Here is a 111,701-nt window from a genome sequence, read left to right on the forward strand (position 1 = left end):
TCGGCCCTCTCCAGAGCACCGAGTCGGGCTCCGAAACACAGGCCCGTGTGCAAGCCGCCCGGTCCCGCTCTCCCCGTCCAGCCGACCGGACGGCGGCACTCCCGGCCACCGCGCCGGCAACATCCCAGCCCGCCCCCGGCGCTCCCCGAAAGGCCTTCTCGCGATGACCGCCCACCGCGTGCTCCTGGCCCGCACCGAGCTGGCCGGCCTCCTCACCGATGCCGCGCAGAGCGTCTCCGGGATCCTCGCCACCGAGTATCCGACATCGCCGAGTCGCTCCTACCTCCACCCCGTGCTGGGTGCCCTGTCCACCGGCCCTCTGGTGGTCGGCAAGCTGAACGACCAGCTTGAAAGGTTCGTCGCCGACGAGGCGCTGCCCACCACGCCGGCAGGTCTCCTCACCCTGGCCTCTTATGCCGCCGCGCTGGGCTGGCTGACCGAGTCGCTCGCGGAGTTGACCACCTCGGTCGACCAGATCTGCACGCGTGTCGGCATTCCCACGCAGCCACCGGATCCGTCTTGCGCCGACCCCGCCACCGTGAAGCGGGACAGCGAATTCGACGGCGCCTTCAGCGCACCGGAGGTGGCGGCCATCCACGCCGCCGCCGAAGCCGCCGATCTCCCTCCGGGGGAGTACGTCGAGGTGCTCTCCGAAGCCCTGCGCGCCGCTTCCGCGATCACCGACGCCTGCTTGGAGATATCCAGCGGCCTTCTCGAAGACGCCGCCTACGTCCTCGGCGAAGCGGCTGACCAGGTCCGGATCGGCGACGGCCCGGACGGCCTGCCCGCCCTCGTCCGCTCGCTTCTGGCGCGGCTGGAGGCAGCCGAATGAACCCCCACAACCCCGCCGAACGGCCCGGTTCGTACCTGGTGGCCGAGGAGTTCGGCGTCGACAACCCCAGGGCGTTGGCAGGCCACCGCCCGTCGCGCGAACCGCTCGACCTCGTCGGCCAGATGGTCGCCGAAGCCGCCCGGGACATCGACACACTGCACGACGAACTGACCCGCGCCGCCCAGTCCGCGATCCGGGTGCTGGAACCCCTTGCCCGAGGCGAGCACGGTGACCCGCGCGACTGGCACGACGTCCTGCGAACCTCCGGTCCGCAGATCGAGCTGCTCGTCGCCCGCCGCAGCGCGGCCTACGAACAGCTCACCCGGTCCATCACCGTCTGCCGCCGCCTTGCCGCGCAGCCCTCGACCACGCAGGCTGACAGCTCCGGTGAGGAACAGGCCCCGGCCCGGAACGACGACTGGGCGATCGCGGGCGACCGACAACTCCGCGCCCTCGAAGTCGTCGAGACGGGCACGCTGCGCTTCCACCAGAGCCCGGTCTTCGGCGACATCTATCTCTCCGACGGGCAGGGCCACCGTCCCAACCCGGAGGTCTGGCCCGAGACCGTCCGGCGGCTGGTCGCCGACGGGCTACTGGACCAGGACACCAATGAGGGCCTGTACCGGCCTGGGCAACTCCTCTCACTCACATCGCAGGGCGAGGCAGCACTACGGGACGCGCGTACCGCCACACCACGTGTATCCGCAGCCCTCAACCGAAGCCGTACTACGACAGCCTCCGATACCACCGCCAACTCATCCGCCGCGCCCGCGACAAGCGGGGCTAAATCTTCCCGATCTCGCTGATCTCCCGGAGAGGGCACCCGCTATGTCCGCTGCGAACTGCTCCTGCCGCCTCAGTGCCTGGTGCTCAAAGAACTCCAAACCGAGAGCGCTCTCCATAGGCCGCTCGGTCCCACCTCCATATTCACAAAGCCCCTGCCCCTTAACGGAGTTCGCCCCATGGCCACCACCGAGCAGCTCTCCGCCGCCCTGATCAGGTCGATCGATGCCCAGCGCGTCGAGGACACGCTTTCCCTGATAGCCCCCAAGTGGACCATCTGGGTGACGCAGGCCTTGGCACAGGAGGGCCCCCTGCGCGTGCACGAGATCTCCGCCGCACTCCCCTTCACCGGCGAGCAGTTGCTCAGCAGGCGGCTGACCCAGATGCACGCTGACGGGCTGATCACCCGCGGCGACAGCCGCTTTGCTCCGTACCAGCTCAGCGCTGCCGGCGAATCGCTGTCCTGGGTGCACAGTGCCCTCTCGGACTGGTCCCAGACCAACCTGGTGCTCGGCAAGATGGCCGGTGCCGAGCGCGTCGAGGATGCCGTGCAGCGTCTGTACCTGCGGCATACGACCACGGTGATCCAGGTCCTCAGCTCGGGCGGGCCTATGCGGTTCAGTGACCTCGTCGAGAAGGCCGGCCTCCAAGGCATAGCGCCACAGCGACTTCGCCGGCTCCAGACCGACGGCCTGGTCGCTCGCACCGGGCCGCGCCACGGCGCCCCCTACGTCCTGACCGACGCCGGACAGGCACTGGGCCCCGTCTACGCGGCCGTCGAGTACTGGAGCAACCCCTTCGTCGCACGGATTTCCACGGCCCCTGCCACAGCGGCCACCCGGACCCACGCCGGAATCCCGTCGGAGGCGGAGGGCGCCCGAACCACCGCAGCCCTGCGTCGGAGCACCACCGCGCCGAGCACCCTGTTCAGCCACGCACCGCAGCCACAGGCGCCAATGGCCTTCGCCCCCCAGTCGGCCCTCTCTCGGGGGCGGTGAGCCGAGTGGAACTGAGAGCCCATCAGGTCTCCCCATCGCCACAGTGCCCGCGCGCAGTCGAGTAACCCGTATCGCTGCGCGCGGGTGTGTTCCCCAGCTACGCCCCCTCGGAGCCTCGACTGTGAACACCCAGCAGCCCTACCGCTACCAAGAGGTATTGGTCAGCCCCCGGTACCTGGCCGGTTCCAACGGAAGCGGTGACGTGGGCTTCGCCCCCGTCGCTCACTGGCCGCATCACTACCTCGACGAGGGCCCCTGCCAGCACCTTGTCACCTCGCCCGACCAGAGGATCCGTATCGGCTGGTTCGGCGACGACTTCGAGCTGTGGAAGATCAGCGCATTCAAAGATGCTGTATCTGCACCCTGTTGGACGGCCACCGTCAACCACGTCACCCCGGCCGAGATCGTCGCCGGGCTCACTGCAGCCCTGGCCCAGGACTACGCCGATGCCGATGCCTACGACGGCAACGGACGCTTTCTGGCGAGCCCGTCGTTGTACTGGGGCGACGCTGTCCGGCCGCTGACTGACGCCGGCTGGACTCTCGATGGCGGGGCGGAGCGCGGCACTGTCGAGATCATCGCCCCTGACGGACAAGCAGGCGTCCTGATCGACAACCGTTTTCTCGATTGGGACGACGAAAGCATCACGCTGTGGGCGGGTCCGCCGGGCTGGGGAACTCGCGCGGAGGTGTTCTTCACGGCCCGTACTCCGTCCCACTTGGTCGCCGCGACGGCAGCAGCCATGGCTGACCCTGCTCCGGTGGTGCGTGAGCGGCACCAGATCGACCGCAGGATGGAGAGCCTGGTCTCGCTCACTCCCGTCGGCCTGGCTGGCAGCCAGGTTGCGCCTGTCCCCCGGTTCCCTCAGGCTCCGACTCCACTCGACGTACGCCGCACCGCCGTTACCCAGGCTGTCCACCGCGCCGCACGTTCCCCACAGACAGCCGCCGGCCTTCGGGTCATGGCAGCCCGAAGCCGCACAGTGGCTTCGGTACGGAATCAGTCGAAGGGTCCCGCCGCTTCCGGACCCAACCCGTCGGCCGCTCCGTCGAGCCCACACCGTAGCCGCTGACCTCCAGCCCCGGGGCAGGCGCTGCCTCTGGCCGAAGCAGCACCTCCGAGTACCGGGAGTTCCGCCATGCCCGATACCACCGCACTCGACCAAGCCACGGCCATGATCGAGAAAGCCTGGGGCCGCCCCGTCGAAGTACTGGAATCCCTCGCGGTCCGCCTCCCGAGCGACGACCCGCTCCTGCGCTCGGTCATGCGCATCCGCTCGGCCCTGGTCATCGCCGACAACGCGGCGACCGTGCATCAGGACCGTCTGCACGCCCTGACTCTGCCCGGCCATGTGCCAGCCTTCTACGACCTGGAACGGATCACGAGCACAGCGGCGGACCTTCGCGTCGCTCAAGCAGAGAACCGGACTTGCCTGCAAGCCATCAGCCACGTGATCGAAGCACGGGAAGCCGCCGCGACCGCGGACCGAGCCCCAGCAGTCCGCCTGGTCCAGGCCCCTGTCGCCCGCTCCGGGCACGCTGCGCGCGCCCTGGGCCAGTTGCCCGAGCGGCCTGCTTCTTCGGTCACTGCCAGCCCGACGGCGGCCGTACGGGGGCCGCACCGCTGACCGGTCAGGCGGGGTCCTCGTCGTGGTGGGCATCCCAGATACGGGAGCCCACCACGCGGGCCAGTTCCTCCAGCGTCAGCTCGACTCGACGCCCGTTCTCGATCCGGTCCCCCACCACCGCCCCCTCGTCTCGCCGCCTGTCCGACCGCGCGCCGACAGCCCACTGGCCGTCGGCAGCCATCGCGATGTCGCCCGCCCTCCACGTCCGCCCGGAGGCGCGGATCTTGCGCTCCAGCCCGGCCCCGTCCCGGTGTCTGCCCGGCTCCGCCATCTCGGTTGCCCCTTCGGTCCGCGCGGCCTGTTGCCCCAACCGGGTTAGGACAACCGCTCCTGCCGATCCATTCCCGGTGGCGGTGAGCCTCTCTGTCGACGGCCACCGGTTCGCCCACGGCAGACGCCCCTCCCGAGAAAGGACTACGCGCTTCGGTCTAGCGCATGTCAACGTACGGGTGCTGGAAAAACCACAGGTCAACGAAGGGATCATCCAGCCGTGACCGTCTCCGCCACCCTCCTGCCCGCTGTCGCCCACCCGGCCGCAGAAGACCGCCGCCGGCTCTCCTCCGACCACTGCGCGGGCCCGGTGCTCGCTCTCCTCGACGCCCTCGGCTGGACCGTCGTCGACACCCCGGAGGCCAACATCCACGCGACGAGCCCGGACGGCCGTGTCTACGTCGGCTGGCTCCCCGAGGACACCGGCGCCTGGAAGCGCGGCATCGTCTGGCAGGTCCGGGTGCAGCCCGCCGAAAGCGACCCGTGGGTCCAGGAGTTCGGCATCTGCACCCCCGCCGAGGCTGTCGCCGGATTCATCGCCGCCCTCGTCACCCACCGCTGACCGTGCGCACCCGGTACCGACGAACCGGTCGCCGCCTTTCCCTCCACCATCCCGCTTCCCGGAGGTTCCAGTGCCCCACCACCTGACCGTCGGACACCTTCTCCGCCAGCTCCAGGACCTCGACCCCAATCTACCGATCCGCCTCGCTGTCAACCCCGATTTCCCCTTCACCCACTACCTGGGGACGGAGGTCGTCGTCCGGGACGGCAAGGCGTTCATCGTCGACGACGGCCAGGAGGACTACCTCCCGGCGGCGGTCAGCAACGCCCTCGCCTGGTCCTGAGCCGCCCCCTGCTCCACCGACACACACCGGAGGTGCTCATCTCGTCGCGATCCCGCGCCGCACACGTCCTGCCCCTGGACGAACTCGCCGTACACCCCATGCCGAGCGAGGTGCGCGGCGTACTGGTCCAGCGCGTCTCCGCCCGGCCCGACGGACCGCTCGACGTCACCTGGGTCCCCACCGAAACCCAGAGACTCCCCCTCGGCCGTATCCGTCTGCACTGGGCGCCCGCTCCCCTCACGGGCTGGAACGTCACCGCCCACCTGGGCCTGGCCACCAGCGAGGTCCACCTCGCCTCCTGGCCCGGCGCCCCGGACGACTGGCCGAGCCTGGTCCGCCCGACCCTCCACGAGGTGCTCGGCCTGTGCTCCGCACTCGCCGTCGCGACCGCCGCCCTCGACCTCTCGAACCGCCTCGCCCAGGTCTGACCGAACCGCAGAAGGCCGCCCCGTACTCAGGCAGGGGCGGCCGACTGTCCTTACCTCAGCTTGTGACCTTGCTGCTGAGTGCCGAATAGCTCCGGGTTCACCTCGGTTCGGGGTATGACCTCGTAACTAGAACCGGCGACGACCTTCGTGGCTCGGTGGTGGGAGTGGGGCTGGCTGTGCTGTGAGCAGCCTGCTCCAAGAGCGGCCGTCAGATGCGCGGCATTCCAGGGCGATCCCCACATTCGCAGGGTCCCCGTGATGGAATTCCAGCTCAGCGCACAGTTCGAAGGCCGTACCCGGTGCAGGGATGTTCCACATGACAGGCTGCAACAGCCACTCATCGCTGTACTTCGATCGCCGCAAACCCCGGACATCAGTGCCGTACACCATGACGTGAGCTGTCTCCAGAGCGGCACCGCCAGTCTGGCGTATTTTGATCATGGCGAACCACTCGCCGTAGTCCTCCTTCGCTGCAGACTCGACCTCAAACTTCGGGCCAGCTTCTTCGTGTTGAGCCTGCTGCTCAGCGTCGAACTGCACACGAGCCAGAGCCAGGGCTTGCTTCGCAGTCTCGTTTGCCTCAGCGGACACCGTATTGGCGTCGCAGGCAAGACTGTTTGCCGCCTCGGCGGTAACGTTCGCTCTCTTGGCAGCTCTGGCCTGCGTCCGCGTGTACATGAGGGATGCGACGGCGACGACCGCGCTACCCAGAGCTATCCAGTCTGATGGGCTCAATGCTGTTCCGTTCCGGATGAGATCAACGCTCAGAGGGTACGTCTGCTTGCGGCGTCACGGGCCAGCTCTCATTCAGTGCTGGGTACCCGGGCCGATCAATCTTCGGCGACAACAATCAAGGGTCAGTACTGGAGAACACGAAGGCCAACGATCAGCCACTCTGGGGATACCCGAAGGTCGCCGCCCGCCTAGGCATCAGCGTCAGGGCTGCCTGAAATCGCAAAAGCCGGGGCAACCTGCCCGCGCCGGATGACACCACCATGCCGGACGCCCTCGCTGAAGACCCGCCACGTTCCAGGGCTGGAAGGTGATCAGCAGGGGATTCCGAAACGACTTGCACTCGCCCTCCTCGCAAAGGATCACGTCGTCGGGCTGACCCGTACTCATGCCCGCCCCTAGGCTGCGGCCATGACGTTCGATTCGCCGATGCCCTCCCCTCCATTCCCATCACCCGACAGCGCCGTGCTCCGGGTCGTCGTCGGCAACGCCGTCGCATCAGTCCGCAACGGCGAAGCCTCCGTGGAGGAGACGATCCTGCACGCCGCTGTCCACGGGTGGTACGAGGGCCACCTTCAGGGCGAGGACGAGTGTCCCGGCTGTGACTTCCGGGGCGGTATCCCGAAGAACGTAGACCGCGGCTGACCCTCGCCTGCGCTGGCGAAGTGCGAGGACATCATGGGGGCTGCCGTGAGATACGGCAGCCCCCATGATGGTCACTGGGCCAGCTTGACTCGGTCGAGGTCAACTGCCCAGCGTTCACCAGGACTTCAACCAGGAAATGCCGTGATGGTCCAGGACTCTCGTGCCTACGCGGTAGCCCAGCGCCAGGTTCCGCCTCGGCAGGACAGGACGACACCGCCGTCCCGTATATGCAGGACGTCGTCGTCCTCGTCCCACGTCATGCGTAGGACCTCGTCGTTCGGGTCCCCGTGAAGAACCCTCTTCCACAGCGGATCGGAGGGCGCTCCCGGTGTGTGCAGCGCGATAGACCGTACGTCGTCGAGCGTCAAAGTCGCCGGTCCCAGAGGGCGGTACGGTTCTGTCTCCGACTCGGCGTACGCGGCGGCGAAGGCCAGCTCCACGCGCAGGGTCTCGCCCGTGGGCAGCACGGACAGCCGAAAGCCTTCGGACTCGACGTCGATCTCACCGATGCCAGGAACCCGCCATCCCGAGATTCCCCGCCCGGCCGGGCCGGGCTCGTCGTCTAGGACCGGTGTGCAGCCAAGCCACATGGATACAACCTTCCACTTCACAGCACTCGGGGAGCGCGGGGTGGGAGAGGTCCTGCCCCTCCTGCCGCACGCTCCCCGAGTCTCTTGTCAGATGTTGTCAGTTCTCGGCTCCGGGCCGAGCGTCACAGGGATCGCCAGGCGCGGTAGATGTGTCGGAGGCCGGGCCGGTAGGCCCACTTCCCGTACCTCTTGCCGCCCCGGTAGTACTGCACGTGCGGGAATCCCATGTGCTTGTTCTTGTAGCGGACCTGCCGCCACCTCGCGCCCAGTCCCTTGCCCTTGGGCCGAGCCCCCCACTTATTGTAGTGAGGCTTCTTTCCCCGGACGTCGACGCGATAGCCGCGCTTGGTCTGGATGCTGTTCTTGACGGACCTCTTCGCGATGTAGCGCGTGCCGGCCTTGATCGCCATGCTGCGGAGGAATCCACCGCCCGACACCGCGCTCACCACGCCGGCGATCTGGCGGGTCCGCTTGCCTGGGCACCACTTGGAGCAGGCCCAGGCCGCCGCGCTGACCGCGAGCCAACCCCACCGACCGTCGAGGTCGTAGCAGTTCAGGGGGTTGGCGGAGCAGTAGTCGTAGGCGTTGGCGTTGCCGCCGTAGATCGGGTCCGTGGACAGGAACCGGCCCGAGGCGGGGTTGTAGAGGCGGACGCCCATGAGCGTGAGACCGGTCAGCGTCTCGGTGGAGCGCTGCTTTCCGCCGAGCCAGGCATAACGTGTCGCCGGCTGCCCGGCCCGGGAGTTGCCGTACTCGTCCGAGTCCAGGGCGACGGGCGCCTTGCTGGCATCCAGCGGCAGTTGGAGAGCCACGTCACCGTGCAGGTTGGTGAGCTGGAGGACCACGTCGCCGGTCTTGCCGGTGGTGGCGGCCAAGTCACCGCTCGCGGAGTCGACGTTACGGGTCAGGGCTCCGGTGGCCACGTCCTCGACGATCCAGCGGGGGTTGTCCTCCTCGCCGTCGTAGTGGTTGACCTTGGACTGCTCCAGGGTCCACGTGGTGTCGCTGCCGCGCTCCACCGTCCAGGAACGGAACCGCTGCGCGGAGTCCAAGTTCCAGGTCTGACGCTTGCCGTCAGCGGTCTGCCGGTGAACCAGGTCGTTGACGTGATAGCTGATCGTGCCGTTGCCCGGAGCCGTGGTGGTCCGGCCGAAGGCGTCGTAGGCGTACCCCGTGTCGACGATGCGGTCGGCGCTGTCGTAGGTGTGAGTGCTGGTGGTGCCTCCGCTGGTCGGGCAGTCCACACCGGGTGCGCCGGTCGCCGTGGTCAGCGACGTGCGGTTGGTCCGGTTGTCGAAGGAGTAGGCACGGCGGGTGCAGACGGTGTCGGCGGTGTCCTCGACGGTGGTGAGGCGTCCGGTCGCGTCGTACCGGAACGTCTGGTCGGACCAGCCGCTGTGGCTGGTGTTCTGGGCGTGGATGGACTGCGTGATGGTGTCCGAGTAGACCAGGGTGCCGTCGCTGTCACGCGTGTACGTGCGCTCCAGTGTGGCCCCGGCGGTGTCCTCGCGTTGCCGCAGTGTGTAGCCGCCGGGCAGCTTCTCGCTGCTGACGGACCCGTCCGCGTCGTACCCGGTCTCGAAGGTGCCGGCGACGGAGTCGGTGGTCCTGGTGGCCAGGCCGCGCGGCTCGACCGTGTGGTCGTAGGTGTAGGTCACCGTGGACGGGGCCGTGTCGGCCACCTTGACCGGACGGTCCAGCAGGTCGTACTCGGTCGTCGTGGTGCCGCCGTCGGCGTCGGCGTAGGAGATGAGCCGTCCGAGCTTGTCGAACTTCTTGGTGGTCGTGCCGCCCGACGTCGACGTGGTCTTCACCGTCTCGCCGTTGGCCGGGTCGTACTCCGTGGTCGTCTCTGGTACGGCCTGGCCGATGCCGCCGCTGATCGTGACCTTGGTCTGCCGCCCCGCGGAGTCGTACGTCGTGGTCGTGGTCCGGGTCGTGCTGCCGGACGTCTCGATGACCTTGGCCTGGTGGCCCCACCAGTCGTACTCGCTGGTCGTGGTGGGCAAGGTGGTCGGGTTGGAGCCGCCCCCGGTGATCGCGCCGGCCGGGCCGGTGCTGCACACCGAGTCGGCCCACTCCGGGCGGCCGGCGCAGGCACCTGTGCCGGTGGCGGACCAGTACGTCGTCACCCTCGTGGCGGCGTCCGAGCCGGTTGAGCCGGGCGGGATCTGCTTGGTGACCCGTCCCTGGGCGTCGTACTCGGTTGTCGTGGTGAGCGCCAGACCGCCCGGGTCCTGGACGGACTTGACGGACAGGCCCTTGGCCCAGTCGTAGACCGTCTGCGTGGCGCGCGTCTCGCCCTGTACCGAGGGGTGCTCACGCACCTGGGCTCCCACTGTCGCCCTGGTGATCTGGTCCTTGACCTTGGCGGTGCCGTCGGTGGGACGCCCCGCGTCGTACTCGTTCGTCGTCCATGTGCGGGCGAGCACCGGGGTACCGGCCGGCACCAGGACGGTCGTGCCGGACTTCAGGTCGGCGGTGAGGTCGATGCGCCGCAGCGAACCGAACTCCTCCAGTTCCCGTGTGCCGGTCTCGTTGTAGACGGAGCGAGTGGACAGCAGCTCGGCGCGCTCGGCGGAGGAGACCTGGGCGATGCCCAGGTCCGCTTGGGCCGCCCGGTCGTCGGCGCTGAGGCCGAGAGCGACGGCCCGGTTGGCTGCTGACAGTTCGCGCACGGTGTTGCCGAACCGGTCGTACTCGGTGGTGGTGATGTGACCGCCGGGGGAGGCCGAGTTGACCTCGCGGGCGGAGGCTCCGAGATAGTGCACTTCGGCGCGCTTGTAGTCGGCCGCGGTCAACGCGCTGCCCGTGTGGGAGGCCGGAACGGCGTCTGCGGGAAAGACTGCGGTGGCGTCCGTCGGAGCATCGGTCTGGCCCCATGCCTTCACGTTGACGGCACTCATGGCATACGGTGCCGCAGCGCCGGTGAGGGGCACCCCGTACACCAGGCTCGTGGTGACCGTGCCCTGCTCCGTAGCGGCCGTCCCCGGCTGGAGGCCGGACCGGCTCGCCTTGAGCAGCATGCCGTCACCGGCGGTGGAACCGGAACCGGCCGTGCCGTAGGTGAAGGCCCACGGGAGTTCACCGGGTTTCGTGAAGCTGGTGACCCGGCCTGCGGCGTCATAGCCGTACTCGGTCTTCAGTTCCGGGGTGACCAATGGGTTCCACGCCTGGCGCAGGCGGCCTTCGCCGTCGTACAGGTACGTCTGCACGGCCTTCGCCGTCGCCGCTGTCGCGCCCGGCTCCGTGGACCACATACGGATCTCCTTCACCTGACCGCTGACGTCACCGAAGGCGGTGGCGGTGGCGGTGGTGGAAGAGGCGTAGACGAACTCCAGGGCGCGACAGCCCTTGGCCGTAGGGGACGCGGTACAGGTGGCGGCGGACACGGCGGAGGTCGGCGCGATGACTCGCTTGGGCCGAGCCAGCTTCTTGCCGTCGACCGTCACGGCTTCGGACACCACTGTTGTGGACGACTGCGCCAGACCGTCGAGGAGGGTGCTGGACACCTGCCAGGTGGTGGCGGCCGGGTCGGGCTTCGTGAACTCGGTGACGGTGCCTTCGGTGTCCGAGAGCGTGAACGAACCGGTGACGCCACCGGTGAGGGTCAGGTCCTCGGAGCCGGGTTCGGCGATCCAGCCGGTCTTGTTCGCATTGGCGGTGAAGTGGATGGCATCGCCCTCCAGCAGGACCACGTCGACGGCGGTGTCGGAGGTCTTGCGGATGTGGCTGAACTCGGACTCGGTGAGCTCCGAGGCGGTACCGACCACCCACTCCTTGCCGAAGACCGGGGCCTGCCCCTCCTGCTTGCCGCCTTGGTCGGGTCGGCGAGAGGAGGCCGTACGGGAGACTTCCAGGTCGAACGCGGAGGCGTCGGTGTCCGAGAGAACGAAATCGCCGGTCAGCAGGTTCACGTTACCCGGACCGACCTCGCTCGTCGCGGCGCCGTCGGCGTTACGGTCGACGACAACCGCCAGCGGTTCGGTGCTGCCGGACGCGCTGCCGGTGAAATCGGCCTTGAGCTGGACGGTCCCGTCCGGGTTCACAGTGTCGGTCGCATTCCAGACCAGCTGCGCATTCTTACCGTTCGTCAGCGGAACCGGCCAAGAGGCAAGAGCCGTACCTCCCGAAGTGACATGGGCCGGCGGGATCTGCACCCAGGGGTCGGCCTCGGAGCGACGCCAGGAAAAGGAAACAGACGCGTACTTGGAGGCATCGGCCTCCGCGACGAGCACCACACGTCGGGCCGTACGCTCGCCGTCGCTCGGCTGCACGAAGCCGCCCGGTCCGGCATGGAAGACGTACTCGATCGCTTCGGACTTGTTGTCCGCCCTGTCGACGGCGCGGACCTGGAGAGTGTGGGTGCCGTTCTTCGGCGGAGCAATGGAGATGGCCTTCGCCGCCGAAGAACCGCCAGTGGCCACCTTCGTCCAGGCCACCCCGTCCAGGGACCACTCCAGCCAGTTGTGGTCCGTGCCGGAGGGCGGAGTCACCGTGAACGTGCCCGTCTGGCCCACACCCTTCACCCACGATCCGGTGGGGTAGTCCGTCGAAACAACCTTTGTCGGAGCGGACGGTGCCGTGGTGTCGACGGTGAACGTCTTCCACGCCGACCAGCCGTTGTTGTAGTGCGTGCCGTCGTACGGCGAGGTGCGGAACTTGTACGTCTTCCCGTTCGTCAGAACCCCTGAGGGAACGGTGACGGACGCGACCTGGCCGGACGGCACGTACTTCGACACGATCACGTTGCCGACCTGGGCGTCGGTCGCGCTGTCGAAGATCTGGAAGGTGCCGTTGACCTTGTCCCCGTTCGCGTCCACGAACGTGTCGCGGAGGGTGGGCGTGGTCGTGTTGACGACGTAGGCGCCGGAGTACGAGAAGTACGGCGGGCCCGCCTCCTGCTTGGTCCCGGTGCGCGGTCGGTAGTTGTACGTGACGGTGAGCTTCGGCGGGTTCGAGGCCGCGTTCGCGGAGTTGACCCGCTTCCAGCCCGCGGACGTCGACTCGTTCGTCGCCTGGATGCCCAGGTGGCCCCGGGTCGCCTTCGCCGACGCCCACTCCTGGACCAGCGTGGTGACGTTCGCGTTGATCCAGCCGTCCGGCTGCGCGGTGCAGGACGCGTTGCCCCGCGTCTCGGTCGAGGACGCCTTCACCGCCGACATCGTCGGGCGGTTGGTCCACCGGCTCGACGTCGATGCCGCGGCTGAGGACCACACATCCCATTGATGCGGGCCACAGCCGACGTTGTTGCCGGAGTGGAAGTTCCACAACGACAGCTTCGCGTCCAGCACCAGCGCGTCCTGGACCGGAGTCGTGTTCCACGAGATGTACGACCTCGCGGTACGCGGTGTACCGTCCGCGTTCGTTGTACCGGGGTTCCCGAAGTCCAGTTCGGTGTCCGCCGACCAGTCGACGGTCTCGCCCTGCTGGACGTAGGTGTCGAAGACATTCGACAGCGACGAGGTCGACGGGTCCACGGTGACGGGGTACTTGGTCTCGGGGTCCGTCAGGAAGCCGGCGTCCGGCGTCACCACCAGATCGACAGAAGAACCTTTCTGCACGACCTTCAGGCCGACCCGTGCCCGGTTGGTGTGCTCTCCGGAGACCGCGTCCACCGAGGCGTCCCACATCACCGGCGCCGGCATCACCGCACGCCTGGTGTTCTTGGCGTCGGTGAACTCCACACTGCCGTCGGCCAGTTGCTTGGCCTTCAGGCCCTTCGCCTTGAGTGGCAGCGTGTAGGAGTAGTCACCGGACGCAGGACGCTGCTTGATCTCGACGAACTGCTCGAAACCGGTGCGTGTCGCCTCCACAATCACGTCCGCACCGGGGACGGCGTTGACGTACTCCGCGCGCGTGCCCTCCAACTTCGGCGCCGGTAGACCACCCTTCCACTGCAACGTGATCTGCTGGTCGCCCTCCCCGAACGTCACCAGATCCGTCGCCGCCGAAGCCTGCGCCGCCTTCAGGGACTTGGCCGGAGTACCAACCTTGCCTGCCAGCCGCAGTCCCCCCGGGTGCGCCACCGGCTCCACACCGGCGCCAGACTCCCGCAGAGTGACATCGACATCCGTCCACTCACCGTCCCGCTCGAACCGCACAGGCCCGGCGGCCAGTTCGGTCGTCAGGCTGCCGTCCTTGTTCGCCCACGTCGTCGACGTCTCGGTGCGCTCGCTCAACGCCTCGACGCGGTGGCCTGCCAGCCGTGCCGCGACCCGCGCCGACGCGATGTCCGCCGCCGACGTCACCGACTTCGCCCGAGACTTCTCCTCCGGCGCATCGGCGGGAACCGCCGCCGCCACACCCTCCAGCAAGGACGCCGACAGCAGTACCGCAAGCCCACCAGCCATCCAGCGCAGACTTCGACTGTGCTCATGCCACATGCGCCCTCTCTCCTCGGGAGAGGGCAGTACATCCACAGGTCTCACAAATCCATCCCCGTCTACTCATGACGCAAAGAAAAAGTCATCGATTCGCAAAGTAGCCGGGAACGCAATACCCCCAAGGGCGCTTAACGCCCGCTATCGGACACTCCTGCCCCGTCTCCACTTGTGGCTTTAGTCACACAAAGTGCCGCTAGCGATACCCAGCGAGAGGATCTTGAGTGCTGTTTGTGCGGGCCCCATGGCCTCGGGAGCAGTATGAAGGGATCAGTTACTCCAGGTAGGTGCCGACGAAGGCTCCATCGAAGCCGAGTGCGGCGAGGCCCTGCTCGACGCTGGGGTAGGTCGTTCCGTCCGGGACGGTGATCAGGGCGTCGAAGTCGGCACGGCTGATCTCCGGTTCGAGCCACTGGTTGCCGCAGCGGCAGCAGACCCAGACGTCTCGGCCGTGGTTGACGAGCAGCCAGTCGCGCCGGGCACGGCAGGCTGCGCACCGTACCGGGATTCCTCCGAGGGCCAGTTCACGCGGGTGGCTGAGGCAGCGCGTCGCGCTGGGGCCGCTGGGCGGTCGGGTCTCGTACTCGAGTTGCAGCAGGGGATCGGTGCCGGCGGGAAGAACGGGCAGCACGGGTGTGGGCTCTGCGAGGCGGTCGGAGGTTCTGGGCACGAGCGTCATCTCCCGGTCGAGGTCCTTCTGTTTCCATCCGTAACAGCCGGTGGAACCGGTTGTCCAGGGACTTCTCGGAGTCCGGCAGCCGGCTCCGGTCCGGCGGAGTCAGCGGATCGGTGGGCGGTTGCGCGGGTCGGAGGCAGCGGGGCGAGCTGTTGTGGTGGGTGCCGTTCGATTGTTGATGTGGTCGGTCGGGGTCTTGGGCCGGCTGGTGGTGGCCTGCGGGTGGCGGTCCGTTTCACTCGGGTGAGCGGGCAGTTGGGCGAGACGGCGCAGACGCCAGACCAGGACGTCGTTCACGTCATCGGCGGTGTCGAGTTCGCGCATGTCGATGGCCTGTTGGAGGAGGGCCTTAGGGTCATGCCCCGCCCGCTCGGCCTGGGCAAGCGTGGCGGTCAGGGCATCGGTCTTCGGGGACGAGCTGTCTGCCCGCGGCACCACATCCGACAGGGCTGCGCGGATGGTTGCCTGGTGGGTGCGGCGTTCGGCTTCGGGCAGGGCACTGCCGTGGTCACGCAGTACCCGCATGGGCCCGGCAGCGACCTGACGGTACGCGGTTCGAAGATGCTCGGCAGCCTGCCGGGAGGCGTGGGCCTGCTGCGCGTGGCCCCGGGCGGAGTGCCAGCGGGCGGCGGCCAGGGCGACGAGGACCAGGGTGGAGAGGAGCATGGCGGTGGTGCCGCCGTCCTCGCCACGGCCGAGAGCGCTGCCGGCCTGGATGATGCCCCGGGCCGCCGCACGGATCGCCCGGATGTCGGCGCGCTCCGCTCGGACGTGGCTGCGGGTGGCGCGCTCGAAGGCGCGAGCGGCGGCTCCCAGCTCGACGCGGGTGGTGGCCGGGGAGGTCTGGGCGACCGCATCCAGGAGTTCACCGATTCCTACGAGTTGAGCGGCGGCTTCGTCGTCTCCGCTGTCGAGCAGGATGGCGGCGCGGTCGGCGATGCCGGTGGCGCTACGTCGTTGCCGGGCGGCTGCGGACCAGCCCGGTCGGCCGTCGGCGTCTGCCGAGGGCGGCGTCCGGTCGGCGGTGCCTTCGGCCAGGCGGAGGCGGATCTTCGGCAGGGACAGGTCGGGCGCCAGCTTGGAACCGGAGAACCAGATCGGTTCGCCGTCTCGGTTGCGGTCGCCGGGGAGTGCGACGTTGTAGCCGATGGCGTCGCCGGACGGGGCGTTGCGGATCTTCACGCGGAGTCCCGCCTCGCGGAGACGGGTGAAGAATTCCTCTTCGGTGGTGGTGCCGGCGAGGGCTCGGCGAACGGCTTCACGGAGTGTTTCGCGCGGGGCCTCGGCGCGGCCGGTGCGCTCGGCTTTGAAGCGTTCGGCGCTGGTGGGGGTTTTGGCTCCGGTGCCGTCGCCGGGTTTGAGGCGCCGCAGGCCCATCTCCTTCTCCATGCGTCGGCATTCGGCCTGGGCTTTCTTGAAGTCGTAGTTCATCCGGGGGCGGCGCAGGTCGCCTCGGACCATGGTGGCCAGGATGTGGATGTGGTCCTCGGCGTGCCGCACGGCGACCCAGCGACAGCCGTCCGGGTCTCCTTCGGGGGCGAGGTTGACGGCGTGGACCAGGCGACGGGCGACGGTGTTCCACTCGGCGTCGGTCAGGGTTCGGTCGCCGGGGTCGGTGCGGACCGAGCAGTGCCAGACGTGCTGGGCCGGTGCTGCGGTGCCGGCCTGCTTGACGCGCAGGTCCAGCGCGGCGGTGAGGCGCGCGAGGGTGACCTTGAAGTCGGGGGTGGGGCTGGTGTCGCGTCCGGGGTCGGGGGCGAAGCCGTCCCAGCTTCCGACGAGGTGGGGGTCGACGTGTTCGTCGCGTTTGCCGGGGCCGTACAGGTAGACGAGGAGGCCGTGTGTTCGTGAACCTCGTCGGATCTTGGGGACCATCAGAGTCGCTTCTTCACCATGGTGTCGGCCGTGTCGTCGATGCGAAGCAGGAGCCGGGTCAAGGTTGTGAGGACACGGTCGAGTTCGCCGGGGCGGGGCTGTCCTCCGGCGTTGTAGATGTAGGCGATCTGATTGATGTTGTTGCCGACCCTGGAGAGGGCTGTACGCAGGGCAGCCAACTCATCTATAGCGGCGTCCAGTTGTTCGTTGGTGTGCAAGACGGCGGATCCTCGGGCAGCGGCGAGGCTGGTGGCGGCGAGGAATCGTGCGACGGTGACGCCGCGCTGTGCGGCAGCGACGGCGATCTCGGCCTTCTCGGCGTCGGAGAGGCGTGTGGTCGTCCTGTGCGCGCGCTCGCTCGGGTTGCGGCTGCGGCGGCGCGGTTTGCGGTCGGGAAAGGCGGGCGCGCTCGGGCTCGGTTGCTCGCGCGGGTCGCGGCGGTCCGCTTCTCCTCCTACGGCCGGCACCCCCTGGTGCCGGCCGTCCTGCTGGTCCCCGAGCGCCCTCGCTCGGGGACCAGCAGGACTTCCCCCGCCCCCCTGGGCGGGGGCAAGTGCGTACGAGGGGCCGTAGGACCGTCGTACGCGACAACTTGCTCCGCCAGGAGCCGTCGTGGGGTCACGCTGCTGTCCGGCCGTGGTAACCACCGGGTCGTCGGCGGTCACCGGCGCGTCTCCGGGTTCTCCTGCCTGAGTTCGCGCACGAGTTCCTCGATCCAGTCCATGGCCAGGACCGGGTGGTGCAGGGTCCAGGGGCGACTGTCCGGGGTTCGTTGCACGGTCCAGGTGTTGTCGGGGCCAGATCGGGCGCGGTGAAGGTAGCCGTGCTGGTGCAGGACGGTCAGCCAGGAATCGACTTCGGCGAGGGTGGCTGGGTGAGTGCGCATGAGGTGTGCTCCGCTCCGCTTCGGAAGGACGTGAGGCGTGTGTCCGGGAGCGGGTGACCTTCCGGAACGTCCGGCTCGGTCACCCGGCTCGTGCTGTCCGGTCAGATCCGGCCGGAGGTGACCGGCTGTCCGTGCTGCTCACGGAGTTGGGCCATCAAGGCGGTCAGCGTGTCGCTGGACAGTGGGATCTGCTGCCCGCGGATCGCCTGGGCGACCACCTTGCGGGTCAGCTTGTCCTCGGCCCTGACCGCTGACCGGGCGATCTTCAGCAGCTCTTCGGTGTCCGGGTCAGACCGCCGGTCACCGGCGGTTCGGGTGTTCCGGTCAGTGACCGGAGCGATGCCGTTCCGGTCGCCGGTGGCCGAAGTGGTATTCGACTGTCCGAGCAGGTCAGCGGCCTCGTACGGCTGTTCCTGAACACCAGTGACCGAGCTGGGGCTGTCTACCGGGACGTTGTCTCCGGCCAGTGATCGAGGGCTCGGGGTCTGCTTGCAGAGGGAAAGGCGTAGCCGGCCAGCCGGGCTGCTGACCGGCTCCCCGGCGTTGACCTGACCGGCCTGCTGCTGACCGATCCGGTCAGTCCGGGTAACCGCGATGCTCTCGCGCCGGTCAGTCTGACCGAGGTGACCGGCCTGGCCGAGGTCCTCTCGGTCACCGGCCTTGACCGCGCCCCGGGCGATGAGGATGTAGAGGTGGACCGCTCCGGCCAGCGCGAGCGGGGCGACGGTGGACAGCACGGCGACCACCGTGTCCCCGAGCCGGAGGCCGGTGCCGGCGACCGCTTCCTCGTTGAGTCGTACTGCGTGAAGGGCATTGGCCCAGATGCTGGTGGCGGTGGCCGTGCCGAAGAGGGTCCAGACGTAGAGCCGTGCGCGAAGGGGCACGTCGCGAAGGACCAGGAGCGCCCGTATGCCGTAGGCGATGAACCCGTCGATCACCAGGGGGAAGAGGTAGGTCAGGAAACCGCGGACGTGGATGGCGACGGCCATCTGCTGGAGGGCGTCGTACGACAGCGCGCACCCCGCGCCGCCCAGGGCGATGACGACCGCACGGTCCCAGCCGGTGATGTGCGCCGTCTTCGGCGTGCTCATGGCGTTCACGCCGCCGTCCCGAAGTCGTCACGGCCCAGGCGTTCGCCATCGCTCTTGGAGGGCGGGGCGGTCTTCGTGGTCTGCTCCAGGTCTCGGTTGCGCAGGGCACGCCGGGTCTCGCGGTACAGCTTCTGGGCGTGTTCCTCGGTGATCTTCAGGAGCCGGGCGAGGCGCTGCTCGGTCACCCCATGGCGGTAGGCCGCGTAGACGACCGCGCGGCGCTCAGCCTTGGTGAGGTGGACGTCGCGCCCGGCGATGGTGTCGTTAACGCGGCTGTAGTCGAGGCGGCTGGCGAGCTTCTCGTGCAGTGGCCCGCGCTCCTCCTCGGTGAGCCCGCCCCGGATGCCGTCGGCGTCGCCGTTCTCCAGGGCGGCGTCCAGGCAGGTGCGGCGGACCGGGCACTGGCCGCACAGAGACTTCGCGGCGGCGATCTTGTCGGTCTCGTCGGGCTCCGGGAAGAAGATCTCGGGGTCCACCGGGTTGTACTCCGTGCTCTGGCAGACGGCCTGGTCCTGCCAGGTGTGATCACCGAGCGACCGGTGGCGGGCAGGGCTGATCGTCGTGAGTGTCATGCGAGTTGCTCCGATTGCTCTCCGCGCGCAGGAGCGCCGGCGGAGGGGTGCGCTGGGTCGGGAGGTGCTTGGGCGGCGCGCTGAAGGCGCGGCCTGGCGTGGTGGCCTCGGTGAGTCAGGCGGCGGGGCGGTGGCGTCTGCGATCGACCGGCTCGAACTCGACCCGGGTGGTCATCTGTGCGAGCCGGGAGGTGACACGGTCACCGAGGTAGGCCCGGAGATCCTTGATCGCCAGGTTGGTGGTGATCAGGGTCGGGAGCATGTAGTTGTACCGGCGGTTGATCAGCCGGTACGTCACTTCCTCGACCCATTCGCTGGCTTTGGCCGCGCCGAGGTCGTCGATGATCAGCAGCGGGCAGCGGCTGACGGCCGCCAGTTCCTGCTCGCTGTCGGCTCCGGGCCGGGGCCGCAGCTCGGCGTACAGATCGGCGGCAGTGGTCGCGCGCCAGCGTACGCCGACTCCGCTCTGCACCAGCCGCCGGACCGCGCCGTACGCCTGGTGCGTCTTGCCCGCGCCGACGACCCCGGCCATCAACAGGCTGGGGCCGGTGGTGACCTGCCGCCGTGCTCCGAGGTTGGGGGCGACGGCCGCCTCGGCGACGTCGCGGACCCAGGTCAGGACCTGAGGGTGGTCGGCGACGGCTGCCTGGTAGCGCGGGGGCATTCCGGCCGACAGGGCGTCCAGCGGGGAGAAGGGCTCGGGCTCGTCGGTCAGTTCGGCGACGGCGGCCGGGTCGATGTTGCGGGCGGCCAGGATCCTGGCCATCCGGTCCAGGGTGCCCTCGCCGAGGATCTGCGGTTCGCGGCTACGAGTGCGCATCACAGCTCCTCGGCGTAGGCGGCGGCAGCGTCGGCCGGGTTGGTCCACGCCTGGTGAGCGGGCACGTTAGGCCGGAATCCCGGCCTCGCCAAACCGCTGGAGCGCGAGTTCATGGCCTCGTTGACCATGCTCGTCAGCACGCTCGGGTGCCTGGGGTTGACCGCGAAGTCCTGGAGCCCGGCGCGGATGTGCTCCGGGGCGATGCCCTCGCCCAGGAGTTTCTTGGTGATCCGCCCGAGGTGTCCGAGCACGTCGCTGGGCGGGCGTTCGTCGCAGGCGGCGACGTACTCGCCGACGAGCTGGTTGGCCGAGACGGTGGCTGCGGGCGCGGTGCGCCCCGTAGGGACAGAAGATCCAGGATCCAAGATCCTAGATCCAGGCGCCGATCCCTCTCCGAGGCTTCGGGGAAGGTTCGGAGAGCCCTCAGTGGATGCGCTCTGACCTGCTCTTTTCCCTTCTGCGTGGCTGGGGGTGCCGACCTTGCCGTCGAAGGCGTCCTGCTGGCCCGAGAGAGCCTGGTCTGCCTGGCGGCGAGATGCCGCGAGGGGCTGCGCGGGCAGGTCGAGGGGGCGGGGAGCGTTCGGCGAAGCCTCGGTGAGTCCTCGGGGAGGAGTAGGCGATTCCTCGGTCTGCTTGGTGCAGATCCCCTTGCAGGGGCCGCACCGGTCGGCGCCGTGGTGCTGCGGGCAGGAGGGAAGGCGGGACTGGCTCGGCTTGTCGATCTTCTGGTGCTCGGCCCAGGTCACGATGTGGAGGTAGCGGCGTCCGTCGCAGCCGGTGTACCGGCAGACCAGGCCCGCGTTCGCAAGCTGGTGGAGGTCGTCCTCGACGTGGACCGAGGTGTGCTCGGCGCGCAGGGGCCAGAGCAGCCCGGCGATGATCGCGGCGTTGTCGCGGTGGCGACCTTGGTCGTCGGCCTGGGTGAGCAGTCCGAAGAAGGTCCGCTCCGCCTCGACGCTCACTTCGGCGAGCGACTCGGAGACGAATGCCTCCGGCTTGATGGTTCGTATCCGCGCCATGTCAGCGGCCCCGACCGACGGTTATCAGGCTGCTAAGGGTGAGGGTCGCGTCGGTGAGGTCGAAGGTGTGCGGCTGCGTCCAGTCCGCCTCCGGCCAGACCCGCAGGATCCAGCGGGCGGCGACCCTGGCGGTCGTCCGGCCCAGCTCCATGGTCTTCCCGGCCTCGTCCTTGACGATGGTGTGCGGGTGGGGCCACGCCTGCATCGGGTTGGTGAGGCTGACCCGGATGGTGGCCGCGCCCGGGATCATGTCGGCGAGCTGGACGGCGAGCCGGCGCTGGCGGTCGGTGTCCGGGCAGGCCGGGGTTCCGCTCGGCATGGCGAACATGCGATACTCCGTTGATCGTAGAGCGTGGTGCGGTGGTTCTCGTGCAAAAGCCCCGCCGCCCGCGAGATGTGAATCGGCGCCCCTTGGGGGTGTCGGCCCGGCGCTTGGGAGTTGGTAGCTCCCGGGCGCCGGTTTGCGTTGTCCGGCGCGTCACGGACCGCTCGCCTGCATCGCCCGCCTCCTCCCTCTCGCGTGAGCCCTTCAGCGGGCGCGCGGCCTGGTGGCCGGGGGATGCGAATCCCTCGGTTTTTCGATAGTCTGAAGCTACCTTGGTTCACCCAAAAGATCAACGCTCCGAAGTTTCTTCGCTTCACACAAAGATGGGGTTCCATGCCATCCCGACGCTTCGACAGAACTCGCATGCGAGCGGTACGTCGAGCCGCTGAGATCTCGCAGTCCGACGTGGCATCCGCCCTCGGCGCCGCGGACTCGACGGTGGCGGGGTGGGAGTTGGGCACAAGCGTCCCGGATCAAGAGAAGTTGTCCGCCCTCGCCGGGGTGCTCAGGATGCCGTTGAACGAGTTGTTCCCCCGCGACGGTTTGCCCGACCTCACGGACCTTCGGTGCGACGCCGGCCTCTACCGGTACGAGATGGCGACGGTCATCGGCACCAAGAGCGACGGTCCAGTGGCCGGCGCGGAGAACGGCATTCGGCGCCTGAAGGACAAATATCTCCCTGGCCTGGCGGAGGCGTACCACGCCACCGTGGACGAGGTGATGCGAGCGCAGGAACGGTCGATGGCGAAGGCTCGCGGCGAAGAGGTGGAAGGCGAAGCCGTCGCCGCTCCGGCGGTCGAAGAGCCGCCCCGAACACTCGCCGAGAAAATCACCCTCGTCCTGGAACGCTCGTACCCCAAAGGCGCGGCGCCCGGAGATGCGGAGATCGCCGAGGCCGTGAACGCCTATGCCGGGTCGGTGGTCACCACGGCCGACAAGGTCGAGGCCCTTCGAACAGGCAGCGCCGAAGCTGGAGCGCCCGCCCCAGTCGTCTTGGAAGGTCTCGCCCACTTCTTGGGCGTCTCGCGCCTGTACTTCGAGCCGGACGATGCTGTGGCCCGGCAGGTCTACGAAGGGCTTCGCCTGTTGTCTGCGGCCAAGCAAGGGAAGGTGGGGCGCGTCCGCGCTCGCCGCCTCGGCTCGGAGGGCCTGTCGGCCGATGTCCTCTCGATCTTGAACGATCTTGCGACCGAGTTCGAGAAGAAAGCTGCCCCCGACGCCAACGGATAGTGTCCTGTTCCCGAGACTCAAGAGGTCTTGGGAACAGGACACTGAACAGTCCGTACTACTCGGCCGCCGGGCTGGGCTCGTAACGCAGGCCTGAGGCGAATACGGCTCGGACGTCCTTCAACGCGTCGAGGTTCGAGATCGGGTCTCCGTCGACCAGGAGGAGATCCGCTCGATAGCCAGGAGTGATCCGACCCGTTGCAGAACCCAGCCCCAAGGCCGCGGCCGCTTCGGACGTCGCCATGTCGATGATCACGGCATTCGCCACACCCAGGTGGGAGTAGAAGGACAGGGCTGGGACAAGGCCGTCGAAGCCCGCGCGCTGCACCCCCGCGTCTGTGCCGGCCACCAGACGCACCCCGGCATCGGCCATCCGACGAACCAGGTCGAACATCGCGGCGGCGCGCTCCTCGCCGAAGAATCGGGGCAGCATCTGCCAGTGGGGGCTAACCGCCGGGCAGACAGTGATTCCCCGGTCGATGATCTCTTGCACCACGTCGGGCCGGAAGTCAAAGCCACCGTCCGTCATCCACGTGCAGTGCTCGATCGTGTCCACGCCGGCCTCTACTGCCGAGGTGATGCCGTCGGCGCCGTGCGCATGGGCGGCGACAGGGACCCCTCCTTTATGGGCTTCGTCCACCAGAGCGGCCAGTTCCTCGGCGGTGAATTGGGACTGGTGGCTCTTGGGGCCGGCCTTCGTCAGGCCGCCACCCGTGACCATGGCCTTGATGACCCCGGCGCCGGCCGCGAGGTTGCGGCGTACGAGGTCACGGATCTCCGCTTCTCCAGAGACCTCACCGCCCAGGAAGTGGCAGTGCCCGCCCACGGTGGTCGCGGGCGTGCCCGCGGACACGATCCTCGGCCCCGGCGTACGACGACCGTTGATCTCCGTAGCCAAGCGAAGCACCAGCCCACCCCGGTCGCCCAGGTCACGAACCGTGGTGACACCACTGCGCAAGAGCTGTTCCGCGCGACGGCGCATGTCCTCGAACAGAACCTCATCCGTCGAGTCCTGGAGAGTGGAGACCGGGTCGGGTCCGCCGTCGAAAGCCAGATGGACATGGGCGTCGATCAGCCCTGGCAGGACAGTTCCGTCGAACGCGAACCGGGGCACGTCGGCGCCGGCCTGCTCCTCGATCTCCTTGCGCGGTCCGACGGCGGCGATCGTGTCACCCTTGATGAGAACGGCGGCGTCTTCCAGGTACGTCCCGGAGCCGACGAGTACTCGGCCGCTGGTGATCAGCATGTTGACTCCTTGATCGTGGAGGAGGATGCGGTTTTACGCAGCGCGTCGGACACCGCAATCAGTTGTTTCACATCCGACTCACGGTCGCTTCCCAGAGCCATGGCGAGGGGGACCGCCCGGCGGGGCGCGGGGACACCCTTCTCGATCCGGGCGGACGCTCGACGAAGCCGGGCGGCAAGCTCTACGGAGTCGACGTTGAGCACCGTGCTGTCGTCACCGCCATCCAGCAGGTACGGGCTTATGTCCACCAGACCGTCGCGGCACTCCACGATGCGGCGGTGGTAGCGCCGGTGCACTCCGCGAGCCCGCCGCCGGTCGAGCGCGGCCGTGGACGCCGGCTTCAGCACGTTGTCGGGGTACGCCTCCGCCAGCAGCTCCCACAGTGGGGCGAGGCGGCGGTGATCACGCCGATGCTGGAGCCAGAGTCTCAGAGAGGAGAGCCGGGCTCGGGCGCCGGAGTAGGTGATCCCGGCCGCGAACAGAAAGATGGACGCAACCAGGAGAAAAGCGACGGTATCCATCAGCAGCTCGGGCACCTCCACGTCGGCCCATCGAACGGCCACGATGACGGCGCGGATCGCGCAGGCCACAGCCATCGCTCCCAGGCCTACGGCGGCCATCCAAAGCCCGGTGGAGTGCGGGCGCCGGGACATTCGGGCATAGCGGCGCGTCCACCGGCAGGCCATGCCCAGCACGTACATGAGGTAGAGGCCGGCGCCACCGTAGAAGAAAGCGATCTGCGGAATCGTCATGTCCGCCGTGCTGAAACTGCCGGCGAAGACATCGTGCGGTACCGATTCGGCAGCCACGGTGATGGCGACCACGACGGCTCCGACGAGAACTGCCTCCTTGCGGGCTCGGCGACGGCTCGCTTCCTCGTCTGCGGCGGAGTAGAGGTAGAAGCACATCAGGAAGTACATGGCGACGAGCAGTAGCACGTTCTGGATCAGTTTCGCCGTTCCGTGACCGGCGACCATGTCGACACCTGACGTCCCTCCGGGCATGGCCACGGGGTACGACAGCACAGCGCAGAGCAGACAGAGGGTCACGGAACGCAGAGGCGCGTCGCGAGGGGATCGTCTCCACTGATAGAGCTTCCAGGCGAGAGCGACCACAGGCCCCAGGAGTACCAGTTCCACGGGTTACAGCCACCCTCGCCGGTCACCGAGAGCCGACTCCACACGCCGGAGGGAAGGGTCATCCGACAGCGGGGCGGAGCCGTCCAGCAGAGACGACCATTCCAGGATGATCGTGGCCACCAGCTCGACGGAGCACTCTTCCCCGTCGTCGTACGAGCACCGGCGAGCGACGCGCTTGATTGTCTCAGGGTCGAAGACCGGCAGCATAGTGGCCCAGCCCTCGACGAAGACGGCAGTCTCTTCCTCGGAGTCGACCGTGGGGTCCTCTTCAGCCCGCTGGTCTTCGGTCTCCTCGGTGGCCCCTTCGTTCTCCGCGACGAGGATGTGGCCTACTTCATGGAGAATGATGTGATCTTGATGAAGGCGAGTTGTCTCCTGCTGGTACAGGATCACGTCATAGCCTTCGTACTCGACCCACATGCCCGAAGGTCCCGGCTTCGGCAGCGGAGCCTCCCGCAGGTACAGAGGACGCCCGCGCCGTCGACTGAGCGCTTGGCACAGTTCCTTGACGTCGAGTGGGGGATTGATCCCGAGGTCTTGCAGCTCACGCCGGATCAGACGGTGCAGGTCTCGCTCCACGGTCCGGTTCACGGCTGTGCGCCAGCGCCCGAAGCGCCTACGGCCGGCTCCGCCTCGTGCGGGAACCGTTGGCTCTGCCGCGTCTCGGCCGTTCTTCCCTGGCCACACTGAGTGATCCCTCCAACCGGCAGGTAATGGCTCCCCCGAGCCGGGGCGACATCGCACCCGTTTCAGTGACGTCCGGTTCCTGATGCCGCCGTCTCGGATGCGCCTGCGAGCCCTATCGGGCCTTTCAAGGGCACTAATGCCTGCGGGCGGTTCTCTTCACCCGACACGGAAGTCACATACGCGAATAAGCAATGAGGTACCGGCCGGCCACCCGGACAGAGCCTCCAGGAACCTGGTCGGACAGTACGCGATGACTCATGCGAGGTGAGGCCAGAAAAGCGCGATCGATGGGTGTAGACCGCAAGTAACCCCACTCGACCAAAACGATCTAAATCGACCAGCGGCATGCAGCGCGGCTCCTTTGAGCTGGCCTTTTATTGATCAACTTAGGCATTAACCCCTCCTCAGCCACAACGGTACGGTCGTTATAAATTTGAGATATTCATGATTGAATCACGTTCGCCGCAAGCCTCAAAGTGGACTAACCAGGCGCCTCTGATCGGGCGTGGCCCTAGTCACTTCGGGGTGATTCGGGCAACTGATGCCATTAAGCTCTCGGTCATGCTGAACCCGATATCCGGCCAAGGCGCCGACTACCTTGAGTTCTGGAACGAGTACCACCTGTGCACGCTTACGACGCTGCGACCCGACGGCAGTCCGCACGTCGTCCCTGTCGGCGTGACCGTTGATGCCGCTACCGGAATGGCGATTGTTATCACTCGCAAATCAAGTCGAAAGGTCGCCAATATCCTTGCGGGCGGCGGCAAAGCTCGCGTTGCGGTGTGCCAGGTGGACCGAGGACGGTGGGCCACACTCGAAGGCATGGCGGAGGTCTGCGTCGACATGGCAACAGTCGAGGACGCCGTTGCGCGTTACGGAGAGCGATATGGGCGTACGCCGGCGCCGGACCCTGAGCGTGTAGTCATCCGGATCTCGGTAGCGAGGGCGCTGGGGCAAGTCACCGCCCAGCCGCGCCGGGCGGCTCAAGAGACGGCGGCATAGGGCCGATCAACGTCTCTGGGCCGCGCTGTCGGCTTCGGACGGCAAGTGCCGCACCAACACACCCTGGCCCAGGTCACCGCCGGAACCGTACTCGGCACCCTGGCCACCGCCGTGTTCACGTCACTGCGCTGACCGGGAACTCAAGCCAGGGAAGTCCTTACACAGGACGCCACTCGCGATCGAGGATCGCGTGGACCACCGAGTCCCGCCACTTCCCGGCCTTCAGTACGTGCTCCCGGATCACGCCCTCCTCGACCATCCCCGCGGAAGCCATCGTCTTCGCGGAAGCCTCGTTGAGGGGCGATCGCGCTCCCCAGACGCGGTGAAGGTCCAGGTCGCCGAAGCCGAAGCCGAGCAGCAGCCGTACAGTCTCCACCCCGTACCCCATGCCCCACTTGTCCGGGCGCAGCGCGAACCCCATGGTGGCGCCGCGCTGTTGGTGCGGGTCCAGGGCCAGGCGGCCGAAGCCGATCAGTTCGGCCGTCGCGCGTTCGACGACGGCGAGCGCGTACTCGGTGCGGGGTGTCTCGGTGGCGGCCGAGACGGACCGGACGACGATCTGCTCGACCTGGTCATGGGTGCGCGGGTCGAAGCTGAGGTGCTCGGTGGCTTCGGGGCTGCCGTAGATGGCGAACACCGAGTCCACGTCCTGCGCGCCGAGTTCGCGCAAGGAAAGGCGTGCGCCGGAACGAGTGACTGGGTACATGTCCTCGGACATTACCGGCCGGGCAGCGCGGGCCGGCTGACGGAGAAGGTCTCGATCTCGGCGCTCAGGTCCTGTGCCGCGACGGCGGTCCGGGCGGGGTTGCTCAGCAGGGCGTTCCGTACTCGCATCGCGGAGACGACGATGCCGTTGTTGCGATGGGAGGCCGGGAGGTCGAGCACCGGGCGGATGGCGTCGGCGGCGCCGTCCAGGTTTCCGCTGTGGAGGCGGACGAGGGCGAGGTCGCACTGCGAGCCGGCCAGATCGCCGAAGGCCCAGTTCTGGGAGTTGGGGTTGCTGAAGCCCTTCACGGCCTCCTCCGCCTGCGCGGCCAGCCGTGCGTTGCCGTGGCCGAGCAGGGCTTCGGCCTCCACCGTGTAGTAGAGCTGCTTCTCGGCGGCGTAGGTGAAGAGTCCGCCCAGGCCGTCGAGGTCGTCGGCGACGACGCGTTCCCGGCGGCCGGCGGCCTGCTCGTTGACCATGCGTACGGTCTCGCCGTCACCGAGTACTGCGGCTGCACGGGCCTTCAGTCCCAACAGCCATAGGCCGACGGTGCCGTTGAGGAGGACCACCTTGCTTGTCGGCATGCCTGTTGGCTCGTGATCGACGCCGGATGCCGAAAGCCCATCGACGAGATGACAAGGGCCCATCTCCTGGCCCCGACACGGCGGGAGGAGACGGGCCTTGCCAAGAGTTAAGGCTTCAGGCGTCGAACCTGTCCTGCTGTACAGCGTTGATGAAGGCGGTCCAGGAGTCCGCGGGGACCACGAACGCCGGGCCGTGCGGGAGCTTCGAGTCGCGGACAGCCATCGCGTCGGCCAGCTTTCCACCCTCGACGCACGCACCACCCTGGTTGTTGCTGTAGCTCGACGAGAACCAGTCGACGGCCAGGTCATCGGCTCGGATGGGCATCAAAACTCCTTGCTTGCTGCGTGGATCATGCTCAGGGACTCCTGATAGCCCGGAGCGAGTGCCTGAAGATCACCGAATGCCTGCCGGTACCGCTTCACGTCGTCGTCACTCCGCGAGACGCCGGCGCCGCTGAGGTTTTCGAGGTACACGATCGGTTTGAGGGCGAGCTTCCCGAACTTCAGGACGGTGAAAGCGCCGTTCATGCCGGGGTGGACCCCGAGTTCAAACGGCACGACTTGGATCTTGATGTGCGGGTGGGAGGAGGCGAGTTCGGCCATGTGCAGAAGCTGCTCCTTCATGACCGAGGCACTGCCGATCTTCCGGCGGAGCACCGCTTCGTTGACGACGGCCGTGAACTCCAGGGGCCGGGTCTCCCGGTCCAGGATCTCCTGGCGAGTGATGCGGATCGCCACGAGCCTGTCGATCTGCTCGTCGGAAAGCCCGGTGTGCACCCGCTCGTGGATGGCGCGGATGTACGCGCTGGTCTGAAGCAGGCCGGGCACATACTCGCTCTCGTAGATCTCCAGCTCTTCGGCCGTGGCCTCAAGTCCGAGGTAGGCCCTGAAGCCCGGCGGGATGGCGTCGCGGACGTCCGGCGACTGCCACCAGTCCTTCTTGGTCTTGGTGACCGTCGCATAGCCGACGAGCGTGGTCTGCTTCTCCGGGGTCGCGCCGTAGATCTGGCACAGCGCGATCACGTCCGCAGGCTCGACGACTCCATTGTCCGCAGTCTCCAGCCGGGTGAGCTTCGACGGCGCCCAGGAGAGCACGCGGCAGACTTCGGCGGCTTTCTTACTCGACAGCATCCGCAACTGACGCAGCTCGCTGCCGAGTTGGAGCCGACACAGAGCAGGCGTCGCCGCCTCAAGTGACGGCATCGCCGAGTCGGTCTCGAACATCTGCACCCTCCCAGTCGTCCACAGTCTGACGGCGAACGTTCCGCCCGCGCAACGCGCATTCTGCGATGCCGCGCAACGTTCGCTTCATTGCCCCAAAGCACTTCTTCAGAAGCAAATTTTGCTACAGAATTAGTCTGGCAGAATTCTGCGAGATGGCTTCCATCCGTGCATCTTCCACTGCCATGCTGGTGATCCGGTAGCCCTTCCGGCCGCCCAACTCGCCCTCGTCCGCGCTGCCTTGCTGCGGACGACGGCTTTCTCTCGCCCCGCGACGAAGCCGAGGCCAGCATGCAGCACCATCTCCCCCACCATGTCCAGCATCGAACGCGCCAAGAACGCTCTGCCGTACGGATCCCGCGGCCCCAGAAGATCCGGGTCGTGGTGGACCCGAGCCTCTGCGCGGTGGCCGGTCTCCCCGAGCTTCAGGAGCGGGGGGTCGCCGAGATCGTGGTGGCCAACCGGGTGCCGCGAATCTGCTTGTACGCATCAGCGGTGGGCGGGCAGGGCCTGGAGGAACAGCTGGAGCTGGCGCGGCTGTTCGCCGTGGAGCGTGGCTGGCGGGTGGGGCGGTCGTTCGTCGACTCCTACCCGTGGAGTACGTGTGCGGCGCGGCCGGGGTGGGGGCTGGTGCGGGCCGAGGTCCGTGCCGGGTGGACTGATGGGGTGGTGGTGCTGTCCTGCGCCGCCGTGAGTTCCAGCCCCGGTGAGTTCGCCGGTGAACTGGCCTGGTTCTGCGGGCGTTTCGGGTTCATCGCGGAGGCCGGGGCCGCTGTGGTCGTCGGGCACGGGGTGGGGCGGTGACGGGGGTGGTGGTGCCGGAGAGGAGTTGTCCGCCGTCGGCGGGCGTGAAGGGTCCGGCTGGGCCCTTTGGGGTGGGCCGGCGGGGGGTGGTGGCCGGGGGGCGGTCGGTTTTCGATGTCGTGTTCCCGGCTGGGGAGGAGTGGGTGTGGGATGCGCGGCGGTGTGTGCGGCGGTGGCTGGAGCGGTGCGGGGTGGGGGAGGCGGGGGTGGAGGGTCTGGTGCTCGTGGTGTCGGAGCTGGTGACCAATTCGATTCTGCACGGGGAGACCGAGTCGGTCGTCCTGCGGGGGAAGTTGTGTCCGCCCGGGCGGGTGCGGCTGGAGGTCCGTAATGGTTCCGCGCCGGCGGTCGCCGGGGCGGGCGCGGAAGGTCTGATGAGTGAGCGGGGCCGGGGGCTTCTTCTCGTCGCGGCCTTCATGGAGGACTTGGACGGGCGGTGGGGGTTCGCCGGGGACGGTTCGGCTGTGTGGTGCGAGGTCCCGCTCGCGGCGGGGGCGGGGGGTGTGGCGTGACGTCGTCGTCTTTGACCGCGGGTGGGTCCGGTGCTGCGGCTGTGGAGCGGGTGCGTGCGGTGCGTCCGGTGTTCTGGGAGACCGGGCTGGCCGCGGACTCCCGTGCTGTCGGGCGTGCTTACGGGTTCGTGCGGGAGGCGCTGGTGTGGAGTGGCTGGGCGGGGGATGCGGGTGTGGGGGCGGCGATCGGCGCCGAGCTGGTGGGCAACGCGGTGGCGGGCGCGAAGCGCGGGTTGGTGGGGCTGGTGGTGTTGGTGACGGCGGGTGAGGAGTTGCTGGTGGCGGTGTCGGACCCGGTGCCGGTGGATGCCGGTCTCGACGCGGTGGTCTCCGGTGAGCGGCCGGGGCTGGAGTTCGTGCGGGCGGTGGGCGGCGCGGTCGGCTGGGGGCGGGGGTTCGGCGGGGAGGGCAGGACGGTCCGTGTCCGGCTTCCCGTCTCCCGGGGCAGTGGTGCCGAAGTGTCCGCTCTGGCCCGTGCGTTCGCCTCGACGCTGTCCGTCCCTGTCCGTGCCGATGGTTGAGGAATCCGTTGCCGTGTCTGCTTCCGATGTCCTGTCCGTGTCTTCGTCTTCCCGCCGGGCTTCTCGCCGCCGTCGACGGGAGAGTTCCCCGGTTCTCTTCTTCGGCGAGGTGGCGGGCGTGCTGCTGGTGGTGCTGGTTGTCCTCGTCGGGGTGTGGGCGTCGGTCGTGCTGGCGGCGGGCGCGTACGCGTTGTCGGTGCCGGAGCTGGCGGTGGCGCTCGGGGCCGGGTTGGTGGTCGCGGGTGTGGCGGGGGTTGTCCGGGTGAGGAGTGTGGCGGCGGGGCTGCGGCGGCGTCGGGAGGCCGAGCTGGGGGAGGTCGTGAAGGCTGTGCGGGCGGCGGAGAACACGGTGGTCTGGACGGCCGGGCAGCTGTGCCGGGGTGAGCGGCCCCCGTTGCCGGACGATCCTCTGCCTGCCGGCGGGGAGGCGCTGGAGAAGGTGCTGGAGCTGGTGGGGCATCTGAAGGTGCAGGGGGCGGGGGCACTGTTGCGGGTGCAGGAGGAGTCTCGGTCGGCGGTGCAGGTGGAGATGCACCGGATGGTGGCGCGCCGTCAGCACGGGCTGATCAGCGACATGCTGGGGCAGCTGAGTGAGCTGCACGCGGCGACGGAGGAGCCGGAGCTTTTGGACCGGTCCTTCCGGATCGATCATCTCGCGACGCGGCTGCGGCGGATGGTGGAGAGCGTGTCGGTGGTGCTGGGGGGCCAGTATCTGCGGGAGACGCGGGCTCCGGTGCAGGTCGGTGCGGTGCTGCGCGGGGCGCAGTGCGAGGTGGTGAAGTACACGCGGGTGCAGGTCGTGGCCGGGGATGTGGGGGCGTCGGTGGCGTTGCCCGCCCATGTGCATCCGGATGTGGCGCACATCCTGGCGGAGCTGGCGGAGAACGGTCTGGAGCACTCCGATCCGGCGACCGTGGTGGTGCTGCGGGCGCAGCGGGTGGCGCGGGGGCTGCTGATCGAGGTCGAGGACCGGGCGACGCTGCTGATGGACCCGGCCCGGCGGGAGAAGCTGAACGCGCTGCTGGAGCATCCCGGGCGGGCGAATGTCGCAGGTCAGGTGAGGGCGGGTCACCTGGGGCTGATCACGACGGCGGTGATCGCGGCGAAGTACGGCATCAGGGTGCGGCTGGAGATGAACGCGACGGGCGGGACGACCGCCCAGGTCGTCATCCCCCAGGACCTCCTCATCCCGGTCGCCCCGGCGGTCACCACCGTCACCGTCCCCGCCGTCCGGCGGCCCGCCGTGCCGGTTCCCGAGCCCGCCGAGCACCAGCGTCCCCGCCCCGAACCGGCCGCCGCCGCCGTAGCCGCCCGGTCCGTGGCGGACAGCGGGGCAGGACCGCTGCCCCGGCGCCGGCGCCAGGCCAGGCCGCTACAGCGGCAGGAGCGTGAGCCCGAGCGCGCGATACCGGCCGCGAACCCGCACCTCGCCGCCAACTGGCGGGCGGGCCTGCGCGCCGGCCACACCCCGCCCCCCGGCACACCCCCGACCGACCAGCCCTGACCCCCATCCCCTCTCCCCCCTCTACTTGTTCTCTGGAGTGATCCGTCATGACGCACGACGCACACAGCACCGCCTCGCAGGCCGTCCCGGCTTTCCCGCCGGAGGTCCAGGGCCAGTTGACCCGTCTCCTCGACGACTTCGTGCAGCACACCCCCGGTGTCGTCAGGGCGCTGCTGGTCTCGCGGGACGGGCTGAAGCAGGCGTGGAACTCGGACATGTCCCCGGACTGGGCGGACCGGCTGGCGGCGGCGTTCGCCGGGCTGGCGGCGCTGGCCCGGGACATCGAGGGGCACACCGCGCGGAAGATGCCGGCCCAGCAGGTCCTGGTGGAACGCGAGGACACCCTGTTCCTCGCCACCAACGCCGGCCAGGGCCACGCCTTCAACCACACCGGGCAGTCGGTGGCGACCGTGCTGGTCGTCCTCGCGGAGGTCGACGCGAACGTCGGCACCGTCGGCTTCGAGGCCGGACGGCTCGTGCAACGCTTCGCCCCCTTCATGACCACCCCGGTACGGACCCCCGCTCTCGCGGACGGCGCGGCATGACCCGCCGCACCCCGTGCGCTGCCGTGCCGTGTGCCGAGGACACGCAGAGCGTCGTACGGCCCTACGCGGTCACCGGCGGACGCACCCGCCCCCACCACCGCCTGGCCCTGCACACCGTCCTGGCACCCGGCCCCCGCACACCCCGCCCGGATCTTCCGCACGAGAGCGCCGAGATCATCAGCCTGTGCCGGCAGCGGCAGCGGCCGGTCGCCGAACTCGCCGGGGCCACCGGGCTGCACGTCACGGCCGTGAAGATCCTGGTCTCGGACCTGATCAGGGCCCGCGTCCTGGACGTGCCCGCCACCCTCGACGGCCACGCCCGGCCCGACGATCTCCAGCTGCTGAACTCCGTCCTGGTCGGCCTCCAGCGCAAGTTCCCCCACGCGCAGGCGAAGGCCGGGTGACCGCCATGACAGCCGTGACCGCCGCGATGGAGCGCACGGCGCTGAAGCTGGTCGTCGGCGGGGGCTTCGGGGTCGGCAAGACCACCCTGATCGGCGCGGTCAGCGACATCGAGCCCCTGCGGACCGAGGAAGTCCTGACCGCCCGCAGCGAGGCCACCGACCCCCTCGACGGCGTCGAGGAGAAGACCACCACCACGGTCGCCTTCGACTTCGGCCGGGTCGCCCTCGACGACGGCCCCCACCTCCCCGTCGAGCTGTACCTGTTCGGCACCCCCGGACAGGACCGCTTCTGGGGCCTGTGGCACGACATCGCCGAAGGGGCTCTCGGGGCCGTGGTCCTGGCCGACACCCGCCGCCTGGAATCCAGCTTCCCCGCCGCCGACTTCTTCGAACAGCGCCGCCTCCCTTACGTGATCGCCCTCAACGTCTTCCCCCGCACCGCCCGCCGGACGACGGCCGAGATCCGCGAGGCGTTCGACGTCCCCCCGCGGACACCGGTGGTCTTCTGCGACGCCCGCCACCCCGACTCCGCCGCCTCCGTCCTGCTCACCCTCGTCCGCCACGTCCTGCGCACCGCCGCCGGCCGCGCCGCCCCCCTGGACCCACGATGACCTTCCCCCACCACCCCGCCGCGCAGCCGGACGCCGCCCAGTACCGGATCGAAGCCTTCACCGACGACCCCGTCACCGAGCTGCGCGAGATGGCCACCCGCCTCGCGCGCTTCGAGGAACTGGACATCCGGATGGAGGGCCACACCCTCCTGGACGAGATCGCCGACGACATGGCCGAGCGCACCGGCTTCGTCTACGGCATGGTCAACGCCTTCGCCGTCGACCAGACCTTCCTCGGCCTGCACAACCCGCCGCCCGACTCCGGCCACCCCATCGTCGGGCGGACCATGAGCCGCCGCGACGGCTGGTGCCCCGAAGTCGTCCGCCGCCGGCGCTCCCTCCCCCTGTGGGCGGTCGCCGCCCTCCCCCGCTTCGCCGGGAACCACGTGGTGGACGCCCTCGGCATCCAGTCCTACTTCGGCAGCCCCGTCCTCGACCACACCACCGGCCTCGCCCTGCTCACCGTCTGCGTCATCGACCCCGAACCCCGCACCCTCCACGACGCCGGCCGGCTCCTGGCCATCGTCAAGGACACCTCCCGCACTGCTGCCGACGCCCTCGGCATCCACCCACCCCGCCCCTGACCCCCACACCCTGGGGAAGGAGACCCCCTGCCGTGACCGCCGGCCCGCCGCCCGTCGCACTCGCCCCGTTCCTCACCGACACCCACCGCCGGCTCTGGTCCGACACCGACGAGTTCGCCGCCGAAGAGATCGCACCGCAGACCGCACGGACGGAGAGCACACCCGGCGAGGCCGAACGCCTCATCCCCCAACTGCTCGCCAAGCGGGGCCTGTTCGGGGTGACGCTGCCCGAGCCGGTGGGCTCGGGGGCCGGGCATGTCGCCAGGACCGTCGTAGCTCACCGGATCGCTCTGGTCTCGGGGTCGGCCGCGATGACCTACCAGGCCGGTCTCATACCGATCGGCGCCCTCCACCACCACGCCCGCAGCCGGGCCCAGTCACAGCTGCTGGCCGCCGCGGCCCGGGGTGAGGCGATGCTGTCGATCGCGGTCACCGAGCCCGGCCACGGAGGCCACCTCGGCGGCATCCGGACCACCGCCGAACGCCGGGGCCGCCACTGGGTCCTCACCGGCGTCAAACGGGCCGTCGGCAACAGCCACCTCGCCGACCACCACATCGTCGTCGCCCGCACCGCCGAACCCGGCACCCCCACCCGCCGGGCCCTGACCGCGTTCGTCGTCCCCGCCGACCGCCCCGGCGTCAGCCCCGCCCCGCACCGGCCCTCGCTCGGCCTGCACGGATTCACCTTCGGCGAGATCGAGTTCGACCGCGTCCGCGTCCCCCACTCCGCCGTCCTCGGCGAGGAAGGCGAGGGGTACGACGTCGCGCAGTCCAGCAGCATCCTCTACGGCCGCCCGAATCTCGCCGCCGTCGACCTCGGCCTGCACGAGGCCGCCGTCTCCCTCACCTCCCGGTTCGCCGCCTCCCGGCCGCGTTACGGCGGCAGGCTCGCGGACATCGGCGTCGTACGCGACCGCCTCGGGCAGATGACCGCCAACCTCAACACCGCGCTGGTCCTCGTCTACCACGCCGCACACCTGCTCGACCTCGGACTGCCCTGCGACCCCCAGCTCATCACCGCCAAACTCACCGGCCACGACCTCGCCCTCGACTCCGCCCGCACCGCCCTCGAACTCCACGCCTCCCAGGGCTTGAGCACCGGCTATCCGCTGGAGCGGGTCTGGCGCGACCTCCAGTGCACCTACGCCCCCGCCGGCACCGGGGAGATCCAGCGGCTGCGCCTGGCCCAGGCCGCGGACGAGGCCGAGGACGCCGCCCGCCACCCCCAGTGGTCCGAACTGCTCGCGGACCGCGTCCGGCTCAGACCCCCGCTGCTGCCCGCGACCGCCTGAAACCGCCCCCTCAACTCCCTTGGTGACCTGGGCAGTCGGCGGTCCAGGTCACCAAGGGCCCACCCCGCCCCAGCAACAGGAAGGAAGCAGCCGTGACCGACGTACGGGACTGGTTCAAGGACCCCGCGCAACGCCGCGTGGGAGCCCTCGCCGTGATCCTGCGAGGCACGAAGATCCTCCTCGTCAGCCGCCCCTACCGGCAGTCCGTCTCCCCCTGGGGCCTGCCCGGCGGATCCGCCGCCGCCAACGAACTCCCGGGCAGAGCACTCAGCCGCCACCTCGCCGACCGGCTCACCCTGCGCGCCGGCACCGGCCGCCTCATCGCCGTCGACCACGTCCCCCAGCAGCCCGGCCGCCACCTCGAAGGCATCAACTTCGTCTACCAGGCCCGCATCCCCGACGACGCCGAAGTCCAGGTCACCGAGACCGGCAGGTTCGGCGAAGCACTCTGGATCGAATGCGACGAAGTCAGCCGGTACGCCGTCGGCCACTCCCTGCGCCGCATCCAGCAATGCCTCCAGGCCGCCGACACCGGACAGACCCCCGAACTCCTCCTCGGCGTCCCCCTCACCCACGACCCCGCCGACGGCCGGACGGCGTAGAACCCCCGGTGCGGGACGCCGCCCCGGCTCCAGACCAGGGCGGCATCCCGCACCGGACCCACCCCCCAGCGGCAGCTGGCATTCAACTTCCCTTCCGGCAACCGGACATCACCGTAGGACCATCACGATGACCAGCCCCCAGGGCTTAAAGGCCGACGACTTCCGCGGCCTCTCCCTCGACCTGAAACAGGCCGAACAAGCCGGAGTCGTCTACCGAGGACTGCACACCGCGATCACCAGCGGCCGGATACCCCCGGGCACCCTGCTCGACCCCGCCGACATACGGACCGGCTTCAAAGTCGCGCCGCAGGCCGTGACCGCCGCGTTCCGGGGACTCACCCGCGCCTGCCTCACCGACACCCCCACCACCAGCGGCGCCCGCGTGCTGTTCCCGCAGGAACCGGCTCCCCGCCGGGGCCGCGAGACCCAGACCGAATTCGTCCAGCGCATGATCAGCCACCGCATCACCGTCGGCTTCTACCGCCCCGGCCGCCTCCTGCCCTCCTACCGCATCCTCGGCCGCGCCTTCGGCACCTCCCACACCCTGATCCAGGAAGCCCTCCTCCCCCTCATCACCGAAGGCCGCCTGGAACGCTCCACCACACCCCCCGGCATCCGCGTCGTCGACCACGACGAAGGGCCGTGGCACCCATGAACTCCAGCCAAGTCACGTCGGCAGGGCTGGAGTCGTCAGCTGTAGCGCCAGTTCTTCCCCGTCCCCCGGTACTCCTCCACCGGGATCGGCACATCACCGGGACGCATCCGCGCGCGGTAGAGGACGCCGTGCAGGTGGTCGACCTCGTGGGCGACCAGGCGCGCCATCCCGTGGGAGAAACGGGACAGGCGCGGCGTCCCGTCGGGGTCGGTGTGGGCGACGACGATGTTCAGGGCGCGGGGGACGAGGCCGCGGACGTCGAAGAAGGACAGGCAGCCCTCGTACTGGCTGTCCTGTTCGGCGGAGGACTCCTCGATGCTCGCGTTGAGGAGGACGACGGGTTCGGCGCCGGGGTCCGGGGGCAGGACGACGGCGGCGGAGCGGTCGATGCCGATCTGGGGCGCGGCGATGCCCATGCCCTTGCCGAAGGTGTGCAGCCGCCGTACCCGGTCGACGCTGTCGAGGAGTTCCCGCACGACCCGCTCCGCCTCACCGGCCTCGGTGGGAAGGTCGAACAGGCGGGCGGGGCAGGCGAGTTCGGGGTCGCCTTCCTGGACGATGCCTGCGTTCGCCATGGCCTGGCTCGCGGAGAGGGTGTTCACGGGCGCGTTCTCCTTCGTCGTGTCCGGGCCTGCTTTGAGGCGCCATTCCAGGCGGTAACGGGCGTGCAGGGGCGGGTCCATCGTGGCCCAGGAGAACACTGTCCGGTCGCCTGTCCCGGTGCGCTCGGGCGGGGTGCGCAGCGGGGTGAAGTCGGTGGTCAGGGAGGTCTCGGTGCCCCAGACCGCCGGTTCACCGGCGCTAGGGAAGGAGAGGCGTACGGACAGGCGCCGGGTGGGGAGGCGGACCGCCCGCTGGAACCAGGGGCCCCATTTGTCGCGGCTGACGCGGTAGGAGTAGGCGATCTCCGCCTCCTGCCCGGGGTAGAGGGGGAAGCGGCTGGCGCCGTTCTGGAACGTCAGCCACACCTCCTTGAACGCGTCCCGGTCGTGCTTCACCGTCCACGTCATCGGCTCGTCGCCGCAGCTGGCCTCAAGGCCGAGTTCGTCCCAGGTCAGGGGGTCGCGCCGGTACAGCTCGTTGGACCGCTCCGGGTCGGAGGGGTAGCGGTCCACGGCGATCCGCACGAGGTAGCGGGTGATCGGCTCGGTGCCGTCGTTGCGCAGCCGCCGCCGCATCCGCAGGTGATAGACGCCGCCGTCGAAGTCGAGCGACGCGTCGTCGTCCAGGACCATCAGGCCCGAGGCCGGGGCGAGTTCGGCCGGCTCCGCCGCCGACGGCTGCGCGCCGGCCGCCTGCCACGACCTCCACAGCGCTCCGCCCGCGTCAAGGAACGTGTCGGCCTTCCGCACCAGCGCCGCACTGCCCTGCTCACGGCCCGATTCGAGATGGCTCACGTACGACGGATCGATGTGCAGGCCCTCCGCGAGAGCGCGCTTCGACAGACCCCGCACGGTACGCCAGTGCGTCAGCTCCGCCGCGAAAGCACGCCTCTCTCCGTTCTCCAAGACATAGGTCCTTTCCGGGAGTTGAGCACGGCCGTGAGTGAGTTGTCCTCACCGTCGCCTCATCCTGCCCGCTGCGGGCGTAATGGTGCCAGGCAGCGAATACGAGTCCGTGGCCGCAGCCCTCCACGCTCCACACGGTGGCTCCCTGATCACCTGCCGCCATGCTCGCGCGGACTCTCGCCCCTACTCCTCCAGCGTTGGCTGGGAAACCGGCCGGTCTGTCCTCTGCGTTGCTGCCGTACTCCGACGCGACGCTCTCAAGTCTCCTGTGATGAGGCGATATGCCTGCAACGATTATCGCCACGTGCGATTTCCATTCGAACGTTCCGAATGGCCTTGCCGCCGTGGCAGCTCTTGCCCGTGAGCGCCAGGCCGGTGCCCTGGTGATCGACGCGGGGGACTTCTTCGGAGGCAACGCCTTCCACGAGTACTCGCAGGGGGAGGCCGAAGAACGCATTCTCCGCGAGTGCTACGACGTCGTGGTCCCCGGCAACCATGACCTGGCCGACCTGATGCGCATCCGCAGCCCACAGCTGTTCCCGTCCGTGGTCTGCTGCAACCTCATCCCGTCGACGGGCTTCGCGGGCCGGTGGGAGAAGAGCATGATCTTCTCCACCGGCGGCTTGAGGGTCGGCGTGGTGGGGTTCATCGGGGTCCAGGCGTACGAGGCCATTCCCCTGGAGGAACGGGCTGGGTTCACGTTCTGCGAGCCGAGTGCCGAGTTGCTGACCGCTGAACGCGATCGGCTTCTCGGACTGGATGCCGATGTGGTCATCGGGGTGAGCCACAGCGGCTTTCAGCATGACATCGAGCTACAGAAGAGCGGGGCGAGTCCGTTCGACGTCATCGTGGCAGGCCACTGCCACAGCGAGAACTACCACTGGGCGTCCGGCCGGCGGCATGTCGTCAAGGCTCCCGAACTGGGCGCCGGGCTGCTGCGGATCGACTTCGACGCCGCCGGCGCGTACGCCTTCACCGTCCAGCACCACCCTCCGGCCGTCCACTCCGCTGCACCAGGGGCGGATTTCCTGCCCGGTTACGAGGACTGGGGGGCCGAGACACTCGGTACGCTCGCCGCCGCGATCCCCGACCGGGCGGTCCTCACCCGGCTGCTGGCCGAACAGGCACGGGTCAGCAGCGGCGCCGACGCCTTCCTGCTGAATCTGCCGGCCCTGCGCGGCGGTCTGCCGCAGACGGTGACCCGCCGCGCCTTGGCCGATGCCGCTCCGTTCGACTCCGTGCTGGTGCGGCTGACCGGCGAGTACGACCTCGACGGCATCCTCCGGCGGGCCCGCGCTCTCGGCGAGGAGCCGGTACTCGCCTCCGTGCTCGCCCACGGGCACGGGAGCGTGGCCACCACCGCTTATCTGGCCGACCGGCTGGACGTGTCCCACGTTCCGGTCGCGCCGCGCACCACTCTCCGTTCCATCGTCATCTCTCTCCTCGGGAGCTGTGCATGAGTGGCTTGCTCGCTCTGAACGCCACCGAACTGTCCGAAGGACCGGACGGCTACCGTCACGTCGCGGAGCAGTTCTACGGACCCGGTCGAGGCCGGGCGGTGATCTCCTTCCCCAGCACCGCCGACCACCGCCGCAACCAGGACCTGGCCCTGGGGCTGCTGTCCGCCCTCGGTACGGTGCTCAGCGTCTATCCAGGCCTCGGTCCCTGGAGCGACCTGTCGGTCCGCACCGAGGCCGACCCCGGCCGTACTCACGGAACCGGGGAGAACCGGCTCCATATCGACATGGTCGAACGCGACCTCACCCCCGGCATCATCGCCCTGTACTGCGTGCGCGACGACCCGCGGGGCGGCGGAGCCTCCGCCCTGGCGGACATGTGGTCAGCCGCCAACTCGCTCAGCGACGAGGACCGCCGGACCCTCCATCAGCCCGCCTACCGCTACTGGAGCGACGAGGGCGTGCACGGTGTCGGCCGTTCCCTGGAGCGGTTCGCGGTCGTGCCCCGGCGGCTGGCATGGGGTTCCCCGGTGCGCTTCACCAGCAAGATGGGCCCCCACCTGGACAAGGGCGAACTGGTGGACACCGCCGTGGTTCCCGCGGAGAAGGCCGCCAACGCGTTCGCCCGTCTGACCGGGGCCGTTTACGCCGAGCGGATCACCTACCGGCTGAGGCCCGGACAGGTCCTGGTGTGGGACCAGCAGCGTCACGCCCACGGCCGTATGCCCCTGGGCGACGGTCAGCAGGAACTGCCCGAGGACGGACGCCGCCTGCTCCGGCAGACCTACGTCGCGGGAAGGGCCGTCCTGTGATCCTCACCGGCAGCGCCATCGCCGAGGCCGTACGGCGGGGGGAGATCACCATCAGCCCGTTCGACGAGGCCATGGTCAACCCCAACTCCTACAACTACCGGCTCGGCGCGAGTCTGAAGGTGCCCGTCGTGGACGTCGCCGACGCCCGCCTCGACACCCCGTGCGAGGAGATCGAGATCCCCGGCGACGGGTACACCCTCCAGCCGCGCACGGTCTACCTCGGCACCACCGTCGAGGTGATCGGCAGCAGCCTGTACGTCCCGAGCCTGATCGGCCGGTCCTCGCTCGGCCGTCTCGGGCTGTTCTTACAGATCAGCGCGGACCTCGGCCAGCTCGGCGCCTGCCACAGCTGGACGCTGGAGATGGTCGCCGTCCAGCCGCTGCGCGTCTACGCCGGAATGAAGATCGGCCAGGTCTCCTTCTGGGCGCACGAGGGACACCGGTGCCCGTACCAGGGCTACTACGGGCGGATCAGTGAACCCGTTCCCTGCCACCCGCCCGCCGCGCTCGGCACCCCGGTCCACGCGCTGGAGGTGACGGCATGATCCTCACCGGCCCCGAGATCGCCTACCGGGTGAAGAACGGCGAGATCACCATCGACCCGTTCACCCCCGACTGCGTCAGCCCCAACAGCTACGACTTCCACCTCAGCGAGAACATCGCCTGGTACCGCGACGAGGTGCTGGACTGCCGGGTCGAGAATGCCTTCGAGCGCGGCATCATCCCGGCGGACGGCCTGCTCCTGGAGCCCCACCGCATCTATCTGGTCTCCACCGCCGAGACCATGGGCAGCGAACACTTCGTGCCGATCATCCGGGCCCGCTCCTCCATCGCCCGCCTCGGTCTGTTCGTCCACGTCACCGCCGACCTGATCGACATCGGGTCGATCAACCGGTGGACGCTCCAGCTGCACGCCGTCCAGCCCGTGAAGATCTACCCCGGCATGCGCGTCGGCCAGGTCACCTTCTGGAGGCCGCTCGGCGACATCGTCCTGTACGACGGCAAGTACCAGGGCTCCACCCTGCCCATGCCCTCGCAGATCCACCGCGACTTCCGGGCGGTGAGCTGATGCCGCTTCAGCTCTCCCCCTCGGACAACGTGGTGGCGGTCGTCGCCCACCCGGACGACGCCGAGATCCTCTTCTTCGGCACCTTGCGCCGCTGGCGCGAGGCGGGGGCCCAGGTGACGGTCGTGCTCGTGACCGACGGCACGAACGGCGTATCACTCGCCGAGCAGGCCATCGGGGTCCAGCTGGACGCCGGGCGGCGGCCGGCCGAGTCGGCAACGTCGTACGACGGCACCGGAATCGGCATCGAGCGCCTGGGCCTGGCGGACGGCTCGCTCCAGCCGGACCGGCATCTGATCTCCCGGATCGAGGCCACCCTGGCTCACCTGGAGTGCACCGTACTGCTCACCCACCCGGTGCACGAGGGACGCGACCACCAGGACCACCATGCCGTGGCCCGCGCGGCGTTGAACGCCGTCGCCCGGGTGCCCGCTTGCACTACGATCCTGCACGGCCAGCCGTTCGGCCCGCACCAGAGCGTCACCCCGACCGTGCTGGTGGACATCACCGCTCACCTCGACGCCAAGATCAAGGCTCTGGCGGCCCACAAGACCCAGTCCGGCCGCTACTACCTCTCGGAACCGTTCACCAGGCACCGAGCCGCGGCAGCCGGCTGGGACCGACTGCCGCACCAGGCCGCCGACGGACGCTTCTTCGAGGCTCTCGTGCCCTCCCTGCTCCTTCTCACCGACCCGCAGGAGCGGCCGTGATCTACATCGAACAGCCCGCGTTCCTGCCGTGGCTCGCCTTCTGCGAAGCCCTGGTGGTCTGCGACGTGGTCGCGCTCTACGACGACGTGCAGTTCGAGGACGGCGGCTGGCAGAACCGCAACCGGATCAAGACCCGGACCGGTACTCAGTGGATCACGGTCCCCGTGGTCAAACAGCACGGACAGCTGATCCGCGACACCCGCATCGCCGGGACCTTCGCGCCCGACGCCCTCCTGCGCACCTTGCGGATGGCTTATGGCCGCACCGCGTTCTTCGACGAGGCGGTGGAAGTCCTCGCGCCGCCGCTGCGTGCGGGACACCGGATGCTGGCCGACCTCAACGCCGACATGCTGCACCGCATCCGCGACGCGCTCGGATCTCACTGCGACATCCGCTTCACCTCTTCCATGCCCCTGCCACCCGCGGGCCGGATCGAACGGATCGTCGCGGTCTGCCGGCACACCGGGCAGAGCGTGCTGTGGGCGGGATCGGGCACCCGCGGCTATCTCGACACCACACCCCTCACCCGCGCACGCGTCTCCGTCCTGTGGAACGACTACGCCTTGAGGCACCCCGTCTACCCGCAGACCTGGGCCGAGCAGGGCTTCGTCCCCGCCCTCTCCGTGGTCGACGCCGCCTGCAACCTCGGCTGGAGCGCGCTGCGGGCGCTGCTCCTCACCGGATTCGACGCTTACCGGACCCAGTTGAACGGAGCGGCCGGATGAGCCTCACTCGCATTCTGACCGGCATCGACCTGCCGGCGGCTCCGTCCTGCGGCAGCATGATCCTCACCGCCGACACCTACCGGGCCACGCCGGACACCCACACCACCTTCCTCGCCATGCCTCCCGTGGACACGGCCTGGCACCACTCCTTCGACCGGCTGGTGACCCTGCGGACCACCAAACAGCCTTACGGCGGCAAGGAGTTCGACGCCTATACGGAGGAACTCACCGCCGAGGTCACAGACCTGATCGCCCAGCACCGGCCCGACGTGATCCACGCCCAGCACCTGGGCTTCGGTCTCAGCCCCGCGTTCGCCCGCGCCGCCAACGGCATCCCGCTCATCAGCATCGCGCACGGCACCGACGTCATCGCCGCCACCCATCTCGAACAAGCCCGAGCCGCCCTGACCGAAGTCGTCACGGCCAGCGTCTTCGTCGTCGTACCGAACCACGCCCTGGCCGAGCACATCGACCACCTCACCGGCCGGCGTTTCACCGACCGGCTCACCGTCGTCCCGTGGGGCATCCCGACCGCCGAAGCCCGCGTACGACACCACGCCCACTACAGCACCGGTCCGCTGTCCCTGCTCCACGCCGGACGCCTGGACGAGAACAAATCGACCATCACCGCCATCGAAGCCCTCGCCCTCACCGACCGGCCGCACCGGCTCACCGTGATCGGCAGCGGTCCTGAGCTGGACCACCTCGTCAAAAGGGCCGGCGAACTCGGAGTGCGCGACCGCGTCACCTTCGAACCGTTCCTGCCCCGCACCGAACTGTGGCGCCGCTTCTGCGACTTCGACGCCTTCGTGTTCACCACCGCCGAACTGGAAGCGTTCGGCCTCGTCGCCATCGAGGCCCAGGCCCACGGCCTACCCGTCGTCTACTCCAACCTTCCCGGTATGGGCACCACCCTCGCCCAGGCAGCCACCCCCTACCGCCCAGGCTCCCCGGTCAGCCTCGCCGCCGCGATCGACGAACTGGCCCGTGACACCCACTGGCGGCACTCCCTCATCCGCGCCGGCCTGGACAACGCCCGGCGCTACGACATCACCGGCACCGCGGACCAACTCGCCGCGCTGACCACCCGCGCCCTCGGCGCCACCCGCACCTGAGCCGTTCCCCGGCACGGGCGGCCCTACAGCCGCCCGCGCCGCCACCCCTCGTGCAGGAGAACAGCATGTCCGGCACTCCCCTGGCCTTCGTCCCCGTTCCGCCCGGCACGTTCCGGCGCTTGAACAACGGCCGACTCCAGACCGTGCACATCACCAAGACCGTCCACTGGCAGACCACCCCCTTCACCACCGGCCTCTACCAGGACCACCGCACCGCCCTCGGCATCACCGCGGATCCGCGGCTGGAGATCTGGGAGGAGACCGGGGGCTGGAAGCCCGGCCCCCACTTCAGCGAAGCCAACATCTATGGCGACACCACGCCGGTCGTCGGCGTCAGCCACCACGATGCCCTCGACGCCATCGCCTGGCTGAGCCGACGCGACGGCCGCTCCTACCGGCTGCCCACCGAAGCCGAGTTCGAGCACGCCGTACGTGCCGGCTGCCCTTGCGTCGCGGCCTGCGGCTTCCACCGTGTCCCTCAACGCCGGCAGCCTGGCCGCGCCTGGCCCGACGCCTTCCTCACCTGCTGGAACGCCGCCGGCCGAACGGCGAACCCGCACGGTGTCCACGGCCTCAACGGCGTGCTCTGGCAGTGGTGCTCCGACTGGTACGCCCCCTACCCCGACGACACCGACGTGACGGACCCGGGCGGTCCCGCAGCCGAACCCGTTTCCTCCCGGTGGAAAGGCAGGAACCTGTCCGCAGGGCGGGTCATCCGAGGCGGTTCGTACTCCTATCCGGAGTGGTACGGGCGCTGCGACAACCGCCACTTCTCTTTTGCCAACGACCGGAACGTAAATCTCGGTTTCCGTATCGTTTTCGACGCCGATTGATTAGCAATCGATTCGCGCTTTCCGGAAGCTGCCCGAACCGTCTCCCCTTGAAGGAAAATACCCGAGTGAATATCTGGCAGCCGTCAAAGACCTCCCGCCGTGCACCGGGAACATTGAAGATCGCCATTACTGGTGGTGCCAGCGCCGGACATGTCGTTCCCGCTCTGGCTGTCGCTGCCGAACTGCGCCGCGCCGGGGCCCAGGAGCTGGTCTATTTCGGCCGGAACGACAGCATCGAGGCCGACCTCGCCGGGAAGGCTGGCATCCGGCTCGTCCCCGTCCCCTCCGCCGGCCTGCACCGCTACCGCTCCTGGAAGAACGTCATCATGCCGCTGACCGTGCTCCACGGCGTGTTCACCGCCTGGCGGGCCATGCGCCGCGAACGGCCGGACGTCGTCTTCAGCAAGGGGAGCTACGTCTCCGTGCCCGTGGGGGTGGCGGCCTGGCTGAACCGGGTACCGCTGGCCATCCACGAATCCGACCGCTCACTCGGACTCGCCAACCGGATACTGGCCCGCCTCGCCCACACCGTCTACCTCGCCGAACCCGCGGAGAACCTGCCCCGACGCCTGGCGCGCAAGTCAGTGGTCACCGGTCTTCCCCTGCGCGACGACCTGGCGGACGGGCAACCGGAGAAACTCCGCACCCGACTCGGCATCGCCGCCGGCGTGCCGGTCCTGCTGATCTTCTGCGGAAGCAGCGGAAGCACCCGCATCAACGACGCGGTCCGACGCCAACTTCCCTTCCTCACCGCCAGGTTCGCAGTCCTCCACCTCTGCGGGCGCGGCAACCTCGACCCCGCCCTCAGCCAGACAGACCGGTACTGGCAGATGGAGTACCTCCATGACGACATGACCGACGCCCTCTGGCTGGCCGACCTCGTCATCGGCCGGGCCGGCGCCACCACCCTCGCCGAACTGCAAGCCCTCGGAAAACCCGCCGTACTGATCCCTCTCCCGGCCTCCGTCAGCCGGGGCGACCAGCTGGACAACGCCACGGCATACGCCCAGCGGGCCACCTGTGTCGTCGTCCCGGACGACGAACGGCTCGCCGACGGCCGACCGATCGTGGCCGCGTGCGAACAACTGCTGCCCCGGCTTCACAGCCACGGCCCGCTGCCTGCCCCGGACACGATCCGGAGCGTCGCGAAGGACATCGCCACCCGCACCGTTCGGCTTGCCCGGCCCCGGCGGCAACGCCGGACCTGACCGGACGGTCCGCTCAGACATGCCCCTCGGGCAACTCCCCCCGGAACAGCACGTGCCAGTGCATGTGCTTCGACTCCTGGTACTCGCCCTCGTTCGTCACCACACAAGCCGCCCCGTACTCCTCGCGCACCTGCTCGGCAACCTGCCGGACCACCCGAAGAACGTCCATCAGCAACTCCTCGCCGCCCGCTCCCAGATGCACCAGGGACGGGGTGTGCAGCTTCGGAACCACCACGATGTGCACGGGGTAGCTGGGCCGGGTGTGCTCGAAGGCGAGTACGGTCTCGGTCTCCTCGACCACCTTGACCGGCGTCTTCCCGGACAATGCCTCGTCACAGTAGAAGTCTGAAACTTTCCCGGCAGTCGCGGACGGAGCAGCCACCATGTCGCCCAATCAATAGAGGTGTACGACCTAGGGCCGTCGAAAGGGGCAGCAGGACGGCTGCGCCATAGACGGCCCTAGATGCTGATCGTGGATCAGGCTACATGTGCACCCCGAGTTCCTCTCAACTCGCCATATTCGCACGTGGGGTTGAAATCGAAAGTTAATCCGAAAAGTAGTGCTCTTAATCTTTTTGGGACTGTACGGATTTCGCTGATGGGTCTGACGGGACCTGAACCAGGGCTCTCAGCCGGCCGATTGAGGCCAGGAAGCGAGCAGGAAGCGTGCCGGGCGCAGGTCGTGCTTGCCCACCCGGCAGTCGTCCCCCGCCTTCCCCAGAGCGTTGTTCATCCGGCCGAGGAACCGCTCGTACTGCTCGTGCCAGAAGATCGCCGCCCCGGCATCGCCGTACGCGTCGACGCGGGCGAAGGCGAAGTCGGCGATCTCGTACGCCAGTTGCCCGTGCTCCCGCCAGCAGGACGGGATGACCTGATGGGGCTGCCATGCGTACGTCTCGTTCAGCCACCGGCAGACCTCGTCGAGCCACCCGAGGAGCGGTTCGAGGAGGTCGGCGGGGAGGGCGCCGAGGTCCCATGGGGGCGGGTTGCCGAGGGCGCCCACCTCCGCTGTTCTCTCGGCGGCGTACTCGGCGACCGGCGCGGGGAGTTCGGGGAATGCCGGGAACGGGGGCGTGCTCACGCGGCCGTCCCCTGCCGCTGCCATGCCAGGGCGGCAGCCGCTGTACGACGGCCCTTCTCCACCGCCTGTTTCGCCCGCTCGGCTTCGTTCGCCCGCCGCAGTTCTTGGACGTGGTCCTGGATGTCGGGCCAGTCGTCGCGGGTCCACATGCCGTCGAGGCGGGTGATGACGGGCGGGAGGTTGTCGGCGAGGAGGAGGGCGTGGCCCTCGGGGAGGGCTTTGATCTCGTCGGCGCGCAGGACGGCTTCGAGGGCGGTGTGGGTGGCGGTCGACTCGCCGCCGCGGTCCCCGGTCGTGGTGGTGCGGGTGGTGCGGACGCGTTCTGCCTGGCCGCAGAGGTCGGACATGTCCTTGAGGAAGGCGGGGTCTTTGGCGCCGCCGAAGACGAGGACGTGGTTGGTGAAGCTGGCGAGTTCGTCGGCGACGTCGTCGCCGAAGCGGGCGCGGGCGCTGGCCCAGCCCTGTAGGCCGTAGACGATGGTGATGCCGCGTCCGCGGCCGTCGGCGACGCGTTGGCGCAGGGAGGGGATGGGGGCGATGTTGGGGGCTTCGTCGAGGGCGCCGAGGAGGGGCGGGTCGAGGCGGCCGGCGGGGGAGGCGAGGGCGTGGGTCTCGGCGAGGTCGAGGAGGTCCTCGGTCAGCGCGGTGGTGAGCGGGGCGACGGAGTTGGCTTCGGAGTCCTTGCCGAGGAGGTAGACGGTGCCACCGGCGTCGAGGATCTCGCGGAAGTCCGTCGGCGGTTCGCCCTTGGTGCCCTGGAGGGCTTCGAGGACGGTTTCGTGGAGGAGGGGTTCCAGGGCGGCTTCGAGGGTGACGGCGGTGTTGCCGACGGTGCGGCTGTCGCCGGTGGTGGAGGTGCGGAGCATGTCGGCCCAGCCGGGTCCGGCGCCGGGGTGCGCGGTGAGGATGCCGAGCGGGGCGGGGTCGGTGAGTTTGCGGGCCCAGCGCAGGACGTGGCCGAGGCGGGCGCCGTCGAGGGCGGCGGCGTGCAGGAGCGCGGCCAGGACCTTCGCGGCCTGTCCCCGGTAGAAGGCGCTGCCCTCGGAGGAGGCTTTCGCGGAGCCGGGGGTGCGGGAGCCGGCGACCAGCGCCTTGGCGCGCATCATCGCCGTCTGCGTGTCGTCGGCGCCGTCGACGGGCTGCCAGCGGAAGCGGGGGAGGGACGGCGCGATGTTCTGCGGGTCGAAGACGAACACCGGGCGGTCGTCGGTGCGGCGGGCGTCCAGGGTGTACTCGACGAGGTCGGGTTTCGTGGAGGTCGCCAGGACTGGGCCTGCCCAGTGGCGGATGAGCGGGGCGAACAGGCGCAGGGTCTTGCCCGCGCACGGCCGGGCAGCAGGCACCACGTCCTCACCGACGGACAGGGCATCCCGCTCGCAGTGTCCCTGACCGGCGGCAACCGCAACGACGTCACCCAACTCCTGCCCCTGCCCGACAAGATCCCCGCCGTGGCCGGCGTCGTCGGCCGCCCTGGACACCGGCCCGACGCGCTCCTCGCCGACCACGGCAAGTACCGGCGGCTGCTCCGGCAGCGCGGCATCCGCCCCGTCATCGCCGAACAGGACGAGCCCCACGGCTCTGGCCTGGGCATCTTCCGGTACGTGGTCGAGAGAACGATCGCCTGGCTGCACGGCTTCCGCCGCCTGCGCATCCGCTGGGAACGACGCGACGACATCCACGAAGTCTTCCTCGGCCTCGCCACCTGCCTCATCACCCACCGCCATGTCCAACGCCTTTGTGAGGACCTCGAAGGCACATGAGGCATGTGGTTGTGACGAAGTCGCACCGTAATCCGCGTACGGCAGCCCGAGCGCATGCAAGACGGTCCGGGCCAACTCCGGGGTCCGTGGCTCATTCGGGGCAATCTCCGGAGTTCTCATCGCCGCAATCTCCCGTAGCCAGGTCAGCTCGGTGTCGTGGATTCCGGCAGACGTCCGGGTGCCCTGCCCCTCCAGCCGGGGGGACTCCGGAGATCAGGACCTCGGTCGGCAGCAGCAGGACGGGCACCGACTTCCCCCTTGCCGCAAATACCCCAGAGTGTCACCAACGCCCTGGCCTCACGCATCTAGGCGACAAGGTCATGGCGTTCGCTCCTTTCAGCTCCCTGACCTCCACCACCCTGCGGGCGCTCCAGACCCAGCAACTTCAGCAGGTCAGCAGTCACCACCCGATAGGCGTTGCCGAGGCGTAGCACCTTGACCGGGTACTCCCCCTGTTTGGCGAGTCCGTAGCCCGTGGAACGTCCGATCATCAACGCCCGGTTCGATGTGTCGAGGTCGATCACGGCTGGGAGGGCAAGCAACTCATCACCAGTCAGTCCTCGCGTCTCACAGGGCAGCTTGCATGCCATCATGAACCCCTCCGTGGAGTATTGAGTGTCGCCACGACACATAAGATGTATCACGGAGTTGCAGCGGCGCCGATTCACTGCTAAAAGTGTCATCATGACACCTAATCAGTGGCCCACAGCGTTCACCGGACGGATCGCCCAGCGCTTGCGGGACTCACGTAAGACCGCTGGCCTCACCATGGCCGAAGTCGCCCAGGGCTGTGCTGACCGCGGCTTGCCGGAGTTCACCGAGCACTCCATGAAGAACCTGGAGTCCGGGCGCAAGACGAGCGTCACCGTGGCAGAGGTCGTCGTACTGGCCGACGTTCTGGGCGTCCCACCAGTGGCTCTCCTCTTCCCGCTCGGGTCATCGGCCACGGTCGAGGTCCTCCCGGGCCGGGAGGTATCCACCTGGGACGCGGTCGCATGGTTCACCGGCGAGTCCCCCTTGAACGAGCCCGCAGCCGAAGGTTCCGCGCGGGACGTCCTCGACGTCTTCCGTCAGCACGGTGACCTGGTGACTGCCGCGATGTCCTCCTACGCCCTGGCCCGGGAGCGGCGCCAGGCGGCCAGCACGACCCTGGACCGGGCCCGCAGAGCCACCCTCCTGCAACGCGCCGAGGGCTACGAGGAGCACGCCTTCGAAGACGCCCAGGAGCTGCGCACGTACCGCGACCGGATGCGCCAGCGCGGGCTCACCCCACCGCCCCTTCCCGACGAACTCGCCTTCGTCAGCCAGCCGGACACACCCACCAGTGCAGAGGAGAGCGAGTGAAGAACGGCACCATAACCCGGCGGTGCCGGTGCACCGACCCCGAGACCGGCAAGGACCTCGGCACGTCGTGCCCGAAACTCCAGTCGCGCCGGCATGGGACCTACGGGGTCTTCCAGGAGCTGGATCCCGCGCAGGACGGTCGGCGGCGGCGGTTCCGGCGCAGTGGCTTCGAAACCTCCACCAAGGCCAAGGAGGAACTAGCCAAGGTCCGGGCCCTCATGGCCATCCCCGAGGAAGACGACGCCTGGGGCAAGACGCAGATCAGCGACCTGCTAGAGGCGTGTATCAAGGACAAGTCCCCGCTGCCGGACTATGACGAGACCCGTCGCCGGTTCCAGACTGGGCAAGCGCTGAATTCCAAGGTCACCGTCGGGGAGTGGCTGGACACCTGGCTGTCCGGACGCAAACGTCTGCGCAAGAGCGGCTACTCACGCTACGAATCGGACATCCGTATCCACCTCAAGCCCCACCTCGGGCATCTGCGCCTCGACAAGCTTCGGGTCCACCACGTCTCGAAGATGTTCGACGCCATCAACGAGCGGAACATCGAGATCCAGGAGCAGAACGCTCAACGGCGAGCGGTGGCCGAGGACTTGAAGGCAACGCCCTGGAAGGGGGCCGAGAATCGGGCACGGCGCAAGTGGCTCAAGGCCCAGCTCGCCGCGATGCCGCCGTACCGCCGGGTCACCAGCCTCAACACGCAGCCGCGCATCCGCATCACCCTGCGTGCCGCGCTGAATGTCGCCATCGCCCAGCAGGTGATGTCCGCCTTCAACCCGGCCGCCCACGTCGAGCTGCTGCCGGGGACGAAGCCGAAGGCCCTGATCTGGACCGACGAGCGTGTCGCACGCTGGAAGGAAACCGGGGAAAAGCCCTCGCCGGTCATGGTCTGGACCCCGGAACAGACCGCTGTATTCCTTGACTTCGTCGCAGAAGACCGGCTGTACATGCTCTGGCGGCTCATCGCTTTCCGAGGCACCCGCCGGGGCGAAGCGTGCGGCGCCCGCTGGGAGGACCACTCTGCCAAGGTCCATTCCCTGGCCATCGCCACCCAGCTTGTCGTGGACGGCTGGGAGGTCTACGAGGACGCGCCCAAGACCGACAGCGGTGTGCGCGTGCTCGCCTTGGACGAGGAGACCAACGAAGGCCTGCTCAACCATAAGGAACGCCAGCAGCAGGAGCGTGAGGCGTGGGGTGAAGGCTGGCAGAACACCGGGCGCATCTTCACCCAGGAGGACGGCTCGCTGCTCCACCCCGGAAAGCTCAGCGACCTCTTCGAACGCCTCACGGAAGCGGCTGGTCTGCCGCCCATCCGCCTGCACGATCTCCGACACGTCGCAGCTACCTTGATGCTCGCGGCCGGAATCGACATCAAGGTCGTCTCCGAGACCCTCGGCCACTCCGACACCCGCATCACGCGGAACACCTACCAGTCCGTCCTCGACGACCTCGCTCGCGACGCCGCCGAGAAGGTCGTTCAACTCGTACCACATGTCCGTAAGCCGCTGGCGGCTGTCCCCGACACCGGTTCGAAGCCGAACACGGCCGCCGGCCGACTGACGGCGGTCCCGCTGAACGGGAACGGGACGACAGAGCAAAGGCGTTCTGCCTGACAGCAGTGCAGGGAAGGGGCCCCGGTCAGAGGGAAGCTGACCGGGGCCCCGGCTTGTGGTTCCGGCGGTAAAGAAATCAAACAGGCTTGTCCACGACCGTCAGCAGCGCCGCAGCGATGGCGATCAGCGCCTTGGCCTCGTCACGGCTGTACGTGAACGCCGATGTGACCTCGTCCTTATGCAACGATCCGCTCGCCTGGTCCTCCACGGCTTTGCGGATCGCCGCCCACCGCTCGACCTGCCCGCGCCGCCGGGCATCCTTGTCGAGAGGCCAGGGCCACCCGCTGTGCAGCCCGACCCACTCCAGGGCCCGGCGGGCTTCCAGGATCGCGCCGTCGACGTCATCGTCCAGGAGCCGACGCTGCGCGGAACGCAGGCGCTGAGCGGGTTCGGCGCGGGGGTCGTCCTCCAACGGGAACGGAACCCTCATCTCGAAGGCGACGGAGGGGCCGAGCGCGTTGACCTGGTCGATCCAGCGGCTCCTGGCGACGCTGAAGTACAGCACCTCCTTCGAGCCACCGGGGTAGCCGACGGCCTGAGGCAGCGTGCCGGTGACCTCCAGCTCCATTCGCAGGTCTCCGTCCCGGGCCTCGTTGATGGCGTGGAGCTGGGCCGAAGTGATCAGGAACTTCAGGACCGGCCGCTCGATGCCGGTCTCGGGAGTGAACGGCAGCATCTCCGTCACCCGCCCGACCAGCGTCCTCTCGTAAGGGCTCCGGGTGGCATAGAGGTCGGCCTGCAACGCCAGCAATCTGCCGGCCGTCGGAGCCACTGACGCCTTCACCTCCAGACCCATCTGGAGGCAGATCGTGCCCATGCCCCGGAAGAGCAGCACGCTCTCCTCACGGACCCCGAGGACGAACTCCCCGGCGTCCGAGTCAAAGCGCATCACGTTCACGGCCAGGCTCCTCCGAAGCGACGTTCCGATCCGCCAATCCTCCGTCACCCACCGCGTACGGAGTGACCCCTTTGGAGAAACCCGCCAAACCACATCACGGAACTCCAACCCCCCTCGGAGCTGCGAATACCAGCGGCACCGTCCGCCCGCCGCCCGCAGCAGACCCCCGCTCGTCCACCGCTCCGCACGCTCGCCGCACGCCTGTCCACCGTTTGTCCACCGGTAGCGATCATGGTGTTCGCGAAGCCCCGCCCCGCCACCCCAAACCCGTTAAAGCAAGAGTAAAGGCCCAGGCCAGAGTCTCTCTGGCCTGGGCCTCACTAGAGCCCCCTGTCGGGTTCGAACCGACGACCCCCGCTTTACAAGAGCGGTGCTCTGGCCAGCTGAGCTAAGGAGGCACACCCCGCACGCAACACGCGCGGCGCTCGTGCAGTGTACCCAAGCCCCCACCCCACCCCGTCGAAAATTTCCGCGAAGTTCACAGTCCCCCAGGTACTGACATACCGGAGAACGCGAGGTAGCGTCCTGGCACGGTCCACCGCGAGTGGACTACACCACCACCTTCCTACAACGGATCGTCCGGCACGTTCCTGCCGGTAGAAGGGGGCCCACACCATGGCCACTGTCACGTTCGACAAGGCGACCCGGATCTACCCGGGTTCCGAGAAGCCCGCCGTCGACTCCCTGGAGATCGAGATCGAGGACGGGGAGTTCCTGGTCCTCGTCGGCCCGTCCGGCTGCGGCAAGTCCACCTCCCTGCGCATGCTCGCCGGCCTGGAGGACGTCAACGGCGGCGCGATCCGCATCGGCGACCGCGACGTCACGCACCTCCCCCCGAAGGACCGGGACATCGCCATGGTGTTCCAGAACTACGCGCTGTACCCGCACATGACGGTCGCCGACAACATGGGCTTCGCCCTGAAGATCGCCGGCGTCAACAAGACGGAGATCCGCGCGAAGGTCGAAGAGGCCGCGAAGATCCTCGACCTCACCGAGTACCTCGACCGCAAGCCGAAGGCGCTCTCCGGCGGTCAGCGCCAGCGTGTCGCGATGGGCCGCGCGATCGTCCGCGAGCCGCAGGTCTTCCTCATGGACGAGCCGCTGTCGAACCTCGACGCCAAGCTCCGCGTCTCGACCCGCACCCAGATCGCCTCCCTCCAGCGGCGCCTGGGCATCACCACGGTCTACGTCACCCACGACCAGATCGAGGCCATGACGATGGGCGACCGCGTCGCGGTCCTCAAGGACGGTCTGCTCCAGCAGGTCGACAGCCCCCGCAACATGTACGACAAGCCCGCCAACCTCTTCGTGGCCGGCTTCATCGGCTCCCCCGCGATGAACCTCATCGAGGTCGCGATCGCCGACGGCGGCGTCAAGTTCGGCAACTCGGTCGTCCCCGTGGCCCGCGAGGCGCTCTCCGCGACCACCGAGAAGACCCTCACCGTCGGTGTCCGCCCCGAGCACTTCGACGTCGCCGGCGCCGACTCCGACCAGGGGCTCGCCGTCACCGTCAACGTCGTCGAGGAGACCGGCGCCGACGCGTACGTCTACGGCACCGTCAAGGTCGGCGAGGAGACCAAGGACCTCGTCGTCCGCGTCAACAGCCGTGACGTCCCGGAGAAGGGCAGCACCCTGCGCGTCGTCCCGCGCGCGGGCGAGACCCACGTCTTCTCCACCTCCACGGGCGCCCGTCTCTCCGACTGACGCACCGGCAGGCCATCCGTACGACGGCCCCGCAGCAGGGTTTCCCTGCTGCGGGGCCGTCGGCGTCAACGCCCTACCCCGAAAACGCCACTTTCACGTCCCCCATCCGGGTGACTAAATGTCTCCAAAACATTACTGGGCGCTACCATCGCCCACGTGAAGCACTCGAAGCGCTCCGTGAAGCACTCCATCGTCCAGCGGACGCGACGCGGCGGCCGGGGTCCCGCCCGCCGGATCGGTCGCTCCCTCGCCCTCGCCCTGCCCGTCCTCATGGTGCTGTCCGGGACCCTCGCGGTCACCCGGGTCGACTGGACGGGAAGCACGTCGGACTCGGTGCTCACCGCCTCCGACGTCTCCACGCACCGCGGCGCCGCCGCGAAGCCCCCCCAGGACGTCCTGCGCGACCGCCTCCTGGCCGAACTCCAGGAGAAGGACCCCGGCGTCGCCCTGACCCACCTCCAGGAGGCCGTCAACGGCAAGCCGGCCCTCGCCGCGCACTGCGCGTCCATCGCCCGCGCCCTCGGCCGCGCGGCCGTCCGCGTCTACGGCCCCACCCGTGCCCAGTCCTTCGCCCGCCCGGTCTGCGACACCTCCTTCGCCTCCGGCGTCCTCACCTCCCACACCACCCACTGACGCCTCCGGAACCCAGGGAAACCCTTTGTGAGGTTTCTCTGGGAACCTCCCCCCGGCCCGTTCCCCGTGCCCGCGTACAGTGCGGGCATGAGTCATCCGCACGCCGTGTCCCGACCCACACAAGCCGTCATCCTGGCCGGTGGCCAAGGCTCCCGGCTGCGGCCCTACACCGACGACCGGCCCAAGCCGATGGTCGAGATCCCCGGCACCGGGACTCCGATCATCGGCCATCAGCTGAACTGGCTCGCCGAAGAAGGCGTCACCGACGTCGTCGTCTCCTGCGGACACCTCGCCGACGTCCTCCAGAAGTGGCTCGACGGCGCCGACCTCCCCGTCTCCGTCACCACCGTCGTCGAGAGCGAGCCCCTCGGCCGCGGCGGAGGTCTCCGCTACGCCGCCGCGCACCTCCCCCGTCCCGGTGAGCCCTGGTACGCCACCAACGGCGACATCTGGACCCGGTTCTCCCTGCGCGACATGGCCGACTTCCACATCGAGCGCGGCGCCGTCGCCACCCTCGCCCTCGCCCGCCCCCGCATCCCCTGGGGCGCCGTCAAGACCGACGGCTTCGGCCACATCACCGACTTCATCGAGGCCCCGCTCTCGACCTTCGAGATCAACGCGGGCGTGTACGTCTTCGGCGCCGAGTTCGCCGCGCTGCTGCCGGAACGCGGGGACCACGAGCGGACCACGTTCCCCGGCCTGGCGAGGGAACAGCGCCTGGCGGGCTTCCCGCTGCCGCAGGGGGCGTACTGGCGGGCCATCGACACCGCCAAGGACCTGACCGAGGCCGCGAAGGAACTGGCCGCCCTGGGACGCTGAAACGCCGACATCCCGCTACGACGACGAGGGCCCCGCGCGCCATGACAGCACGCGGGGCCCTCGTCGTCGTAGACCGGCCCGCTCAACCCCCCAGCAGACCGCCCACCAACCCGTCACTCCCGCCCGACGACCCGCCCCCGTCCGATCCGCCCGTCCCCGACGACGAGGACGAACCCCCGGACGACGGGCCGGAGCTGGTGCTCGGGGCCTCCTGGCGGGCCGGGGTCGACTGGGACGGGGTGTCGTCGTCGCCCACCGTGCCCTGGGTCTGGCTCGGGGAGCCCCCCGTCGACTGCGTGTCCCGCGTCGCCTTCGGGGACTCCTTGCGGGACTCCGAGGGCGGCGCCGACGTCGTGCCCTGCGTGGGGGACGACTCCGACTCCGACGGGCTGTCGGACGGCTTGTGCTTGCCGGACGCCTCCGGGAGGGGCGAGCCGGGGAGCTGGTTGCGCGGGCCCTCACCGGGGCCGGGGACGATCACCCGGTCCGCGCCCCGCACCGCGCCGCCCAGCGTCGAGCCGATCAGCAGCGTGAGGCCGATGACGATCGCCGTCACCAGCGCGCCCCGGCGCAGGACGTAGCGGCGCAGCTCCCACAGCGGGACGCGCGGGCCCAGCCGGCGCCAGGCGCTCGCCGCGAGCCGGCCGTCGACCGAGTAGACGGGGGCGCCCGCGATGACCAGGGGCGACCAGGCGGCGAGGGTGATGATGTCGGGGGTGTCGTACACGGGCGCGGACTTCCAGCTGACCGTGACGATCAGGGCCGCCGACAGACCGGCGCCGACGACCGCCGCCACCCGCTGCCAGCAGCCCAGGATGGTCAGGACCCCCACGATGACCTGGAGGAAGGCGATGGACAGGCCGGAGCCGACCGGGTGGTGCAGGGCGAACTGGCGCAGCGGCTCGGCGACTTCCCACGGGTGCAGGGTGTTCAGCCACTTCACCATCGAGCCCCGCTTGCCGCCGTCGAAGTAGACGGGGTCGCAGAGCTTGCCCATCCCGGCGTAGACCGCGAGGAAGCCGAGGAAGACGCGCAGCGGGAGGAGGACGACGCCCAGGTTCATCCGCCGCCCGGGGTAGTACGCGTGCCGGGCGGGGTCGCCCGGGGTGCGCCGGCGCGGGCCGCCGTACTCCTCCGGCTCGTACGAGGACGCGTACCGCTGCTCGTACGGCGGCTCGAACTGCGGCTGGGCGTACGCCGGTTCGTCGTAGACGCTGTCGACGGTCCGCATGTTCGGCAGCAGCCGGGGCGCGCCCCGCGGGGTGCGCTGGGCGCCGACCAGGGGGGTCTCCAGGGTCTGCGCGGTGAGGTCGTCGACCTCGATCCGCGGGATGACCTGGGTGGCGCCCGCGTCGGCGGGGGCCTGCTCGGCGTGGTGGCCGACGCTGCCCGCCCGGACCGCCTGGAGCAGGCGGTGCGCGCCGGTGTCGTCGGGCGCGGAATGGCCGCTCCACACGACCGGGCGGCGGCGCGCGGCGGCGCTCGCGGGGGTCTCGGCGGCGGCGGTACGGGCGATGCGCGGGGACTGGGCGCGCCGCGCGGACGCGCCCAGCTGCACGCGGAAGGACGCGTGCGTGACGATGACCTGCGCCGGATCGCTCGGCACCTTCACCATGCTCAGCACGGGACCGTCGTCGAGTCCTGAGGCGAATCCCGACTGGCGGTCCCCCGTGGGAGTGCGGGGTGTTCTGGTGTCCACACTCATCTAACCGAGTGACGTGTGTTTAGGACACTGCTTTGACTCGCCGGAAGTGTCCGGACCCCGTCAAGCTCCCGCCCGACCCCAGAATTCCCCCGTCCGGGTGAACCCGTCAGACCCTGCGGCGCGCCGCCTCGACCCCTCTTGAACGCCCCTCCCGTCGGCTGCCGTCAGGCCCGGCGGCGCGCCGCCTCGTACAGCACGATGCCGGCGGCCACACCCGCGTTCAGCGACTCCGCGCCGCCGGGCATCGGGATGCGTACCCGGAAGTCGCAGGTCTCGCCGACCAGCCGCGACAGGCCCTTGCCCTCGCTGCCGACGACGATGACGACCGGGCCGTCCAGCGCCGCCAGCGTGCCGACCTCCGCCTCGCCGTCCGCCGCGAGGCCGACGACCGCGATGCCGGCCTTCTTGTACGCCTCCAGCGCGCGCGTGAGGTTCGTCGCGCGCGCCACCGGGGTGCGCGCCGCCGTACCGGCCGACGTCTTCCACGCGCCCGCCGTCATCCCGGCCGCGCGGCGCTCGGGGACGACCACGCCGTGGCCGCCGAACGCCGACACCGAACGGACGACCGCGCCGAGGTTGCGCGGGTCGGTCACCCCGTCGAGGGCGACGATCAGGGGGGCCTCGCCCGCGTCGTACGCGGCGGCGGCGAGGTCCTCGGGGTGGGCGTACTCGTACGGCGGGACCTGGAGGACGAGGCCCTGGTGGTTCAGGCCGTTCGTCATGCGGTCCAGCTCGGGGCGCGGGGCCTCCATGAGGTTGATGCCGCCGCGCTCGGCCGCGAGCTGGAGCGCCTCGCGGACCCGCTCGTCGTTGTCGATGAACTGCTGCACGTACAGGGTCGACGCGGGCACGCCCTCGCGCAGCGCCTCGACCACCGGGTTGCGGCCGACGACCATCTCGGACGTCCCCTTGCCGCCGCGCCCGCGCGGGGTCGCCGGACGGCCCTGGGCCCGCCGGGTCTGCGCGGCGGCGATCCGGTTCTTCTTGTGCCCCTTGCGCATCTCGGCGGGCGGGGTCGGCCCCTTGCCCTCCAGGCCCCGGCGCCGCTGGCCGCCACTGCCGACCTGCGCGCCCTTCTTGCCGGACATGCGGCGGTTGTTGGCTGCCATGACCTACCTGTTCCTTAGAAGTCTCCACTGCCCAAACGGCAGTACGTCTCATGAAGTGTGCCGCCCGGAGACCCGGACGGCACAATCGATCTTGCTCAGCTGACGCGGACTACCGCGGTCCCAGCGTCCAGCGCGGCCCCTGCGGCCCGTCCTCGATGACCAGCCCCGCCTGCCCCAGCTGATCCCGGATCGCGTCCGCCGTCGCCCAGTCCTTCCGCCCGCGCGCCGACTCCCGCTGGTCGAGGACCAGGCGTACGAGGCTGTCGACCACGCCGTGCAGATCGTCACCCCGGTCCGACTCCCCCGCCCAGTGCGGGTCGAGCGGGTCGAGGCCGAGGACGCCGAGCATCGCGCGGACCTCGGCGAGGCGGGCGACGGCGCCCTCCTTGTCGTCGGCCGCGAGCGCGCTGTTGCCCTGCCGGACGGTGGTGTGGACGACCGCGAGGGCCTGCGGGACACCGAAGTCGTCGTCCATGGCCTCCGCGAAGGCCGGGGGCACCTCGGCGGCCGGCTCGACGGCCCCGCCCGCCTTCTCGACGACCCGCTGCACGAACCCCTCGATCCGCGCGAACGCCGACTCGGCCTCGCGCAGCGACTCCTCGCTGTACTCGATCATCGAGCGGTAGTGCGGGGTGCCGAGGTAGTAGCGCAGGACGATCGGGCGCCACTGCTTGACCATCTCGGAGACGAGGACGCTGTTGCCGAGCGACTTCGACATCTTCTCGCCGCTCATGGTGACCCAGGCGTTGTGCACCCAGTACGCCGCGAAGTCGTCGCCGAACGCCTTGGCCTGGGCGATCTCGTTCTCGTGGTGCGGGAAGATCAGGTCGAGCCCGCCGCCGTGGATGTCGAAGGCCGCGCCCAGGTACTTGTGGGCCATCGCCGAGCACTCCAGATGCCAGCCGGGCCGACCGCGGCCCCAGGGGGTCTCCCAGTCGGGCTCGCCCGGTTTCACGGCCTTCCACAGCGCGAAGTCCCGCGCGTCCCGCTTGCCCACGACACCCTCGTCGGGCTGCCGCATGTCGTCGAGGTCCTGCCGGGACAGCTCCAGGTACGACGGCCACGAGCGGACGTCGAAGTAGACGCTGCCGTCGGACTCGTACGCGTGACCGCGTTCGATCAGGCCGCGCATCATCTCGATCATCTCGGGGACATGACCGGTCGCCCGGGGTTCGTAGGTGGGCGGGAGGCAGCCGAGCGCGGTGTAGCCGTCGTTGAACGCGCGCTCGTTGTCGTAACCGATGGACCACCAAGGGCGGCCCTGCTCACGGGACTTGTTGATGATCTTGTCGTCGATGTCCGTGACGTTCCGGACGAACGTCACGGCATAGCCGCGGTACTCGAACCAGCGGCGCAGGATGTCGAAGTTCAGCCCCGAGCGGATGTGCCCGATGTGCGGTGCCGCCTGCACCGTGGCGCCACAGAGGTAGATCGAGACACAGCCCGGCGTGAGCGGGGAGAAGTCACGGATCTGCCGGGCGCTGGTGTCGTACAGGCGAATAGTCACGGGTCCAAGGGTAGTGGGAGCAGGGGCCTGAAATACACCGTCTACCGGTTTGAGCGCTTTCAGCCGAGGCGGGCCACCAGGGCGGTCGCGACGGCCATCAACCCCTCCTCGCGGCCCGGGAATCCGAGCCCGTCGGTGGTCGCCCCGGACACCGACACCGGTGCCCCGACGGCCGCCGAGAGGACCTGCTGCGCCTCCTCACGCCGCTTGCCGATCTTCGGGCGAGGGCCGACGACCTGGACGGCGACGTTCCCGATCACGAAACCGGCGGCGCGCACGATCCGCGCGGCCTCGGTGAGGAGGGTGACGCCGGAGGCGCCGGACCACTCGGGGCGGCCGGTGCCGAAGTGCCGGCCGAGGTCACCGAGTCCGGCGGCGGAGAAGAGGGCGTTGCAGGCGGCGTGCGCGACAACGTCGGCGTCGGAGTGCCCGGCGAGCCCGGTCCCCTCCCACTTCAGCCCCGCGCACCACAGCTCGCGGCCCTCCTCGAAGGCGTGGATGTCGGTGCCGATGCCGACCTGGGGCAGCAAGATTCCCTGCGGTGCTGCTTCCTGCGGTGCTGCTTCCTGCGGGGCCGTTTCAGAATCCATCGTTGAGCCTCCTCCGGGTGAGGACCGCCTCCGCGAGGACGAGGTCCAGCGGGCGGGTCACCTTGAACGCCTCCTCGTGCCCGGGGACGACGACCACCTTCTCCCCGAGCCGCTCGATCATGCTCGCGTCGTCGGTGACGTCCTCGGTGACCGTCTCGTGCGCGCGCACGAGGGTCGCCCGGTCGAAGCCCTGCGGCGTCTGCACGGCACGCAGCCGGGCGCGGGCGGGGGTGGCGACGACGGGTTCGGGTCCGTCGGCGGCCGGCTCGACCTCCTTGACCGTGTCGGCGAGGGGCACCGCCGGGACGACGGCCACCGCGCCCTCGCGGACCGTCTCGACGACCGCGTCGACGGTGTCGACCGGGACGAGGGGGCGGGCCGCGTCATGGACCAGGACGATGTCGTAGCCGTCGGGGAGGGCGTCCAGGCCGAGCTTCACGGACTCCTGGCGGGACTCGCCGCCGGGGACCACGAGGAACTCGGTGCGCTCGGGCAGCGCGTGGGCGTCGAGGAGGGACCTGACCTCGGCGGCGCCGTCCGGCGGGGCCACGACGACGACGAGGGAGACCGCGCGGGAGGCGGCCAGCGCGCGGACGGCGTGGATGAGCATGGGGGTGCCGTTCAGCGCGCGCAGCGCCTTGGGGGCGCCGGGGCCGAGCCGGACCCCGCGGCCGGCGGCGGGAATCACGGCCGCCGTGCGTACGGCGGCCCGGGAGCGGTGTGATTCGTCAGACATGGTTCCTGTCAGGTTTGTGTGCTCGACCTACGTGGGTATGGCCTGGGAGGAGTGCCGGGCACCCCCACGACCTGCCCCTTCCGTGACGCGCGGGTCGAGGCCGGGAGCCCGGACACCAAAATATCGGGGTCTCTTCGGAGACCCCGAACGGGGAGTGGGGTGCGGACACCAACATGCCGCAGCGCCCGGCGACGTGTCATACGTCATCGGGCACCGCGGCATTCAGGGCGAACAAGGAGTCCCTGCCGGGTGGAAGGGGCTCACGAGGCTCAGGAGGCGAGTACCTCGTCGAGCAGGGCCTCGGCTTTGTCCTCGTTGGTGTTCTCCGCGAGGGCGAGCTCGCTCACCAGGATCTGGCGGGCCTTGGCGAGCATGCGCTTCTCGCCGGCGGAGAGTCCGCGCTCACGCTCACGACGCCACAGGTCACGGACGACTTCCGCGACCTTGATGACGTCACCGGAGGCGAGCTTCTCCAGATTTGCCTTGTAACGACGGGACCAGTTCGTGGGCTCCTCGGCGTACGGCGCGCGCAGCACCTCGAAGACCCGGTCCAGCCCGTCCTGACCGACCACATCACGTACGCCGACGAACTCCGCATTGTCCGCTGGCACACGTACCGTCAGGTCACCCTGGGCGACCTTCAGCACCAAGTAGGTCTTGTCCACGCCTTTGATCTGGCGAGTTTCGATGGCCTCGATCAGCGCGGCCCCGTGATGGGGATAGACCACGGTGTCGCCAACCTTGAACGTCATGTGACAGGTACCCCTTCCGTGGCTATCCAGGGTAACACGGAAACGGCGCGTTCTGAATGGCGTTTTCGCAGGTCAGAGCATATCTCGGGGCTTGACAACAGCGGCCGGAACGTGCTTCGGAGGGGGTACGGAAGGAGGTATTCGCAGGTCGGAGCGGCTCTTCGCGGGAGCCGAAACCCGCACGGTACACGGTTCCAAGAGCCGGTCAAGATGACCGAACGTCCCGATATGTCTGGTTGAACTTGTGCGACTTCCGCTAGTCCGTTCGGTTCCATGTGGCTGATCCTTGACGTTTCCAGAATTGATCTGCCGGCGCCGATCACCTCCCGATGATCAATTTCCGGATCGCGCCGCAAAACCCCGCCGGAAATCCCCGACTCCGTTCACGGCGGTTATGTGAATGCGCGGCGGACGGGGGCGGGGTGGGGGGTGATCAGGGGGGTCACCTGGGGGCCCGGAGGTCCGTAGAGGCGGGTCGGGTGCGAGGGGCCGGGAACGGGTCGATACCCTAAGGCCGCTGACTGACCCTTAGGGCGGCTTTATCCGGAGCCGCCCGTGCGTTCAAGGAGTAGCCGCCGCCGTGAGCAGCAGCCTTCGACGCGGCGCCCTCGCCGCCACCGCCCTCGCGTTCTCGATCGTCACGCTCTCCGCCTGCGCGGCCGGCAACAACAGCCAGACGTTGCAGGTCAGGCCGGACAACGCGGCCACGACGGTCGGAACCATCAAGATCCAGAACGCGGTGGTGATCACCCAGCCCGACCCCAAGTCGGCCGGGCCCGCCGCGTTCGCCGCCACGGTCTTCAACTCCGGGACCAAGGCGCAGACGCTGACCGGCATCACCGTCGACGGCACCGACAAGGCCGCCGTCCTCACGCCCGCCAAGGGCGACACCGCGAGCACCAAGGGCAACCTGGTGGTCCCGGCCGGCGGCTCCGTCGTCATCGGCGGTGAGAACAACGCCTCGGCCGTCCTGAACGACCCGGGCACCTCCGTCGTCAACGGCAACGCCCAGAAGATCACCTTCACGTTCACCGAGACCGGCGACGTCAGCCTCCAGGCCTTCGTGGTCCCGGCGACCAGCTACTTCGCCTCCTGGGGGCCGAGCGACGTCCCGACGCCGTCGTCCTCCCCGTCCGCGTCGTCCTCCGGTGCCCCGAAGAGCTCGGAGTCCCCGAGCGCCTCGGAGTCCCCGGCGGCCGGCCACTGACGGCCCTCGCAGCAACGCCGAAGGGCGGCGCCCCACACGGGGTGCCGCCCTTCGGCGTAGGTGAGTTTCGGTTTACGGCTCGAACTTGTAGCCGAGGCCGCGCACCGTGACCAGGTAGCGCGGCGCGCCCGGGTCCGGCTCGATCTTCGCGCGCAGGCGCTTGACGTGGACGTCGAGGGTCTTGGTGTCGCCGACGTAGTCCGCGCCCCAGACCCGGTCGATGAGCTGCATACGGGTCAGGACGCGGCCCGCGTTGCGCAGGAGCATCTCCAGGAGGTCGAACTCCTTCAGGGGGAGGTCGACCTTGGAGCCGGAGACGGTGACCACGTGGCGGTCGACGTCCATGCGGACCGGGCCCGCCTCCAGGGCGGCCGGGGTGACCTCCTCGGGCTCGCCCCGGCGGCGCAGCACCGCGCGGATACGGGCGACGAGCTCGCGGGAGGAGAAGGGCTTGGTGACGTAGTCGTCGGCCCCTATCTCCAGGCCCACGACCTTGTCGATCTCACTGTCCTTGGCCGTCACCATGATGACGGGGACGTTGGAACGGCCCCGCAGCTGGCGGCAGACCTCGGTGCCGGGCAGCCCCGGCAGCATCAGGTCGAGCAGGACGAGGTCGGCGCCGTTGCGCTCGAACTCGTCGAGACCGTCGGGCCCGGTGGCCGCCACGGCGACCTCGAAGCCCTCTTTGCGGAGCATGTACGACAGGGCGTCGGAGAAGGACTCCTCGTCCTCGACGACGAGCACACGGGTCACGGAAGGACCTCCGGAGCGGGAAGCGGTTCGTAGGTTTCTGCGGTGGGCCGCCCGTCCTCGTCATCGAGGTCGGGATGCTGATGCGCGCGGTCACGGGCCGCGCCCGCCTCCGGCAGCCTCAGGGTGAACGTGGAGCCCTGTCCCTCGGCGCTCCACACCGTGACCTCCCCGCCGTGCGAGGCGGCCACGTGCTTGACGATCGCGAGTCCCAGGCCCGTACCGCCGGTCTGGCGGGAGCGGGCGGGGTCCACGCGGTAGAAGCGCTCGAAGACGCGCTCCTTGTCCTTCTCGGAGATGCCTATCCCTTGGTCGGTCACGGCGATCTCGATAAGTCCCCCAGTGCCGAAAGCCTGGGAGGTGCCCCCACCGCCCGGCACCGAGACCCGGCGCGCGGATATGCCGACGCGGGTACGGGCGGGCGAGTAGTTGACGGCGTTCTCCACGAGGTTGCCGAGGGCCGCGGCCAGCTGGCCCCGGTTCCCCCAGACCCGCAGGTCGGCGGTGCCGCCCGCGGCCATCGTGATCTGCTTCGTGCCCGCCTGATGGCGGCAGCGGTCGACGGCCTCGGCGACCAGCTCCTCGACCCGGACCGGCTCGGAGTCCTCCAGCGGGTCGTCGTTCTGCACCCGGGAGAGGTCGATCAGCTCCTGCACGAGGTTGGTCAGCCGGGTCGCCTCGATCTGCATGCGGCCCGCGAAGCGCTGCACGGCCTCGGGGTCGTCCGAGGCGTCCATGACGGCCTCGGACAGCAGCGAGAGCGCGCCGACCGGGGTCTTCAGCTCATGGCTGACGTTCGCCACGAAGTCCCGGCGCACCGCCTCGATGCGGCGGGCCTCCGTCATGTCCTCGACCAGGAGCAGCACCAGCCGGGAGCCCAGCGGAGCGACCCGCGCGGAGACGGCCAGCGCCTCTCCGCGCCCCGAGCCGCGCCGGGGCAGATCCAGCTCCACCTGCCGTATCTCGCCGTCCCTGCGGGTGTCGCGGGCCATCTGGAGCATCGGCTCCACGGCCAGCTTGCCGCCGCGCACCAGACCGAGCGCGTACGCGGCGGAGCTGGCCTTGACCACGGCGTCCGCCTCGTCGAGCACGACGGCCGAGGAGCGCAGGACCGACAGCACTGTGTCGACACCCGGAGGGAGTACCGGGTCCGTGTGCAGCGAGGTGCGGGTGGGGCGCTTCTGGTCGCGTTCGCTCCAGCGGAACGCCAGCATGGCGATGACGCCGGTGAGCACCCCGGCGATCGCTGCCGCTGCGGCGACCGCCGCGTTCACGTCCATGGCTCCAGGTTAGGCACGGGGTACGACATCGCCACAGCCGTCGAGGTGCGACCTCGGACACTCGTCGCCCAGAGTTCACCTTGGAGCCAGTAGTGGTTCATTTGTGATGGCGGAAAACGACGCGTCCAGGGCCGATCGTGGGACTCTGACCCCGGCAAAACGGATACGAGAGGGACGAGGGAACGCAGATGCGGGACGCGTACCACGAGGAACTTGACTCGATCGGCGACGGTCTGGTGGAGATGGCCCGGCTGGTCGGATCGGCCATCGGGCGCGCCACGACCGCGATGCTGGACGCCGATCTCAACCTGGCCGAGAGCGTCATCGAGGGCGACAAGAAGGTCGACGCGCTCCAGCACGACCTGGAGGCGAAGGCGATAGACCTGCTGGCCCGGCAGCAGCCCGTGGCGACGGATCTGCGGATCGTCGTGACGTCGCTGCGGATGTCGGCGGACCTGGAGCGCTCCGGGGACCTGGCCCAGCACGTCGCGAAGCTGACCCGGCTGCGCTTCCCCGAGCGGGCGGTGCCGCAGGACCTGCACGCGACGATCCTGGAGATGGGCCAGCTCGCGCAGCGCCTCATGGCCAAGGCCGCGGAGTGCATCGTCACCAAGGACATCGATCTCGCGCTCCAGCTGGAGGCCGACGACGACGCGATGGACCTGCTGCACCGCACGCTGTTCCAGCACCTGATCGACGACCGCTGGAAGCACGGCATCGAGACGGCCGTGGACGTGACCCTGCTGGGCCGCTACTACGAGCGGTTCGCCGACCACGCGGTCGCCGTCGCCAAGCGCGTCGTCTTCCTGGTGACCGGCGAGCACGCGGACGACCTCCAGGCCGACCTGCCCCCGGACATCCAGGCCTGAGCACTCCCGTGCGCCCGTGATGCGCCCGTGATGCGCCCTTCGCTCCCGGTCGCCGGTCGGCTCCAATGGGTGAAGCGGCTCTCCCTGAGCGGCTCGCCCTGAGGAGGCTTCCATGGCCGAAACTCCCGCGCCGTCCCCCGACCCCACCCAGGACCTACCGACCGAGCGGCCGTCCGAGATCAGGAACCTGACGCTGATCGGGGCCTGCGGCTGCGGCTCGGGCTGCCAGTGCGGCTGCCAGTCCGGCTCCCCCTGCCAGTGCTGAGTCCCTGTCCCACGACGCTGAGGGCGCCCCTTGTGCCGGGGGCGCCCTCAGCGTCGTAGGGGGCGGGTACTACGACAGCGGCCGGGCCACCTCCCGTTCCGCCCGCCGCTCCCCCTCCCTCTCCCCCGCCGAAACCCCCCGCAGCAGCCCCCAGTACCCCGCCCCCGCGACCGTACCGATCACCGCACACACCCCCCACAGCCACTCCGCCCCGAGATGATCGATGACCGCCCCCGACATCAGCGGAGCGACGAGGGCCGCCGCCGACCAGGACAGCCCGTACATGCCCTGGTACCGCCCCCGCCCGTGGACGGGGGAGAAGCGGACCACCAGGCCCGTCTGGGTCGGCGCGTTGACGATCTCCGCGAGCGTCCAGACACAGACCGTGAGGATGAACACCCCGAGCGACCCTGCGAACGCGGTGAGCCCGAAGCCGTACCCCGCGAGAAGCGAGGAGAGCACGAGCAGCCGCCCGGGATCACGCCGCTCGATGAACCGGGTGACGGGGATCTGGAGGGCGACGATGAGGACCCCGTTGACGGCGATCGCGGTCCCGTACTCGGCGGGCGAGAACCCGGCCGCCCCCATCGCGACAGGCAGCCCCACGGACCCCTGCTGGAAGACGAGCGCGACGAGGAACGACAGCCCGACCATGACCATGAACCGCCGGTCGCGTACGACGGTCCCGAGCGAGACGCCGTCCCCGGCGGCGGCCTTGGCCACGGCCGGCCGCGACTCGGGCAGCTTGAGGAAGACGAGCACCGCGCAGACCAGCGTCATCCCCGCCTCGACGAGGAACCCGGCGCGATAGCTGACCTCGGCGACGAACCCGGCACCGGCGGAGGAGACCGCGAACCCGAGGTTGATCGCCCAGTAGTTCAGCGAGAACGCCCGGACCCGGTCCTCGGGCCGCACGATGTCCGCCATCATCGCCTGCACCGCCGGCCGCGAGGCATTGCTCGCGGCCCCGACCAGGAACGCGGCCCCGGCGATGGCGAACGGCCCGGTGACGAAGCCGAGGAGGGCGACGGAGAAGGCGGTGGCGCTCTGCGCGAGCAGCAGCGTGGGCCGCCGCCCGAGCCGGTCCGCCATGACGCCGCCCGCGAGGGAGGAGACGACGCTGCCGAGCCCGTGCAGGGCGACGACCAGGCCGGCGTAGGTCGCGGAGTAGCCGCGGTCGAGGGTGAGGTAGAGCGCGAGGAAGGTCGCGACGAACCCGCCGAGCCGGTTGACGAGGGTGCTGGTCCACAGCCACCAGAACTCGCGGGGCAGACCGGAGACGCTCTCGCGGACGGCGCGTCTCAGGGTGGCGGCGGACAGCATGGGGACCCCAGGTGTAAGCGGTGCAGGCGGCATGCGTACGTTACGAGGGGGCCGGGGCGGGGGGCCAGTGGATTAACAGATCCCGTCAAATACGGGGAGGAGCAGGGAGGAGAGGGGACGGGTCGGGCCGTGGATTACGCTCATACGCATGGCCGACGCACCGTACAAGCTGATCCTCCTCCGCCACGGCGAGAGCGAGTGGAACGCGAAGAACCTGTTCACCGGCTGGGTGGACGTCAACCTCAACGAGAAGGGCGAGAAGGAGGCGGTCCGCGGCGGTGAGCTGCTCAAGGACGCCGGTCTGCTGCCCGACGTGGTGCACACGTCCCTCCAGAAGCGGGCGATCCGCACCGCGCAGCTGGCGCTGGAGTCCGCCGACCGCCACTGGATCGAGGTCCACCGCAGCTGGCGCCTGAACGAGCGGCACTACGGCGCTCTCCAGGGCAAGGACAAGGCGCAGACCCTCGCGGAGTTCGGCGAGGAGCAGTTCATGCTCTGGCGCCGCTCGTACGACACCCCGCCGCCCGCGCTCGCGGACGGCACGGAGTTCTCCCAGTCCGAGGACCCGCGCTACGCGACGATCCCGCCGGAGCTGCGCCCGCGCACGGAGTGCCTCAAGGACGTCGTCACCCGCATGCTCCCCTACTGGTACGACGCCATCGTCCCGGACCTCCTGACCGGCCGCACGGTCCTGGTCGCCGCCCACGGCAACAGCCTGCGCGCCCTGGTCAAGCACCTCGACGGCATCTCGGACGGCGACATCGCCGGCCTGAACATCCCGACGGGCATCCCCCTGTACTACGAACTGGACGCCGGCTTCCGCCCGGTGACCCCGGGCGGCAAGTACCTGGACCCCGAGGCGGCGGCTGCCGCCATCGAGGCGGTCAAGAACCAGGGGAAGAAGTAACCCCACCGCTTTCCGGCCCTCTGTCCGCGGATTCGCCGCGGGCAGGGGGCTTTCCCGTCAGATGCCCGAACGCCTCTAGATTCCGCGTCGACTCCCCCCGCGAAACCCGCCACGCGTATTCACGCTTGATCGCCGACGCGAATCCCATTTCCAGAAGCGTGTTGAACGTTCCGTCCGCCGCCTCCAGGATCTGGCCCAGGAGGCGGTCGATCTCGGCCGGGGTCACCGACGGCAGGGGGAGGCGGGAGGTGAGGTAGATGTCGCCCAGGGGGTCCACCGCGTAGCTCATTCCGTAGAGCCGCAGGTTGCGTTCCAGCAGCCAGCGGTGGACCTGGGATTCGTTCTCGTCGGGGTGGCGGATCACGAAAGCGTTCAGCGACAGGGAATGGCGGCCGAGCCGCAGAGAAACCGTCGTTTTCAGTTTCTGGGTGCCCGGGAGTTCCACCACGTAGGTGTTCTCGTCCGGGTTATCCCATTCCAGGCCCGTTTCCCTTAGCGCTTTCTCCAGATTTTCCGCTGCCTCAGCCATGGGGGGAGCGTACGTGACGGCGATAGGACTGGGCCGCGGCGGTGTAGACGTCGGCGGTGGCCGCCGCGGCGGTGTCCCAGCCGAAGTGCTGCGCGTGCCGCGCCGCCGCCTCCCCCATCCGCGCCGCCAGCCCAGGATCGTCCGCCAGCCGCTCCAGCACGCGCGCGTACGGCTCCGGATCGTGCCCGTCGACCAGGAACCCGGTCTCCCCGTCCCGCACCGCCACCGGCAGCCCCCCGACGGACGCGGCCAGCACCGGAGTCCCGGCGGCCTGCGCCTCGATGGCGACAAGCCCGAAGGACTCGCTGTACGACGGCACCACCAGCACCGAAGCCGCCCGGAACCACTCGGCGAGCTGGTCCTGCCCCACCGGCGGCCGGAACCGCACCACGTCCGCGACCCCCAGCCGCGCCGCCAGCTTCTGGAGCCCCTCCGGCTTCGCGAGCCCGCTCCCGCTGGGCCCGCCGACGACGGGTACGACGATCCGGGACCGCAGCTCGGGCCGCAGCTCCAGCAGCACGGCGACGGCCTTCACCAGCACGTCCGGCGCCTTCAGCGGCTGGATACGGCCCGCGAAGAGCGGGATCAGCGCGTCCTGCGGCAGGCCCAGGCGCTCCCGCGCGGCCCGGCGGCCGTCGGCGGGCGTGAAGCGGTCGAGGTTCACCCCGGGATGCACCACCGCGACCTTGGCGGGGTCCGCGCGGTAGTGCCGTACGAGCTGCGCCGCCTCCTCCTCCGTGTTCGCGATCAGCCGGTCCGCCGCCTCGACTATCTGCGTCTCGCCGATGACCCGGGCCGCGGGCTCGGGCGTGTCCCCGTCGGCGAGGTTGGCGTTCTTGACCTTGGCCATGGTGTGCATGGCGTGCACGAGGGGCGCGCCCCAGCGCTGGGCGGCGAGCCAGCCGACGTGGCCGGAGAGCCAGTAGTGGGAGTGGACGAGGTCGTAGTAGCCGGGGCGGTGGCCGGCCCAGGCCTGCATGACGCCGTGCGTGAAGGCACACAGCTGCGCGGGCAGGTCCTCCTTGTTGAGGCCCTCGTACGGGCCCGCGTCGACATGGCGGACGAGGACTCCGGGGGCCAGCTCGACCACAGGGGGCAGGCCCCCGGTCGTCGCCCTGGTGAAGATCTCCACCTCGATGTTGATCGCGGCGAGCCGCTGGGCCAGCTCGACGATGTAGACGTTCATGCCGCCGGCGTCGCCGGTCCCGGGCTGGTGCAGGGGTGACGTGTGCACAGAGAGCATCGCGACGCGACGGGGCCTGCGGTGCGGCAACCGCAACCGCGCGGGCGTGGCCGGGGAGCGACGCCCGAGCCTGCTGACGTAGTGGCTCACGTGGCGTTTCCTCCTTGCTGGCGGTGCTGCGGGCATGGCTGAAGGAGGGTGTGGGGCGCCCTCCGAGGCAGTGCAACACCGGAGTACGGCCCTCCCATTCCGGTCCGGCCCGCCCCGCAGGAAGGTTTTTGCCCATGCGTGACGATGACTCGCTCAACCGTTCGATCAGCCGGGGCGTCCCGTTACCCTCGTACGCATGACCACCCGCGCCCCCGCCGCCCGCCCCGTGGGCACCGTCACGCGCGGGACGACCAACCCCAACCGGCTGCGCCGCATGGACCGCTGGATCGCCGCCGTGCACGGCGCCGAGCTGCGGCGTGCGGACGATCCCGTGGCCGTCGACCTCGGGTACGGGGCCGCCCCCTGGACGGCCGTCGAACTGCTCGCGCGGCTGCGGACCGTCGCCCCACGCGCGCGCGTGGTGGGCGTCGAGATCGAACCCGCGCGCGTGGCCGCCGCACAGCCCTACGCGCGCGAGGGACTCGTCTTCCGCCACGGCGGCTTCGAGGTCCCCGTCCCCGGCCGCCCCCTGCTGGTCCGGGCCGCGAACGTGCTGCGGCAGTACGACGAGACGGCCGTCGCCGGGGTCTGGGAGCGGCTGTGCGGGCGGCTCGCGCCGGGCGGGCTGCTGGTCGAGGGGACGTGCGACGAGATCGGCCGCCGGCACGTGTGGGTCGCCCTCGGCCCCGAGGGCCCGCGCACGGTCACCTTCGCCGCCCGCCTCGCCTCCCTGGAGCGCCCCTCCGACCTCGCCGAACGCCTCCCCAAGGCGCTGATCCACCGCAACGTCCCCGGCGAGCCCGTGCACGCCTTCCTGCGCGACTTCGACCGCGCCTGGTCCGCCGCCGCGCCCTACGCCTCGTACGGCGCCCGGCAGCGGTGGATCCGGACCGTGCGGGATCTTTCCGGGGAGTGGCCGGTGGTGGACGGGGTGCGGCGGTGGCGGCAGGGGGAAGTGAGCGTGGAGTGGGGGGCGTTGGCGCCTCGGTGAGGGGCGGGGCGGGGCGGCGGGGTTCGGGCGGCGGGGTTCACTCGAACTGGTGAACGTCTTGGGGGAACGATGCCGGTGCGCTGTTCGTCGAACAGGCATGAAGGCCGGAAACTTGCGACGAATACACGGACTCTGTCGCTTCAGAGGCGGGCGTGACAGTATCCACCGGACGTTCACAAGTTACTGACGGGACATCAACTGGGGGGCCAGTATGCGTACGACGGGCAGGCGCGCCTGGACGACCGCGGCGGTGACCGCCGTCTGCGCGGTGACGCTGCTCGCCGCGCCGGGCACGGCGTTCGCGGCACCGGAACCGGCCCCGTCGCCCTCCTCGTCCGCCTCCGCGCCGGTGTCGAACAAGGACCTGGAGGCCGTCCGCGCCCGCCTCGATGCGCTGTATCACGACGCGGCGGTCGCGACGGACGCCTACAACGCGGCGGAGGAGGCGTCCAAGGAGCAGTCGGCGACGATCGTGACGCTGGCCAAAAGAATCGTCGAGGGCCGTGAGCGGCTGGCCCGGCTGAAGGACCGCGCGGGGGCCGCCGCCCGCTCGCAGTACCGCACGGGCGGGCTGCCCGACGAGGCCAAGCTGATGCTGAGCCGGGACCCCTCGCAGTTCCTGGACGACGCGGGGCGGGTCGAGCAGGGGCACAAGGCGGCCGAGGACCTCATCACCGAGACCGCGAAGGTCCAGCAGGACCTGGAGCTGTTCGCGCAGGACGCGGCCGTCCAGTGGCAGAAGCTGGAGGCGGCGCGCACCGCCAAGGCGACGGCGCAGCAGCGGATCGAGCGGCAGATCACCGCCGCCCAGGAGCTGGAGGGCCGGCTCGAGGCGAAGGAGCGGGCGCGGCTGGCCGAGCTGGAGGCGGAGCAGGCCCGGCAGGCGCAGAACGCGTGGGTGAAGTCCGGCGACGTCCCCCCGGCGAGCGACGCGGCGAGCACCCAGGGCAAGAAGGCGGTCGAGTACGCGACGGCCCAGCTGAACAAGCCGTACCAATGGGGAGCCGAGGGTCCCGACTCCTACGACTGCTCCGGCCTGACCTCCCAGGCCTGGGCCGCCGCCGGACACCCGATACCCCGGACCTCGCAGGAGCAGTGGCGGCAGCTGAAGCACGTCGACGTCAAGGACATGCGCCCCGGCGACCTGATCATCTACTTCGCCGACGCGAGCCATGTGGCGATGTACCTCGGCGAGGGCTCGATGATCCACGCGCCGCGCCCGGGGCGGACGGTGACGGTCGCGGGGGCGGGGTCGATGCCGATCCTGGGGGTGGTACGACCGGACGCGTGACGCTGCGCCGAGCGGGGCCGGGGGGCCGGGGGTGCCGGCGGGGTTGCCGTTGCCGTTGCCGGGAGGGTGTCGCGCGGGGCGCCGGCGGAAAGCTCCGGTCCGCTTGCCGGGCCCTCGCCGCCCACGCGCCGCCCTGCGTGAGGCCCGTCATGTGACGGCGCCCACGCCCCCTTGATCCGAAACCTGGCGGGGACGTGACGTTCGTCATTCCCGGGGTGCACCCGCCGTGCCCAACTGCGGTACGGATCGCGGCATATGACACCGGCGGGAGATCAAGCGGGGTGGCGTCCGCCATTCCGCTGCGGTGCCCCGGGCGGCTATGGTCCCGCTCGGTGGGCCGATCCCTCGTCCCCGCCGTGCCCTCGGGGGGAGGGAAGGAACCCACGACGATGTCCGTACCCGTACCTCGGCAGCGCGCGGTCCCCGCCGTGGAGTGCGGCGAGGCCCCGGCCGCCGGCGGCCCCCTCGACGCCGGGGCGGAGACTGCCGCGCCCGCCGAGCACACCGAGCCCGGCGCCCCCGCTCCCGTACCGGAGGGCGCCGTGCCCGCCGCCGACGCCGACGTCGTCCCCCTCTCCGTCCTGCTCATCCAGGACGACCCCTCGGCCGCGCCGCTCATCCCCGATCTGCGGGACCAGGCGGGCAGGCCGATCCGGGTGCGGACGGCGCGGAACCTGACCGAGGCGGAGCGGCTGCTCACGGACGACGTGCACTGCATCCTGCTCGACCTCGCGCTGCCCGCACAGGGCCGGCCGACGCAGGACGGCGACGAACTCGTCGTCCTGCGCCAGGTCCTGGAACTCGCCCCCCGGCACGCCGTGCTCGCGCTGACCGCGTCCGGGGACACCGGGCGGGGCGCCGAGGCCGTACGCGTCGGGGCGCAGGACTATCTCTTCCACGACGAGCTGGACGGGCGGCTGCTGAGCCGGGCGATCCGGTACGCCGTCGAGCGGAAACGTTCCGACCGCGCCGAGCGGCGGCTCGCCGAGGGCCGGCTGCGGGCGCAGGAGAACGCCCGCCTCGAACGCGGCCTGCTCCCGACCCCGCTGCTCGACGGCGCCGCCCTGCGCTTCGCCGCCCGCTACCGGCCCGGCCGCTCACGGGCACTGCTCGGCGGGGACTTCTACGACGTCGTCCGCACCCCCGACGGGACCGTGCACGCCATGATCGGCGACGTCTGCGGGCACGGGCCCGACGAAGCCGCGCTCGGCGTCGAACTGCGCATCGCCTGGCGGGCGTTGACCCTCGCCGGGCTGTACGGGGACGAACTCCTCGGCACGCTCCAGGAGGTGCTGGAGCACGAGCGCGACAACGAGGAGCTCTTCGCGACCCTCTGCGCGGTGGACATCTCGGCCGACGGCACCCGGGCCGGCATGTGGCTCGCCGGCCACCCGGCCCCGCTGCTCGCCACCCCCGGCTCGCCCGCCCGGCTGCTGCCGCACGACGACAACGGGCCCGCGCTCGGGATGCTGCCCGGGGTGCGCTGGCCGCGCGTGGAGGTGGCGCTCGGCGCCGAGTGGAGCCTGCTCATGTACACCGACGGGCTCATCGAGGGGCATGTCGGCGGGGGGCGGGAGCGGCTGGGGCAGGACGGGATGGCCGAGCTGGTGCGGCGGCTGTGGGGGGAGGGGGTGCACGGGGAGCGGTTGCTGGGGGCGGCCGTGCGGGAGGTGCGGGAGCTCAATGGGGGCGAGCTGGCGGATGATGTGGCGGTGTTGTTGCTGGAGCGGTGAGGGGGCGGCGGCCGGATGCGCTGGGCTGGGCCGGGCTTGGCGGGGTGCGCCGAGAAGCTGAGCTGGGCTGGGCTGGGCGCACCCCTTGCCTGGTCGGCGGGGTCGGTCGGCGGCCGGAAGCTAGCGGCCGCCGTTGTAGGGCCCGTACGGGCCGTCGCTGCTGGAGCCGCGGCCGCCCCGGCCGCCGCCGCGACCGCTGATCTGGCGCAGCGCCGGGCGGACGTCGACGAAGAAGACGATCGAGGCGACGAGACCGGCGAGTTGGAGGAAGAGCATCGGGACGAGGAGGTTCACCACGACCGCGATGCCCAGGATGATCAGCCAGAAGCCCTTGTTCTGCTTGCCGGCCGCGCGGTACGCGTCCTCACGGAAGAGGACGGCCATCACGAAGGCCACCACCGCGAAGACCAGCATCGCGAGGTAGAGCAGCCCCAAGAAACTGGCGAAGCCCTGCATCAGCACTACGTCCACCACCTGACTCGGCTCGTCGTTACCCCGTCACCGTACCCGCAACGAGCGTCCTGCTACCCGTACAACGGACCAGGCCCGTGCGGAGTGCCCGGCCCGTCGCGGCGAGTTCTCAGCTGGCGGGCGGGGTCGTCTTCTTCGCGGCCGGCTTGCGGGCGGGGGCCTTCTTGGCGGCCGTCTTCTTGGCGGGGGCCTCGGTCTCGGCCTCGTCCTTGACCGGGATGGGCTCGGGCTTCGCCTCGGCGGCGGGCGCCGACTCGGCCTTGGGCTCGGGCTCCACGGCGACGGCCAGCTCCTGGACGCCGTCGGCGGCCTCGCCGCGCCACGTGCGGACGGCCTGCTCACCGTGCTCGGCGACCTTCTCGTACGCCTCGCGGGCCTTGACCGCGTACTCGGCCGCGACGCCGACCCCACGCAGGGCGAGGTCCTGCGCCGACTCGCCGAGGCGCTTGATGTCGGAGTCGAGGGTGGAGCCGAGCTTCTTCAGGTCGCCGTCGAGGGCGGAGACGAGGCCGGCCACCCGGGTCTGCACGGTCTCCTGCGCCTCCTTGGCCCGCGCGCCCGCCTTGGCACCGGCCTCCTTGGCGCGGGCGGCGGCCTTCTCCTGGACGGCCTTGGGGTCGGTGGCGCGTACGGCCTCGAAGCGGGCCGGGGCCTCGGCGCGCAGCTGCTCGACGAGGCCGGGGACCTTCTTGGCCTCCTGGAGCGCCAGATCGGCTGCGCCGGCGGCGAAGTAGAGGGGGGTCGGGTCGCTGAGGGTCTTGCGCAGGTCGTCGGTGATGGCCATGGTGAGGGTTCCTCCTGGTTTCACGTTCGTCGTTCTGGAGCCGGTGGGGGTTGCGTTCCGCGGTGGACGGTGGGTGCCCTGGTCCGGCGTCAGCCTGCCGTCTGCTGCGGATCGCCGAGGTCGTCTGGGGTGCCGTCGGCTATGTCTTTTATGCCGTCGGCTTTGCTTCTGTTCTTGCCGCTGTTCTTGCTGTCGGTTCCGGCTGTGCCGTCCGTGGGGTGCAGGGGCACCGGAGGCGGGGGGCCGTCGAAGCCGTTCTCCTTGCGGAACGACTCGTAGATCTGGAGCAGCGCCTGCTTCTGCTGCTCGGTGAGCGTCGGGTCGGCGAGGATCACAGCCCGCGTCTCGACCTCGTCCCGGTCCCGCTCCGCGTCGAGGATGCCGGCCCGGACGTACAACGTCTCGGCCGAGATCCGCAGCGCCTTCGCGACCTGCTGCAACACCTCCGCACTCGGCTTGCGCAGACCTCGCTCGATCTGGCTGAGATACGGGTTCGACACCCCCGCGGCCTCGGCGAGCTGCCTGAGCGACAGCTGCGCGTTCCGCCGCTGCTCACGCAGGTACTCACCGAGGTTGCCGACATTGAGCGATGCCATGCCTCTACTCTGCCCCCATTCCGCTAACTATTGCAAGCGGCTGCTTGCAAAAGTGCGCTGTGTCTCTGGCGAGTGTGTGTCGCCCGGGTGCGGATTCCCTCGGGGACCCTGGTGGCAACCACCCTCGCCGTACGCACGGGGCAGAGCCGAGGCGTACCAGACGGCCCTGCGCCACGTAGCCGACATCGTCATCGGCGACGCCCTCGCGTCCGGAGACGAGAGCTGATCCCCGCTTCCTCGGCTACGGCGACCGGTCCGGCAGATCATCGGACTGTGGTGACCGCATCGCGCAGCGTGGGGTCAGCGGTCGGAGCGGACGGCGCCGTGGACTCGGAGGTCGGCCTGGAGGGAGACCTGCCCGTCGTCGGTGTGGATGATCCACGTGTTGCCCGCCCGGACCGCGAGGTGTCCGTTGGCGTTGGTCTTCCCCAGCACGCCGAGGTCCCCGCGCACCGCGAAGTCACCGCCGACCCTGGCGTCCTCGGCGACGTGCAATTCGTCCTCGGCTTCGAGCACGCCATGGACGATCAGCCTCGGCGGGCTGTCCTGGGTCTCCAGTACACCGTCCACCGTCAGCCCGCCCTGGAGGGTCAGCCGTTCCCTGATCTGTGCCCGGTCGGTGATCAGGTCGTCTAGGTCTGCGGTGGCGGCGGAAATGTCCCCGGGGGTCTGGGAGCCGTCCTTGCGGACCGCGGCCCCGGACTCCGTGAAGGCGAGCAGGCCCCGGCCGCCGTCCACGTCTCCCACCCACGGGGTGTTCACGCCGTCGGCCCGGACGCGGTGCGCGGTGACAGTCCCCAGGTCGGCACCGGGCCCGTGGCCGACAGCGATCCCGTCGTCCGGGAACCGCACCCAGCCGGCGTCCGTACCCCGACCGCCCACCTGCGAGGTGAGGACCGACTCCGCGTCGACCGTGCCCGCCTCCACGGTGCCGGACACACCGGCGCCGTCCAGGACCCGCACCCCGTCGGCGGTGAAGGCGACCTGTCCCCGGTCGGAACCGGTACCGGTGACCAGCGGGGTGTGGACGGCTTCCGTGGCGGTCGGGCTGGGGAACTCGGGCCTGAGCACGTGGACGGTGGTGGTGAGGAAGTACCCGGGTTCCGTGCCGGACCGGGGAGTGGCGATCAGGGTGTAGGCGGCGTCCCGCTCGGGCTCACCGCTTGTGCCGGGCGACCAGTTCCAGTGCGGCGCCGAGCCCGTGACGGGCTGGGGCGGCCCGTCCGGGCCCAGGATCGCGTAAGCGAGGCTGTTCGGGCCTTCCCGGCGCAGGACGGGTACGTCTGCCGGGTCGGGCAGGGTCTTGCCGGCGCGGAAGTTGCCCGGGACCCGCGCCTCCCGCTTCAGCAGGCTGAGCGTGACGTCGCTGCCCGGCGAGGAGAAGGCGCGCTCGCGGAGGGCCGGCTGGACCAGTCCCGCCTGTTCGGAGACGGGGAAGCCGTAGAACTGCACGACCAGGACCTCACCCTGGCCGACGGTGATCACGGAGGACGTGGCCACCTCGTAGATGCCCGTCGTCGGACCCCACATCTGGAAGGAGTTGCCCCAGCCCTGCCAGGTGTTGCGGACGACCCTGTTCTCGGTCCTCCCGGCGTCGGGGGTCAGGTCGCCCGAGCCGGGCCCGGACGGGATCTTCAGCCGGAACCCCCTGAGGTTGACGGGAGCCGGTCCCCGGTTGGAGATACTGACGTAGACCGCCCCTGAAGACTCCTCGTTCACCCCGGCCCCGGACACCCGCAGCTCGCTGGGGTCGGTGAGTATCTCCTAGTGCAGCTCAGCCATGACCGCGCCCCCTTGTCGACACGGCGGGCGCTCCCCCCAAGGTCGCCGTCCCCGCCGTCCCCCAGCACTGTCCCCTCCGGCCCTTCGCGAATCCCCCTATGTCAGTAATGGCGCGATGAGGTCCCTCATGGCCGGTCTGCCCCGCGAGCAAGTGCCCCGATCTGCGCAGCCGGTTCACTACCAGCGGTGGTGACAACAACCGTGGCACTCCCCTCTGCGATGTCCGCCAAGAACCCCTCCCCTACTCCCCCCGCGCCATCGGCACAGTCGGCACAGGCGCCAATGGTGTCGGCACCGTCGTCTGTTTCGCCGGGCTCGGTGTCGGCTCCAGGCTGGAGGGGGTGTCGGTGGGGGATGGGGTCGTCGTGGAGGGAGTTGGGGTTGCGGGGGCCGTCGGGGGGGACAGGGGGGGTGTTGGTTCGGGGTGTGGGGTTCTTGTTGTGAAGGGGAGGGCGATCAAGAAGGCCGCCGCGCACATTGCCGTTGCCGTCACGGCCTTGCGTACCCTGCGGGCCCTCGCCTTGCGGCGGACGGTCGTGAAGTGGCCGGGCGGGGGGTGGAGGTGGGTCGGGGAGGGTGACAGGAGGGTCAGGAGGGGGTCGTCGGGGGGGACCGTCGGATCGTCGTCGGCGTCAAAGCGAGTGGTCAAGGCTTCTCCTCAGGTGGGCGCGGAGCAGTTCGCGGGCCGCGTGCAGGTCGGCCTTGACGGTTCCCTCCTTGCGTCCGGTCAGGACGGAGATCTGCCGGACGGGGATGTCAGCGTAGTAGTGCAGGAGGATCGGGACGCGGAGTCGCTCGGGGAGCGACTGGACCAGGAGGCGGATCGAGGGGTCCTCCGGGCCGGGGTGCGGACGCAGCGCCTCTTCCGTCTTCGCCTTGCGCAGCGCCCTTCGTTCGCGCTCCAGCTTGCGCCAGTGGTCGCGGACCAGGTTCGCCGCCGTGACGTAGAGGAAGCCTTGCGGCTCCTCGACCTTCGTCCAGCGGGACCAGAGACGGGTGAAGGCCTCGGACGCGATCTCGTGCGCCGTGCCGTCGTCGTCGACCAGGCGGCGGCACCAGCCGGCGAGACGGGGGTAGAGCACGGTGAACAGCTCCGACGCCGCCTCCTCCCTGGACGGGGGGCGGGAGGAGGACGAAGAGGGGGATCGGGAGGAGGTTCGCTGCCTCTGCCCTAGCCATTGTCGGTTCAACTCTCTCCAGGTGGGGGGTAGGGGTGGTTCTCGTACGCGGTGGTCATGCGGGGTGCGGCTCCTTCGAAGTACGGCTGCCTCAAGGCACGGCTTCCGGAGGTTTCGGCTGCTTCGAGACGCGGCTTCCGGGAGTTGCGGCTCCTTCGAGCTACGCCCCTTCCAGAAGCTGCGGCTCCTTCACAGACACGCCCCCTCCGGAAGCTGCGCCTCCTTCGAGATACGACGCCCCCTCCGGAACCCCGCCCCTCCACCGCCCTCACCCCTTCATCGGCCCACCCCTCCCCCTCGGTTCACGAAATCCGCCCCTTTTCCCAGAAACTCCACCAACCCCACCGCCCCGCCAACTCCCCACCGGCTCCACGCCAACTCCCCGCCGGCTCCCGCCCCTCACTCCCCCTTCAGCACCGCGAACACAATCACGTTGTCCCGGTACCCCACCCCGTCCCGCGGCCCCCCACACGTGATCAGCCGCAACTCCGGCCGCGCGACATCCCCGTACACCTCCCCCGTCGGGAACTCCGCCTTCGCGACCGTCTTCACCCTCGTCACCTCGAACTCCCGCACCGCCCCGCCCTCCAGCCGCGCCGTCACCCCGTCACCGGGGCGCAGCCGCGCGAGATGGCGGAAGACGCCGTCGCCGAACTCGCCGACGGTGACATGTCCGAGGAGGACGGCGGGGCCGGGCCGGCCGGGGGACGGGGAGTAGCGGTACCAGCCCGCGCGGTCGTGCGCGGTGACCGGCGGCACCTCGACCGTCCCGTCGGCCGCGAGACCGAGGCTGAGCAGAGGCGTGTCGACACCGATCGCCGGGACGAGCAGCCGGACCGGACGAGGCCCGGCCCCCGAAGCCCCACGGCCACCCGAAGCACCCTGGCCACCCGAGGAACCCAGCCCCTCCGAAGCACCCTGGCCCCCAGGAGAACCCTGGCCCCCAGAAGCCGAAGCCCCGGCACCCGAAGACCCCCCGGAAGCCCCGGCCCCCGAACTCCCGCCCCCCGCCGCCCCCGAAGACGCCGAAGCCGACGAACCCAGCCCCCCGTCCCCCGCGCCCCCGGACACCCGCACCCCCTCCCCACTCGCCCCGCACGCCGTCAGCAGCGCCGCCCCCAACGCCGTGGCGAAGGCGCGCCGGGAGAGCGCGATCACGCGCCGGTCGCCCTGCGGCGGCGTACGACGACGAAGGCGCCGCCCGCCAGCAGCACGGCACCGGCGCCCGCGCCGGCCAGCGCGCCCGTGTGGTCCGCGGCGGGCTCGGTGACGCCGGTGTCGGGGGCGCCGGACGGGACGACCGCGACCTGGCCGGAGCCCTTGACCGGCGCGGGGACGGGGGTCGCCTCGGCCTGGGTCGGCGCCTTGGCCGAGCCGCCGGGGACGGTCGGGACCGGGGTGGGCTCCTTGCTCTCCGGGGCCGGCGCGACCGTCGCCGGATCGGCCGGGACGGGGGTGGCGGCGACCGGAGCGGCGGCAACTGGGGCAGCGGCGACCGGAGTCGCGGCCGACGCCGGCCCGGCCGACCCCAGCGCGACGACCCCGGCAAGGGCAACGGACCCCAGCACGGCACGCGCACCCACGGCACGGACGCTCACAGCACGGACACTCATGGCACGGGCACTACGGCTGACACGACGCATACGGTCGTCTCTCCTTCGTCGGCCCGCCCTCCAGCGGGCGGGGAACCTCGATCCCCGGTGACGGGATCGAGCGGAGAGACGAGGGACAGGGAGGGCCCGTTGCAAAGAGATGGCAAAGTCGGGAGACGGAGCCCGACCCGCTCAGCCCGCCCCCCTGTTCAACTCCCCCTGCCGGCCGGCCCCCTCAGACAGGCAGCCCCCTTCAGCCGTCCGCCCCCTCAGACCAACGGCTCATCCCTAGGCATCAACCGCACCCGATTCAGATTGCACCGCGACCCCTCCTCCCCCGCCGCCGCCGACTGATGCGCCTTGAGGGCCATGCTGACGAGGCTCAGGAGGAGGTCGACGTCGGCGTCGCAGTCGAGGTGGATCGTCACCCAACGGGAGCCGGGCAGCAGCCGGATCGCCGTCGAGGCGCGCAGATCGCGGGAGATACGGCGGATGGCCTGGCCGGTGAGGTGGAGGTCGACCTCGTGGCCGGAATGGAAGTGGACGATCTCGCTGTGCGGGGAACTCAGCGCGGGACCCGTTCCGCACGCGGACGCAACCGCTGTGAGGTCGGGCCACGCAGCCAGTCGTTCCATGGCGCGCTCGGCCGGTGTCATGCGTCCATCGTCGCCGCATCACCCGCCGGCTACCAGAGGTTGAGCGTGATGTAACCCGCCCGTGAGATTCCCCGGGACGGAGGGCGACAGTCCGCCTGCGTTCAGCGAACTTCCGCCACCCTGACGGCGCTTTCCCGCCAACCCCGCCGCCCCCAGAAGGTAACCCACCCCGCCCACCGACCGGCAAAGGGCCCCACCCGGGCCGAACTCCCAGGTGAGGCCCTTGTATACGGGACGACTTGAGGGCTACGCGTCCGTCTCCGGCCGCCCCTCCTGCGCCCACTGCGTGTGGAACATCCCCTCACGATCCACCCGCGCATAGGTGTGCGCCCCGAAGAAGTCCCGCTGCCCCTGCAACAACGCCGCAGGCAACCGCTCCGCCCGCAGCGTGTCGTAATGCGACAGCGCCGCCGAGAACGCCGGCACCGGAATCCCCCGCCGCGCCGCCGTCGCCACGATCTCCCGCCACGGCACCTGCGCGTCCGCGATCTCCACCGCGAACTCCTTCTCCGTCAGCAGACTCACCAACGCCGGATCCTGCACGTACGCCGCACGGATCCGGTCCAGGAACGACGCCCGGATGATGCACCCACCCCGCCAGATCCGCGCCACCGCCGCCAAGTCGATCGCCCACCCGTACTCCTGGGCCGCATCCTGGATCATCGACCACCCCTGGTCGTACGCGATCACCTTCGACGCATACAACGCATGCTCCACCTGCGACGCGAACCGCGCGGCCTCCGTCCGCGACAACGGCGGCGTCGTCCCGCCCGGCAACCCCCGGTACGCCGCCCGCAACGCCACCTGCCCCGACGCCGCCCGCGCGAACGTCGCCTGCGCGATCGCCGTCACCGGAGACGCCAGATCCAACGCCGTCTGAACCGTCCAACGGCCCGTCCCCTTCTGACCCGCCCGGTCCACCACCACATCCACGAACGCCCCACCGGTCAACGCATCGGTGTGCCCCAGGACTTCAGCCGTGATCTCGATCAGATACGACCCCAGCCGCCCCCCGTTCCACTCCTTGAAGATCCCCGCGATCTCCTCCGGCGAATACCCCGCCACCTGCCGCAACAGGTCGTACGCCTCCGCGATCAACTGCATGTCCGCGTACTCGATACCGTTGTGCACCATCTTCACGAAGTGCCCCGCACCGTCCGCACCGATGTGCGTCGCACACGGCTCACCGTCCACCTTCGCGCTGATCGCCTCGAACATCGGCCCCAGCACCGCATACGACTCCGGCGAACCACCCGGCATGACCGACGGCCCGTGCAGCGCACCCTCCTCACCACCCGACACCCCGACACCCACGAAATGAATGCCCTGCTCACGCAACGCGGCCTCCCTGCGCCGCGTGTCCGCGAAATGCGCGTTGCCCCCATCGATGATCATGTCGCCCGGCTCCAGCAGCGGCGCGAACTCCTCGATCACCGCGTCCGTCGGACCGCCCGCCTGCACCATCAGCATCAGCCGACGGGGCCGCTCCAGCGCCGCCACGAACTCCTCCGCCGACTCCGCCGGGACGAAAGCACCCTCGTCCCCGAACTCCTCCATCAGCGCACGCGTCCTGCCCGCGCTGCGGTTGTGAACGGCGACCGTATAACCGTGCCGCGCGAAGTTGCGCGCCAGGTTGCGGCCCATGACTCCCAGGCCGGTGACGCCGATCGATGCGGATGCGTTCATGGGTGGTACCTGTCCCCTGCGTCGAGGTGAGTCCGTCCTCTCCAAGTACGAGCAAAGTCCCGCCCTTTACTCAGGGAGCAGCACTTCAAGGCACCTCAAGGGACCCCACCGAGCTGCATCTCAAGGACCTGCCCCCTCAGCGGATGCCGTCCGTCTTCAGATCCGGCCCGACGACCACCGTCACCGCCCCCGCACCCGAAGCCGCGTCCGAAGCCGTCGCCCGTATCCCCGCGCCGAGCCGGGCCGCCACCGCGCGGGCCCCCGTCCCGTCCCCACCCTGGGGATAGAGCACCTCCGTCCTCGCCACCGCCGGCTCCTGGTTGCCCGTGCCGTCAACCGTGTACCCCGCCTCCCTCAGCTTCCCGGCGACGTCCGCCGCGCGGCCCTGCTCGCCGGTGCCGTTGAGGACGCGGACGTGCACCGAGGAGGCGTGCACGAGGTCCTGCACGGCGGTGGCCAGCTGGGACTTGGTGGTCTCCTTGTCGTGGGCGAGGGCCGTGAAGAGGTCGCCGGCCTGCGGGTACTGCCAGACGACGTTGGCCTTGTCGGTGGGGACGTCGGCCTCGCGCGGGTAGTTGGGGACCGTGAGGAAGGCGAGGCGGTCGCTGGGGATGCCCTTGAGCTCGGCGGCGAGGCCGTACAGGGACTTGATGCCGGCCAGGCCGCGGTCGGTGGTGAGCGACTTGGTGCCCGCGTCCAGGAAGCCGTACAGCGCGTCGGGGCTGTGCAGTTTGGACCGGGCCTTCTTCGCGAGGGCGTCCATGAACTCCTGCTGGCGGCCGATGCGGCCGATGTCGGAGTTGTCGCCGACGCCGTACCGCGCGCGGACGTAGCCCAGCGCCTGTTCGCCCTTGACCGTCTGGCAGCCCGCCGGGAGCTTGAGGTTGGCCTTCGGGGAGTCGATCGGCTCCTTGGGGCAGACCTCGATGCCGTCCAGAGCGTCGACCATGCCCTTGAAGCCCTGGAAGTCGACCGACATGAAGTGGTCGATGCGCAGGCCCGTGTTCTCCTCGACCGTCTTGATCGAGCAGGCCGCCGCGCCCGCGACCTCGCCGCCGGAACCGCCCAGCGCGAACGCCTCGTTGATCTTGAAGTGGTGGACCTGCGAGAGCGTGCCGTCGCCCTTGTCGCAGGCCGGGATGCGGACCCAGGAGTCGCGCGGGAAGGAGACGATCGACGCCCATTCGCGGTTCGCCGGGATGTGCAGGACCAGCAGGGTGTCCGACTGCATCGTCGTCAGATCCTTGCCGTAGCCGGCGTTCGCGCCCGCGCGGCTGTCGGAGCCGACGATCATGATGTTCTTGGAGCCGGGGCTCAGCTTCGCCGGACGGCCGCCGCCCAGCTTGTCGTCGACGTCCGCCGCGCTGATGTTGCCGTTCAGGTCCTGGTACACCCACGCGCCGACCCCGGCCAGCGTCAGCACCAGGGCCGCGAGCACCCCCGCGCCCCAGGCCACGAAGCGCCCCCGGCGGGTCAGCCGTACGCCCCTCTTCCGCTCCGGCACCCGGCGCCGCCCCTGCCCGCTCACCCGCGCTCCCCTCGCTCGGCTCCTCACACCCGTCAGACGTCCCGGACCCGCCCTCGCGTTGCCCGGACCGCCGCTTCACCTTCCCTCACTTTTCTACCGCCTGCCTCTGACAATGCCTCCTCCCCATACTCCCCATGCCTTCATCCGGCTCATACGATGATCAACAAGGCATCCACACGCCACACATGGGGGAAACACATGAACTCCACACCCACCGGCCGCCGCCTGCGCGGGCCCGCCGCCCTGGCCGCGCTCACGGCGCTCGCGGCCGGCGCCCTGGCCGTCGCGCCGGCCCACGCCGACCCCGAGACCGACCAGTTGTGGATCAGCGCGCCGTACGACCGGCCCGTGACGGTCGTCCCCGCCGGCGGCGAGGCGCGCGTCCAGTCCCTGAACGTCAGCCTGTACCACGACAATTCACACTTCTCGGTGACGGACGGCAAGCTGAGCGTCGACGCCTCCGGGCTCGCCGGGGTGGCCGAGGTGCTGTGGCCCGCGAACTGCGCGCCCACCGGTACGACGGCCGTGTGCGACACCGGCGACGTCCCGACCACCGGCGGAGGCGCGCCCCAACTCACCCTGAAGGTACGGGCGTTGCCGGGCGCGGCCATCGGCGCCTCCGGCCGTCTCATCTACGAGGCCGAGGCGACCGGCGGCCCCGACGGCACCCTCAGCGCCGCGAAGGAGTCCGCCGACACGACCGTCACCGTCGGCTCCGGACCCGACCTCAGCGTGTCCCGCCCGGTGAACACCGACGGCGTCACGCCGGGGACGACCCTCGACGCGCCGATCACCGTCACCAACAACGGCGACCAGCCCGCAAACGGCTACTCCGTCGAGATGTGGACGACCTACGGCCTCGACCTCGCGGCGCCCTCCCCGTGCACGGCCGAAGCCCTGGGGGACGCGTTCACGCACTACACCTGCACGTTCGACACCGTCGTGCAGCCCGGCGAGAAGGTCGGGCTGCCGCTGCCGACGACCGTCAGCTCCCATGCCCTGTACGAGCGGTTCGACTTCCACGTCGAACCGGGCGCGGGCGCGGGCGACCTGCTGCCGGACGACAACGGCACGCAGTGGCTGGTGAACGCGGACAACACCGCCGACTTCGCGGTGAGCGGCGACAAGGTGAGCGGGGCGGCCGGGGACACGGTCACCGCGACCGCGCGGTTCACCGACAACGGGCCCGCCTGGGTGGCGTACGTGTCCTCCGGTGACCCGGCGGCGGTCGTCGACGTCACCCTGCCGCCGGGGACGACGGCGGTGGGCGTGCCCGACAACTGCTCGCCCAACGGCGCCGGTTACTCCTGCCAGCTGGGGGTGACCGTCAAGCCCGGCGTCAGCGTGGAGTTCCCGTTCAAGCTGCGGATCGACAGCGTCGTACCGGACGCGACCGGGAAGGTCGTCGCGCGGCCCGACTTCGGGGCGGGGTTCCCGTTCGACCCTGACCCGTCTAACAACTCGGCCGAGATCGTGGTGAACGCCCGCGCGTAGTACGCCGGTTTCCCGCGCGTAGTACACGGTTTGGGGCATCCGGCGACTTTTACGGTCACCGGATGCCCCTTTTTTACTGCCTGCGATCACTTATGACCGTAACGACGTCCTAGGGAGCGTTGATCAGGTCGACCGGCGGGACGCTCACCGTGCGGGCGCCCGGCTTGCCGCCCAGGACGACCTTCCGCAGGGAGACGTTGTTCTTGTAGTCCGTCTCCTGGAGGCGGTGCGCCGGGTTGGCGTTGACCTCGATGTAGTACGTGCCGTTGGGCAGGTCCGTGATCTCGAAGGACTGGCCCGGACGGTACTGCGTGTAGGTGTCACCGCTGCCGACGTCGAGCACCTCGCGCACCGAGATGGAGTTGCGCTGCCCGCAGGCGGTCGACAGGTCGGTGTTGTACGGGTGCCAGTTGGCGTTCTTCACCGTGTAGTCGATGGCGTCGGTGTTGGCGAGGCAGAACGCCTCCTTGCCGCTGCGCACGGACTTGGTGCGGTCCTCGCTCAGCAGGCGGTAGCTCGCGAAGTCGGTGAAGTGCCAGTGCTCGTGGCCGATACGCGGGTCCCACTCCATCGTGCCGGCCGGGGCGTAGCCGACCTGCTTGCCCTGGGCGTCGTAGAAGTACTGGTAGGAGTCCATGAGTTCGGCGCCCGGCTTGCGGAAGCCGTCGACGACCAGGGGCGCGGGGCCCGCGTTCCAGACGTTCGCGCTGAACGCGAGGTAGTCCTTGCCGGGGGCGTCGCCGTCCTCGCCGTCGGTGATCTGGATGTCCCAGGCCGGCAGCGAACGCAGGTCCGGCTTCGGGGTGTTGGCGGGGGCGCCCGCCTTGCCCGTCGGGCGCTGGGCGGCGGCCTTGAGCGCCGGGGCGATGCGGGAGCCGTCCGTGTGGCCGGCGCCGTCGCCCAGGTGGCGGGCCTGGCCGCGGGCTTCGAGGGCGTGCGGGAGGGCGCCCGGGGTGGGGGCGTCGGCGCCGCGCGGACCGTAATGATGCGCCCCGCTCATCGGCTGGCCCGCACCCATCTCGTGCCCGGCGCCCATCTCATGCCCGCCGTGCGCCGAACGCAGCCCCGCCCCCGGGCTCTTGTCCTCCCGTACGGTCACCTTGACGCTCGGCTTGTCGTCCGGGATGCCGAACAGGTCGCGGTACTTCTTCGCGACCGAGATCTGCGCGGTGTACTCGCCGGCCTTGAGGTCGACGGGCTTGTCGTAGTCCACCGTCGTGGTGTTGGCCGCCCAGCCCTTCTCGACGCCCCAAATAGAGCCCAGGGTGAAGGGGTTGGTGGGGCAGCTCTCCGGATAGTGCGAGGTCGCGGGGGCGTCCGGGCGCAGCCGGCCGGAGGCGTTGTTCGGGCAGAACGAGCCGGTGGTCTTGCTGACGACCTTCCCGGCGGCGTCCTTGACGGAGACCTCCAGGAAGCCGGGCAGCCCCTTGAAGTCCTTGACGAGACCGGCCGGGAGCGTCTTGGCGGTGGTCTTCTTGCCGTCCTTCAGGATCTGCTGGACGACGATCTGGTCCTTGTAGGACTTGCGCGTCACCTTGAACTCGAAGGGCGCGTTGTCGACGGTCAGATACGTGCCGAGGTCGAGGTAGACGCCGTTGACGCCCTCCCAGCGGTCGAGCGTGACGGATTTCGACGCGGCGACGAGCTTGAGCTGCGGCACCCCCGGTTTCGCGGCGGGCGCCGCGCCGGCGCCGGGAGCGGCACCGGCCACGGCGGCCACCACGGTGAGCGCGGCCCCCGCGGCCAACATCGCGCGCTTGGTGCTCGTACGGTCCCGGGGCTCGCGGCCCTGAGCCTTGTTGCGGTCTTGCTGACTGGTCATCGGTTCCTCGTCTGCGAGTGCCATGGTCAGTGGCATCGGACTGGACACCCCAGCTCGCTCCCCACCCCACCGACATCCGGACGCGTCCCCACGCGCCCCCGGGATCGGGCCCGATCTGTGAGCAACCTGTGAGACACGGTTCCGGTGAGTTCGGTTGCCTCCCGGGGTGAAGTCGACCTCAAGGGAGTCAAGTTGTGCCCCGCGGAGGGTCAAACTCGGCGTTTGGGGTGACAGGTGAGGCTTTCGGCCGGTGTTTCGTAAGGTGAGCCCATGCCTGAAGACTCTCCCCTGATACAGAGCCTCCGTACGGCAGTGGCCGCCGCCCCCGCCGACGTCCCGCTCCGGCTGCACCTCGCGGAGCTGCTGCTGAACGCCGGCCAGGCGGACGCGGCCGTCACGGAGATCGCCGTCGCCCTCCAGCACGCCCCTGGAGACGCGCAGGCGAGGGAGTTGATGACCCGCGCGATGGGGCTGCCGGGTCCGGCCGCACCGGCGTCGGAGGGGGGCACCACGCAGACACCGCCCACCACGCAGACTCCGCCCGCATCGCAGACTCCGCCCGCTGTACAGACCCCGCCCGCCTCCCAACCCCCCGCCTTCGACTGGAAAGCCGCCGAGGACCAGGTCAGCGACATCGTCCCGCCCCGCTTCGTGAACCCGGCCCCCACCCCGCCCCCGGGCGCCGGGACGGGCGCGGAAGCCGCCGGGTACGCGGCCGAAGGGGACGACCCGCCCGAGGACGCCTGGGACGTCGAGGCCCCGACCCCCCTGCGGCTGGCGGACGTCGGCGGCATGCAGGAGGTCAAGGCCCGCCTGGAGGCCGCGTTCCTCGCCCCGCTGCGCAACCCCGAACTGCGCAAGCTGTACGGCAAGAGCCTGCGCGGCGGACTGCTCCTGTACGGGCCGCCCGGCTGCGGCAAGACGTTCATCGCGCGGGCCGTCGCGGGCGAGCTCGGCGCCTCGTTCCTCTCCGTCTCCGTCAACGACATCCTCGACATGTGGCTCGGCAACTCCGAGCGCAACATGCACCAGCTCTTCGAGACGGCCCGCCGCAAGGCCCCCTGCGTGGTCTTCCTGGACGAGCTCGACGCGCTGGGCGCCAAGCGCAGCCGCACCTTCAGCGGCGGTATGCGCAACACGGTCAACCAGCTGCTGACGGAGCTGGACGGCGTCGACGCGGACGCCAACGAGGGCGTGTTCGTGCTGGCCGCGACCAACGTCCCCTGGGACGTCGACAACGCGCTGCGCAGGCCCGGCCGCCTGGACCGCACGCTGCTGGTCCTGCCGCCGGACGCCCCCGCGCGGGAGGCGATCCTCAAGTACCACCTCCAGAACCGCCCGATCGAGAACGTCGACCTGGCCAAGCTCGCGAAGGCGACGGAGGGCCTGTCGGGCGCGGACCTGGCGCACGTCTGCGAGGCGGCGGCCGAACGCGCCCTCCTGGACTCCGCCCGCACCGGCACCGTCCGCATGATCGGCATGAAGGACCTGACGGCGGCGGCCAAGGACGTCGTACCGTCCTCGGAACCCTGGTTCGCGGCGGCCCGCAACGTGGCGATGTTCGCGAACGAGGGCGGTATGTACGACGACCTCGTCACGTACCTGAAGAAGCGGCGCAAACTGTGAACCCGGCCGTCGAGAAGGCCGACCTCCTCATCGACCTGCACCGCTACGACGAGGCGCGCACCCTCCTCGCGCAGCGGCTCGCGGACGAGCCGGACGACATCCGGGCGTGGGTGAAGCTCGCCCGCAGCCACCTGGGCCGCCGGCAGGACAAGGCGCGGGCACTGGACGCGACCCGGCGGGCGCTGGAGCTGAACCCCGAGGACCGGGGCGCGCTCGTCATGCACGCGGAGGCGCTGCGGCACGCCCGCCACCCTGGCCGCTGGGACGAGGTCGAGACGTCGGTGCGCCGGCTGATCGAGCTGGCCCCCGCCGACTGGTGGGGCTACGCCCGCGCGGCCGATCTGCTGGCCCGCGCCAACATCGTCCGCCACCAGGAGCGCCGGGGCGGCGTCCGCGCGGCCGACCGCCCGCTGCTGATGCGCGAGCCCGCCGAACTCGCCCGCAGGGCCGTCGAGCTGGGCCCGCAGCAGGTGTACGCCTACGAGGTCGGCCACTTCGTCGCCTACCTGGCCGGCGACCAGGCCACCGCCGACCTCATGGACGAGGCCCTGCTGCGCCTCGACCCGCAGCACAAGGACGCCCTGGTCCGCCAGACCGAGCGGGCCGCCGGCGCCCCGGGCACGAAGGCGACGGCCGCCGCCGCCCTGTACGCCGACACCCTCGCCGTCGCCCCCGAGTCCGGCGCGATGCGGCACGGTCTCGACAACGCCTCCTACCGGCTGCTGCGCGGTATGCGCTGGCCGGCGCTGGCCTGTCTGGCCTTCGCCGCGGCCGGCGTCGACCTCTTCGCCGACGGCTCCGCCCAGCGCGCGCTGCCGCTGCCGCTCGGCCAGCGGCTGTGGGACCTCGTCCCGATGACCGTGATCTGGCTGTTCGGCGCGCTGCTGCGCTACCGGCGGCTGCGGGCCGGCGTCCGCGTCAACCTCGTCTCCGTCGTACGGCGGCGGCGCTGGCCGAGGGTCGTCCTCGGCCAGGCCGGGTGGTCGATGCTGTGCGCGCTGCTCATCGTCGAGGTCCCGTGGAGCGACCGGACCGTGCCTCAACTCCTGTTCTGGTCAGGGGTGTCGGCGACTCTGGCGACGGTCTGGTTCGACAAGAAGAGGACCAGCTAGTCATACCCCTACGGAGACCCACGGCCCCACCAGCTCCGCGTACTGCGCGCACCTCCCGATCAGCTCGTCGTGCGTCCCCTCGTCCACCACCCTCCCCTCGTCCACCACCACGATCCGGTCCGCGTCCCCCGCGAAGCTCAGGTCGTGCGTGATCATCACCGTCGTCCGGCCCGCCATCAGCCGCCGCAGCGGCTGGACCACCTGGCGGGCGGCCACCGAGTCGAGGCCGACCGTCGGTTCGTCCAGGACCAGCACCGGGGCCCGGCGGAGCATCGCCCGCGCGATGGCGATCCGCTGGAGCTGGCCGCCGGAGAGGGCGGCGGTGCCGGGGGCGAGCGGGGTGTCGTACCCCTGGGGCAGGGCCGTGACGAAGGCGTGGGCCGCTGCCGCCTGGGCCGCCGCGACGATCTCCTCCTCGGTCGCGCCGGGCCGGCCGCAGGCGATGTTGTCCCGGACGGTGCCGGTGAGGATGTGGGTCTGCTGCGGCAGCAGGGCGACGTTGCGGCGGAGGAAGGACAGGGGGACGGCGGCCAGCGGCACCCCGTCGAGGGTGACGGCGCCCGCGTCCGGGTCGTAGAAGCGGGTCAGGAGTTTCGACAGGGTCGACTTCCCGGCGCCGCTCGGCCCGGTGACGAGGATCAGCTCGCCGGGGCAGGCGCTGAAGCTGACGTCCCTCAGGGCGTCCCGGGCGGTCCCGGGGTAGCGGAACGTCACGTCCTTGAAATCGATCACTCCTCTCACGGGCCAGGCGGGCAGGGGGAGTTGCGGGTCCTGTACGGCCGGCTGGGCGTCTAGTACCTCAGCGATGCGCTCGGCTCCTGCGCCGGCGGCGGTGACGGTGAGCCCGAGTTGCCCCAGGCTGCGAACGGGTGGGTACAGGTATCCGATGAACGCGGCGAACGCGAGCAGGGTTCCCAGCGTCATCCGATCGGCGGAAATCTCCCAGACGCCGAGTCCGATCACCGCGAGCACGCACACCGTCTCGACGACCTCGACCAGCTGCTCGTACAGCTCGCTCAGCCGGGCCCCGCGCACGCTCGCCCGCAGCCAGGACCGGGCCTCCTTGTCCAGCCGCCGCTCCTCGTCGGCGCCGCGGTCGTACGCCTGGGTCAGGACCACATTGCCCAGGGCCTCCTCCACGACGGACGTGATCGCGCCGTCGGCGGCCCGTTCGTCCTGCGCGGACTGCTTGATCCGGCCGGCGAACCGGCGCGCGGCCAGCAGGAAGAGCGGCGCCAGCAGGAAGGTCGCGAGCGCGAGGTCCCAGCGCAGCCAGAGGGCGGCGGCCGAGTAGAACAGGACGGAGAAGGCCGCGGAGACGGTGCCGACGACGCCGGAGACGACCAGCGCCTCGATGGCCTCGACGTCACCGGTGAGCCGTTCGACCAGGTCGCCCTTGCGGTGCCGCTGGAAGAAGTGCGGGGGCAGTGACTGGACGTGCCGGAAGAGCTTCGCGCGCAGCCGCAGGACGAAGCGTTCGGCGGTCCAGGTCGCCAGGGAGTTGCCGAGGTAGCCGACGAGGGCGCCCAGCGCGGCGACCGCGAGCCAGGCCGCCGCCGGGCCCCAGAACGCGCTCAGCGAACCGGCCGCGAGCGCGGTGTCGGTGAGCTCGGCAAAGAGCAGGATCGCGGCGGTCTCGGCCAGCGCCGACAGCACCACGCAGCCCACGATCACCAGCATCCATCTGCGGTCGCCCCTGGTCAGCGGCCAGAAACGGGAGAACGCAGCGCGGGCTTCCCGCATGGTCGTGCCTTCCTGTACATGCCGGCTCCGGGCATGCCCGAGGCGGGGCACCTCGTGGTGACCCCGCCCCCGGACGTGACTGACTCCGCCTGGCTCAGCGCTGGTGCCCGACCGGACGCCGCTTCGGCTCGGCCTTCTTCGGCGCGGCCTTCTTGGGGGCCGGCTTCGGGGCCTGGGCGGGCTTGTGGTTCTTGGCGATGGGGGCGATCTTGTGGAAGCTCATTGTTTTCTGCTTTCGTTTAGGAATTAGCTGTGATTCGCTTAGGTAATCTGCTGTCGTTTCGCGCTGTTCGCTTTCGACATGGAAAACATTACGCGGCCGCAAAGCCCAGATCCACCCATTCCGCTGAGACCTCGATGAGATGCGGGTGAAAGCATTTTCAGGCGCCCGGCGGAACCAAAGCGGAACTCACCTAGGATTTATTACAGACAAAAAGCGGGCCGCCGGGTAAGTGACCCCGACGGCCCGCTGCGAGCAGGTACCGCTGTTACCGCTACTGCACGATCGTGATCCGGTTCGTCACCGGCGGAGCCAGCGGCTTGGTGGCCGAGGAGTTGGCCGTCAGGTACTGCGCGAGCGCGGCCAGGTCGTCCGAGCCGACCAGCGGGTTCGTGCCCTGCCCCAGCGTCGGGAAGCCGTCGCCGCCGCCCGCGAGGAAGTTGTTCATCGCGACGCGGTAGGTGGCGGCGGGGTCGACGGCCGCGCCGTTCAGGCGGACGGAGGCGGTGACGACACGGTCGGCGCCGGACTTCGTCAGATCCAGCGTGTACGTGAGGTTGGCGGACGGCAGCAGGATCTTCGGGGACGCCGCGTTCGTACCGCTGACCTGCTCCTTCAGGATCTGGATCAGCTGGGCGCCGGTGTAGCTCTGGAGGTTGACGGTGTTCGCGAACGGCTGGACGGTGAAGCCTTCCGCGTACGTCACCACCCCGTCGCCCTCGGCGCCCTTGGCCGCGTACGTGAACCCGGCGCGCACGCCACCGGGGTTCATCAGCGCGAGGTCGGTCTTCGGGTCCAGCTCACGGCCGTACGCCAGCTGCGCGTCCGCGATCAGGTCGCCCGCCGGGGACTCCGTGCCCGTGTTGGGGATGTCCGCCGCGATGTGGCCGATGGCGCGGTTGCCGATCGGGGCGGCGAGGGTGTTCCACTTGTCGATCAGCTTCGTCATGTCGGGCGCCTTGGCGACGTCCCGGGTGACGACGTGGTTCGCGGACTTGACGCTCGTACGGGCGATGTCACCCGTCCAGCGGTCGTACGTCAGCGTCGTGTCGGTGTAGAGCCGCCCGAAGGACGCGGCCGAGGTCACCATGCGGGGCTTGCCCGCCGGGTCGTTGATCGTGCAGACGTACGCGGCGTGCGTGTGCCCGGTGACCAGCGCGTCGACGGCCGGGGTGACGTTCTTGGCGATGTCGACGATCGGCCCGGAGATACCGTCGCCCGCGCCCGGCGCGTCGCAGTCGTAGTTGTACGACGTCGAGGCCGGCGCCCCGCCCTCGTGGATGAGCGCGACGATCGACTGCACGCCCTGGCGCTGGAGTTCGCGCGCGTACTTGTTGATCGTCTCGACCTCGTCCTTAAACTTCAGGCCCTTGACGCCCGCCGCCGAGACGACGCCCGGCGTGTTCTCCAGGGTGACGCCGATGAACCCGACCTTGACGCCGTTCTTCCGCCACACCCAGTACGGCTTGAGGATCGGCTTGTTCGTCTTCTCGTCGAGGACGTTCGCGGCGAGGTACGGGAACTCGGCGCCCTTGAACTTCTTGTCCGTGTAGCAGCCGTCCGTCGGGTGGCAGCCGCCGTTCTGGAGCCGCGCGAGTTCCTTCGCGCCCTCGTCGAACTCGTGGTTGCCGACGGTCGTGACGTCCAGGTCGAGCTTGTTCAGCGCCTCAATAGTCGGCTCGTCGTGGAAGAGCCCCGAGATCAGCGGCGAGGCGCCGACCATGTCACCGCCGGCCGCGGTGACCGAATAGGCGTTGCCCTTACGGGCGTTGCGCAGATGGGTCGCGAGATATTCGACGCCCCCCGCGTCGACCGTCTTCGTCGTCCCGTCCGCCTGCTGCTCCGTCACCCGGCCCGAGGAACCGGACGGCGGCTCCAGGTTGCCGTGCAGGTCGTTGAAGGACAGCAGCTGCACGTCCTGGTAGCGGCCCGGCAGCGGCTTGGCGTGCCGGGTGTCGTGCGCGTCCGCGGGCAGCGCGGCGGCCAGCGCGCCGACGGTGGCGAGCCCCGCGGCGGCGGCGAGCATCCGGTACGACCGTCTGCGGCCGGGAGTGTGGGAACTGGCAGGCATGAAGCCCCCCTGAGGTGTCTGCGAGCGTTCGTTGAGCACATGGCCCCGGCGCAGCCTAGGGTCAACGCGCGTAGCACGACAGGGGGTTCTTGGTTACATCCTGGTTTCCCTTTTCCGTCCCCTTTGCCGTACGGGCTCCGTGCGGCGGCCGTCACGTGTGCCAGGGGTGTGTCACCCCGCCCGCTCCCCCGTTGCCGCCCGTGCGGCGGGCGCTCGCCGTACCCTCGTACGCATGACCAGCGACGACAGCGCACGGCCCCGCTCCCTAGAGACCCTCGCCGCCCTCTCCCCCGAGCAGATCGACGCCGTTCTCGCCCTGCTGGCGGAGGCCGCCGGCGCCGACGGCCAGCAGGCGGTGTCCGAACAGGGGCGCCTGAATCTGCGGGACGGCGCGCGGGAGGGCATCTCGCACTTCCTGCTGACGGCCGACGACGAGCTGGTCGGGTACGCCCAGCTGGAGGACACCGATCCCGTCGAGGCGCCGGCCGCCGAACTCGTCGTCCGCCCCGAGCAGCGCGGGCACGGGCACGGGCGGGCGCTGGGCTCGGCGCTGCTCGCCGCCTCCGGGAAGCGGCTGCGGGTCTGGGCGCACGGCGGCCATCCCGCCGCCCGCCATCTCGCGCAGGTCCTCGGACTCACCCTCTTCCGTGAACTCCGCCAGCTGCGGCGCCCGTTGACCGACCTCACCCTTCCCGAGCCGGTCCTCCCGCCCGGCGTGAGCGTCCGCACTTTCGTCCCCGGCAAGGACGACGCCGCCTGGCTCACCGTCAACTCCACCGCCTTCGCCCACCATCCCGAGCAGGGGTCTCTGACGCAGCGCGATCTCGACGCCCGGATGGCCGAGCCCTGGTTCGATCCCGCCGGGTTCTTCCTCGCCTTCCGTGAGGGGGAGTTGATCGGTTTCCACTGGACGAAGGTGCACGCGGAGGAGCGGTTGGGGGAGGTGTACGTCGTCGCCGTGCGGCCCGGGGCGCAGGGGGGTGGACTGGGGAAGTCCCTTACGACGATCGGGTTGCGGCATCTGGCGGGGGAGGGGTTGCCTACGGCGATGCTGTACGTGGACGCCGATAACAAGGCTGCGGTGTCGGTGTACGAGAGGTTGGGGTTTCTGACGTATGAGACGGATCTGATGTATCGGACGGAGACCTGAACGGCGGCGGTATCGGGGGACCGGCGCGCCCTGACCCTGGTTTGGGGGCTGCCGCCTGGTTTGGGGGCTGCCGCCCCCATACCCCCGCTCCGGCCCTGAACGGGCCTTGTCCTCAATCGCCGGACGGGCTGGGGATTGCGGGCGGGCGCTGAGAAGTGCCGCCGGGTTCTCAAGCGCCGGACGGGCTGGAGTTTGCGGGCGGGCGTTGAGAAGTGCTGCCTCGTTCTCAAGCGCCGGAACGGCTGGGGTGACCGGGCCTGTTCTGAAGCGCTGGACCTGCTGGGATTCGCCGAGCCTTGTTCTCAAGCGCCGGACCTGCTGGGTTGTGCGGGGCGGGGGTGGGAAGCGGGTGCCTTGCCGTTGGGGGCCTTGCCGTTGGGTGCCCGGTGAGCCGGAAGTCGCTTTCGCGCGCTGGGAGATGCGCGGGCCTCCGTCCTCGGTTCGGGAAGCGCCGTCGGTGAAGTGGCACCGGCGGCCCCCTCCCCCTCGCTACGCCCTCCTCCCCAACGGCTGCGGTGTCCATATCGCGCACACCGCCAGCGTCAGCCCCAGCCCCAACGCCCATCTCACTTGCGTCCCCACCCAGTACACGCTCTCCGGTGTCGCCAGGAGACCCCAGCGCTCGGGGAGCAGTACAGCTGCCGCCGCGAGCAGGGCCGTCAGTGTCGCCGCCCGCTTTCCCGGCTCGGGCGACGGTGAGAAGCGGATCACCGTGGTCGCCAGTGCCAGCGCCGCCGTCGCCATCACCGCCGCCTCCAGGGTCACCGGGAGCAGCGGTGGGCGGGTCGGCGCCGGGGTGAGGAGGAGGGCGGTCGTCCACCACAGGGCCGCCACGGGGGCGATGAGGACGACTCGGAGGGCCGCCCGCAGCGGGCGCGGGGTGGGGGCCGTCTCGGTGGTGTTGCGGGAGGGGTCGTCCAGGAGAAAGGCCAGCGCCAGGGCACCCAGGAAGGCGACGGCTCGCAGGGTGACGAGGGCGGCGGTGGGGGTGAGGGGCTGACCCGGGAGACGAGCACTCGCCGCGAGAGCCAGCCCCGCCATCGCCGCCAACAGGGGTGCCCGGCGACGGGGGAGGGAACGCCAGATCGGGGGGATCAGGGGGCGGACGGCGGTGAGGGAGAGCCAGTTGCCGATGCCGGTGCCGCTACCGATGCCGGTGTCCTTGTCGCCGCTGCGGGTGTTGCCGCCGCCGCTCCCGCTCCCGCTGCCGTCGCCGTTGCTATTGCCGCTGCCAGTGCCGTTGTTGCCGTCGCCGCTGCCGCTGCCGCTACCAACGCCGCTGCTGTTGCCATCGCCTCCACAGCTGACTCCGCTGCTGCTACCGATGCCGGTGCCATTGCCGGTGCCATCGCCGCCGCAGCCGACTCCGCTACCGATGCCTGTGCCCTCGCCGCCGCTACCGCTGCTGCCATTACCGGTGCCGCTGCCGGTGCCGCTGCCGCTGCCGCTGCCGCTGCCGAGTATCACGCGCACCTCCATTCCGCCTGCTTCCCGCACCCCTCGGCCTCCCTCTCCGACACCGCTCACTCCTCGCTCACCCCCGCTCCCCTCTCCGACACCGCTCACCCCTCGCTCACCCCCGCTCTCCTCCCCGGCCCCACTCACCCCTCGCTCACCCCCAACTCCCTCTCCAGCTCGGCCCGTTCCTCGCTCGACCCCTTCTCCAGCTCCCCTCACATCTCGCACTGCTCCACACCTCTCGGCACCGCGACCCCCAGCAGCCGGGCCGCCTGTGCTGTGGTCGTCTTGGGGGACGTCAGCTCGGACCAGTGGGCCTTGACCGCTGCCGTGATCTGGGGCTTCGGGTGGGACAGGAGTTCACGTACCACCTCTGTCTGGTGGGCGTTGAGGTAGAGGGAGCCGGTCGGGGCGAGGATCATCGAGGAGCCGGAGACGGAGTCGTCGAGGCGGAGGGCGGTGAAATCGGACTTCGGGTCGGGGGAGTTGGCGAGGGCCAGCCAGAGGACGGTGATCATGCGGGCGTCGCACCTGTCGTGCGGAGCGTCCTCGGTGCCGCCCTCGATGCCGTCGACGAGGACACTCGCGACACCCACGGCGAACTCGGGGACGCGGTTGCCGCCCCAGCGGGTGCCGATCGTCACCGTGTCCGGGGTCTTGACGGGGGCCAGGGTGTAGTCGCCGCTGAGTCCGCCCTCGGCGTCGATCCGCTGGCGTACCGTCAGCGCGCGGCCGGCCGCGCTGCCGCCCGCCTCGGACTGCACCCGCCGGACGACCTCCGCCCAGTCGGCGCGCTGCCCGCCCCACTCGGGGAAGGAGCAGTACGCCGAGCCGCCGTGCTCCGCGCACGTCTGGACCTTCTGCGGTGAACGGGTCGCGGTGTCCCGCGCCTTGGCGAGCGCGGCGGTGTCCCGGGGGACCTGGACGACCGCGCCGACGACGGTCACGCCGAGGGCGAGCACCGCCAGGGCCTTCAGCACGACGGCCCGGCAGCCGGAGGCGATCAGCGCCACGCAGGCCAGCAGCGCGCATGCGCCGGCGAGGTAGAGGGCGTGCCAGCCGGCGGAGGAGCGGCCGAGGAGGTCGGTGGGGGCGGGGATGTTCTCGGCGGTCGTCTCCATCACGACCGGGGAGAGCCAGGCCGACCAGGACGCGCGGTCGCCTCGGGCGGCGACGTAGATGACCACCAGGTAGAGGCCGACCGTGGCGAACAGCGGCAGGAACCTCGACGGCCACAGCCGGGCCGTCATCACCCCGGCGACCCCGGCGAACAGCAGTATCAGCGGGCCCACCAGCAGCTCACCGACCGAACCCCGCCCGACGGCGCCCGGCTTCAGCGCCGCCCAGCCGAACTGGACGGCGGCCAGCAGCGTGCAGAACAGGACGTACGGCACCGTCGACAGGATGTGCGCCAGCGAGCGCCGCCAGGGCTCCATGGGGGCCACGCCGTACAGCTCGTCGGTGCCGTCCCTGCGGGAGCGCAGGGCCGCCGTGTTGACGCAGAACAGCAGGGCCAGCGCCAGGAGCATCAGCGTGCCGCTCGCGGTGGCGCGGTCGGCCTGGTTGAGGACGGGGAAGTCGTCCATGCCGTCCGCCGGGAACAGGCCGAACACAGTGGCGGCGACGTGGAGGAGAAGGAACACCGCCATCGGGATGTACATGATCAACTGGCGGGCCTCGGCGCGGGCGAGCGCGAGGACCGGGGGGAGCCGGCGGGGGTCCCGCGCGGGCGCCGGTTCTACCGCCGTGACGGGGTTCTGCGTGAGCGTGGTCATGCCGCCGCCTCCGTGGTCTCGCCGTCGAGGGTCAGCAAGTAGCCGTCCTCCAGGGTGGGTTCGAGAAGTTCGGCGTCCTTCGGGGGGTCACCGAGGTTGCGGAAACTGCCCGTTCCGGTGCGCCAGCCGGCCAGCGCCTCGGGGGCGCGGCGGTCGCTGCTCCAGACCCGGCCGGCCGCGCGGGCGGTCAGTTCGGCGGGGGTGCCCTCGAAGCGGATCCGGCCGCGGGCCAGGACCACCACCCGGTGGCAGAGCATCGCCACGTCCTCCGTCTGGTGGGTGGACAGCAGCACCGTCCGCCCCTCCCCCGCCGTGGCGATCAACTCCCGGAACCGCATCCGCTGTTCGGGGTCGAGCCCGACCGTGGGTTCGTCGAGCACCAGGAACCCGGGGTCCCCCACCAGCGCCGCCGCCAGCGCCACCCGCTGCCGCATGCCCCCGGAGAGCCGCTTCAGCCGCATCTTGCGCTCGTCGCTCAGATCGACGGCCTCCAGCACCCGCCGCACCTCCCGATGCCGGGCGCCCCGGTCCCGCAGCTCCTTGAGGATCGCCACGTAGTCCACGAAGTCGAACACCGTGAACTCCGCGTGGAACCCCGGGGTCTGCGGCAGGTAGCCGAGCGAGCGGCGCAGCGCCAGCCGGCCGGCGGCGGTCCGGGGGTCCTGCCCCAGCACCTCGAACCGCCCCCCGTCCGGCGGCACCGCCGTCGCCAGCACCCGCAGCAGCGTCGTCTTCCCGGCCCCGTTCGGCCCCAGCAGCCCCGTCACCCCCCGGCCGAGCCGCAGCGACACCCCGTCCAGCGCCCGCGTCCCCCCGTACTTCAGCGAGAGATCGTCAGCCACCAGCGTCATGGGCCCCCGGCCCCCGTTCAGATCAGTCATGCGGCACTCCAGAAAAGGTTCGAGTAGGTAAGCCCCCGGAGGGACTTGGGGTGAGTCGAGGTCGAGGGGGCCTCCCGCAGAGGAACCGGCATGCCGCCCGCCCCCCGGACGCCCCGGCCCCTCATCCCTGGCCCCCCGGAAACCCGTTCACCGGACGCGTGTCGAAGTGGTCCCGCGCCCGGTAGAGGGCGAACGCCGCCACCAGGGCCACGGCCGCCGCCGCGGACTGGCCGGGGACGGTGAAGGGGGCCAGCGTGCCCCGGGTGTGCGTGCCGGCCACGTACAGGACCGTCAGCCAGGCCACGCCCACCAGGACGGGGGCGGCGACGGCGCCCAGACTGGCCGTCAGCGCCAGCGCCGTCGCCGTGAGGGCCAGCGCCGGCAGCAGCCAGGCCAGGGCCGACAGGCCGTACTCGGGCAGGGCCAGGGTCGCCAGGCCGTTGAGGAGGAGGCCGGCGCCGAGCACCGCGACCGTGCGGATCATCAGCAGCCGGAAGCCGTGCATCGGGGCGACCATCGCCATCTCGTACGTCGGGTCCAGCGACGGGCCGAACGCCAGGCTCACCCCGGCCAGCGGCAGGAGCGGCGCCAGGGACAGGAACAGGACCGGGTCACCGGCGAGATGGACCACCACCACCGTCATCAGCAGCAGCGACAGCACCGCCAGGAGCCAGGACCGGCGCAGCAGCGGCGTCGCCGTCAGCAGCCGCGCCGTATGGTCCGCCACCCCCACCCTGACCAGCAGCGCCTCCAGCAGACCGGGCCGGGGCGCGTCCAGCTCCGCGTCGAGCCGCTCCCAGCCGGTGTCCAGCGCGACCGGGTCGGCGGCCTCCGCCAGCACCGCCCGGCATTGCGCGCAACCCGCCAGATGCGTGTCGGCCGACCACAGCAGCGGCGGCGACAGCTCGCCCCGCGCATAGGAACGCAAGTCCTCATCACTGACATGCCAGCTCATGCCGTCCTCCTCCTTTCCGTACCGCCCTGAAGACACCGGCCCCGCGCACCGGACCCCGCGCCTCTCGCCTTCTCACGCCCGCGCTCCCCCTCACGCCAGCGCCTCCCGCAACTGCTTGCGGGCACGCATCGCCCGCGTCTTGACCGTCCCGGTCGGGATGCCGAGGAGGACGGCCGCCTCCCTCGTGCTCAACCCGTCGATGACCGTCGCCTGGATGACCGCGCGGAGTTCGGGCGAGAGGCTTATCAACGCGCCCGCCAAGTCCCCGTGCTCCACCCCCGCCAGGACCCGCTCCTCCGCCGAGGCCTCGTCCCGGTGGCGCAGCCGGCTCAGCGTCTGCCGCAGCCGGCCCCGGGCGCCGGCGCCCCTGATCGCGTCGACCAGCCGCCGCGCGCCGATCCGCCACAGCCACCCCGCGACGTCCCCCTCCTCCCGGTACCGCGCGCTGCCGCGCCACACCGCGAGGAACGTCTCCTGCACGACGTCGTCGACTATCCCGGCGTCCGAGCAGCGGCTGCGCATACGCGCGGCCAGCCACGGGGCGTACCGCCGATACAGCTCCTCGAAAGCGTGACGGTCCCTGTCCGCGGCAATTGCTTGCAGCAGCTCCCCGTCACTTCGCGTTCTCGTCACACCCCCTCATCGTCCCGACCCCGCCATCCGGTTCTCCCTCCGCCGAAAAATTTTCCGCCGCCCCGTCGAGAGCCCCGAACCCGCCCCGAACCCGCCCCAACCTCCCCCACCCCACCCCCGACTTGACGAACCCCCGCCCCTTCCACCACCCTTTCACTACTCAATTAGTGAAAGGGTGGTGGAACCCAGTTGGTCGAGTACCGCATCGACCGCCACAGCGGCGTGGCCACCTACGTACAGATCGTCCAGCAGACCAAACACGCCCTCCGCCTCGGCCTCCTCCGCCCCGGCGACAAACTGCCGACGGCCAGGGAAGTGGTCGAAGCGACGGCGATCAACCCGAACACCGTGCTGAAGGCCTACCGCGAACTCGAACGGGAGGGCCTGGTCGAGGCGCGGCGCGGACTCGGGACCTTCGTCCGCAAGTCCCTGGGCACGACCCCGGCGGACGACTCCCCTCTCCGCCGCGAACTCCACGACTGGCTCGACCGGGCCCACGAGAGCGGCATGGACCGAGAGGACGTGACCGCGCTCTTCACGGCCGTACTGGACGAACGGTTCCCCGCGCGCGGGGACGCCGACTGACGGCCACATCCCGACGACGGCGAGCCGCACCACCGCAGCCGACCCGCACATCCCGACCGCCGCGAGCCGCACCACCGCCCCAGCCGACCAGCCGCACCCGCGCACCCGCGCACCCGCGCACCCGCGCACCCGCGCACCCGCGCACCCACCACAACACCCCAACCCCACCGACCCGCCAACCCGCCAACCAGAAAGCCCCCCATGCCCACACCCGCCCTCACCGCCACCGCCATAGGCAAACGCTTCGGCCGCACCCCCTCCTGGGCCCTCCGCGACTGCACCTTCCACCTCCCCGCCGGCCGCGTCTGCGCCCTCATAGGCCCCAACGGCGCCGGCAAATCCACCCTCCTCACCCTGGCCGCAGGCCTCCTCACCCCCACCGAGGGAGAGATCGGCGTCCTGGGGACCACCCCCGCAGCCGCCCGCGCGCGCGTGGCGTACGTCGGCCAGGACAAACCCCTCTACCCGCAGCTGACCGTGGCCGAGACCCTGAGGATGGGCGCCGACCTGAACCCCGGCCGCTGGGACCGGGAGACCGCCGAGAAAGCCACCCAGGAACTCGACCGCGCCAAGAAGATCCGCGCCCTCTCCGGAGGACAGCGCACGCGCGTGGCGCTCGCCCTCGCCCTGGGCAAGCGCCCCGAACTGCTGCTCCTGGACGAGCCGATGGCGGACCTCGACCCCCTGGCCCGCCACGAGCTCATGGGCACGCTGATGTCCCAGGCGGCCCAGTTCGGCACGACGATCGTGATGTCGTCCCATGTGGTCGCGGAACTGGAGGACTCCTGCGACCACCTCCTGCTGATCGGCGGCGGAAAGGTACGCCTCGCGGGGGAGACGGACGCACTCCTACGCGCGCACGCGCGGGTCAGCGCCCCGGCCGAAGGCACCGACCTCACCGCGCACACGGTCGTCGAGTCCCGCGTCACAGGACGTCAGCTCAGCGCCCTGATCCGCCCGGCAGCCCCCCTCCCGGACAGCTGGCACACCACCACCCCCACCCTCGAAGACCTGGTCCTCGCCCACCTCCGCAACCCCGAGGCCGCCCCCCTGGAGGAGGCCGCGTGACCATGACAACCCCCTCCCTCCCGGCGAACCCCACCCCTCCGGCACCCACCCCCTCGACAACCGCCCCCGCGAAAACCGCCCCCCAACTCCACTGGCTCCTCCGCCTCCACCGCCCCGCCCTCCTCACCTGGACCACCCTCACCCTCACCCTGGCCGCCGCCCTCTACGTCCTCCAGGGCCCCCTCACCGACGCGGCCATCACCGCCTGGCACCAGTACGACACCTGCGCCGGACAGCCCTGCGCCTACGACCAGCCGGCGATCGTCCGCCACCGCGACTGGTACTCCTACCTCACCCTCGCCCTCACCGCCCTCCCCTTCCTCGCGGCGGCCTGGTCGGGCGCCGCCCTCTTCGGCCGCGAACTGGAGTCCGGCACCGCCCGCCTCACCTGGACCCTGGGCCTCTCCCCCGCCCGCTGGCTCACCGGAAAACTCCTGGCCGCCGGGGCCGTCCTGACCGCCGGCACCGCCCTCCTCGTCTGGCTGCACCGCCTCGCCTGGACGGCGGGACAGCACCGGATCGGCAACCTCAAGCAGTGGTACGACGACCCCACCCTGCACGCGAACGGCCCCACGACCGTCGCCCTGGTCGTCGTAGGACTCGCCGCGGGCGCCCTCTCAGGGCTCCTCCTGCGCCGTACGCTCCCCGCGCTGGCCCTGGCCGCCGGGATCACGGGCGCGGTCCGGCTGGGGCTCACCTGGGTGCTGCCGTACCTCTGGCCGGGCGTGACGGCGGTCAGCACGTTCGCGCAGGGGTACAAGGGCGTCGGCCTTGAGGTCTCCCACGGGCTCACCACCGCGCGCGGCGTACGCATCGCGGACCCGGGCTGCCGGCCGGCGGGCGACGACGGTGTCTGCCTGCCTCTGTACGACCGGCTCGGCGCGGACGGGTTCTACCGGACGTACCACCCGGAGTCCCACTTCTGGCCCCTCCAACTCACCGCGACCGCCGTCCTCCTGGCCGTCGCCGCCCTCCTCGCCCTGGCCGCCTACCGGACCCTCCGCCGCCTCACCGGCCCCCTGACCAGCCCCGCCGAAGCCGAAGCCAAGAAGGCCCTATGAGCACCCCTATAGGCACCGCCCGCCTCCCCAGAACCCTCCTCCGCCTCCACCGCATCCCCCTCCTGACCTGGGCCTTCTCCGTAATCGCCCTCCTAGGGTGGCTCTTCTGGTCAACCAAGTACGACGCCCCGGCCATCCTCGGCTTCAAGACCCTCCCGCCCGACACCCTCTGCTTCGATGACCCGGCCAGCTGCAACTTCCCCTACGCCGCCCACCTCTTCAGCACCCGCCTCGACCGCACAGCCCTCCTCATCGCCTACGCCTCCCTCCCCCTGGCCGCCTTCGCCGGCGGCGTCCTGACGGGCCGTGAACTGGAGTCCGGCACCGCCCACTTGGCGTGGACCCAGGGCATCTCCCCCACCCGCTGGCTGGCCGCCAAACTCCTGGTCCCGGCCCTCGTGGTGACCGCCGGATCGACGGCGCTGGTCCTGACGTACCGCTGGACCCGCGCGGCCACCGACGCGCTGCTCTACAACGACGGATGGGCCAACGCCGGGGTCTTCCTCGCGAGCGGGCCCGCTGCCGTCGCGTACGCCCTGTGCGCGCTCACCCTGGGCGTCCTCGCGGGCCTCCTGACCGCCCGCACGCTCCCCGCGCTCGCCCTCGCGACCGCCGCGACGGCGGCCCTCCACCTGACCCTCCACACCCTGCGCCCCGGCCTCTGGCCCACCCTCACCGGCCCCGAGGCCACCACCCCCGCCGGCGCCTGGATCCTCACCTCCCCGCTCGCCCCCACGGCCACCTACCACCCCGCGTCCCACTTCTGGCCCCTCCACCTCATGGAGACCGGCATCGTCCTCACGGTCACGGCCCTCGCCGTCGCCGCCGCCTTCCGGGTACTGCGCCGCCGCACGGCCTGAAGACGCCGCACGGCCCGAGAGCGGCCCGCCAGCGGACGGCCACGCAAACGCAAAGTCCCGGCAAACCATCGTCCGACCCCTCGGACAACCCATGGACAACCCCGGGACAACCCCGACCCCACCCCCACTCACCCCCCGTTCAGCCCCCACCCACCCCTCCCAGGCACCCCCCGCTATCCCGCACGTCATGTCTTCTTAACCAGTGATTCAGCCGACCTTGCGACGCTCGGGCAATGAACCAGGCCGTGCCCGAGCCTTCGCCGCCCCCCGAGGGGCGCCCCTCCGAGGGCCTCCCCCCTGAGGGCCTGCCCGCCAAGGGTGTGTCACTCCCGCCCGCACGTTCCGACGCGCCCCTACTGCCCCGTGCGCGGAAGAATGGGTTTATGAGCCAGCCCAGCACCCAGCACGACACCCAGGCGAGCACCCCGGACGACCGCCCGGCGCAGCCTTCCGTCGGTTCGATAGCAGCGCACCGGACCCACACGGTCTCCCCGTCGACCGTCTCCGACCTGGAGCCCGACCTCGACGCCGACCTCGACGCGTACGAGGAGAGCGGCGCCGAGCTGCCCCTGGGCCGCTTCCTGGACCGCGAGCGCAGCTGGCTGGCGTTCAACGAGCGGGTGCTGGAGCTCGCGGAGGACCCGAACACCCCGCTGCTGGAGCGCGCGAACTTCCTCGCGATCTTCGCCAGCAACCTGGACGAGTTCTTCATGGTGCGCGTCGCCGGCCTCAAGCGCCGGATCGCCACCGGCGTCGCCACCCGCTCCGCCTCCGGGCTCCAGCCGCGCGAGGTCCTGGAGATGATCTGGGCCCGCTCCCGCGAGCTGATGGCCCGGCACGCCGCCTGCTACCACGAGGACGTCGCCCCCGCGCTCGCGGAGGAGGGCATCCACCTGGTGCGCTGGCAGGAGCTGGCCGAGAAGGAGCAGGCCCGCCTGTTCACGCTGTTCCGGCACCAGATCTTCCCCGTGCTGACGCCGCTGGCCGTCGACCCCGCGCACCCCTTCCCGTACATCTCGGGTCTCTCGCTGAACCTGGCCGTCGTCGTGCGCAACCCGGTCTCCGGGCACAAGCACTTCGCGCGCGTGAAGGTCCCGCCGCTGCTGTCGCGCTTCCTGGAGAGCTCCCAGGGCCGGTACGTCCCCATCGAGGACGTCATCGCCGCGCATCTGGAGGAGCTGTTCCCGGGCATGGAGGTGCTGGAGTCGCACACCTTCCGGCTCACCCGCAACGAGGACCTGGAGGTCGAGGAGGACGACGCCGAGAACCTGCTCCAGGCCCTGGAGAAGGAGCTCATGCGGCGCCGGTTCGGGCCGCCCGTGCGCCTGGAGGTCGAGGAGTCCATCGACCGCGAGGTGCTCGACCTCCTCGTGCGCGAGCTGAAGATCTCCGAGGCGGAGGTCTACCCGCTGCCCGGACCGCTCGACCTGACCGGCCTGTTCCGCATCCACCGCCTGGACCGGCCCGAGCTGAAGTACAAGCGGTTCATCGCCGGCACCCACCGCGACCTCGCCGAGGTCGAGTCGTCGTCCCCGCCGGACATCTTCGCCGCCCTGCGCGAGCGCGACGTCCTGCTGCACCACCCCTACGACAGCTTCTCCACGTCCGTGCAGGCGTTCCTGGAGCAGGCCGCCGACGACCCGGACGTCCTCGCGATCAAGCAGACCCTGTACCGCACCTCGGGCGACTCCCCGATCGTCGACGCCCTCATCGAGGCCGCCGAGTCGGGCAAGCAGGTCCTCGTCCTGGTCGAGATCAAGGCCCGCTTCGACGAGCACGCCAACATCAAGTGGGCGAAGAAGCTGGAAGAGGCCGGCTGTCACGTCGTCTACGGCCTGGTCGGGCTGAAGACGCACTCCAAGCTGTCCCTGGTGGTGCGCCAGGAGGGCGACACGCTGCGCCGCTACAGCCACGTCGGCACCGGCAACTACCACCCCAAGACGGCCCGCCTGTACGAGGACCTCGGGCTGCTCACCGCCGACCCGCAGGTCGGCGCCGACCTCTCCGACCTCTTCAACCGGCTCTCCGGGTACTCCCGCCGCGAGACCTACCGCCGGCTGCTGACCGCCCCCAAGTCCCTGCGCGACGGCCTCGTCTCGCGCATAGACAAGGAGGCCCAGCACCACCGCGCGGGCCGCCCCGCGTACGTGAAGATCAAGGTCAACTCGATCGTCGACGAGGCGATCATCGACGCCCTCTACCGCGCCTCCCAGGCCGGCGTGCCCGTCGACATCTGGGTGCGCGGCATCTGCGCGATCCGGCCCGGCGTCGAGGGCCTGTCGGAGAACGTCAAGGTCCGCTCCATCCTCGGCCGCTTCCTGGAGCACTCCCGGGTCTTCGCCTTCGGCAACGGGGGCGAGCCGGAGGTGTGGATCGGCAGCGCCGACATGATGCACCGCAACCTGGACCGCCGTATCGAGGCCCTCGTCCGGGTCACCGACCCCGGTCACCGCGCCACCCTGAACCGGCTGCTGGAGACCGGCATGTCCGACACCACCGCCTCCTGGCACCTCGGCGCGGACGGCGAGTGGACCCGGCACGCCACCGACGCCGAAGGACAGCCGCTGCGCAACGTCCAGGAGATGCTCATAGACGCCCGGAGGCGCCGGCGTGGCACAGCGACACCATGACCTGACCGGCCCGGCGGCGGACACGGGGGCGACCGGCGACGCCCTCGCCGGGTACCTGCGCGCCCAGGCCACCGAGTTCCTGCGCGCGCTGCGCCTGCACCGGGAGAACGGCGCGGGCGCGGCTGGCGCCGAGGACGGCGCCGGCGCCGCCCGCGCCCTGCGCCGCTCGGCCCGCCGCGTCAGCGGCAGCCTCCACACCTTCCGCCCGCTCCTGGACCCCGACTGGTCCGAGCAGATCCGCCCCGAACTGGCCTGGCTCTCGGGCACCCTCGCCCTGGAACACGCCTGCGAGGCCCGCCTGGAACGGCTCCTGCTGGCACTGCACCGGCTGTCGGGGTCGACCGCGGCCACGACGGCAGCGGGCGTCCCCGAGCAGGCCAACGCCAGAAACCAGGCCGCCCCCGACCGCGGCAACCTCACCGTGGGCGCCGCCAAAGCCGGCGCCCTCCTCGACCGCCAGCTCACCCTCGCCCGCACCCGCGCCCACAGCACCGCCCTCCAGGCCCTCGGCTCCAGCCGGTTCCACGCGGTGGCCGACAAGATCGCTTTACTGGCCAGCGAGGTCCCGCTGGCGCGGGGGGCCGGGACCGCGCCCCTCGCCCCGCTCGCGGGCGCGGCCGAGGAGCGGCTGACGGACGCGGTGGCGGCGCTGCCGCTGGTCACGGCCGGCCATCCGTACAACGCGGAGGCCCTGATCCACGGCCTGTCCCCGGACCCGGCCCCGCACCCCCAGGACGCCCCCTGGCACCAGGTCCGGCTGCTGCTGCGGCTGCACCGCTACGCCATGGAGGTCCTGGACGGCCGCGAGCTCCAGCTGCTGGGCGCGGGTGAGGCGCTGGACCGGCACCGGGACGCCTCGGAGGCGGCAGCGGCGGCGGCAGCGGCGGCCCGTACGCCGAGGATCGCGCCGGCGACCGCGTACGCGCTGGGCGTGCTCCACGCGGACCAGCGACACGAGGTCGAGGCCGCGCGGTACGCGTTCCAGCAGAGCTGGCGGAAGCGGACACTGTCGACACCCTCGTAAAAGGTGAAAGACATGAGCCAAGACACCGGCACCATCCAGGCGGCGGGCTGCGTCCTGTGGCGGGAGCCCCAGACCGGCGACGAGCTGGAGGTGTGCCTCGTCCACCGTCCGAAGTACGACGACTGGTCGCACCCCAAGGGCAAGCTGAAGCACGGCGAGGACCCCCTGGCGGGCGCGCTGCGGGAGACCGAGGAGGAGACGGGGTACACGGCGCTCCCGGGGGCGCGGCTGCTCACCTTGCGTTACGAGGTGCACGGCCGCCCCAAGGAGGTGCGGTACTGGGCGGGTCAGGCCACGTCCGGCGTATTCGCGCCCAACGAAGAGGTGGACCGCATCCTGTGGCTGCCGCCGGGCCCGGCGCGGGAGCGGCTGACCCAGCCGAGGGACAGGGACCTCGTGGACGCGCTGCTGATCGCGCTGCGGCGTTCTACGGTGACTACGTCGTGAGCGTTCGTGTCCTCGACGTAAGCGTTCCGTGACCTAACCACACCGCCTTCAGGGGTTCACCCGCCGTTCATTTGCGTCCTTCGGCGCCTTCACCTGATCTGCTTAATTTCGGCTTTACACGGACCGGAAGCGCAGAACGACGGACGCTTCCGGGCCATCAGGACTTTGCCTCGCACGCCGCCGGATTTCAGGACGGCGGCTCCCGGAAGGATCTCCCTCTAGTGAAGCTTCAGCGCAAGAACCGGCGGGCTCTCGCTCTCGGCGCGTTCGCCGTCTCCGGCGCCCTGGCCCTCACGGCGTGCGGCTCCGACGACACCGGCAGCTCCTCCAGCAGCAGCTCGTCGGCCTCCTCCGCGTCGGCCGGTTCCGCCCAGTGCGACAACGCCAAGGGCCAGCTGCTGGCCGACGGCTCGTCGGCGCAGAAGAACGCGATCGACGCCTGGGTGAAGGCCTTCACGCAGGCCTGCTCCGGTGTCCAGATCAACTACAAGGGCTCCGGCTCGGGCGCGGGCGTCACCGCGTTCACCCAGGGCCAGGTCGCCTTCGCCGGCTCGGACTCCGCGCTGAAGCCCGAAGAGGTCACCGCGTCAAAGTCGGTCTGCTCCGGCGGCCAGGGCATCGACCTGCCGATGGTGGCCGGCCCGATCGCCGTCGCCTACAACCTGAACGGTGTCTCGGACCTCGTCCTCGACGCGCCGACCCTCGCGAAGATCTTCAAGGGCGACATCACCAACTGGAACGACGCCGCGATCAAGAAGCTGAACCCGAGCGCGAAGCTTCCCGACCTGAAGATCCAGGCGTACCACCGCTCCGACGAGTCCGGTACGACCGACAACTTCACCAAGTACCTCAAGGCCGCCGCCCCGAGCGAGTGGACCTTCTCCGGCGGCAAGGCCTGGCAGGCCAAGGGCGGCCAGTCCGCTCAGGGCTCCTCCGGTGTCGCCCAGGGCGTGAAGCAGACCAACGGCGCCATCGGCTACATGGAGCTGTCGTACGCCAAGGACGGCCTGAACGCGGTCTCCCTGAACACCGGTGCGGCCACCCCGGTCAAGGCGTCCTCGGACGGCGCGACCAAGGCCGTCGCCGCCGCCCAGGTCGTCGGCACCGGCTCGGACCTGTCGCTGAAGCTCGACTACACCACCAAGGCCGACGGCGCCTACCCGATCACCCTGGTGACGTACGAGATCGTCTGCGACAAGGGCAACAAGGCCGCCACGCTGCCCGCGACGAAGGCGTTCCTGAACTACATCGCCTCCGCCGAGGGCCAGGGCATCCTCTCCGGCATCGACTACGCGCCGATCCCGGACGCCATCATCACGAAGGTCCGCTCCACCATCGCGGGCCTGAGCTGATCTGAAGGCGCGGGCCCCCGAAAGTTGGTCTTCTGGGGGCGCGTCCTCCCGTTTC

At 70.3% G+C, this 111,701-nt stretch carries 111 protein-coding genes, 1 tRNA gene and 2 pseudogenes (1 of these 114 only partly in view); 57 read left to right on the top strand and 57 right to left on the bottom strand.

The annotated features are described in order from the left end of the window. The 6 genes from ACYUD3_RS31935 to ACYUD3_RS31960 all read left to right on the top strand — a co-directional run. Nucleotides 1–167, top strand: partial view of a hypothetical protein gene (locus ACYUD3_RS31935; protein ID WP_470977546.1) — the final stretch only. Its footprint begins 310 nt before the window's first position; 167 of the gene's 477 nt are visible here — the last part of the coding sequence; its start codon lies beyond the left edge, outside the window; the stop codon is at nt 165–167. Next, a complete protein-coding gene (locus ACYUD3_RS31940; RefSeq protein ID WP_470977549.1) occupies nt 164–832 on the top strand; it encodes a hypothetical protein in 669 nt (222 codons plus the stop codon). The genes ACYUD3_RS31935 and ACYUD3_RS31940 overlap by 4 nt, the downstream gene beginning before the upstream one ends. Beyond that, nucleotides 829–1,638: a large ATP-binding protein gene (locus ACYUD3_RS31945; RefSeq protein ID WP_470977552.1), complete on the top strand. Its 810-nt coding sequence runs from the start codon at nt 829–831 to the stop codon at nt 1,636–1,638. Before ACYUD3_RS31940 ends, ACYUD3_RS31945 begins: the two co-directional genes overlap by 4 nt. Nucleotides 1,639–1,794: 156 nt before the next feature. After that, entirely contained in the window at nt 1,795–2,613 is an 819-nt protein-coding gene (locus ACYUD3_RS31950; RefSeq protein WP_470977555.1) for a winged helix-turn-helix transcriptional regulator, read from the top strand. 121 nt (nt 2,614–2,734) lie between these two features. Next, complete coding sequence (locus tag ACYUD3_RS31955) at nt 2,735–3,685, top strand: SPDY domain-containing protein (protein WP_470977558.1); 951 nt, start codon at nt 2,735–2,737, stop codon at nt 3,683–3,685. Between the two features lie 66 nt (nt 3,686–3,751). Further along, nucleotides 3,752–4,240, top strand: a complete 489-nt coding sequence (locus ACYUD3_RS31960) for a hypothetical protein (RefSeq protein WP_470977561.1) — start codon at nt 3,752–3,754, stop codon at nt 4,238–4,240. A 4-nt stretch (nt 4,241–4,244) separates the two neighbouring features. On the opposite strand, the gene ACYUD3_RS31965 is transcribed toward ACYUD3_RS31960, so the two are convergent. After that, on the bottom strand, nt 4,245–4,511 hold the full coding sequence (locus ACYUD3_RS31965; RefSeq protein WP_470977563.1) for a hypothetical protein: 267 nt from the start codon (nt 4,509–4,511) through the stop codon (nt 4,245–4,247). Between the two features lie 219 nt (nt 4,512–4,730). Here ACYUD3_RS31965 and ACYUD3_RS31970 point away from each other — a divergent pair, with 219 nt between their 5' ends. From ACYUD3_RS31970 to ACYUD3_RS31980, 3 genes are all read left to right on the top strand, one after another. After that, complete coding sequence (locus ACYUD3_RS31970) at nt 4,731–5,072, top strand: SPDY domain-containing protein (protein WP_470977566.1); 342 nt, start codon at nt 4,731–4,733, stop codon at nt 5,070–5,072. Between the two features lie 70 nt (nt 5,073–5,142). Then, on the top strand, nt 5,143–5,355 hold the full coding sequence (locus ACYUD3_RS31975) for a hypothetical protein (protein ID WP_470977569.1): 213 nt from the start codon (nt 5,143–5,145) through the stop codon (nt 5,353–5,355). A 32-nt stretch (nt 5,356–5,387) separates the two neighbouring features. Next, nucleotides 5,388–5,783, top strand: a complete 396-nt coding sequence (locus ACYUD3_RS31980) for an esterase (protein WP_470977572.1) — start codon at nt 5,388–5,390, stop codon at nt 5,781–5,783. Between the two features lie 126 nt (nt 5,784–5,909). Here the strand turns inward: ACYUD3_RS31980 and ACYUD3_RS31985 are convergent, their stop codons facing one another. After that, nucleotides 5,910–6,518 carry a hypothetical protein gene (locus ACYUD3_RS31985; RefSeq protein ID WP_470977575.1) on the bottom strand — a complete coding sequence of 203 codons (609 nt, stop codon included), beginning with the start codon at nt 6,516–6,518 and terminating at the stop codon, nt 5,910–5,912. A 408-nt stretch (nt 6,519–6,926) separates the two neighbouring features. Between ACYUD3_RS31985 and ACYUD3_RS31990 the strand changes: the two genes are divergently transcribed. Then, on the top strand, nt 6,927–7,160 hold the full coding sequence (locus ACYUD3_RS31990; RefSeq protein WP_470977578.1) for a hypothetical protein: 234 nt from the start codon (nt 6,927–6,929) through the stop codon (nt 7,158–7,160). Between the two features lie 164 nt (nt 7,161–7,324). Here the strand turns inward: ACYUD3_RS31990 and ACYUD3_RS31995 are convergent, their stop codons facing one another. The 11 genes from ACYUD3_RS31995 to ACYUD3_RS32045 all read right to left on the bottom strand — a co-directional run bounded on the left by ACYUD3_RS31995 (nt 7,325) and on the right by ACYUD3_RS32045 (nt 21,400). Continuing rightward, nucleotides 7,325–7,750, bottom strand: coding sequence for a hypothetical protein (locus tag ACYUD3_RS31995; protein ID WP_470977581.1), 426 nt, complete (start codon nt 7,748–7,750; stop codon nt 7,325–7,327). A gap of 122 nt (nt 7,751–7,872) precedes the next feature. Beyond that, a complete protein-coding gene (locus ACYUD3_RS32000; protein WP_470977583.1) occupies nt 7,873–14,103 on the bottom strand; it encodes a DNRLRE domain-containing protein in 6,231 nt (2,076 codons plus the stop codon). Between the two features lie 304 nt (nt 14,104–14,407). Beyond that, nucleotides 14,408–14,812: a hypothetical protein gene (locus ACYUD3_RS32005; protein ID WP_470977586.1), complete on the bottom strand. Its 405-nt coding sequence runs from the start codon at nt 14,810–14,812 to the stop codon at nt 14,408–14,410. Between the two features lie 99 nt (nt 14,813–14,911). After that, the gene (locus ACYUD3_RS32010; protein WP_470977589.1) at nt 14,912–16,684 is read right to left on the bottom strand and encodes a relaxase/mobilization nuclease domain-containing protein; all 1,773 of its coding nucleotides are present in this window, start codon (nt 16,682–16,684) and stop codon (nt 14,912–14,914) included. Continuing rightward, nucleotides 16,684–17,151, bottom strand: coding sequence for a plasmid mobilization protein (locus ACYUD3_RS32015; RefSeq protein WP_470977592.1), 468 nt, complete (start codon nt 17,149–17,151; stop codon nt 16,684–16,686). Before ACYUD3_RS32015 ends, ACYUD3_RS32010 begins: the two co-directional genes overlap by 1 nt. A gap of 194 nt (nt 17,152–17,345) precedes the next feature. Then, nucleotides 17,346–17,570, bottom strand: coding sequence for a hypothetical protein (locus tag ACYUD3_RS32020; RefSeq protein ID WP_470977595.1), 225 nt, complete (start codon nt 17,568–17,570; stop codon nt 17,346–17,348). A gap of 101 nt (nt 17,571–17,671) precedes the next feature. Continuing rightward, nucleotides 17,672–18,661 carry a DUF2637 domain-containing protein gene (locus ACYUD3_RS32025; protein ID WP_470977974.1) on the bottom strand — a complete coding sequence of 330 codons (990 nt, stop codon included), beginning with the start codon at nt 18,659–18,661 and terminating at the stop codon, nt 17,672–17,674. 5 nt (nt 18,662–18,666) lie between these two features. Next, on the bottom strand, nt 18,667–19,233 hold the full coding sequence (locus ACYUD3_RS32030; RefSeq protein WP_470977598.1) for a WhiB family transcriptional regulator: 567 nt from the start codon (nt 19,231–19,233) through the stop codon (nt 18,667–18,669). Nucleotides 19,234–19,348: 115 nt separating this feature from the next. After that, the gene (locus tag ACYUD3_RS32035; RefSeq protein ID WP_470977601.1) at nt 19,349–20,053 is read right to left on the bottom strand and encodes an ATP-binding protein; all 705 of its coding nucleotides are present in this window, start codon (nt 20,051–20,053) and stop codon (nt 19,349–19,351) included. Next, a complete protein-coding gene (locus ACYUD3_RS32040; RefSeq protein WP_470977604.1) occupies nt 20,053–21,072 on the bottom strand; it encodes a hypothetical protein in 1,020 nt (339 codons plus the stop codon). Before ACYUD3_RS32040 ends, ACYUD3_RS32035 begins: the two co-directional genes overlap by 1 nt. A 1-nt stretch (nt 21,073) precedes the next feature. Further along, a complete protein-coding gene (locus ACYUD3_RS32045; RefSeq protein ID WP_470977607.1) occupies nt 21,074–21,400 on the bottom strand; it encodes a transcriptional regulator in 327 nt (108 codons plus the stop codon). Between the two features lie 360 nt (nt 21,401–21,760). On the opposite strand from ACYUD3_RS32045, the gene ACYUD3_RS32050 reads away from it, so the two are divergent. Next, nucleotides 21,761–22,627, top strand: a complete 867-nt coding sequence (locus tag ACYUD3_RS32050) for a helix-turn-helix transcriptional regulator (protein ID WP_470977609.1) — start codon at nt 21,761–21,763, stop codon at nt 22,625–22,627. A gap of 55 nt (nt 22,628–22,682) precedes the next feature. On the opposite strand, the gene ACYUD3_RS32055 is transcribed toward ACYUD3_RS32050, so the two are convergent. The 3 genes from ACYUD3_RS32055 to ACYUD3_RS32065 are packed head-to-tail and all read right to left on the bottom strand — an operon-like array spanning nt 22,683 to nt 25,588. Next, nucleotides 22,683–23,870 carry an amidohydrolase family protein gene (locus ACYUD3_RS32055; RefSeq protein WP_470977612.1) on the bottom strand — a complete coding sequence of 396 codons (1,188 nt, stop codon included), beginning with the start codon at nt 23,868–23,870 and terminating at the stop codon, nt 22,683–22,685. Continuing rightward, nucleotides 23,864–25,009, bottom strand: coding sequence for an MAB_1171c family putative transporter (locus tag ACYUD3_RS32060; protein WP_470977615.1), 1,146 nt, complete (start codon nt 25,007–25,009; stop codon nt 23,864–23,866). The genes ACYUD3_RS32055 and ACYUD3_RS32060 overlap by 7 nt, the downstream gene beginning before the upstream one ends. 3 nt (nt 25,010–25,012) lie before the next feature. Beyond that, complete coding sequence (locus ACYUD3_RS32065) at nt 25,013–25,588, bottom strand: hypothetical protein (protein WP_470977618.1); 576 nt, start codon at nt 25,586–25,588, stop codon at nt 25,013–25,015. Nucleotides 25,589–26,257: 669 nt separating this feature from the next. Here ACYUD3_RS32065 and ACYUD3_RS32070 point away from each other — a divergent pair. Beyond that, the gene (locus ACYUD3_RS32070) at nt 26,258–26,698 is read left to right on the top strand and encodes a pyridoxamine 5'-phosphate oxidase family protein (RefSeq protein WP_470977621.1); all 441 of its coding nucleotides are present in this window, start codon (nt 26,258–26,260) and stop codon (nt 26,696–26,698) included. 157 nt (nt 26,699–26,855) lie between these two features. On the opposite strand, the gene ACYUD3_RS32075 is transcribed toward ACYUD3_RS32070, so the two are convergent. The 4 genes from ACYUD3_RS32075 to ACYUD3_RS32090 form a co-directional block, all read right to left on the bottom strand. Beyond that, a complete protein-coding gene (locus tag ACYUD3_RS32075; RefSeq protein ID WP_470977624.1) occupies nt 26,856–27,404 on the bottom strand; it encodes a GNAT family N-acetyltransferase in 549 nt (182 codons plus the stop codon). 11 nt (nt 27,405–27,415) lie between these two features. Beyond that, nucleotides 27,416–27,988, bottom strand: coding sequence for a hypothetical protein (locus ACYUD3_RS32080; protein ID WP_470977627.1), 573 nt, complete (start codon nt 27,986–27,988; stop codon nt 27,416–27,418). 115 nt (nt 27,989–28,103) lie between these two features. After that, nucleotides 28,104–28,313 carry a DUF397 domain-containing protein gene (locus tag ACYUD3_RS32085; protein WP_470977630.1) on the bottom strand — a complete coding sequence of 70 codons (210 nt, stop codon included), beginning with the start codon at nt 28,311–28,313 and terminating at the stop codon, nt 28,104–28,106. After that, nucleotides 28,313–29,212 (bottom strand): helix-turn-helix domain-containing protein, encoded by a 900-nt coding sequence (locus ACYUD3_RS32090; RefSeq protein WP_470977633.1) that lies wholly within the window; start codon nt 29,210–29,212, stop codon nt 28,313–28,315. The genes ACYUD3_RS32085 and ACYUD3_RS32090 overlap by 1 nt, the downstream gene beginning before the upstream one ends. Before the next feature lie 378 nt (nt 29,213–29,590). Between ACYUD3_RS32090 and ACYUD3_RS32095 the strand changes: the two genes are divergently transcribed. From ACYUD3_RS32095 to ACYUD3_RS32145, 11 genes are all read left to right on the top strand, one after another. Continuing rightward, on the top strand, nt 29,591–30,013 hold the full coding sequence (locus tag ACYUD3_RS32095) for a recombinase family protein (protein ID WP_470977636.1): 423 nt from the start codon (nt 29,591–29,593) through the stop codon (nt 30,011–30,013). Between the two features lie 119 nt (nt 30,014–30,132). Further along, entirely contained in the window at nt 30,133–30,525 is a 393-nt protein-coding gene (locus tag ACYUD3_RS32100; protein WP_470977639.1) for an ATP-binding protein, read from the top strand. A 50-nt stretch (nt 30,526–30,575) separates the two neighbouring features. Beyond that, nucleotides 30,576–31,046 (top strand): hypothetical protein, encoded by a 471-nt coding sequence (locus ACYUD3_RS32105; RefSeq protein WP_470977642.1) that lies wholly within the window; start codon nt 30,576–30,578, stop codon nt 31,044–31,046. Nucleotides 31,047–31,164: 118 nt separating this feature from the next. Further along, nucleotides 31,165–32,550 carry a histidine kinase gene (locus ACYUD3_RS32110; RefSeq protein ID WP_470977645.1) on the top strand — a complete coding sequence of 462 codons (1,386 nt, stop codon included), beginning with the start codon at nt 31,165–31,167 and terminating at the stop codon, nt 32,548–32,550. Nucleotides 32,551–32,597: 47 nt separating this feature from the next. Then, nucleotides 32,598–33,095 carry a roadblock/LC7 domain-containing protein gene (locus ACYUD3_RS32115; RefSeq protein ID WP_470977648.1) on the top strand — a complete coding sequence of 166 codons (498 nt, stop codon included), beginning with the start codon at nt 32,598–32,600 and terminating at the stop codon, nt 33,093–33,095. Continuing rightward, the gene (locus ACYUD3_RS32120) at nt 33,092–33,499 is read left to right on the top strand and encodes a DUF742 domain-containing protein (protein ID WP_470977651.1); all 408 of its coding nucleotides are present in this window, start codon (nt 33,092–33,094) and stop codon (nt 33,497–33,499) included. Before ACYUD3_RS32115 ends, ACYUD3_RS32120 begins: the two co-directional genes overlap by 4 nt. A gap of 5 nt (nt 33,500–33,504) precedes the next feature. Further along, nucleotides 33,505–34,110, top strand: a complete 606-nt coding sequence (locus tag ACYUD3_RS32125) for a GTP-binding protein (protein WP_470977654.1) — start codon at nt 33,505–33,507, stop codon at nt 34,108–34,110. Next, nucleotides 34,107–34,694: a GAF domain-containing protein gene (locus ACYUD3_RS32130; RefSeq protein ID WP_470977657.1), complete on the top strand. Its 588-nt coding sequence runs from the start codon at nt 34,107–34,109 to the stop codon at nt 34,692–34,694. The genes ACYUD3_RS32125 and ACYUD3_RS32130 overlap by 4 nt, the downstream gene beginning before the upstream one ends. Nucleotides 34,695–34,726: 32 nt before the next feature. Continuing rightward, nucleotides 34,727–35,986, top strand: a complete 1,260-nt coding sequence (locus ACYUD3_RS32135; protein WP_470977660.1) for an acyl-CoA dehydrogenase family protein — start codon at nt 34,727–34,729, stop codon at nt 35,984–35,986. Nucleotides 35,987–36,078: 92 nt separating this feature from the next. Beyond that, nucleotides 36,079–36,588: an NUDIX domain-containing protein gene (locus ACYUD3_RS32140; protein WP_470977662.1), complete on the top strand. Its 510-nt coding sequence runs from the start codon at nt 36,079–36,081 to the stop codon at nt 36,586–36,588. A gap of 127 nt (nt 36,589–36,715) precedes the next feature. Next, the gene (locus ACYUD3_RS32145; RefSeq protein ID WP_470977665.1) at nt 36,716–37,243 is read left to right on the top strand and encodes a GntR family transcriptional regulator; all 528 of its coding nucleotides are present in this window, start codon (nt 36,716–36,718) and stop codon (nt 37,241–37,243) included. Nucleotides 37,244–37,278: 35 nt separating this feature from the next. Here ACYUD3_RS32145 and ACYUD3_RS32150 read toward each other — a convergent pair whose 3' ends face one another. Then, nucleotides 37,279–38,751, bottom strand: a complete 1,473-nt coding sequence (locus tag ACYUD3_RS32150; RefSeq protein ID WP_470977668.1) for a peptide deformylase — start codon at nt 38,749–38,751, stop codon at nt 37,279–37,281. Between the two features lie 281 nt (nt 38,752–39,032). On the opposite strand from ACYUD3_RS32150, the gene ACYUD3_RS32155 reads away from it, so the two are divergent. From ACYUD3_RS32155 to ACYUD3_RS32195, 9 genes are all read left to right on the top strand, one after another. Then, entirely contained in the window at nt 39,033–40,211 is a 1,179-nt protein-coding gene (locus ACYUD3_RS32155; protein ID WP_470977670.1) for a metallophosphoesterase, read from the top strand. Beyond that, nucleotides 40,208–41,020 (top strand): TauD/TfdA family dioxygenase, encoded by an 813-nt coding sequence (locus ACYUD3_RS32160; protein ID WP_470977673.1) that lies wholly within the window; start codon nt 40,208–40,210, stop codon nt 41,018–41,020. The genes ACYUD3_RS32155 and ACYUD3_RS32160 overlap by 4 nt, the downstream gene beginning before the upstream one ends. Further along, on the top strand, nt 41,017–41,565 hold the full coding sequence (locus ACYUD3_RS32165; RefSeq protein ID WP_470977676.1) for a dCTP deaminase: 549 nt from the start codon (nt 41,017–41,019) through the stop codon (nt 41,563–41,565). The genes ACYUD3_RS32160 and ACYUD3_RS32165 overlap by 4 nt, the downstream gene beginning before the upstream one ends. Beyond that, a complete protein-coding gene (locus ACYUD3_RS32170; RefSeq protein ID WP_470977679.1) occupies nt 41,562–42,089 on the top strand; it encodes a dCTP deaminase in 528 nt (175 codons plus the stop codon). Before ACYUD3_RS32165 ends, ACYUD3_RS32170 begins: the two co-directional genes overlap by 4 nt. Beyond that, complete coding sequence (locus tag ACYUD3_RS32175) at nt 42,089–42,796, top strand: PIG-L deacetylase family protein (protein WP_470977682.1); 708 nt, start codon at nt 42,089–42,091, stop codon at nt 42,794–42,796. The genes ACYUD3_RS32170 and ACYUD3_RS32175 overlap by 1 nt, the downstream gene beginning before the upstream one ends. After that, nucleotides 42,793–43,521, top strand: coding sequence for a WbqC family protein (locus ACYUD3_RS32180; protein WP_470977685.1), 729 nt, complete (start codon nt 42,793–42,795; stop codon nt 43,519–43,521). The genes ACYUD3_RS32175 and ACYUD3_RS32180 overlap by 4 nt, the downstream gene beginning before the upstream one ends. Next, on the top strand, nt 43,518–44,636 hold the full coding sequence (locus tag ACYUD3_RS32185) for a glycosyltransferase family 4 protein (RefSeq protein WP_470977688.1): 1,119 nt from the start codon (nt 43,518–43,520) through the stop codon (nt 44,634–44,636). Before ACYUD3_RS32180 ends, ACYUD3_RS32185 begins: the two co-directional genes overlap by 4 nt. Nucleotides 44,637–44,701: 65 nt before the next feature. Next, the gene (locus tag ACYUD3_RS32190) at nt 44,702–45,469 is read left to right on the top strand and encodes a formylglycine-generating enzyme family protein (protein ID WP_470977691.1); all 768 of its coding nucleotides are present in this window, start codon (nt 44,702–44,704) and stop codon (nt 45,467–45,469) included. Nucleotides 45,470–45,534: 65 nt separating this feature from the next. After that, the gene (locus ACYUD3_RS32195; protein ID WP_470977694.1) at nt 45,535–46,677 is read left to right on the top strand and encodes a UDP-N-acetylglucosamine--N-acetylmuramyl-(pentapeptide) pyrophosphoryl-undecaprenol N-acetylglucosamine transferase; all 1,143 of its coding nucleotides are present in this window, start codon (nt 45,535–45,537) and stop codon (nt 46,675–46,677) included. 13 nt (nt 46,678–46,690) lie between these two features. Here the strand turns inward: ACYUD3_RS32195 and ACYUD3_RS32200 are convergent, their stop codons facing one another. From ACYUD3_RS32200 to ACYUD3_RS32210, 3 genes are all read right to left on the bottom strand, one after another. Further along, complete coding sequence (locus ACYUD3_RS32200) at nt 46,691–47,002, bottom strand: HIT domain-containing protein (RefSeq protein WP_470977696.1); 312 nt, start codon at nt 47,000–47,002, stop codon at nt 46,691–46,693. Nucleotides 47,003–47,305: 303 nt separating this feature from the next. Then, nucleotides 47,306–47,758, bottom strand: coding sequence for a hypothetical protein (locus ACYUD3_RS32205; RefSeq protein ID WP_470977698.1), 453 nt, complete (start codon nt 47,756–47,758; stop codon nt 47,306–47,308). Beyond that, the gene (locus tag ACYUD3_RS32210; RefSeq protein WP_470977701.1) at nt 47,755–49,101 is read right to left on the bottom strand and encodes a type IV secretory system conjugative DNA transfer family protein; all 1,347 of its coding nucleotides are present in this window, start codon (nt 49,099–49,101) and stop codon (nt 47,755–47,757) included. The genes ACYUD3_RS32205 and ACYUD3_RS32210 overlap by 4 nt, the downstream gene beginning before the upstream one ends. Between ACYUD3_RS32210 and ACYUD3_RS32215 the strand changes: the two are divergent. Next, nucleotides 49,078–49,518: pseudogene (locus tag ACYUD3_RS32215) on the top strand (transposase); the annotation flags it as partial. The gene ACYUD3_RS32210 and the pseudogene ACYUD3_RS32215 sit on opposite strands and share 24 nt — an antisense overlap. Before the next feature lie 305 nt (nt 49,519–49,823). Here ACYUD3_RS32215 and ACYUD3_RS32220 read toward each other — a convergent pair. Next, nucleotides 49,824–50,042: a hypothetical protein gene (locus ACYUD3_RS32220; protein ID WP_470977704.1), complete on the bottom strand. Its 219-nt coding sequence runs from the start codon at nt 50,040–50,042 to the stop codon at nt 49,824–49,826. Between the two features lie 160 nt (nt 50,043–50,202). Here ACYUD3_RS32220 and ACYUD3_RS32225 point away from each other — a divergent pair, with 160 nt between their 5' ends. Next, nucleotides 50,203–50,862, top strand: a complete 660-nt coding sequence (locus ACYUD3_RS32225) for a helix-turn-helix domain-containing protein (protein ID WP_470977707.1) — start codon at nt 50,203–50,205, stop codon at nt 50,860–50,862. Then, nucleotides 50,859–52,475, top strand: coding sequence for a tyrosine-type recombinase/integrase (locus tag ACYUD3_RS32230; RefSeq protein ID WP_470977710.1), 1,617 nt, complete (start codon nt 50,859–50,861; stop codon nt 52,473–52,475). The genes ACYUD3_RS32225 and ACYUD3_RS32230 overlap by 4 nt, the downstream gene beginning before the upstream one ends. Before the next feature lie 76 nt (nt 52,476–52,551). On the opposite strand, the gene ACYUD3_RS32235 is transcribed toward ACYUD3_RS32230, so the two are convergent. Both ACYUD3_RS32235 and ACYUD3_RS32240 read right to left on the bottom strand, forming a co-directional pair. Next, nucleotides 52,552–53,373 carry a hypothetical protein gene (locus ACYUD3_RS32235; protein WP_470977712.1) on the bottom strand — a complete coding sequence of 274 codons (822 nt, stop codon included), beginning with the start codon at nt 53,371–53,373 and terminating at the stop codon, nt 52,552–52,554. Nucleotides 53,374–53,697: 324 nt separating this feature from the next. Then, nucleotides 53,698–53,771, bottom strand: a tRNA-Thr gene (locus ACYUD3_RS32240). 217 nt (nt 53,772–53,988) lie between these two features. Here ACYUD3_RS32240 and ACYUD3_RS32245 point away from each other — a divergent pair. The 3 genes from ACYUD3_RS32245 (at nt 53,989) to ACYUD3_RS32255 (ending at nt 56,529) form a co-directional block, all read left to right on the top strand. Continuing rightward, nucleotides 53,989–55,077 carry an ABC transporter ATP-binding protein gene (locus ACYUD3_RS32245; RefSeq protein ID WP_470977714.1) on the top strand — a complete coding sequence of 363 codons (1,089 nt, stop codon included), beginning with the start codon at nt 53,989–53,991 and terminating at the stop codon, nt 55,075–55,077. 177 nt (nt 55,078–55,254) lie between these two features. Continuing rightward, nucleotides 55,255–55,710 (top strand): hypothetical protein, encoded by a 456-nt coding sequence (locus ACYUD3_RS32250; protein WP_470977977.1) that lies wholly within the window; start codon nt 55,255–55,257, stop codon nt 55,708–55,710. 87 nt (nt 55,711–55,797) lie between these two features. Beyond that, nucleotides 55,798–56,529 carry a nucleotidyltransferase family protein gene (locus tag ACYUD3_RS32255; protein WP_470977717.1) on the top strand — a complete coding sequence of 244 codons (732 nt, stop codon included), beginning with the start codon at nt 55,798–55,800 and terminating at the stop codon, nt 56,527–56,529. Nucleotides 56,530–56,611: 82 nt separating this feature from the next. Here ACYUD3_RS32255 and ACYUD3_RS32260 read toward each other — a convergent pair whose 3' ends face one another. The 6 genes from ACYUD3_RS32260 to ACYUD3_RS32285 form a co-directional block, all read right to left on the bottom strand. Continuing rightward, nucleotides 56,612–58,234, bottom strand: a complete 1,623-nt coding sequence (locus ACYUD3_RS32260; protein ID WP_470977720.1) for a DoxX family protein — start codon at nt 58,232–58,234, stop codon at nt 56,612–56,614. A 164-nt stretch (nt 58,235–58,398) separates the two neighbouring features. Next, entirely contained in the window at nt 58,399–59,343 is a 945-nt protein-coding gene (gene rlmB / locus ACYUD3_RS32265) for a 23S rRNA (guanosine(2251)-2'-O)-methyltransferase RlmB (protein WP_470977723.1), read from the bottom strand. Nucleotides 59,344–59,452: 109 nt separating this feature from the next. Next, on the bottom strand, nt 59,453–60,850 hold the full coding sequence (gene cysS / locus ACYUD3_RS32270; RefSeq protein WP_470977726.1) for a cysteine--tRNA ligase: 1,398 nt from the start codon (nt 60,848–60,850) through the stop codon (nt 59,453–59,455). A gap of 59 nt (nt 60,851–60,909) precedes the next feature. Next, the gene (gene ispF / locus ACYUD3_RS32275; RefSeq protein WP_470977728.1) at nt 60,910–61,440 is read right to left on the bottom strand and encodes a 2-C-methyl-D-erythritol 2,4-cyclodiphosphate synthase; all 531 of its coding nucleotides are present in this window, start codon (nt 61,438–61,440) and stop codon (nt 60,910–60,912) included. Further along, entirely contained in the window at nt 61,430–62,176 is a 747-nt protein-coding gene (ispD, locus tag ACYUD3_RS32280; protein WP_470977731.1) for a 2-C-methyl-D-erythritol 4-phosphate cytidylyltransferase, read from the bottom strand. The genes ispF and ispD overlap by 11 nt, the downstream gene beginning before the upstream one ends. A 269-nt stretch (nt 62,177–62,445) precedes the next feature. After that, nucleotides 62,446–62,928: a CarD family transcriptional regulator gene (locus ACYUD3_RS32285; RefSeq protein ID WP_003953493.1), complete on the bottom strand. Its 483-nt coding sequence runs from the start codon at nt 62,926–62,928 to the stop codon at nt 62,446–62,448. Between the two features lie 580 nt (nt 62,929–63,508). Here ACYUD3_RS32285 and ACYUD3_RS32290 point away from each other — a divergent pair. Continuing rightward, nucleotides 63,509–64,135: a copper chaperone PCu(A)C domain-containing protein gene (locus tag ACYUD3_RS32290; protein ID WP_470977732.1), complete on the top strand. Its 627-nt coding sequence runs from the start codon at nt 63,509–63,511 to the stop codon at nt 64,133–64,135. 72 nt (nt 64,136–64,207) lie between these two features. Here ACYUD3_RS32290 and phoP read toward each other — a convergent pair whose 3' ends face one another. Beyond that, nucleotides 64,208–64,879: a two-component system response regulator PhoP gene (gene phoP / locus ACYUD3_RS32295; protein WP_018568744.1), complete on the bottom strand. Its 672-nt coding sequence runs from the start codon at nt 64,877–64,879 to the stop codon at nt 64,208–64,210. Nucleotides 64,880–64,884: 5 nt separating this feature from the next. After that, nucleotides 64,885–66,165: a two-component system sensor histidine kinase PhoR gene (gene phoR / locus ACYUD3_RS32300; protein ID WP_470977736.1), complete on the bottom strand. Its 1,281-nt coding sequence runs from the start codon at nt 66,163–66,165 to the stop codon at nt 64,885–64,887. Nucleotides 66,166–66,353: 188 nt separating this feature from the next. On the opposite strand from phoR, the gene phoU reads away from it, so the two are divergent. Together phoU and ACYUD3_RS32310 are read left to right on the top strand one after the other, a co-directional pair. Beyond that, on the top strand, nt 66,354–67,034 hold the full coding sequence (gene phoU / locus ACYUD3_RS32305; protein WP_470977739.1) for a phosphate signaling complex protein PhoU: 681 nt from the start codon (nt 66,354–66,356) through the stop codon (nt 67,032–67,034). A 112-nt stretch (nt 67,035–67,146) separates the two neighbouring features. Further along, nucleotides 67,147–67,299: a hypothetical protein gene (locus ACYUD3_RS32310; RefSeq protein WP_470977742.1), complete on the top strand. Its 153-nt coding sequence runs from the start codon at nt 67,147–67,149 to the stop codon at nt 67,297–67,299. A 69-nt stretch (nt 67,300–67,368) separates the two neighbouring features. Here the strand turns inward: ACYUD3_RS32310 and ACYUD3_RS32315 are convergent, their stop codons facing one another. Continuing rightward, entirely contained in the window at nt 67,369–68,622 is a 1,254-nt protein-coding gene (locus tag ACYUD3_RS32315; protein WP_470977745.1) for an MDR family MFS transporter, read from the bottom strand. Between the two features lie 148 nt (nt 68,623–68,770). Between ACYUD3_RS32315 and ACYUD3_RS32320 the strand changes: the two genes are divergently transcribed. Beyond that, nucleotides 68,771–69,529 (top strand): phosphoglyceromutase, encoded by a 759-nt coding sequence (locus ACYUD3_RS32320; protein WP_470977748.1) that lies wholly within the window; start codon nt 68,771–68,773, stop codon nt 69,527–69,529. Here the strand turns inward: ACYUD3_RS32320 and ACYUD3_RS32325 are convergent. After that, nucleotides 69,507–70,058 carry a type III secretion system chaperone family protein gene (locus tag ACYUD3_RS32325; RefSeq protein WP_470977751.1) on the bottom strand — a complete coding sequence of 184 codons (552 nt, stop codon included), beginning with the start codon at nt 70,056–70,058 and terminating at the stop codon, nt 69,507–69,509. The genes ACYUD3_RS32320 and ACYUD3_RS32325 overlap by 23 nt on opposite strands. After that, a complete protein-coding gene (mshA, locus tag ACYUD3_RS32330) occupies nt 70,051–71,391 on the bottom strand; it encodes a D-inositol-3-phosphate glycosyltransferase (RefSeq protein WP_470977754.1) in 1,341 nt (446 codons plus the stop codon). The genes ACYUD3_RS32325 and mshA overlap by 8 nt, the downstream gene beginning before the upstream one ends. A 196-nt stretch (nt 71,392–71,587) precedes the next feature. On the opposite strand from mshA, the gene ACYUD3_RS32335 reads away from it, so the two are divergent. The 3 genes from ACYUD3_RS32335 to ACYUD3_RS32345 all read left to right on the top strand — a co-directional run bounded on the left by ACYUD3_RS32335 (nt 71,588) and on the right by ACYUD3_RS32345 (nt 75,406). After that, nucleotides 71,588–72,382 carry a class I SAM-dependent methyltransferase gene (locus ACYUD3_RS32335; RefSeq protein ID WP_470977757.1) on the top strand — a complete coding sequence of 265 codons (795 nt, stop codon included), beginning with the start codon at nt 71,588–71,590 and terminating at the stop codon, nt 72,380–72,382. A gap of 211 nt (nt 72,383–72,593) precedes the next feature. Then, nucleotides 72,594–73,673 (top strand): C40 family peptidase, encoded by a 1,080-nt coding sequence (locus ACYUD3_RS32340; protein ID WP_470977763.1) that lies wholly within the window; start codon nt 72,594–72,596, stop codon nt 73,671–73,673. Between the two features lie 389 nt (nt 73,674–74,062). Beyond that, the gene (locus tag ACYUD3_RS32345; protein WP_470977766.1) at nt 74,063–75,406 is read left to right on the top strand and encodes a PP2C family protein-serine/threonine phosphatase; all 1,344 of its coding nucleotides are present in this window, start codon (nt 74,063–74,065) and stop codon (nt 75,404–75,406) included. 120 nt (nt 75,407–75,526) lie between these two features. Here the strand turns inward: ACYUD3_RS32345 and ACYUD3_RS32350 are convergent, their stop codons facing one another. From ACYUD3_RS32350 to ACYUD3_RS32395, 10 genes and pseudogenes are all read right to left on the bottom strand, one after another. Continuing rightward, the gene (locus ACYUD3_RS32350; RefSeq protein WP_470977980.1) at nt 75,527–75,862 is read right to left on the bottom strand and encodes a DUF2516 family protein; all 336 of its coding nucleotides are present in this window, start codon (nt 75,860–75,862) and stop codon (nt 75,527–75,529) included. A 124-nt stretch (nt 75,863–75,986) separates the two neighbouring features. After that, nucleotides 75,987–76,661, bottom strand: coding sequence for a hypothetical protein (locus tag ACYUD3_RS32355; protein ID WP_470977770.1), 675 nt, complete (start codon nt 76,659–76,661; stop codon nt 75,987–75,989). 89 nt (nt 76,662–76,750) lie between these two features. Then, nucleotides 76,751–77,257 carry a helix-turn-helix domain-containing protein gene (locus ACYUD3_RS32360; protein ID WP_470977776.1) on the bottom strand — a complete coding sequence of 169 codons (507 nt, stop codon included), beginning with the start codon at nt 77,255–77,257 and terminating at the stop codon, nt 76,751–76,753. Between the two features lie 300 nt (nt 77,258–77,557). Beyond that, nucleotides 77,558–78,976 carry a hypothetical protein gene (locus tag ACYUD3_RS32365; RefSeq protein WP_470977783.1) on the bottom strand — a complete coding sequence of 473 codons (1,419 nt, stop codon included), beginning with the start codon at nt 78,974–78,976 and terminating at the stop codon, nt 77,558–77,560. A 695-nt stretch (nt 78,977–79,671) separates the two neighbouring features. Further along, nucleotides 79,672–80,154 (bottom strand): annotated as a pseudogene (locus ACYUD3_RS32370) (RNA polymerase sigma factor); the annotation flags it as partial. 462 nt (nt 80,155–80,616) lie between these two features. After that, on the bottom strand, nt 80,617–81,375 hold the full coding sequence (locus ACYUD3_RS32375) for a class F sortase (RefSeq protein WP_470977787.1): 759 nt from the start codon (nt 81,373–81,375) through the stop codon (nt 80,617–80,619). Further along, nucleotides 81,372–81,785: a sortase-dependent protein gene (locus ACYUD3_RS32380; protein WP_470977984.1), complete on the bottom strand. Its 414-nt coding sequence runs from the start codon at nt 81,783–81,785 to the stop codon at nt 81,372–81,374. The genes ACYUD3_RS32375 and ACYUD3_RS32380 overlap by 4 nt, the downstream gene beginning before the upstream one ends. A gap of 293 nt (nt 81,786–82,078) precedes the next feature. Beyond that, nucleotides 82,079–82,465, bottom strand: coding sequence for a luciferase domain-containing protein (locus ACYUD3_RS32385; RefSeq protein WP_470977792.1), 387 nt, complete (start codon nt 82,463–82,465; stop codon nt 82,079–82,081). 246 nt (nt 82,466–82,711) lie between these two features. After that, the gene (gene gndA / locus ACYUD3_RS32390; protein ID WP_470977795.1) at nt 82,712–84,151 is read right to left on the bottom strand and encodes an NADP-dependent phosphogluconate dehydrogenase; all 1,440 of its coding nucleotides are present in this window, start codon (nt 84,149–84,151) and stop codon (nt 82,712–82,714) included. Between the two features lie 136 nt (nt 84,152–84,287). Next, nucleotides 84,288–85,679 (bottom strand): LCP family protein, encoded by a 1,392-nt coding sequence (locus tag ACYUD3_RS32395; RefSeq protein WP_470977798.1) that lies wholly within the window; start codon nt 85,677–85,679, stop codon nt 84,288–84,290. A 198-nt stretch (nt 85,680–85,877) separates the two neighbouring features. Between ACYUD3_RS32395 and ACYUD3_RS32400 the strand changes: the two genes are divergently transcribed. Then, complete coding sequence (locus ACYUD3_RS32400) at nt 85,878–87,173, top strand: COG1361 family protein (RefSeq protein WP_470977800.1); 1,296 nt, start codon at nt 85,878–85,880, stop codon at nt 87,171–87,173. Nucleotides 87,174–87,282: 109 nt separating this feature from the next. Here the strand turns inward: ACYUD3_RS32400 and ACYUD3_RS32405 are convergent, their stop codons facing one another. After that, on the bottom strand, nt 87,283–88,995 hold the full coding sequence (locus ACYUD3_RS32405) for a lysyl oxidase family protein (RefSeq protein ID WP_470977803.1): 1,713 nt from the start codon (nt 88,993–88,995) through the stop codon (nt 87,283–87,285). Nucleotides 88,996–89,265: 270 nt separating this feature from the next. Between ACYUD3_RS32405 and ACYUD3_RS32410 the strand changes: the two genes are divergently transcribed. Both ACYUD3_RS32410 and ACYUD3_RS32415 read left to right on the top strand, forming a co-directional pair. Beyond that, the gene (locus ACYUD3_RS32410; protein ID WP_470977805.1) at nt 89,266–90,621 is read left to right on the top strand and encodes an ATP-binding protein; all 1,356 of its coding nucleotides are present in this window, start codon (nt 89,266–89,268) and stop codon (nt 90,619–90,621) included. Continuing rightward, nucleotides 90,618–91,733 (top strand): tetratricopeptide repeat protein, encoded by a 1,116-nt coding sequence (locus ACYUD3_RS32415; RefSeq protein WP_470977808.1) that lies wholly within the window; start codon nt 90,618–90,620, stop codon nt 91,731–91,733. The genes ACYUD3_RS32410 and ACYUD3_RS32415 overlap by 4 nt, the downstream gene beginning before the upstream one ends. On the opposite strand, the gene ACYUD3_RS32420 is transcribed toward ACYUD3_RS32415, so the two are convergent. The 3 genes from ACYUD3_RS32420 to ACYUD3_RS32430 all read right to left on the bottom strand — a co-directional run bounded on the left by ACYUD3_RS32420 (nt 91,734) and on the right by ACYUD3_RS32430 (nt 95,767). After that, complete coding sequence (locus tag ACYUD3_RS32420; protein ID WP_470977812.1) at nt 91,734–93,476, bottom strand: ABC transporter ATP-binding protein; 1,743 nt, start codon at nt 93,474–93,476, stop codon at nt 91,734–91,736. 94 nt (nt 93,477–93,570) lie between these two features. After that, the gene (locus ACYUD3_RS32425; RefSeq protein WP_470977818.1) at nt 93,571–93,699 is read right to left on the bottom strand and encodes a hypothetical protein; all 129 of its coding nucleotides are present in this window, start codon (nt 93,697–93,699) and stop codon (nt 93,571–93,573) included. Between the two features lie 271 nt (nt 93,700–93,970). Then, nucleotides 93,971–95,767 (bottom strand): bifunctional metallophosphatase/5'-nucleotidase, encoded by a 1,797-nt coding sequence (locus ACYUD3_RS32430; protein ID WP_470977823.1) that lies wholly within the window; start codon nt 95,765–95,767, stop codon nt 93,971–93,973. Between the two features lie 232 nt (nt 95,768–95,999). On the opposite strand from ACYUD3_RS32430, the gene mshD reads away from it, so the two are divergent. Further along, nucleotides 96,000–96,917 carry a mycothiol synthase gene (mshD, locus tag ACYUD3_RS32435; protein ID WP_470977829.1) on the top strand — a complete coding sequence of 306 codons (918 nt, stop codon included), beginning with the start codon at nt 96,000–96,002 and terminating at the stop codon, nt 96,915–96,917. Between the two features lie 489 nt (nt 96,918–97,406). On the opposite strand, the gene ACYUD3_RS32440 is transcribed toward mshD, so the two are convergent. The 5 genes from ACYUD3_RS32440 to ACYUD3_RS32460 all read right to left on the bottom strand — a co-directional run bounded on the left by ACYUD3_RS32440 (nt 97,407) and on the right by ACYUD3_RS32460 (nt 102,619). Beyond that, nucleotides 97,407–98,384, bottom strand: a complete 978-nt coding sequence (locus ACYUD3_RS32440; protein WP_470977835.1) for a hypothetical protein — start codon at nt 98,382–98,384, stop codon at nt 97,407–97,409. A gap of 206 nt (nt 98,385–98,590) precedes the next feature. After that, on the bottom strand, nt 98,591–100,150 hold the full coding sequence (locus tag ACYUD3_RS32445) for an ABC transporter permease (protein WP_470977839.1): 1,560 nt from the start codon (nt 100,148–100,150) through the stop codon (nt 98,591–98,593). Continuing rightward, nucleotides 100,147–101,031 (bottom strand): ABC transporter ATP-binding protein, encoded by an 885-nt coding sequence (locus ACYUD3_RS32450; RefSeq protein ID WP_470977846.1) that lies wholly within the window; start codon nt 101,029–101,031, stop codon nt 100,147–100,149. The genes ACYUD3_RS32445 and ACYUD3_RS32450 overlap by 4 nt, the downstream gene beginning before the upstream one ends. Nucleotides 101,032–101,152: 121 nt before the next feature. Next, nucleotides 101,153–101,986 carry a cupin domain-containing protein gene (locus ACYUD3_RS32455; protein ID WP_470977853.1) on the bottom strand — a complete coding sequence of 278 codons (834 nt, stop codon included), beginning with the start codon at nt 101,984–101,986 and terminating at the stop codon, nt 101,153–101,155. Nucleotides 101,987–102,076: 90 nt separating this feature from the next. Beyond that, entirely contained in the window at nt 102,077–102,619 is a 543-nt protein-coding gene (locus ACYUD3_RS32460) for an RNA polymerase sigma factor (protein ID WP_470977860.1), read from the bottom strand. A 189-nt stretch (nt 102,620–102,808) separates the two neighbouring features. Here ACYUD3_RS32460 and ACYUD3_RS32465 point away from each other — a divergent pair, with 189 nt between their 5' ends. From ACYUD3_RS32465 to pstS, 8 genes are all read left to right on the top strand, one after another. Next, entirely contained in the window at nt 102,809–103,204 is a 396-nt protein-coding gene (locus ACYUD3_RS32465; RefSeq protein WP_470977863.1) for a GntR family transcriptional regulator, read from the top strand. Between the two features lie 201 nt (nt 103,205–103,405). Beyond that, a complete protein-coding gene (locus ACYUD3_RS32470) occupies nt 103,406–104,272 on the top strand; it encodes an ABC transporter ATP-binding protein (RefSeq protein WP_470977869.1) in 867 nt (288 codons plus the stop codon). A gap of 2 nt (nt 104,273–104,274) precedes the next feature. Then, nucleotides 104,275–105,333, top strand: a complete 1,059-nt coding sequence (locus ACYUD3_RS32475) for an ABC transporter permease (RefSeq protein ID WP_470977988.1) — start codon at nt 104,275–104,277, stop codon at nt 105,331–105,333. Beyond that, complete coding sequence (locus ACYUD3_RS32480) at nt 105,330–106,193, top strand: hypothetical protein (protein WP_470977872.1); 864 nt, start codon at nt 105,330–105,332, stop codon at nt 106,191–106,193. Before ACYUD3_RS32475 ends, ACYUD3_RS32480 begins: the two co-directional genes overlap by 4 nt. A gap of 383 nt (nt 106,194–106,576) precedes the next feature. Beyond that, on the top strand, nt 106,577–108,823 hold the full coding sequence (locus ACYUD3_RS32485) for an RNA degradosome polyphosphate kinase (RefSeq protein ID WP_470977877.1): 2,247 nt from the start codon (nt 106,577–106,579) through the stop codon (nt 108,821–108,823). Then, nucleotides 108,804–109,847, top strand: coding sequence for a CHAD domain-containing protein (locus tag ACYUD3_RS32490; protein ID WP_470977879.1), 1,044 nt, complete (start codon nt 108,804–108,806; stop codon nt 109,845–109,847). Before ACYUD3_RS32485 ends, ACYUD3_RS32490 begins: the two co-directional genes overlap by 20 nt. A 12-nt stretch (nt 109,848–109,859) precedes the next feature. Next, nucleotides 109,860–110,294: an NUDIX hydrolase gene (locus ACYUD3_RS32495; RefSeq protein ID WP_470977882.1), complete on the top strand. Its 435-nt coding sequence runs from the start codon at nt 109,860–109,862 to the stop codon at nt 110,292–110,294. A 221-nt stretch (nt 110,295–110,515) separates the two neighbouring features. Next, entirely contained in the window at nt 110,516–111,646 is a 1,131-nt protein-coding gene (gene pstS, locus ACYUD3_RS32500; protein ID WP_470977885.1) for a phosphate ABC transporter substrate-binding protein PstS, read from the top strand. Nucleotides 111,647–111,701: the final 55 nt, after the last annotated feature.

The organism is Streptomyces sp. AMJ-169 (genome assembly GCF_055597585.1).

Bases quoted from the DNA above. Each gene is read 5' to 3' on its own strand.
- ACYUD3_RS32245 (WP_470977714.1), top strand. From the start codon at position 53,989: ATGGCCACTGTCACGTTCGACAAGGCGACCCGGATCTACCCGGGTTCC.
- ACYUD3_RS32335 (WP_470977757.1), top strand. From the start codon at position 71,588: ATGACCACCCGCGCCCCCGCCGCCCGCCCCGTGGGCACCGTCACGCGC.
- ACYUD3_RS32130 (WP_470977657.1), top strand. From the start codon at position 34,107: ATGACCTTCCCCCACCACCCCGCCGCGCAGCCGGACGCCGCCCAGTAC.
- phoU (WP_470977739.1), top strand. From the start codon at position 66,354: ATGCGGGACGCGTACCACGAGGAACTTGACTCGATCGGCGACGGTCTG.
- ACYUD3_RS32420 (WP_470977812.1), bottom strand. From the start codon at position 93,476: ATGCGGGAAGCCCGCGCTGCGTTCTCCCGTTTCTGGCCGCTGACCAGG.
- ACYUD3_RS32045 (WP_470977607.1), bottom strand. From the start codon at position 21,400: ATGTTCGCCATGCCGAGCGGAACCCCGGCCTGCCCGGACACCGACCGC.
- ACYUD3_RS32495 (WP_470977882.1), top strand. From the start codon at position 109,860: ATGAGCCAAGACACCGGCACCATCCAGGCGGCGGGCTGCGTCCTGTGG.
- ACYUD3_RS32020 (WP_470977595.1), bottom strand. From the start codon at position 17,570: ATGCGCACTCACCCAGCCACCCTCGCCGAAGTCGATTCCTGGCTGACC.
- ACYUD3_RS32385 (WP_470977792.1), bottom strand. From the start codon at position 82,465: ATGACACCGGCCGAGCGCGCCATGGAACGACTGGCTGCGTGGCCCGAC.
- ACYUD3_RS32425 (WP_470977818.1), bottom strand. From the start codon at position 93,699: ATGAGCTTCCACAAGATCGCCCCCATCGCCAAGAACCACAAGCCCGCC.
- ACYUD3_RS32035 (WP_470977601.1), bottom strand. From the start codon at position 20,053: ATGCGCACTCGTAGCCGCGAACCGCAGATCCTCGGCGAGGGCACCCTG.
- ACYUD3_RS32000 (WP_470977583.1), bottom strand. From the start codon at position 14,103: ATGGCTGGTGGGCTTGCGGTACTGCTGTCGGCGTCCTTGCTGGAGGGT.
- ACYUD3_RS31945 (WP_470977552.1), top strand. From the start codon at position 829: ATGAACCCCCACAACCCCGCCGAACGGCCCGGTTCGTACCTGGTGGCC.
- ACYUD3_RS32190 (WP_470977691.1), top strand. From the start codon at position 44,702: ATGTCCGGCACTCCCCTGGCCTTCGTCCCCGTTCCGCCCGGCACGTTC.
- ACYUD3_RS32010 (WP_470977589.1), bottom strand. From the start codon at position 16,684: ATGGTCCCCAAGATCCGACGAGGTTCACGAACACACGGCCTCCTCGTC.
- ACYUD3_RS31960 (WP_470977561.1), top strand. From the start codon at position 3,752: ATGCCCGATACCACCGCACTCGACCAAGCCACGGCCATGATCGAGAAA.
- ACYUD3_RS32025 (WP_470977974.1), bottom strand. From the start codon at position 18,661: ATGAGCACGCCGAAGACGGCGCACATCACCGGCTGGGACCGTGCGGTC.
- ACYUD3_RS32450 (WP_470977846.1), bottom strand. From the start codon at position 101,031: ATGACTGATCTGAACGGGGGCCGGGGGCCCATGACGCTGGTGGCTGAC.
- ACYUD3_RS32080 (WP_470977627.1), bottom strand. From the start codon at position 27,988: ATGCCGACAAGCAAGGTGGTCCTCCTCAACGGCACCGTCGGCCTATGG.
- ACYUD3_RS32120 (WP_470977651.1), top strand. From the start codon at position 33,092: ATGACCCGCCGCACCCCGTGCGCTGCCGTGCCGTGTGCCGAGGACACG.
- ACYUD3_RS31995 (WP_470977581.1), bottom strand. From the start codon at position 7,750: ATGTGGCTTGGCTGCACACCGGTCCTAGACGACGAGCCCGGCCCGGCC.
- ACYUD3_RS32320 (WP_470977748.1), top strand. From the start codon at position 68,771: ATGGCCGACGCACCGTACAAGCTGATCCTCCTCCGCCACGGCGAGAGC.
- ACYUD3_RS32410 (WP_470977805.1), top strand. From the start codon at position 89,266: ATGCCTGAAGACTCTCCCCTGATACAGAGCCTCCGTACGGCAGTGGCC.
- ACYUD3_RS32405 (WP_470977803.1), bottom strand. From the start codon at position 88,995: ATGACCAGTCAGCAAGACCGCAACAAGGCTCAGGGCCGCGAGCCCCGG.
- ACYUD3_RS32325 (WP_470977751.1), bottom strand. From the start codon at position 70,058: ATGGCTGAGGCAGCGGAAAATCTGGAGAAAGCGCTAAGGGAAACGGGC.
- ACYUD3_RS32125 (WP_470977654.1), top strand. From the start codon at position 33,505: ATGACAGCCGTGACCGCCGCGATGGAGCGCACGGCGCTGAAGCTGGTC.
- gndA (WP_470977795.1), bottom strand. From the start codon at position 84,151: ATGAACGCATCCGCATCGATCGGCGTCACCGGCCTGGGAGTCATGGGC.
- ACYUD3_RS32285 (WP_003953493.1), bottom strand. From the start codon at position 62,928: ATGACGTTCAAGGTTGGCGACACCGTGGTCTATCCCCATCACGGGGCC.
- ACYUD3_RS32175 (WP_470977682.1), top strand. From the start codon at position 42,089: ATGCCGCTTCAGCTCTCCCCCTCGGACAACGTGGTGGCGGTCGTCGCC.
- ACYUD3_RS32480 (WP_470977872.1), top strand. From the start codon at position 105,330: ATGAGCACCCCTATAGGCACCGCCCGCCTCCCCAGAACCCTCCTCCGC.
- ACYUD3_RS32030 (WP_470977598.1), bottom strand. From the start codon at position 19,233: ATGACACTCACGACGATCAGCCCTGCCCGCCACCGGTCGCTCGGTGAT.
- ACYUD3_RS32070 (WP_470977621.1), top strand. From the start codon at position 26,258: ATGCTGAACCCGATATCCGGCCAAGGCGCCGACTACCTTGAGTTCTGG.
- ACYUD3_RS32350 (WP_470977980.1), bottom strand. From the start codon at position 75,862: ATGCAGGGCTTCGCCAGTTTCTTGGGGCTGCTCTACCTCGCGATGCTG.
- ACYUD3_RS32315 (WP_470977745.1), bottom strand. From the start codon at position 68,622: ATGCTGTCCGCCGCCACCCTGAGACGCGCCGTCCGCGAGAGCGTCTCC.
- phoR (WP_470977736.1), bottom strand. From the start codon at position 66,165: ATGGACGTGAACGCGGCGGTCGCCGCAGCGGCAGCGATCGCCGGGGTG.
- ACYUD3_RS32260 (WP_470977720.1), bottom strand. From the start codon at position 58,234: ATGAGTGTGGACACCAGAACACCCCGCACTCCCACGGGGGACCGCCAG.
- ispF (WP_470977728.1), bottom strand. From the start codon at position 61,440: ATGGATTCTGAAACGGCCCCGCAGGAAGCAGCACCGCAGGAAGCAGCA.
- ACYUD3_RS32055 (WP_470977612.1), bottom strand. From the start codon at position 23,870: ATGCTGATCACCAGCGGCCGAGTACTCGTCGGCTCCGGGACGTACCTG.
- mshD (WP_470977829.1), top strand. From the start codon at position 96,000: ATGACCAGCGACGACAGCGCACGGCCCCGCTCCCTAGAGACCCTCGCC.
- ACYUD3_RS32155 (WP_470977670.1), top strand. From the start codon at position 39,033: ATGCCTGCAACGATTATCGCCACGTGCGATTTCCATTCGAACGTTCCG.
- ACYUD3_RS32075 (WP_470977624.1), bottom strand. From the start codon at position 27,404: ATGTACCCAGTCACTCGTTCCGGCGCACGCCTTTCCTTGCGCGAACTC.
- ACYUD3_RS32185 (WP_470977688.1), top strand. From the start codon at position 43,518: ATGAGCCTCACTCGCATTCTGACCGGCATCGACCTGCCGGCGGCTCCG.
- ACYUD3_RS31950 (WP_470977555.1), top strand. From the start codon at position 1,795: ATGGCCACCACCGAGCAGCTCTCCGCCGCCCTGATCAGGTCGATCGAT.
- ACYUD3_RS32455 (WP_470977853.1), bottom strand. From the start codon at position 101,986: ATGAGCTGGCATGTCAGTGATGAGGACTTGCGTTCCTATGCGCGGGGC.
- ACYUD3_RS32115 (WP_470977648.1), top strand. From the start codon at position 32,598: ATGACGCACGACGCACACAGCACCGCCTCGCAGGCCGTCCCGGCTTTC.
- ACYUD3_RS32160 (WP_470977673.1), top strand. From the start codon at position 40,208: ATGAGTGGCTTGCTCGCTCTGAACGCCACCGAACTGTCCGAAGGACCG.
- ACYUD3_RS32170 (WP_470977679.1), top strand. From the start codon at position 41,562: ATGATCCTCACCGGCCCCGAGATCGCCTACCGGGTGAAGAACGGCGAG.
- ACYUD3_RS31990 (WP_470977578.1), top strand. From the start codon at position 6,927: ATGACGTTCGATTCGCCGATGCCCTCCCCTCCATTCCCATCACCCGAC.
- ACYUD3_RS31965 (WP_470977563.1), bottom strand. From the start codon at position 4,511: ATGGCGGAGCCGGGCAGACACCGGGACGGGGCCGGGCTGGAGCGCAAG.
- ACYUD3_RS32255 (WP_470977717.1), top strand. From the start codon at position 55,798: ATGAGTCATCCGCACGCCGTGTCCCGACCCACACAAGCCGTCATCCTG.
- ACYUD3_RS32145 (WP_470977665.1), top strand. From the start codon at position 36,716: ATGACCAGCCCCCAGGGCTTAAAGGCCGACGACTTCCGCGGCCTCTCC.
- ACYUD3_RS32040 (WP_470977604.1), bottom strand. From the start codon at position 21,072: ATGGCGCGGATACGAACCATCAAGCCGGAGGCATTCGTCTCCGAGTCG.
- rlmB (WP_470977723.1), bottom strand. From the start codon at position 59,343: ATGGCAGCCAACAACCGCCGCATGTCCGGCAAGAAGGGCGCGCAGGTC.
- ACYUD3_RS32090 (WP_470977633.1), bottom strand. From the start codon at position 29,212: ATGTTCGAGACCGACTCGGCGATGCCGTCACTTGAGGCGGCGACGCCT.
- ACYUD3_RS32005 (WP_470977586.1), bottom strand. From the start codon at position 14,812: ATGACGCTCGTGCCCAGAACCTCCGACCGCCTCGCAGAGCCCACACCC.
- ACYUD3_RS32225 (WP_470977707.1), top strand. From the start codon at position 50,203: ATGACACCTAATCAGTGGCCCACAGCGTTCACCGGACGGATCGCCCAG.
- ACYUD3_RS32345 (WP_470977766.1), top strand. From the start codon at position 74,063: ATGTCCGTACCCGTACCTCGGCAGCGCGCGGTCCCCGCCGTGGAGTGC.
- ACYUD3_RS32360 (WP_470977776.1), bottom strand. From the start codon at position 77,257: ATGGCATCGCTCAATGTCGGCAACCTCGGTGAGTACCTGCGTGAGCAG.
- ACYUD3_RS32085 (WP_470977630.1), bottom strand. From the start codon at position 28,313: ATGCCCATCCGAGCCGATGACCTGGCCGTCGACTGGTTCTCGTCGAGC.
- ACYUD3_RS32340 (WP_470977763.1), top strand. From the start codon at position 72,594: ATGCGTACGACGGGCAGGCGCGCCTGGACGACCGCGGCGGTGACCGCC.
- ACYUD3_RS32485 (WP_470977877.1), top strand. From the start codon at position 106,577: ATGAGCCAGCCCAGCACCCAGCACGACACCCAGGCGAGCACCCCGGAC.
- ispD (WP_470977731.1), bottom strand. From the start codon at position 62,176: ATGTCTGACGAATCACACCGCTCCCGGGCCGCCGTACGCACGGCGGCC.
- ACYUD3_RS32470 (WP_470977869.1), top strand. From the start codon at position 103,406: ATGCCCACACCCGCCCTCACCGCCACCGCCATAGGCAAACGCTTCGGC.
- ACYUD3_RS32445 (WP_470977839.1), bottom strand. From the start codon at position 100,150: ATGACCACGCTCACGCAGAACCCCGTCACGGCGGTAGAACCGGCGCCC.
- ACYUD3_RS32050 (WP_470977609.1), top strand. From the start codon at position 21,761: ATGCGAGCGGTACGTCGAGCCGCTGAGATCTCGCAGTCCGACGTGGCA.
- ACYUD3_RS32430 (WP_470977823.1), bottom strand. From the start codon at position 95,767: ATGCCTGCCAGTTCCCACACTCCCGGCCGCAGACGGTCGTACCGGATG.
- ACYUD3_RS32355 (WP_470977770.1), bottom strand. From the start codon at position 76,661: ATGGCCATCACCGACGACCTGCGCAAGACCCTCAGCGACCCGACCCCC.
- ACYUD3_RS32310 (WP_470977742.1), top strand. From the start codon at position 67,147: ATGGCCGAAACTCCCGCGCCGTCCCCCGACCCCACCCAGGACCTACCG.
- ACYUD3_RS32400 (WP_470977800.1), top strand. From the start codon at position 85,878: ATGAACTCCACACCCACCGGCCGCCGCCTGCGCGGGCCCGCCGCCCTG.
- ACYUD3_RS32475 (WP_470977988.1), top strand. From the start codon at position 104,275: ATGACAACCCCCTCCCTCCCGGCGAACCCCACCCCTCCGGCACCCACC.
- ACYUD3_RS31940 (WP_470977549.1), top strand. From the start codon at position 164: ATGACCGCCCACCGCGTGCTCCTGGCCCGCACCGAGCTGGCCGGCCTC.